This window comes from Mycobacterium sp. IDUB_3 (genome assembly GCF_055419585.1).
Map to the genome: position 1 here is coordinate 3,088,817 of NZ_JBVAXZ010000001.1, position 111,485 is coordinate 3,200,301.

Consider the following 111,485-nt stretch of genomic DNA (forward strand, 5'->3'; position numbering starts at 1 on the left):
GAAAAACCCGGTAACCGCCGTGCCAAGCTGCCAGATCACCAGCAGCAGTAGCGGGACGATCAACCCGACCAGCACGAGCGGTAACTTGGCCAGCCGCCCGGGCTTCGGCGTCAGTGTGCTTGCTGAGCGTACTTCGGCTCGAACAGTGCGCTCAGTGCGCTGCGGCCGGCGTCGTCGGATTTGATATCGCCGTCCGCCACGGCCAGCGGCACGACCCTGGTCAGCACCGCGCGCAGCGAATCGTCCGGCACCGGCGAGATGTCCAATGCCGTTCGGCCCAACTCCTCTTGCGCCACGCTCGGCGCTACCTTCGCCTGCGAGGCCAGCAATGCCGCCAGCTCGGCCGGGTGCTTCGTTGCCCACTTCCGGGCCTCCTCGTAGGTATTGACCACCGACTGGACGGAATCGGGATGGGCGGTGATGAAGTCCTCGCGCACGTTCAACACACCGCCGGAATTGAAGTCGGGGTTGCGATAAATGATGCGGGAGCCCTGTTGCTGAATCGTCTCCGCCATGAACGGGTCCAACCCGGACCACGCGTCGACATCGCCGCGCTCCAGGGCGGTTTTGCCGTCGGAATGCTGCAAATTGACGATCTCGACGTCAGTGGGCGAAAGCCCGGCTGTCGCAAGCGATTGCAACAGGAAGAAGTAGGGGTCGGTCCCCTTGGTGACCGCGACCTTTTTACCCCTCAGGTCAGCCACGGAGTTGATGGGTGAGTTCTTGGCGACAACCAACGCCGTCCACTCACCTTTGGCGTATACGTCGACGGTCTTGATCGGTGTGCCGTTGGCCCGCGCCAATAAGGCGGGGGAACCGCCGGTGGAGCCGAAGTCCAGCGCCTTTGACCGTAATCCCTCGTTGGCTTTGTTACTGCCCTGCGATAGCAGCCAAGTGACGTTGTAGCCCTGCTTTTCGAGCAGGTGCTGATCGCGTATGACCAGGCTCAGCGGGTTGTAATAGGCGTAATCCAGGTGGAGGTCTTTCGCCGTCGCCGTGCCGTTGCTCGAACCGCAGGCAGACGCCGCGGAAACCACTGCGGCTGTCATCGCCATTGTCCTCAGATATCGCCGTTTCACGACGTTTTCGCCTCCTCATCGATCTCGGACGACACGGTGGCACCACTGCGTCGGGGGACCCCGAGTTCGTCCAATAGCTGATCGCGCAGTGCGGTGATACGCGGGTCACCGCGGTCGCGTGGCTTGGGAATCGGGACGTCGAATTCCGCGACGATGCCGGCGCCGCCGTTCGCATAGGCGCGCAGGAGCAGCACCCGGTCGGCGAGAATAACCGCCTCGTCCACGTCGTGCGTCACCAGCAACGTCGTGGTGCCGGCCTCTTGCTGCACCGTGTCGAGCAGGTCCTGCATGCGCAGGCGGGTCAACGCATCGAGGGCTGCCAGCGGCTCGTCGAGTAGCAGAACGCTGGGGCGCCGGGCCAGGGCCCGGGCCAGGCCCGCGCGTTGCGCCATACCGCCGGACACTTGCCGCGGATAGTGATCGCGGAATTTGGTCAAGCCGACAACATCCAGCCAGTGCTGCACTGCCGCAAAGCCTTTCGAGCGCCCGGTGCCCGGTGTCAAGCCGAATTCGACGTTGGCCGACAACGACCGCCACGGCAACAGGCGGGGTTCCTGGAACACCACGGCGCAGCGCGGGTCGATCCCCCGGACGGATTCGCCATCGATCTCGATCCGCCCACCGGTGGGCAGGTCCAAGCCGGCGATCAGTCGCAGCAGCGTCGATTTGCCGCTGCCCGACGACCCGAGCAACGCGACAACCTCGCCGGGCTCGATCTCGACGTCGACATCGCGCAGCACGGTATGCGTCCCGAAGGTGCGGTTGACGCCACGAAGCGATACACGCGCCGGCGCGAGACTCGTCGATATCACCCGCGCAGCCTAGGAAGCTCCCGATCGGGCCGGAAGGTTTCAGGTGCTCATGATTTCAATGGCGGCCCTGATCCGCCCCGATGACCTCGGCCCAACTGTCGATTCGCAGGCCGGGTCGCACACTGGTGACCACCGTCACGGCGTACGCCGCGAATTTCGGTTGTGTCGTTCGTGAATGCCTACGGCCGGTTCCCGGTCGCGCGCCTTGCAGCGGTCAGCCGTGCGGCGCCTCAGAGATCTTGGTGTCGGGCTTGCCGAGGGTCTGGCAGTAGGTCATCACCGAGAGCCGCGTTGCGGAAATCTCCACATTGGTCGGGTCGGCGCCGCTCTTGTCTTTGAGCATCTTGCTGACTTCGTCGTTCTGCTTCTTCTCGTCCTGCGTGGTGAAATCTTTGCACTTCGTGTCGCCGCCGGTGTTGATGACCTGTGAGGCCGAACACGCGCTGGACAGCAAGACGGAGATCGCGATCGTGGCTGCCGCAATGTACTTCATCATTTGCCTTCCTGGGTGCAAGTAGTGGTATCAGTACACCAAATCGCCTGATTTCAAACCCCGAAGAGGAATCAGAAGCGGGATCGGCCGTGTTTGCAGGCGCGCGTTGAACGGTGAAATTCAGATGACGTCGCGGTGCCTCAGGCGGTGTGATCGCGTCCAGCGGGAATAACTGCCCAGGTGACATCGCGTTCTACCATCGTCGGTCGGCTGTGCACTTTGGGTTCGAGAGGGGGAGAACCGTGATCTCGTCGAATGTGCGCACCGACCAACGTGACAGTGCCCGGTCGAGGCGCGAGGCGGCGGGGTCCCAGGTGTTGTTTGTCAGCGTTTTGGCGCTGCTGCTTGCCACTGGCTGGGTCGCCAACCACTTCGTCGGGTTGATGCCGGTGATCAGCGACACCGAGCACCTCAGCACGGCCACGCTCGACGGGATCTTCGGCATTTACGCGCTGGGTCTGCTGCCTGGATTGCTCGTCGGCGGACGCGCGTCCGACGCGCTCGGGCGCCGGCCGGTGGCGCTGGCGGGTTCGTCGGCCGCCTCGCTGGGGACGGCGCTGATGCTGTTGTCCCAGCACACCGACGCGCTGCTGGTGGGTCGCCTGATCGTCGGAGTCGGTGTGGGCCTGGCCATCAGCTCGTGCACCGCATGGGCCTCGGATCTGAGAGGCCCTGCGGGTGCCGCGACTGCCGGAGCGGTGCTGACGGCCGGCTTTGCCCTCGGGCCCTTCGCTGGGGGGTTCATCGTGTGGGCCGGACGATCCGGCATCCGGGTGTCGTTCGGTGTCGCCGCCGCCATTGTCGTGCTGGCGGCATTGGCCGTCGCCGGCGCGACCCGGCGCACCGACGTGACCGGGATGACGACTCACCACGACTCGGAACGGGCGGCACCGGCGGTCAACGGATTCAGCAGGGCCTTGAGTTGGGCGATGCCGCTCGCCCCGTGGGTATATGCCTCGGCGACACTGGGATTCGTCACCATCCCCACTCGGTTGCACACCGCGCTCGCGGCTCCGATGGCGGCTGGCACCGCCACCCTGATCGTCAACGGTGTCAGCGGCGTCGTTCAAATACTGGCCCGCGTGCTGCGGTGGGGTCCGCAGGCCGGTACGGCGGGTGCGGTGCTGGCCGCGCTCGGCTACGCGACCGCCGCGATCGCGCCTCCCACGCTGACCCCGGCGCTGGGCCTGCCGCTATTGCTTGTCCTCGGCTGCGCATCGGGTCTGTGCTTGCGCGAAGGGCTGATCGACCTGGAGGCCGCCGCGCCGCCGCGCCTCCGCGGCGCACTCACCGGAGTCTTCTACGTCGTCACGTACGTCGGCTTCGCGCTGCCGCTGGTCCTGGCCACCGTCGGGTCCGCGACCTCGGTGGTGATCCTGTCGGTGATGGCGGTGCTGGCCTCGGTGACGGCGGTCGCCAGAGCGGTGCGGTTACGACGGGACAGTCACCGGCAGGACTGATCGGCCGGGCTCGGCGGTGGCGATCAAACCAATTGGCGCAGCGTCTCGATCAGCTTGATCCGCTCAGCCGTCGTGGATGCGATGGGCGCCACGTTGAGGGTGGTCACCCCCGCCTCACGGAACGCCGCCAGGCGTTCCTTGACGAATTCGCGGGTACCGATCAGGTTGACGTCTCGCACCAGATCGTCGGGCACGACCTTGGCGGCGCCGTCTTTGTCGCCGGCCAGGTAGAGCTCTTGAATCCGGTCCGCTTCGGGGCCGTAACCGTATTTCGTGGCCAGGGCGTGGTAGAAATTCTTCCCCTTGGCGCCCATCCCACCGATGTACAGCGCCAGGTGCGGTTTGACGAATTCCCTTAGCGGCTCGACGTTTTCACCGATCGCCAGCACAGGGCCGGCGTAGATGTCGAGCTCACCCAGGTCGGGGTCCCGCTTGGCCCTGCCGGCGGCCAGAGCATCCCCCCACACGTCCTGCGCCTTTTCCGGCAGATAGAAGATCGGCTGCCAGCCCTCGGCGATCTCGGCCGCCAGTTCGACATTCTTGGGCCCCAGCGCGGCTACCAGTACCGGAATGCGCTCGCGGACGGGCTGATTGATCAGCTTGAGCGGCTTACCGAGCCCGGTGCCCTGATCGGCGGGCAGCGGGATCGTGTAGTGCTTGCCCTGGTGTTGCACGGTCTCGCGCCGCCATACCTGGCGGCAGATGTCGATGACCTCACGGGTCCGGCCGATCGGGGCATCGTAGGGAACGCCATGGAAGCCCTCGATGACCTGAGGGCCGGAGGCGCCCAGGCCGAGGGTGAACCGGCCGTCGGAGACGTAGTCCAGGCCGGCCGCGGTCATCGCGGTGAGGGTGGGGGTTCGGGTGTAGAGCTGGAGGATGCCCGAGGCCAACCCGACGCGTTCGGTGCTCGCGGCCAGGTAGCCCAGCGCGCTCACCGCGTCGAACGAATACGCCTCGGGGACAAAGACAATGTCCAGTCCGGCGCGTTCCAGGTCGGCCACTTCGGCGGCCACGTCCTTGAACCCGCCCGCATAGTTGATGCTCAGTCCAATCCGCATGGTCATTACTTCTACGCGGTAGCGGATTGATTGGCCAATTCGAGCGCCTCCTGTTGGATGCGATCAAACTGGGCACCCATCGCCTTGGACAGCGCCGTCGCGCCCGACAGGGGCCGCACCATCACCATGAAGTCGTCGATGAGACCGTCGCCGTCGAAGTGCAGGAAGTCACAGCCGGTGATCTTCACCCCCGGTACCCCGGCGATCCCGGTCTCGAACACGAAGGCGTGGTCGCGACCGCTGGGGTCGTGGATCTCGCGAATGTAGTGGAAGTCCTCGAAGATTCGTAATACGCCGCGCAGGATCGCGGCGGTGATCGGCTTGCCGGCGTAAGGCTTGAACGCCACCGGGCTGGTGAAGACCACGGTGTCGGCAAGCAACGCCTGGATGCCCTTCTCGTCGCGTTCTTCGACGGCTTTGCGGAACGGGTGCATCAGCGACCTCGCATAGTCAACTAGTTGAGTAGGTGGGATCGACGCTAGGGCGCCCGTCACCGGAAGTCCAGAGTGTGGTTAGTCACTTTGTTGATTAGTCGCATGTTGTAGCATCGAGCGATGTCGCTGCGTGACGCGGTGTTGGCCGCCCTCCTCGAGGGCGAATCGTCCGGATACGACCTCGCCAAAGACTTCGACGCCTCGGTCGCCAACTTCTGGCCGGCAACCCCGCAGCAGCTGTATCGCGAGCTCGACCGGCTCGCCGAGCAGGGTCTCATCCAGGCCCGGGTCGTGCAGCAAGAACGCCGGCCCAACAAGCGGATGTTTTCGTTGACTGAGGCCGGCCGTGACGCGATCCGGCAGTTCACGGCGAAGGCGCCGAAGCCGTCGGTCATCCGTGATGAGCTCTTGGTCAAGGTCCAGGCCGCGGACGCCGGAGACATCGACGCGGTCCGCGAATTCATTCGCGAACGACGGGAATGGGCGAGCGCCAAAGTGCAACGCTACGAACGGTTGCGGACGCGGATGCTGGACGGGCGTAGCGAAGAGGAATACCTCGCCGATGCCGAACGAGTCGGCCCGTATCTCACGTTGATGCGCGGAATCTCGTTCGAAGAGGAGAACATTCGATGGGCCGAACGCGCGTTGAGCGTTGTCGAAGGTCGAATGTCGGCCGGCGCTGCGCGCACCGCGCGGTCACGGCGCCGGGCCGCTATCCGCCGGTGAGTTCGCACCAGCACCGGAAATCCCGGCGGGTAGGGCGTCACGTAGGTCGCCGACACGACGTCGACGCCCGCATCCAGTTTTCCACGACCTGCTCACCGGTGAGGTATTCGCAGTTGGTGTCGTCGTACGAGAGCTAGAACCCGCGGCGCACGTCTCCTTCCGGCGTCGGTTCGGTTCCGCTGTGACCGCGGAACGCGCTCGCCCATTTGTCCTTGAGCTCTCCGGTAGTGGTCGGGCGGGTCAGCCGGTCAGCGGCCTCCGCCAGCTGGCACCACGAGTCAATACGGACCTGCTAGAGACTGTTGTAAGCACGCAAGTGTTCTGTCATGGCGGCCCTTTCCCGAGGCGCCGAGGCACGTCCGTCCCGATGCGTTGGTCAAGGTTCGCGGAGCCAGTCCGCCCCGTGGTGACCAACGGACGAACAACGAGCGTCCGTCACGTGACAGCCGCAGAGAACCGTTCGTCGGTCAGCCTTCGCGGACCGCGGTGAAGAATTTGGTGCGCATCAACCGGTCGAAGACCACCGGCAGCTCCTGGAAGGGCCGTCCATAGTCGGTGGCGGCCTTGTCGGCCAAGTCGGCGCCGGTGACCTGCCAACCACGCTGGGCCAGAAAGTCTTTGCTGTCCGTTCGCGGATCGTCGTACCACAGGTTGGCGACCGGCGGCTGGCCGGTGTCCTGGCTGATGGTGGGGACGTTGTCGGCGAATTCCTGCACTTCACCGGGCGCCGGTCCGAGCTCGGCGGCCAGGTGGCTACCAACAGCCGACAACTCGTGCAACTTGTCGAACAGCGCATCTTGGGCCGCCCCAGGCAGATACGGCAGCAAGCCCTCGAGCGCCCATGCCGTCGGCTGGCCGGGGTCGAATCCCGCCGCAATCAGCTCGCCCGCCCAGTCGTCGCGTAAGTCGGTGGCGACGGTGACGCGTCGCGTCGACGGTATGGCACCCTGTCGCTCGAGGACCCGCTGCTTGAATTCGAGCACTCGCGGTTGGTCGACTTCGAAGATCGTATGCCCGGCGGGCCATTCCAGCCGGTACGCCCGAGAATCCAATCCCGCCGCCAAGATCACCGCCTGAGGCGGTCCGGATCGACTGGCGTCAGCGAAGAAGTCATCGAAGAAACGCGTCCGCACCCCTACCCACTGCGCGTTGAATGCCGCGGCGCTGCTCATGTCCACGTTGTCAACTGCCGCAATCAGATTGGGCTCACCGGCAGCGACGACGAAGGCCGCGGCGAAGGCATCGTTCGCCAGGGGCGGATGCAGCGCGGCGTCGAGGGCACGCGCCGCGCAGACGGCCAACGCGGTGAAGCCGACGCTCGTCACGATATCCCAGGTGTCGCCTGCACTTCGGGCCACAACAGCCTCCCATCGAGTCATCAATCAAGCCGCCGAACTTTTGTTCGCAGAACTAACGATATGGTACGCCGCGCCCCGGCGCCACGATGCCTTAGCGGTGGGCGATTACGCGTCGCCGCCCGACCGCGTCGCCGACCGCGGCGCTAGCCTGTGGAAATGACCGATTACCGCTCGCCCTCGACCGGCCGCGCGGTGCGCGCCGTGCTGTTCGACACCTTCGGAACGGTCGTCGACTGGCATTCCGGGATCGCAGCCTCGATCGGGCATTTCGCGCAGCGCCACCAGCTCAGCCTCGACCCCGCCGCGTTTGCGCTGGAGTGGCGCGGCCGCTACCTCCCGTCGATGGCCGAAATCCGCTCGGGCCGTAGGGATTTCGTGCCGCTCGATGTCCTGCATCGGGAGAACCTGCTCGCATCGTTCGAGAAGTTCGGCTTCGACGCCGAGGCGCTGCCCGGCGGGGAGGTGGACGACCTGGCCCGGTCATGGCGCTGGCTGCCACCGTGGCCGGACAGCGTCGACGGCATCGAGGCCATGAAGCGGCACGTCATCGTCGGGCCGCTGTCCAACGGCAACACCGGACTGCTTGTCGACATGGCGAAGTACGCCGGCCTGCCGTGGGACGTGGTCCTCGGTTCCGATGTCAGCAAAGCCTTCAAGCCCGACCCGCGTGCGTACCAGACGCCCGCGCAGTTGCTGGGTCTGGAACCCGGTGAAGTGATGCTGGTGGCGGCACACCCCTCCGACCTCGAGGCGGCCCAGACCAGCGGCTTGGCCACCGGTTTCGTCGCGCGGCCAGAGGAATACGGGCCGAGCCGCCCCGTCGACCCCACACCCTCGGGCGCCTGGGACGTCTCGGGCACATCCCTGACCGAATTGGCGACTTCGCTGTTCGGGGCGCCGGGCCAACGCTGACGTCGGCTGCGCCGGTAGGAGGCGTTGCGCGATAGCTACTTCCAGGCGAAGACCGGTTGTTCCAACTCATCGACCGGGTCGGCTCGCCCTTCCAGACCCAGCCAACGCAATTGCAGCAGCACAGCGCCGGTCGGGGCGTGGATGAGGTCATTGCCCAGCGGGATCTGCACGACCGGCCGCGGGCTCTCCGGGATGGTGATGAATCGCGGCGAGTCGTCGCGTTGGAGTTGGTGCAGCCCCACCCGGTACGCGGCCACGACTTCGTCGGGCGCGGGTCGAAGCTCGAGCCGCCCCCCTCCCCAGACGACCACCGGGGTGATTACATACCCGGACCGGGTGGGGTAGTCGTCAAGCAACCCCAGCACAGTCGAATCGGACAGCTCGACGCCGACCTCCTCATGCAGTTCCCGCAGCGCCGCGTCGACCGCCGTCTCACCCGGATCGAGGCGGCCGCCGGGCAGTGCCCACTGCGCCGCATGCGCGCTGAGTCGAGATGTCCTGCGGCACAACAAAAAAGCCGCACCGCCCGACACGTCGACCATGCGGCCGTCCAAATGGGCGGCGGGCGGCGGGCGCCCGGCGTTCCACTCGTCTACCGACACCGGATCGACCCGGTCCTCCCCCACCTCCGAATCCACCAGTGCCAGCGCGACGGCCGCGTGCCGCTTGGTCGGGTCGGTTACCGCGCGGCGGTGGTGGCCGGCCAGGTTGTTCCGAATCCGCTCACGCAAACGCTGGTCATACGGGATGGTCACTGCTCGAGCCTAGGCTGAGGGCTTTTCGGGCAGCGGGTCCGTACTTGGTCGCGGCCGGCGCCAGTGGTTAACTGCGAGAATGCGACGACAACCGGCCCTGGCCCGACGCTTCTTCGATCGCTATGAACCGGTGCACGCGGTGACGTATTTCGCGCCTGAGGCGCGGGCGGCGCTGGACGCGCTGGGCTACCGGGGTTTCTGGATGGGCTATTTCGCCGCCCGCTCGGCACCGCTGGGCGCGGCGCCCCGCGAGGTGGTCAGCGCGATCTTCTACAACTTCGCACCCGAGCGGGTTGCCAAGGCGCTGCCTGCGGCATGGGAGATCGCGGGTCCGCAGGCCGCGTTGCAGGCCCGGCAAGAGTCCGCGGTGGCGGCGCTACGACGCTATGGCCTGGACGCGGACGAAAACATCCGCGTCGCAGCCGAACTGGCGGGCCGGGCGGCGCGTCATGCTCCGCTCGATGCGCGTCCGCTGTTCGCCGCGAACCTGGCGCTGCCCTGGCCGGACGACCCGCTGTCCGCGCTGTGGCAGGCCACGACGCTGCTGCGCGAGCAGCGCGGCGATGCGCACGTGGCGGTGCTGGCCGCGGCTGGCATCTCCGGTCGCGAATCCAACGTCTTACATGCCGCGGCGGGCAAGGTCTCTCGCGACTACATCGCCCGGACCCGTGATTATGACGAGACATCCTGGCGTCAACACGAACAACGGCTCGCCGCGCGCGGGCTGCTCGACGACAACGGAACACTGACCGCGGCCGGACGTGAACTGAAGAACCATATCGAATTGACGACCGACACACTGGCCCTGTCCGCCCTCGACGCGCTCAGCGACGACGAGGTGGAGACGCTGTTCGGTGCGCTCACCCCGATCACCCGCGCCGTGGTCGCAGGCGGCGATGTCCCCTCTCTCACCCCGATGACATTGCGCCGCGACGAATTACACGATGCCAGCGCGCATCTGATCGGCCAATGAGCGGCCAGCGCGTGCCCGGCGGCGTGGTGCACAAGTTGCCTGCCGACCTGCGCGAGTCGCTGATCGGCAACGCCACCGCGCTCGCCGCCTGGCGCGACATCACGCCGCTGGCCCGAAACGAGTTCATCTGCTGGGTCGAGGATGCCAAGCAGCCGGCGACCCGGGAACGCCGCATCCGCCGGACCCAGGAGGAGCTGGAAGAGGGCAAGCGCCGGCCTTGCTGCTGGCCGGGCTGCAAACACCGCGAGCGCACCGGAAAGTAAACGCGCACCGGCACTCTCGCAATACGCGGCTGCTATCGGTCCAATGGCTTGTAGAACACCAAGCCGTTGCCCTTGTTGTCATAGATCACGGCGCGTCGTTCATGGGCATCGTCATAGGGACCCTTCACGATGGCGCCGCCGCTGGCCTCGACGGCCTTCGCGGCCGCATCGACATCCGCGGTCTTGATGCCGACCACGACCTGTCCGGGGATGGGGTGGTCGACCGCGGTCGCCAGCGCCAGCGTGACCGGCCCCGCGTCGAGGGCCGCGAAGTGGGCGCCATCGCGAAACTTCAGTGGCATGCCCAAGGTCTCGCTGTAAAACCGGATCGACTCGTCCAGGTCGTCGGTCGACAAGATGATCATCTTTGCTTCGTGCTTGCCCATAACGCCTCCTGTGTCCGGATCGCTACCAGACTAGGCCGAACTCACATCTCCGCGGCGAGCGATGCCCGGTTGACGCAGGCGGCTGCGGGAAACGCGGGTTCGGAAATTCAACCTCAGGCCGCGCCGGTTGGGACTTCCTAGCCGTCAAGGTAATCCATCGGCGGGCCCTCACCGTGCCCGGCACCGCGGCAGGCCACCGCGGTGGCCAATGCCGTACCGCCCTCGATCGTCCCGACCACAACGACCTTGTCATTGATCGTGAAATGCGGTGCGGCGGTGACGCGTTGACGCGTGCCATGAGTGACGACGGTGGTGTTCGGGGTGAAGCGGTAGGTCTGGATGCGCCCGTCCGCGCCGCGCATGGTCACCGAGTCTGCCGACACGGCCACCACGGTGCCCTCCTGGCTCACCGGCTGCGAGATGGCCGGCGGCTCGAGATTGGCAGCGACACTGCGCTTCTCGTGCTGGGCTCCGTTGAGCACCAACGCTGTCACGCACGCGGCACACAACAGCGAAGCGGAGATGATGTCGCACACCTTCGCAACGCCCGACATGCCGCGTCGCCGACCGTGATCGGTCGAAGTCGGCCTTTGCTCCGGTGACTCCGGCATGCGGTGTTTGGCGCTCACGGTCGGTCCTTCCAGCGGCGTTGCACCGAAGAAACCGGTACCCACCGAATCAGGTTGTTGCCGTGGAGTTACCCGCGGATCTGGGGCGGTAAACCCAGACCTGTCGTGACTGCCTTTGTCAAGGAGCGATCGAATATCGCGGCGCAGGTCCCGCGGGCGCGGCCAGCAGGGCACCGAGGTCGTCGAGGGATCCGGAGTGCGCGACCAACTCGTGCCACGGGAAGCGCTCGCGCGTTCGGTGCAAGAAAGTCAGTGACGCTGCCAGGTGCCGCGGTTCGTAATTATCTACGCCGAGAATGGACAGTTGGCGGCGCACCACCGACTCGGCGTCGACCGCCACAGCGGCATTCGGTGCGACGGAGCGACGACCTTCGCGTCGCACCAGCGAGCACCGGCGTGCAGACCGAAACCCCTTCACCCGCAGAGCTTTCAGCGTGAAAAGCTCGCGTGTCAGCCCTTGGTCAGGGTGAACTGCGCGACGTCGGTGTAGCCCTCGCGGAACAGGTCCGCGCATCCGGTCAGGTACTTCATGTACCGGTCGTAGACCTCTTCGGACTGAATCGCGATGGCCTCGTCCCGGCGCGCCTCGAGCGCCGCCGACCAGGTGTCGAGGGTGCGGGCATAGTGCAGGCGCAGCGGCTGAATCAGCTTCACACCGAAGCCGGCACGCTCGGCGTGCTCCACGACGCCCTTGGCCTGCGGCAGGTCTCCGCCCGGGAAGATCTCGTCCATGATGAATTTCATAAAGCGCAGCTTGGTCATGGTGATGGGCAGGCCGCGCTCCGCGAATTCCTCGTCGCTCGGCTTGATGATGGTGTGCAGCATCATGACGCCGTCGGCCGGCAGCGCCTCGTAGGCCTTTTTGAAGAACTCGTCGTAGCGGTCACGCCCGAAGTGCTCGAAGGCGCCGATCGACACGATCCGGTCGACCTTCTCGTCGAACTGCTCCCAGCCCTGCAGCAGCACCCGCTTCGACCGCTGCGAAGGATGGCTGTCCAGGCGGCGCTGCACGTGTGCCTGCTGATTGCGGCTCAGCGTGAGGCCGACGACGTTGACGTCGTAGTTCTCCAGGCCGCGGACGATCGTCGTGCCCCACCCACACCCGATGTCGAGCAGCGTCATGCCCGGCTGCAGCCCAAGCTTGCCCAGCGAGAGGTCGACCTTGGCGTACTGCGCCTCCTCCAGCGTCATATCGTCACGCTCGAAATAAGCGCAGCTATAGGTCCGCGTCGGGTCTAGGAAGAGCGCGAAGAATTCGTCGGACAGGTCGTAGTGCGCTTGTACGTCCTCGAAATGCGGTTCCAAGCTGACGGCATCGCCGGGTTTTTCGGACAAGGCACAACCTCTGACTGACTCTTATTGGTTTGACGGGCGCGATCAAAGCTGATCGCCGGACTGACCGCCTCAGTGTATCCGCCCGGATAACCCCGCTCTCCCGGCGAGTTCCTGTTCAGCGCCACGGCGCCGACGGGCGCGGGGCCGGCGGAGCCGCTGACGGCGCGCGGCCACCAAAGGGCTTACGCGCGCGTCAAATTGATGATTACATTGCGGCGCAGAACAACACGGTCACAGGTCGGACACCAGGGGCCGAACCCGGTTGACGGATCCCGCGTCGAGTTGTTACCTCAGCTGATAAGCGGGGTAAGCCCCGGCTGACCGGGATCCAGAGAGGCGGAACTCTGTGATGGCAGACATCACCAGGTTGATCCTGGCCGACCACGAGTGGTTCCGCGAACAGTTCGCGCGCCTGGACGATCTCCAAGCCCAGCGCCCCGACGACCAGGCCGCGCTCAACCGAGTGTGGCGTCCGCTCGCCGACAAACTCGACGTGCACGCCTACATCGAAGAGAAGATCTTCTACCCGCAGTTGCTGAAACGCGGGGGTGACGACGCCGAGGGCGAGACCCTCGACGCGATCGGCGATCACAACGACATCCGCGACGGCGTACGCGACGCCAACTCCGCCCCGCTGGGCAGCGACCAGTGGTGGGCCGCCGTCGGGCGCACCCGGGAGGCCAACGACGATCACATGGGCGAGGAGGAACGCGAAGGGCTGTCGGACTTTCGCCGCAACGCTCCGATCGGGCTCCGCGAGGCGCTCGGGCGTCAGTACAGCGAGTTCATGGCCGAGCACCCGACCACCGAGGGGCTGGCGATCACCGATCGTGACCCCCGGGACTACGTCGAGCGGTTCGAGGACTCGCCGCCGCCCAAAGCCGCCGACTTCTCGCTGCGCATTGGGAGCCTGAAAGGCCAATGAGCGAGGTGGCGGACGGGCGGACGTGACGCGGATAACGAATTTCGGCTCCGCAGTCGGCGCGATGTCGTCGGCGGCGGCGATGGCGGCGCACGCCTAGCTGTGTTTTCCAGACCCGATCACGGCCGGCAGTGGCCTGGTCGGCTCATCGCGGCGGTCTGTGGGTAACCCGGAGATCGGTGTGATTACCCGACCCCGCTGGTTCGTCCCAGGAATGTTTCGGGTAAGCCATCATTCGATGGGTACTCGACGCGGCCGGAGGAAATGGGCACGTAAAGAAATCAGGGTCGCCGATCCGGCGATGCGCCAGACCATCATGGGTACCGCCATCGGAAACTTCATGGAGTGGTACGACTTCGGGGTCTACGGCTATATCGCCACCACGATCGCCCAGGTTTTCTACCCCGGCAAAAGCGTCAGCGGCGTCCATCTCATCGCGACCTTCGGCACGCTGGCGGCGGCGTTCGTCGTGCGGCCGCTCGGTGGATTCATCTTCGGGCCGCTGGGCGACCGGATCGGACGGCATCGGGTGCTGGTGGTCACCATCCTCATGATGACGGTGAGCACCACCATGACCGGCCTGCTGCCCACCTACAGCACCATCGGCATCTGGGCGCCGATCCTGCTCGTGATCGCACGAATCTTTCAGGGCCTGTCGACCGGCGGCGAGTACGTCGGCGCGATGACCTATCTCGTCGAGCAGGCCCCCGACCAAAAACGCGGCATGATGGTCGGCTTCTTGCCGATGGGCAATCTGGTCGGATTCGTCCTCGCCGGGTTGCTGGTGACCGGCCTACAGACCTGGCTACCGGATGACGACATGCTGACGTACGGCTGGCGGATTCCGCTGTTGCTGGGCCTGCCCTTCGGACTGGTCGCCCTGTACTTACGGCTTCGTCTCAAGGAATCCTCCGCCTACCAGAGCGCGAACGAAGGCGCGTCCGCGTCGGGCGGCCAAGGACCAAAGCAAATTCTGCGCACGGTCGCGGCCCAGTGGCGCCCGATGCTGATCTGCGCGGCGCTGGTGCTGACCTCCCAGGTCGCCGACTTCATGCTCACCGGGTACCTGCCGACGTATCTCAGACTCTTCGTCCGCGTCGGGCACACCGCCGGCCTGGTCATGATCGTGTCCACCTTGGCGATCCTGATGGTCACCGTGGTGCTCGTCGCCAGCTTGTCCGACCGCATCGGCGTCAAACCCATCATGTGGACGGGCTGTGGGCTGCTCATCGGAGCCTCCATCCCGGCGTTCCTGCTCATCCGGTTCGGTGGTGTGTACCCGGTGATCTTCCTCGGCGTGCTGCTGATCGGCCTGATGGAACTGTGCTTCGACAGCACCGGGCCGGCCATGCTGCCGGCCTTATTCCCCACCAACGTGCGCTACGGAGCGCTGGCGATTTCGTACAACATCTCGATTTCACTGGTCGGCGGCATCACACCGCTGATCGCCCAGGCGCTGGTTTCGGGCACCGGCAACGTGATGGTGCCGGCCTACATGCTGATCTTCGGCGGCGTCGTGGGAGCCATCACGTTGCTGTTCACCCCGGAAGTCGCCGGCAAGCCGTTGCCCGGCTCCGGGCCTGCCGTGGAAACCGAGCGGGAGGCTCGCGCGCTCGCCGAGGACGTCAGCTAAGCGCCGACCCGTAACGGACTTACCGCCGTTGAGCGCGGGGAGGTTGATTTGGCAGCAGCGGGTTATTCCGTGAGGATGAGGAGCCGTTTTCACCAGCAGCTGGACACGCTGACCGACCAGCTCGCGGACATGTGCGCGATGGCCGCCGAGGCGATTTCACAGGCGAGCGAGGCGCTGCTGGAAACGGACCTGACGACGGCCGAATCCGTCATCGCCCGGCACCGCAGCGTCGTCGCCCTCGACGCGCACGTCGAGGAGACCGCATTCGCGCTGTTGGCGTTGCAGGCGCCCGTGGCCACGGACTTGCGCGCGGTCGTCAGCGCGCTCCGGATCGCCGCGGATGCGCGACGGATGGTCGAGCTGGCCGTCCACATCGCAAAGATCGCCCGCCGCCGTCATCCCTATCCGGCCGTTTCCGCCGAGGTGCGGCCCTACGTCGCCGCCATGGGTGAGGCAGCCGAGGCACTGGCCATCGGCGCGCGGCAGGTGTTGGTGTCGCAAGACCCGCGCGGGGCGGCCCAGATCCGCCACGACGACGACGCGATGGACGAGCTGCATCACCGGCTGCTGGCGACGCTGATGGATCCCGCGTGGACGCAAGGGGTCGCCGCCGCCGTGGACGCCACTCTGTTGGGCCGCTTCTACGAACGCTTCGCCGACCACGCGGTCCAGATCGCGCGACGGGTCATCTTCCAGGCCACCGGCGTCTAGCCGCCGCCCAACGCAAAGTGACGCCCCGATCAACAGCTCACGCGGCGCTTGGCATCGGAAAGCAATTGCCTTCCAACAGGTTTGACGGAATGGCTCGGTGGGTCGCAGCTGCGTGAGCAACGCAAGCAGGCCACCCTGGAGCGTGAACACCCAAACGAACGCGCACGCAAGCGCTCTGGCCGACGACGAGTCCGAACGCTCATTTGCGATTAGCAATCGCTCTGCGCGGCTAATACGAAAGGGGCATGTGCTGGACGGGCGGCGCAGCGGAGGGAATGGGAACGACTATGGAACCGATATCACCGACGGACGCGTTGTTCCTCATCGGCGAGTCACGCGAACATCCGATGCACGTGGGCTCGCTGCAGCTCTTCGAGCCGCCAGAGGACGCCGGTCCCCACTTCGTGCGCGAGGCGTACCAAGCGATGCTCGAATGCACGGACGTCCAACCGTCCTTCCGTAAGCACCCGGCCTTCTTCGGCGGCCTCACCAATGTCGCGTGGTCCGTGGACAAGGAAGTCGAGCTCGACTACCACCTTCGCCGGTCGGCTCTGCCCGAACCTGGACGAGTCCGGGACCTGCTCGAGTTGGCGTCCCGGCTGCACGGCAGCCTGCTCGATCGGCACCGTCCACTGTGGGAGGCGCATCTGGTCGAAGGGCTGCAGGACGGGCGATATGCGGTTTACACCAAGTATCACCACTCCCTCATGGACGGTGTCTCGGCGCTACGCCTGGTGCAGCGCGCTTTCACGCCCGATCCGCACGACGACGAAGTGCGGGTGCCGTGGAGCCTGGGTCCGCGCAAACGCAGCGGGCGGAAGCAGCAGTCGTCCCTTTTCGACAGGGTCGGCCGCACCGCGGGGTCGGCGCTGACCTTGGCGCCGTCCACGCTGAAGCTCGCGCGCGCGGCGCTGCTCGAACAACAACTGACCCTGCCCTTCCGGGCGCCGCGCTCGATGTTCAATGTGCGGATCGGCGGCGCCCGCAGGGTAGCGGCCCAGTCCTACTCGCTGGAGCGCATCAAGGCGGTCAAGGAGGCCACGGGAACGACGGTGAACGATGTCATCCTCGCCATGTCCGCCGGGGCTTTGCGCGCCTACCTGCTCGATCAGAACGCCCTTCCGGAGGCGCCCCTGACCGCCATGGTCCCGGTGAATCTGCGTAAGGACGACGATGACCGCGGCGGGAACAACGTCGGGACCTTCCTGTGCAACCTCGCAACCAACCTCGACGACCCGGCGAAGCGGCTGGAGACGATCAGCGCGTCCATCCGCGAGACCAAAGAGGTGTTCTGGCAGCTACCTCCGGTTCAGCAGCTGGCCCTGTCCGCCTTCAACATCGGCGGTCTGTTCTTCGGTCTGATCCCCGGTTACCTGTCTGCGGGCTCACCGCCGTTCAACATCGTCATTTCGAACGTTTCGACCGGTAATCCCGACCAATTGTATTGGCGTGGAGCACGATTGGACGGAAACTATCCGCTGTCGATCCCACTCGACGGCCAGGCGGTCAACATCACGGTCACCAACAACGCGGACAACCTCGACTTCGGTCTGGTCGGATGCCGCCGCAGCGTCCCGCACCTGCAGCGGATGCTCGGCCACCTCGATGCAGCCTTGAAGGATCTGGAGCTAATCGCGGGCATCTGAGATGCGTTGCATCGCTTGACGCCTCATGCGCGCATGGCGGCGATGCGGAGCTCCGCCGACGAGCGGCTCTGACGCCGCCTGTGGGGACACCTTTTGTGGGGAATACCACAGTTCCTACTGTAAGGTCCACGGTAAGTCAGCGCAGGCGGGAGAAGGGTGCACCGTGCCAACCACTATTGATACGCGCAGTCAGCTGCGGCCCGACATCGACCTGACCGACGGCGCCTTCTACGCGGGCGAATCGCGGCCGGTCTATCGATGGATGCGCGAGAACGAACCGGTCTTTCGGGACCGCAATGGCCTGGCGGCCGCGGCGAGCTACCAGGCGGTGATCGACGCCGAGCGTGCTCCGGAGTTGTTTTCCAACGCCGGCGGTATCCGGCCGGACCAGGACGCACCTCCGATGATGATCGCGATGGATGACCCCGCGCATCTGCTGCGACGCAAGCTGGTCAACGCGGGCTTTACCCGCAAACGCGTAAAGGACAGGGAGCACTCGATCGGCGCGCTGTGCGATGCGCTGATCGACAACGTCTGCGAACGGGGCGAGTGCGACTTCGTCTGGGACCTCGCCGCGCCGCTTCCCATGGCGGTGATCGGCGACATGCTCGGGGTGCTTCCGGAGGAGCGCCAGATGTTCCTTCGCTGGTCCGACGACATGGTGACCTTGCTCAGCAGCACGACCGCACAGGAGGATTTCCAGGTCTCGGTGGATGCATTCGCCGCATACACCGAATACATGACAGGCATGATCGCGGCGCGCAAGGCGGATCCGACCGATGACCTGGTCAGTGTGCTGGTGCACGCGGAGGTGGACGGCGAAAAGCTGGCCGACCACGAGATCGTCACCGAGGTGCTGTTGCTTCTGATCGGCGGCGACGAGACCACTCGGCACACGCTGTCAGGCGGTACCGCGCAGATTCTGCGGCACCCGCAACAGCACCGGCAGCTGGTCGATGATGTGGCGCTGCTACCCAACGCGATCGAGGAGATGCTGCGGTGGACCGCCCCGGTCAAGAACATGGCGCGCACCATGACCGCCGACCTGGACTTTCATGGCGCACAGCTCAAGCAGGGCGAGAAGATCATCCTGCTGTTCGAATCGGCGAACTTCGACGAGGCGGTGTTCGGTGATCCGGAGAACTTCCGCATCGACCGATACCCCAACAACCATCTGGCCTTCGGGTTCGGAACCCACTTCTGTCTAGGCAATCAGCTGGCGCGCCTAGAGCTGTCGATGATGCTCGAGCGCCTGCTGAAACGTCTGCCGGATATGCGGCTGGCGTCCGGGGAGCCACTGCCGCTGCGTCCGGCGAACTTTGTCAGCGGCCTGGAAAAGATGCCGGTCAAGTTCACGCCCTCGGCGCGATCAGGCGCCTGACTTCGGGCGGGTAGCGTGCTTCAACGTTGGTTGCGACCGGCGGCCTCCGCGTCGGTCGCGTAATCCAGGTAGACGCTGGTGCCGTTGGGGCGGGCATGGATGGTGCAGTGGTCGGCGAGGCCGTGCATCAGCAAGATTCCGCGCGACGCGCGCGGGTCGCTGGAGTGCCTGGACGAGGGCTTCCGCCAGCTTCCGCGGTCGCTGACGCAGACCCGAATCGACTCGGCGCCGGGGTCGTAGCTGGCCTGAAGTTTCATGGCGCCCGCCTGGCGATGCGAGCTGTACGCGTGCTCAACACAGTTCGCCAGCGCCTCGTTGACGCCCAGTACGACATCCTCACGAATTTCTTCCGGCGCGCGCACGTCCTGCTGCAGCCACCGTTGCAGCGCGCGGCGCCACTCCGCCGCCGTATCGGGGCGGGCTGTGCCGGCAAGCGTCAGCCGCACCGGCGTGGCGGTCTCCGGCAGTAGTGGACTCATAACAGCCGAATACCCAGATGCGGATCGCGCAATAACCTTCCGCGAGTATCGCTTCGGCTACAGATGCATCGCCGTCCCGAATCGCCAGGTCACGGCGCCGAACCGCGTTCCGGCAGGGCCTACCGACGTGGCGGCAGAACGGGTGTGACCAATTCGCCGGTTTTGAGGTAGCTGTCGAGATTGCGGATCGCCAGCAGTGCCATGGCCCGCCGGGTCCGCGCGGTGGCGCTGCCGATATGCGGGAGAAGCACCACATTGTCCAGGTCGAACAGTTCGGTCGGTACCTGCGGTTCTTCGGCGAAGACGTCCAGCCCCGCGCCCCCCAGTTCCCCGGCGGCCAGCAATTCCACCAGCGCGTCCTGGTCGACGACGCTGCCCCGGGCGATGTTGATCAGGTAGCCCTCGGGACCCAAGGCCTGCAGCACCGCGCGGTCGACGAGCTTGTTCGTACTGCGGTCGCCCGTAGTGGCGATGACCAGGACGTCGACCGACTCGGCGAGCTCCATCGGCGACTCGGCATAGCGGAATGGCGATGCCTCGATGCGGTGGCGGTTGTGATAGGCGATGGCGCAGTCGAATCCGAGCAGCCGGGTCGCGATCGCCGAACCGATCCGGCCCAGTCCCAGAATGCCGACCTGTAGACCGCTGACATCCCTGGCATACGGAAACGGGCCTTCGTGTGCCCATCGACCGGCGCGCACGTAGCGATCGGCGGCACCGAAACCGCGCAGGGTCATCAGAATCAGGCCCACGGCCGTATCGGCAACCGTGTCCGACAGCACGTCGGGAGTGTTGCTCACTCCGATACCGCGACGCTTCGCCGCACCCAAATCGATCAGATCCACCCCGGCGCCGTTGTTGACGATGACCTCCAGGCCGGGCAACGCCGCGATGGTGGCGGCATCGACGCCAGGTGATCCCGATGTCACCAGCACGCGCACACCGGCGCCGTGCTCGGCCAGAAACTGCGCTCGCGCGGGTCCGTTCGGAAGTTTCGGAATCACGTAACGCGCAGCCAACTCTCGTTCGAAGGTCGGCTCCATCTCGCCGACTCGCAGCACCCCACTGACACTGTTCACCGTCACGACTACATCATCCTTGAAGCCGGCATTTGTCTCGGGCATCGGGCAGTGGAATATCCTGCCAATGACCGCGGTTGACCGGCCCGTGCCGATTGGGGCGCTGGGTCTTTCGTTGCACGGGAACTAAACGGGATGCGAGGTGGTTGCACACCCAATGCGCATTGGAGTGGTCTTCCCGCAGACCGAGCTCGGCTCGGACCCCGCCGTCCTCCGCACGTACGGTCAGCGCGTCGAGGAACTGGGGTTCACCCACATCCTCGCCTACGATCACGTCGTCGGCGCCGACCCGACGGTGCATCACGGCTTCCAGGGGCCCTACGACATCGACTCGACCTTTCATGAGCCGTTCGTCATGTTCGGCTACCTGGCCGCCGTCACCTCACTGGAACTCGTCACCGGGGTGATCATCTTGCCGCAACGCCAAACGGTGTTGGCGGCCAAGCAAGCGGCCGAAGTCGATGTGCTCACCGGCGGCCGTTTCAGATTCGGAATTGGATTGGGCTGGAACGCCGTTGAGTACGAAGCGCTCGGAGAGTCGTTCACCAACCGCGGCAGACGCTCCGAGGAACAGGTCGAGGTGATGCGCAAGCTGTGGACCGAACGGTCGGTCACCTACACCGGCAAGTACCACACGGTGACCGCCGCCGGTTTGGCCCCGCTGCCGCCCCAGCGCCCGATACCGGTGTGGTTCGGTGCGGCGTCGGATCGGGCCTATGAACGCGCCGGCCGCCTCGGCGACGGCTGGTTTCCGATGCTGGGGCCCGGCCCCGGCCTGGATCGCGCCCTCGAACAGGTGAACCGCGCGGCCGAATCGGCCGGCCGCGACCCGGGGAGCCTCGGAATGGAAGGCCGGGTCAGCTGGATCCAAGACCGGGACAAGCTCGCCGCCACCATCGCCGCATGGAAAGCCACCGGCGCCAGCCATCTGTCGGTGAACACCATGAAGGCCGGTTTCGCGAATGTCGACGAACACCTGGCCGCCTTGGAGCAGGTAGCCGCGGATCTGAAGTAGCCGCGCCGGGCGATCACTTGGTCCCCGCCGCGGACAACTCCTCGACCAGGCTCAGGTGCACGTTACGGCGGTTAGCCTTCGATGACTTCTCTGCGGGGCCAACGGATTCCATGAGGCCACGTGTGGCCAGGGCGTCGGATTCACCCGTGTCGACCGTGTCACGAACACGGACCTGTCCGCCAGTGGCGCAGTGCCGCCGTTGCCAGTCGCTGATCGCCTGGTGCGCCGCATGATCAAGATAGTTGGTGAGCAGGTGGATGGTGACCGACGTACGTTCGGGCACGGACGCCAGGACTCCAGTCAGCCGGGGCAGCGCCAGGAAGGTGCACGCGCCCTCGACCACGACGTGCCACCCGTCACCGACTTGCTCGGCCTCGATCCTGGCTCGCACCACGCGCCATCCGGTCACGGCAACGGCCAGCACCAGGCCGATCATGACGCCGTGCAACAGGTTGAGGAAGACGACGCAGACCACGGTCACCAGGTAGACGGCGAGATCGCCGTTCCGCAAAGCGGTTTCGATGTGCGCGGGCTTCAACAGCTCGATGCCGATCACGATGAGCAGGCCGGCAAGCGCGGCGGTGGGGATCTTTTCGACAAGTCCTGCGAACGGTACGGCGAACAGCAGTATCCATACGCCGTGCATGATCGTCGAGGCACGCGTCTTGGCGCCGGCATTCACGTTGGCCGCGCTGCGCACGATGACGCCCGCGATGGGAAGGCCGCCGATGGCACCCGACGCGATGTTCGCCGCACCCTGCCCGATCAGCTCGCGGTTGAAGTCGGTACGCGCGCCGGTGTGCATGCGATCGATCGATACCGCCGTCAGCAGGCTCTGCACGCTGGTGATCAAGGTGACGGTGATGACGGCGATCGCGACAGCCCCCCAATTCCCGTGCGGTATCGACGGCAGACGCAGCGCATCGAGCACCGAGCCATCCAGAACGATGCGGGATACGTTGAACGGGAAGATCACTGAAATGGCCGTGACCGCCACGATCGCTACGAGTGGGCCGGGGACCTTGGCCACCCGGGCCGGAACCCAGCGCCAGGCAACCAGAATGGCGATCACGAGGAGACCCAGGACAAGTCCCGGTCGGTGCGCACCCATAATCTGTGCGGGGAGGCCGGTGACATTGCTCCAGGCCGAGCTCTCCGAGGCGCCGCCCAGCAGCACATGCACCTGTTGCAGGGCAATCGTGATTCCAATGCCGGCCAGCATCGCATGCACCACCACTGGAGATATCGCCAGTGCAGCTCGGGCAATACGGCTGAAACCCAGCAGGACTTGCAGAACACCTGCGATCACCGTGATGAAACATGTGATGGCCCAGCCAAACTGGGAGACCAATTCGGCGACGACGACGGTCAGCCCGGCCGCCGGACCACTGACCTGTAACGGCGATCCGCCGATCCATCCGCCGACGACTCCCCCGACAATCGCCGCAATCAAGCCGGCGAGAACCGGTGCGTCGGAGGCGATCGCGATCCCGAGCGACAACGGCAGCGCCACCAGGAAGACCACCAGCGAGGCGGGCAGGTCGTATTTCAGGACCTCACGCATCCGGTCCCTTCGAGACGGGGCGCCGTCCTCCATGCCCTGCGGTTCTGGCTGTTTCACTCGTTGCACTGGCCCTCCCCTGAATTGGTCTTAGGTGGTGGGCTTTTCGATATCCAACCCGGCACAGCAGGGTCGGAAATGCGTAAAGCCGTGCGGCACAGGCGATCACAGCTACCTGAACGTCATTGTTCGGCGGGACTCGCCTGGCCTATGCGTTCGAAGGTAGGTGGACGGCACACGAGCGGTCAACCGGACGAGCCGAGTGCATATCGAATGCAAATTTTCGCGTACTCATCGCCGCCGGCGCGCAAAGGATCGAAAGCGGTTATTCCAAAACGAAAACCGGGATCTGCCGGGCCGTCTTCGTCTTGTATTCCGCGTAGGGAGGAAACGCCTCAACGGCTCGCTGCCACCACTCCTCGCGCTCGATTCCCTCGAGCTCGCGGGCCGTCAACCGGACAACCTTGTCGCCGTCTTGCAGCGTCACCGCCGGATTCGCCTTCAGGTTGAAGTACCAAACCGGATGTTCCGGGGCGCCGCCGTGTGAGGCGACAATGACGTAGCGGCCATCCTTCTCGACCCGCATCAACGGGACGTAGCGCTGCTTGCCGGACTTCGCCCCGGTGACGGTCAGGAGAACGATCGGCCGATCGAAGACCCCGACTCCATCGGTCGTGCCCTGACTCAAAATCTGTTCGGTCTGGTCGCGCACCCAACCCCGCGGGCTCAATTCGATTTCGTCAGCCATACCTACAGCGAACACCCATGCCCAACCGCTGCATTCCCCGGGCTCGCCTGCACGGCCAACGCCGCTTGACCGGTGGCCCGCGCGCCAAAGCGTACAGTTGAGGAGTCGCTTAAATGAGCTAACTAAATGCGCGTAGGTCGCGGAGAGGAGACGGGCGTGGCCCGCATCGAGAACGACACATGGGATCTGGCTTCCAGCGTCGGAGCCACCGCAACGGCGGTGGCCGCACAGCGGGCGATCGCGTCCCAAGGCCCGGAAGCTTTGCTGAGCGACCCCTGGGCCGATCCGCTCGTCCGTGCGGTGGGCAGCGATGTCTTCATCAAGCTCCTCGACAACCAGCTTGACCGCAGCGACGATCCGCTGCTGAACCGCCAGGCCGTGAAGGAGCAGATCACGGTGCGCACGCGGTTCTTCGATGACTTCTTCGTGCAGGCGACCGAATCGGGTATCCAGCAGGCCGTCATTCTCGCGTCCGGCCTGGACACCAGGGCCTATCGGCTGCCCTGGCCGGCGGGCACGGTCGTGTACGAGATCGACCAGCCCGAGGTCATCGAATTCAAGACACGGACTCTGGCGGCTCTGGGTGCCACACCCACCGCGGAGCGCCGCACCGTGTCGATCGACCTGCGCGACGACTGGCCGTCCGCCCTCGCGGCGGCCGGGTTCGATGCCCAAAAGCCAACCGCATGGAGCGCCGAGGGCCTCCTGGTTTACCTGCCGCCCGAGGCACAAGACCGGTTGTTCGACAACATCGTCGCCGTCTCGGCGCCGGGCAGCCGGATCGCCACCGAACACATGGACTTGCGCGACATCCCCTCGGACTGGGCGCAGAAGCTGACCGAGCGGTCTCAGCGCATCGGCTCCAATATCAATCTGTCCGAGCTGTTCTACACCGGCGACCGCAATCCCGCCGGTGAATACCTGGCCGCACGCGGTTGGCGGATCGATATCCGGACAACCGATCAGGCTTTCGCCGCCCAGGGGTTCGCGGTACCCAAGGACGAGCTGGCCTCATTCGGCGAAGCGTCGGGCTACCTGACCGCGACGCTCAAGTAGGAGCGAGCCTGAATCGAGGCTGGGGTTGCGCGGCGTGCCATTTAGTCCGCCATCCAGCGAGTCGGCGGGCCGCCGCCGCTATATCAGCCTAGTTGACATACATCAGGCTCGTTGATATAAACGGTGTCATGACACAACCGACTCAAGAGATGTTCGAATCCGCCTACCGGGGTGAGGCTCCCGAAATGGGCGAGGGTAACCGGCCGCCGTGGAGCATCGGTGAGCCACAGCCAGAGATCGCGGCCCTCATCGAGGACGGCAAGTTCCACGGCGACGTGCTCGATGCCGGTTGCGGCGAGGCGGCGGTGTCGCTGTACCTCGCCGAGCGCGGCTTCACCACCGTGGGTCTGGACCAGTCACCCACCGCCGTCGCACTGGCAACCGAGAAAGCCGCCCGGCGAGGCCTGACCAGTGCCACCTTCGACGTCGCGGATATCAGCGCCTTCACCGGCTACGACGGCCGCTTCGGAACCATTGTCGACAGCACCCTGTTCCACTCGATGCCGGTTGAACTGCGCGAGGGCTATCAGCAGTCGATCGTGCGGGCCGCCGCGCCGGGCGCCTCCTACTTCGTGCTCGTCTTCGACCGCGGCGCGATGCCGGCCGACAGCCCCATCAATGCGGTCACCGAGCACGAGTTGCGTGAGGTGGTCTCGAAGTACTGGGTGATCGACGAGATCCGGCCGGCCCGCATCCACGCCAACGTGCCCGAGAGTTTCCTGACCGGCTTTGAGGCCTTCGCCGGTGCCGACATTCGCGACGAGGACAACGGTCGCAAGTCCGTGGGCGCCTGGTTACTGTCCGCACACCTCGGCTGACCGCCTCACGGAGGGCGCGGCCTACGGGCCGTCCCAGCTCTCCGGCACTGCCGATGCAACCGCGACTGCTTCATCGTCGGCCTCGATGAATTCGTAGCGGTATCCGGGGTCGACGACCGATCGCGGACGTCGGCGGGAGCGTCCCTGCTCCTGGCGCCCGGTGCTGCTCGACGGGCTGGCCGTGTTGCTCCTCGAGCCGCCCCGTCAGCAGGACAACGGGAGCAGAACATGGCGGACGGCCCCGCGCGCGGTAGTCAAGCAATATTGACCCCCACGGCGCCGTGAGCAGCGCGATCGGCACCGACGGAATTGGCCGGGTTTCGGGGGCCGCCTTTCGGGAGATCCTGACTAGAGGCAGTGCAACGTTCAGAGGAGATCTCGGTGGATCAGCAAGTCAACTTCGACCCGCCCGCGGCGCCCGAGGACGCGCGGAAGGCAACCGAGGAACAGCGCAAGCTGCAAGAGCAACTCGATCACCAGGACGAAGATCCGGATGGTCCGGGATTGCATCAATCTCGGCACGACCTTCCCGACGAGAGCACGCGGTAGTCAGCGAAAGCTAGTTATTCGCACGGTGTTTGGTCCAATTCAGTCGCGATCGGTCTCAGGATGGGGATTGCGCCGTGGACCTTGACGGCCGCCGGTGGTCATGGGCGAGTACCGCTCCTGCCTGCCAGGTCAGCGCCATCCCGCCCAGGACCGCCGTCGGGATGGCCCACAGCCGCCGCGCCATCAGCGCGCTATTGCATTGGTCAACGTAATTGGTGCCCGGGCCGCCGACCGCGCTTGACGCCTGGTTCAGCTCCGTCGTAAAGCCGTTGCCGCACTTGACTTGCCAGCCGAATTGATCGTAGGCGTCGATGAATACCGGGAGGTACAGAGCGAAGAGCCCCCCGGCCAGGAAGATCACGGCGGCGAAAACGATCAGCGGCCCGCGGTTGGCCATGCGAGCCGCCTAGGTCATGCACACGTTGGCGAAAAGCAGCACCGGCCATGACACGATCGAGCCGAGGAACGACACCACCAGATCGGCACCGTGCATGTCGTGCAGATGCTGGGTGTGGGTGCTCGACCAGATCACGCCGACGATCAGGTACGGGGTCCCCAGCAGTATTGCCAGGCCCAGTAGTTCGGCAATGGTCAACTGATACTCCAGGAGTGTGCGAATCCTGGCGAGCATGGGCATGCCTTTCGCGCGGGCGCTGCCGGGTTCGAAGCGGCCCACCCGAAGTGATGAGCACCGCACCACGCCCCGGCGCGGGGATCAGACGCATCTATGTTAATGCCGGTTCGTGCGATTTGGTAGTGCTGTCGACCGATCGGCAGCGGTCAGGTGCGACGGTCGACTACGGGATATGCTGCCGGAACAGCACGTTCGATCGGCCCAACTGCTGGGTGAGGTGAACGTCCAAGGCGCAAGTGGAGATTCATTCTTCGGTTGCGGCTTGTCCCGGGAAGCCCTGTCAGCGGCGCTGTCGACCACCCCGAGGCGCAGTACGGGCTGGTGCGGCCGGTCGTCCCAGCACCGTGACCTCCATCAGGCGGCGCACCGTGAGGCTCGCTGCCGCACTGGTGTCGGGGTAGACCAGGCGCCCGATGTCCACCGCGAGTGCGAACGCGGCGTGCACGGCGTAGCGGGCGCGACCAAGGGTGAGTTCCGGGCTGGCCGCGACGGCGAGGCTGGCCCACGATTCGACGGTGGAGCGCTGAATGTTGTAGAGCAGTACCGCGTCTGTGTCGGGCAGGTTGTGACGCTCGGTGTAGTACACGCAGGCCAGTTCGGGGTTGGCGAACGACCGGGTGACATAGGCCTCGATGAGTTGCGCGAGCGCCTGTTCCGGGTCGGCGTTGGCGGCCAGGATGCTGGACAGGTCACCGGAGAGTTGGTCGGCGGCGCGCCGGTAGTAGACCGCCAAAATGGCGGCCTTACCTGGAAAGTACTGATAGATGCTGGCGACCGGTATGCCGACCGCTGCGGCGATGTCTTCCATTCCGGTTTCGCGATAACCGCGCTCGTTGAACAGGCGCATCGATTCGTGCAAGAGCAGTTCATAACTTCCGGCCGCGCTGGTCAGCGTGGATGACCGTGGCTGGTCGGGTCCGCGACCCCGCTGGTTCGGCAACTCGGCTTGCAACACCGCGCTCGCAATATCGGCAAGCGCCGCGCGGATCTCGGCATTACCCAGGCGGGACCGGTGGTCGGTGATGCTGCCGATGACACTCAGGGTCGCCGCCGACAGGATCCAGCGTTGCCGCGACGTCAATTTCGGCCGCAGCCTCATCAGCGGACGCTGCAGGCGACGGTTGATCACTTTGATCTGTTCGGCCAGAGCGCGCTGATCGTCGCCCCGCAGGTAGCGGCCCTCCCACCGATACAGCCCGCCGGCGGTGCGGTTGACGATCGTGGTGTCGATCAGCGCATCGGCGAGCGCGCTGAGTTGTTCCTCGGGATCGCCGTCGGCGGGCAAAGCATCCGCGAACGCCGTAGCGTCGACGAGTTGTTGCCCCAGCGCCAAGAAGACGTCGCGAAACAGGTCGTACTTGCCCTGCGAGTGGCGGTACAACGCGGCTGCGGAGATTCCCACCCGCGCCGCGATGTTCTCCATGCTGACTGCGTGATAGCCCAACTCGCTGAACGCATCGGTGGCGGCGCGGGCGATCTGGACCTTGCGGTCCTTCGGGCGCCGCTTCACCTGATCTGCGGACGAGCGGCTAGCCGACGGCATACAGATCACCGTAGCCGCAGCGGCGGCTGTCCGGGCGATCGGTAGACGACCGGAATCGCGCGGTCGGCGCGCCGACCGCCCGCGACTGTGCGCAGCGCTGTATGCGAGGTCATCAGGTGTCTATCCCCGTTATGCTCCGCCGAATTCCGGACGCAGCACCGAGCCGAGTGCGCTGAGCGGAATGTGCGGCTCGACGGCGCCTCCGTCCATCGACCACTGCTCGGACTGCCCGTACTGGATAGGAGAGTCATGGCCGACCGGATAGTCCGGCATGTACAAGATCAGCTCGTCGGGCGTGAGCGCCCACGCCTTATAACCCCCCGAGAACACCTTGTCCGGTGTCCACCGATCGACGGTGAATGGATAAGTGCCGGGATTGTGCTGCCATGCGGCGCGGTCGAGTGCCTCTTGGACGAACGGCTCGGCCAGCGGCGGAATGGCGGTCAGCGGATCGACACCCGGTTTGGTGATGTCGGCCAACGTTAACCGCCTGCCTCCCGCCATATCGAAGGTGAATGTGCGATAGGCGTTGTTGAACGCCGGGCCGTCGGCGTGGTAGTCCTCGTGGAAGGCCATGGTGAGTGCAGGCCCATGGGCGAACACCTGATAATTCTCCTCGCCCCAACTGTCCTGGACCATCGAAGCGCCCTTGGTGCGCCAGTTGTTCATCAGGTTGCGCAGGTATTCGCGGATGGGCGGCCCGCTGGTGGGGTTCTCGACCAGATCCCCGGGCAGCGCTATCTTGATGTCGCGAACGGCTTTTCGCTCGGACAGCACCGAGGTGTGGCAGTACTGCCCGTCCCAATCGCCGCCGAGATCGCCGCAGAACGACTGCGCCGACGCCGATGCCACCGGTGCGCTCAACATCGCGGTCGTCACCGCCGCCACAGCGACCGAGAGCCGGTTCATCCGCATATCGAAACGTCCTACGGTAATTCGACTTTGCTGGCCAACCAGCGGCCACCGACGTTCTCCATCGTGACCTTCATCCGGCTTCGGTCGACTCGGCCGTCGGGACGCACCGCGTTGCTGACCGTCTGGTCCACCATCAACAACACCACCACCTTGCTTTTCGTTTGCGATTGGATCGCAGAGTCCACCACGGTTCCGTGTGCCGCGGCCTTGTTGTCGATGAGCAACTGCCGAAGCTGGGCGCTGGCTTTGGTGTAGGTGTCCTTGAATTCCCCTGTGGCTCCGTCAAGTACGGCTGTGAAGTTTTGGTCGACCTGGTTGGAATCGATGCTCGTCAGCACCTGGGCATAGTTGACCGCGGTCCGCTGGGCTGCCTGCCCGGCCTGGCTCACGGCGTGCTGATCCCATAGCTTCCAGCCCAGCCCGCCGGCGAGGCCGATCGCCCCCGCGTAGACGGCGACGACGAGCGCGATGCGGGCGTAGCTTTTCCACTGCCGGGCGCCTTTTGCAATTTGCTTGCCCGCACCCACCGGCGCCATCTGCTCTTCGTCAGGCGGCTTCTCGATGTCTTCGCTTGTGCTGCATTCCTGGTCGGCGGTGACCGTCACGGTGGTGCCTCCTTGCTTTCTCGAATGCTCGTGTATTCAGTGGGGCGGCTCTATCGGCAGCACCGGACCGCCGTACGGCGTGGGAATGGTGAAGCGCCCCTTCGGGGTTGGATCCGCCGTTTGACCGAGGTCGGCGCCGGGCGGTGGCCCCGCGGTGTCGTCACCACCCGGTCGGGGCGTATTCTTGGCGCCTCGCACCAATACCTGGGGGTCGTCGTCTCGGCAGTAGGTGTACAGGAAGGGTTCGGGGTAGTCCGCCGATGACGACGGCCGCCGCGGGGTGCCGTAGTCGCATGTGTAGCGCGGGTAGATGTCGGCGGTCGCCCACAGTCCATGCTCGTGCATGGTGGTCATCAGGGCCTCGAGTGTCGAGCCGCGATAGTCCGGAAAGACCGCGTTCAGCGCCGGGACACGCAGGTAGACGATTCGGGCAGTGGTCACCAGATTGGCCAGCAGCCCGACCATGGTGTCGGAGTTGTCGTCGAACAGGTTGTCCACCGCGGACAGGGCGTGCGGGGTCTGACCGACGAATTTGCGGTAGCCATGGTCCATCTTGTTCACGCCGGTCATGAGATCGCCGACATTGCGCGACGTCGCACCGAGGCCGGCATTCTTGTCGGAGAGGGTGGTCAGCACCACCCGGCTGGTCTTGAGCATGCTCACCGTCTGCGGCAGCACCGGGTCGATCGTCGACAGCAGGAAGGTGGAGCCGTCGATGATGTCGGTCAGCTTCTGCGGGCCCTCCGTGCTCAAACTCAGTTCCCGCTTGACGATTTCGAGCTTCTTCGGGTCGGTTTGGGCCAGCAGCCCATCGGCGTCGGCGAGCACTTGTGAGAGCGGGGTGGGCGTGGCGGTGTGTTGTGGGCCGATCACGCTGCCGTTCGACAGGAACGGGCCGCTGTTGGATGCAGGCTCGAAATCGACGTACTGCTCGCCGGCCGGGGACAACCCGGACACCCGTACCGGGCTGGCGGCGGGGATCTTGGTATCGGCATCGATGTTGGCGATGACCTCGACACCAGTGGGTGTGGGCCTCAGCGATTGAATCCGCCCGACCCGGATTCCGCGGACCGATACGTCCTGGTTGGCCAGTAGCCCACCGGATTCGGGTAGCCGGATGGTGACCCGGTAGGTCGATTCCAGGGGATTGATCCGTAGCGCTCCGAGCGCCAGGTAGGCGATGCCGACCACCAGGGTCAGCACCAGCGCGAGCCCGGATAGCCAGGCGCGCTGGCGGTGGCCGGCTCTGACGGCGCCGACGATGAGTCCGCCGACGGTGTCGATCATCGCGGCGGCTCCGGGATCATGGGATCCGGTGGAGCCTCCCCGGCGGGTGCGGGCGGAAGCGGCGGACCGACCGGCGTCCAAGGGCTTTGGCCCATCGGTGTCTGGGGCCCGCGGCCCACGACCCGTTCTTGCAGGCGCCACAGGACGTATTTAATCGACCCGATCATGTAGTTCCAGTCACGGCGCATGGGCCCGTGAAATGCCGGATCGCCCTTGAATCCTCCGGTTTCCGCCCCGGTACCCGGCCGCGATCCCATGACCAGCCGATCGAAGCTGCCGCGCACCGAAATCGCGTCGCTGGGAGTGGCTTTCACGAACGGGGGGATCAACCTGTTGAGGCCTGCGAGGCTGGTATCGGGGCTCAACACGACGTCATTCCACGCGGCGGCGACGGTGTTGGCGTCCTTGATGACGCTGCGGCCAGTCTTGTCGGTGCCGGCGATCGTCGGGAATTTGGACAGCTGATGGGTCGTGGCACCAAGCTCGTCGACCACGTCGGCGATTTCGTCGGCATTGCTGGACAACACGTTGGTGGCCGGGCCGACGGCTTGCAGAATGTCGGTGAGTGCCTGGTTCTTCTGATCCAGCCGGTCGGCGAGTCCGGCCGTCTCGGTCACCGCCGCGTCAATCTGCTCGGAGCGCGAATTGAGCTTGCTCAGAAGCAGATTGGTCCGGTTGATCAGGTCGCCGAACGCGCGTCCCTGGTCGCCGGTCGCCTTGCCCGCGCCGTTGACGATTTTGGTGAAGCTGCGGACCGCGCCGCCGTTGACCAGCAGCGCGGCCGAGCTCAGGACGCTTTCCACGGTAGCCGCGGCGCGGGTGGCCGGCAGGCCGATCGTGTCGCCGCTTTTCAGCAGCGGCGCGCGGGAGTCCATCGGGGTCGGTGGCTTGATCGCGACGAACACGTCGCCGAGCGGTGTCGCCGACCGTAGCTCCGCGGTGCTGCCGACGGGGACCCGGACGCCGTCCATGATTCGCAGGGTGGTGACGGCGGTGTAGTCGCGCGCGACCATCGATTCGAGCTGTCCGACGTCGGCACCGGCGAGTTTGACTTTCGCGTGGGCTGGAAGGTTCAGCGCGTTGGAGAAGATGGCGTTGAGTAGATATCCGACGTTGCCGATTCCCGGTGCCGGCAGCGGCAGGCTGGACAACCCGTTGGTGGCGCAACCGGAACTGACCATGACTGCGCTGAGCGCCAGTGCCAACGTTTTGTTCTTGACCACGTTCATCGCTACTGTCCCATCGCCGAGAGACCGTCGAGAATGTAGGTCAGGCCGAAGTCGGGTCCGTAGTCTTGCAGTGTGCCTGTGCTGCAGCCGAGTTGGCGCAAATGCATGAGGTTGCAGAGTTCCTTGGCGGACTGGCTGTCGGTGAGGGCCTTGTCGAGCAGCCCGTGCACACGTATCGCTCCGTTGTTCTGATCGACTGTGTTGTACAGGTTCTCCAGTGTCATGGGGAGTACGTCAAGCATTTCGGACACTCCGCGCTGATCCTCGACGATCGTCTTGGCGACGGTGTCGCCGTTATGCACCGCCTGCTTGAGGTTGTCCCGGTTCTGCTCGAGCAGCGTGGTGATTTCCTCGAGGATTCGGTTGATGGTGCGTCCAGTGGTACCGGCGCCGAACTGCTCGTCGGCAAGCATCTGACTGAGTTGGCGTGTCGTCGAACCGAATTGACGCACCTTGGTGTCGTTACGGGCGGCGGCCTCCGTTATCGAGCTGAGGTCGGTGATGATCGTGGTCAACTGCTCGCGGGTGGTCCCACCACGCTCAGAGCTCAGCCGCAGCGCGTTGGATAGCTGGTCGAGAGCAGACAGGATTTTCTTGCCGTTGCCATCGGTGATGGCTACCGCGGAGTCACTCAGGTCGGCCACGGGGCCCCCGCCCTTTCCGTCCCCCTTCAGCGATTTGGAAACCTTGTCGAGCATGTCGAGCACGCGGTCGAAAGCCACCGGGGTCTTGGTTCGGGTGAGACCGATCGTGTCGTGGTTCTTCAGCACCGGGCCGCTCCGGTAGGGCGGGGTCAGTTCCACCTGCCGGTCGGTGAGGATGGAGGTGGTTATGGTGACCGCGCGGGCGGCCGCCGGGATCTTGACTTTCTTGTCCACGGTCAACTCGGCTTCCACGTAGCTGCCTTTGGACGTGACCTTGCTGACCTTGCCCACCGGCATTCCCAGCACCGCCACCACATTGCCTTCGTAAAGCCCCGCGGCGCTGTCGAATTGCGCGGTTACCGTCATGGTGTCCAAGCGTGACTTCACGTAGTGGCCGGCCAACCCGATGGCGACGGCGGCCAGCGCCGCGACCGCGGCGCCCACGGCGATGAGTTTGCGCGTGCCGGAGGTCATTTGCAGTCCTTGAAATACTGGATCATTTTGAACTCTTTGGCGCGACCGCTGATGGCACACATCCATGAATCGATGGCGAGACCGTTGGGAAGGTTGAACTCGACGACCGGCCCGTAGCCGGTGGCGTTGGTCAGACCCCGCAGCGTCACCGGGGCGACCTGCAGGAGGTTGCGCAGCAAGTCGTCGTGTTGGCCGACCATGTTCGTCAGCTGGTGCAGGTTCGCGAACAGCTCGTCGAGCAGCGGCCGGTTGTTGACAACGATCTTGTCGAGCTGGTCGACAAGATCCGTCAGCCCGGCGAACATGCCGTGGAAGGTGGCCTCGCGGGCCACCAGGTGCCCGAGCAGATCCTGTCCCTGATCCATCAGATGCCCGATGTTGGTCTGCTGACGCCGCAGGGTATTGACCACTCGCTGAGTGCTTTTCAGTAATGTGCCGAGTTGGCCTCGCCGATCGGCGGTGATGGTCGACAGTGTCTGCAGATTCGCGACGGCCTGCGGTATCAGTGGTGGCACGCCGCCAAGTTGCTTGCCCAGCACCGCGAGTGACTGCGCGAACTGGTCGGAATCGACCTGCTCGAATGTGGTGGTGGCGTCTTCGAGTAGTGACTGCAGGTCGTAGGGCACCTCGGTATGGGTCAGGCTTATCGTCTTGGCAGGCAGGGAACCCGAGCCGCCCGGCACCAGCTCGAGATAGCGCGAACCCAGGATGGTCATCACCTTGATCACCGCTCGGGTGTCCTTGCCGAGGAGGACGTTGTCGCGCACGGTCAACCCGGCCTCGACGTGGTCACCATCGAGCTTCATGCTGGTGACGTGTCCGACCTCGATGCCGGCGATGGTGATGGGGTTGCCGGGTCGCAGCGTTGCGGCTTGCAGGAATTCGGCGGTGTAGCGGGTGTAGCCGATACCGAGCAGCTTGATTCCCAACGACACCGCGACGAGCACGGCGACCACCACCAGTCCCGCCAGCCCCAGCCAGGTCCTGTTGTATGACTCCAGCGGGCGACGCCGCGACCACCGGGCCTTGAGAGAGTCAGCCATTCGCCATGTTCCTGCATCGCGGGGTATGCCACCCCATGTTCTTGGTGGTGATCGGATAGGCGTTCCCCGGTGTGGCCGCGTTGACGATGAATGTCGTGATGTCGTTGAGCCCGGGGAAGAAGCCAGTGGCGTTCAGGTCGCACGCGTAGGCATTGCCGTAGGAACCCTCGCTGACCGCTCGCGCGAAACCCTTGAGTAGCAGCGGAAGGTTGTCCCCGGTAAAGGCCAGCTGGGTTTCGATGCCGACCATGTGCTTGCTGAACCCGGGTTCTCGGGTGATGAGGTCGTTCAACGACGGATCCACGTCGTCGGCGATCGCCGAGAGCCGACGGGTCACTCGAGCGATCGAGCCCACCGAGTCCTGCAATGACGCACGGCGGTCGTCGAAATTGGCTACCGCATCACGTGTTTGGTCGAGCGCGTGATCAAGGTCGTCGTTTTGCCGGGCGACGGTGTCGGTGACCTTGGTCAGGCTGCCGATGAGGTCGCCCAGGGATTGATCGCGCGCGGACAACGTTCGGGTGATCGTCGACGTCTGCTCCACCAGCAGCGGGATGGACGCCTGATCACCCTGCAGCGACTGCAGCACGCCCTTGGTCAGGTCGTCCGCGTCCTTGGCATTGAGCAAGGTGAACAGCGGCTCGAAACCGTTGAGCAACTTACCGACATCGAAGGACGGGTCGGTCTGCTGCACCGGTATCACGCTTCCGGCGGGGAGCAGGCCCCGGTTGCCGATTTCGCCCAGTGACAAGCCCAGGTACCGCTGCCCGATGATGTTCTGGTAGGTGACCGACGCGACCGTGTTGCCGTACAAGTGCTGCTCGTTTTCGACGATGAACGAGACCTTCGCCAATTTGCCGGTGAGTTCTACGTTTTCGACGCGGCCAACCCGCACGCCGGCCATCCGGACGTCATCGCCGACGCGCAACCCGTACACGTCGGTGAACATCGCCGCGTAGCCAGTGGTCGGTCCGGCCACGTCTCGCCGCAGGGTGGCATAGACCATCCACGTCACGGCGATGGCGAGCGCCATGAACACCGACAGACCGATCAGCGGACCCCGCACTTTCATTTCGGCCCACCCGCAGGTTGCTGAAGGGGCTTCAGCGAGACCGCCGTGCCGCGTGCCACCGGCCCGAGCAACAGCTGCGTCGCCACCGACGCCGACCGTCCCTGGCCGGTGATCCAACCCAGCTGGTCGCGCTCGTGTTGACTGCCAACCGGACCGACGTTGCCGCCGTACCCCGATGGTGCGACCGCACCGGGCGGTCCGCTTGGTGCCGGCGGCGGACCCGCAGGGGGTGGCGCGTCGTCGGGATCGGCGGTTCCCGGGACTCGGGGAGCCGGGCCGGTCGGCCACGGCCACCACGGCAACGGTGGATTGGGATCTTGCAGGCTCGGGTTGGGGTTGTACAGCGGCGGCCCGACGGGAACGAGGTTGTTGTCGGGCCCTATCTGGGTTCCCGCAGGCGGCGCCAAATCCGCGGGCGGGTGGTAGTTCTGCGGCAGCAGAACCTCGGGCAGGTCGGGGCGCACCGCGATCGTCGGGGCGGTATAGCAACTCGGTCCGAGTAGCTGGCCGTAACGCGGGCAGTCGGCACGCGTGTAGGTGTAGGTCGGCGTCAGTGCCAGATTGACCCGCATGTTTCCCGTGTCGAGTTCGGGATCCCATACCTCTTCGAAGAACTTGTCGGACAACCGGTTCAACCTGGTGAAGATGGGCACGAACTTGTCGCTGTGCAGCGCGAACACGCCCAGCACGGGCGTAAGGTTCTGCGTCATCTCGATCAGCTGATCGGTGTGGTTGTCGAACGCTTGGCGGCTCACCCCGAAAGTGTGGTGCGAACCGGTGACGAGAGACCGGAACTGCTCGCGCTTTTCGGCCAGGGTCTGCATCGGTTTGACCGCGTCATGCAGGACGTCGACAAGGTCGGGCGCTGTGGACTGCAGGCCCCGGGTGGCATCCAGCAGCGCGGACACTGTGGACGGCCCGGGGTCGGTGGTAACGATGCCGTTGAGCTCATCGAGCACCCGCGTCATCTGCGCACCGGCGGCGAGCAGCGCGCCGCGCCGGTTATCGGTGGCGGTCGCGACCGCGGCCAGTATTCCGACGCTGTGGTCTTCGCGGCCCCGGCCGGTCGCGGCGAGGATGTCCCGCAGCTTGCTGATCGTGGTCTGGAAGATCACCGTCGAGAGCTGCGAGTCTTCAGGAATGCGTGCCCCGCTGCGGATGCTCGAACTCGGACGTCCGTCGACGAGTTGCACCGATGAGACCGCGAACACGTTACTGGGCACCACCCGCGCGGTTACCGCACCCGGAATCTCCTTGGCGTACTCGGGTTTGAGGTTGATGTGCACGTAGTTGGGTTTGCCGTAGGCCGCCGGGATGACGTTGTCGACGGTGCCGACGAGCAGCCCGTGATACTTCACATCGGAGCGGGCTGGCAATCCGTCGCCCACGTTCGTCAGCTCGGCGACCACGCGGATGTAGTCGTTGAGCCGGCCGGTGGACTTCAGCAGCAGGCTGCCCGTGACCAGTCCCGCTATCAGCAGCACCGCGACGCCCATGGCGAGCAGCTGGTGGTCGGAAGGGCCCCGCCCGTCGAAGTCCAATGAATTCGGCATTCAGCCACCGAATCTCGCGCCGGCGTCGATGCTCCACAGCGCCATCGTGAGCAGCATGTTGACCATGATCACCACGGTGATGCTCGCCCGCATCGCATGCCCGGCGGCTACCCCGACGCCCTCGGGGCCGCCGGAGGCATAGAAGCCGTAGTAGCACTGCACGGTGGACGAAAGCCAGACGAAGACAACACACTTGACCACCGAGTAGGCAATATCCTTGGCGCTCAGCATCATCGTGAAGTAGTGCAGGTAGGGCCCGACGGACCCGCCACTGATCACCTCGGCGACAACCTGACACGTCAGATAGGTCACGGCCAGGCAGGCGATGTAGAGCGGGATCACGGCGATGACGGAGGCCATGAGCCGCGTCGTGACCAGGTACGGAATGGGGCGGATGGCCAACGATTCCAGCGCATCGATCTCTTCGGCGATACGCATGGCACCCAGCTGCGCGGTGAACCTGCACCCGGCCTGCATCGCGAAAGCCAGCGACGCCATGATCGGCGCCAGCTCACGAGTGTTGACCAGCGAGGAGATGATGCCGGTGGCCGGGCCCAGGCCGAGGAGATTGAGGAAGTTATAACCCTCCACGGCGACCAGTGCGCCCGCGGTGAATCCGAGCACCACCGCGACGCCCGCCGTGCCGCCGCCGACGACGATCGAGCCATTACCCCACGCGATATTCGACAGCAATCGCAGGAATTCCGTGCGGTATTGGCGCAGCACGGAGGGGACGGCGAGCACGGCCCGCACGAAGAACAGCAGCATGTGTCCCAACCGCATGGTCGGAGCGGCCGCCGCCCGATAGGCGCCGACGATCGGGCGGGCCAGCGTGGGGACGTAGGTGGATGCCGTCATGTCACAGCCCCGTCCTGGGGTACAGCGCGTTATACAGTTCGCTGATCCCGACATTGACGACCATCAACACCAGGATCGATTCCACCACCGCGGCGTTCACCGAGTTCGCGACTCCCGCCGGGCCGCCCTTGGTGAATAGCCCTTTCTGGCACGCGATTACCGCCACGATCGCGCCATAGATCACGGCTTTGAGCAGCGCGACGACCATGTCCTCCGTGGTGGCGAACGACGAGAACGTCGCCACGAAACTTCCCGGCGCGCCGCGCTGGAAATAGACGTTGAAGAGGTAGCTGGCCAAAAACCCCACGAAGCAGGTGATTCCGGTCAGGGCGACACCGACCATGATGGCCGCGGCGAAGCGGGGCACCACCAAGCGACGAATCACCGAGACTCCCATGACCTCCATGGCGTCAGTCTCCTCGCGCATGGTGCGGGAACCGAGGTCGGCGGTGATGGCCGAGCCGACGGCGGATGCCATGAGCACCGCGGCCACCAGCGACGCGGCCTGCCGGATCACCGCGAGTCCACTGGCCGCCCCGGCGAGTGAAGTGGCGCCGACTTGGTTGGCCAGCAGGGCGAACTGGATGGAAAGGGTCACCCCGATCGGCAGCGCCACCAACACCGTCGGCAGCACCGCCGTGGCGGCCATGAACGCGCCCTGGCGGATGAACTCCGCCCATTGGAACCGCCCGGTGAACAGGTCGACCATGCAGTACTCGATGGTGCGTATCGCGAGGATGTACTGCTCACCGAGGGTGTTGAGTGACGCCAGGGGGTGCCGCACGACGTATCCCGTGGACCACTCTTGGATAGTGGCCACACTGTCGGGCGCTCGGTCGCCGTTGAGCGAGCGGTCGTTCCGGGCGGTCATCGCCGGATGCGACCCAAGGTAACCACGCGCAGGTACCGATGTTTCTCGGTGAACGTTCGTTGTGCCCCCACGGGCGGCTATGTTAACCGCTGCTCAGCTTCTGCGGAAGGTCCTGGTGAACAAACTGGGCCGCACCACTGGCCGCAAGGGCGCTTATGCACGCGAGATGACTGGTGGTCATTACACTGTTTACCTGGTAGCAGCTACTTGACGCGTTGCCGACTTCGCGAGAAGATCGCCTATTGAGGCTCTGATGTTAATGACTATTTCGGCGGCGAGATTGACGGTTCGGTATTCGGTGGCGGCGGGATACCGTACTTCTCGGGGAAGATCGGATGAATCTGACGAGGTTGCGACGGGCAGGTAGCGGTGTCGTGGGAGCCGGACCGGCACTCGCGGCCGCCATCGTGCTCGCCGGCCAGGCCGCCGCCGATCCGGGTCAGCCCCCGCCACCGTTGCCGGTGTTCACGCCGGCGCCCAGCGATTGGTCACCGAACTTCGACATCTGGCCCTACAACACATTCACGGCACGCGTGACGCCGGAGATGATCGGCGGAATGTCGGACTCCTGCCAATGGTTCAAATCGCAATTCGATCCGCTGATGGGCCAGATCAACGACTTCAACCGGTACCTCGGTGACCAGCATGACGACTACTCGGTCGGTGGCGTGGGGGGGAATGCTCGCGCCGTGGTCGCCAACATCGACCAGTCGACGGCCTTTCTGGCACCTCGGGTGAAGCCACTGATCATCACCAATCAACCCGACAACTTCGGGCCGTATTCGCCGGTGTACGGCGGTGAATCGATGACCCACTTGGCATTTCAGCTATCGCGGATCAGCGACAGCATCAAGAGAAAGGATCCGTCAGGAGTCACCCACGCGAACATCCTCTCAGCCACCGGCTGGGCGAACGCGCTTCGTGACTCCGGCGCATGCAACTGATGAACTCTCGCCCATCGCTACGCACAGTCGGCAACCCAGGAACATGGTTGGTGAATCGCTTCCGCGTCGCCGCGGAAGGTATCGGAGATGAACTGCCGCGCCCACCAGCACCCGAGACGGCAGAAACCGATGGGGCCGAGGACGATACGGCGCCGGATGACGCTGCGCCCGAGACCGACCGCGACGCCACAGACACAGCCGAGCCCGACGAGGTGCCGGACGAGGGCGAGGACGTCACCGACGATGTGCTCCCCGATGGCCGAAAGGGGCGCCGCAGCAACGTCGCTCGCTGGGCGGCGGCCGGAGTGCTTGCCGCGGTGCTCGCGGGTGCGGGCTATGAGGGCTGGCTGGTGTTTCAACATCACCAGAAGGACGTTGCCGCAGCGCAGGCACTCGATGCCGCAAAGAAGTACATCATCACGTTGACCAGTGTGGACACCAATGCGATCGATAAGAACTTCACCGATGTCCTCGACGGCTCCACCGGTGAGTTCAAGGACATGTACACCAAATCCAGTGCCCAGCTGCGTCAGACGCTCATCGACAACAAGGCAGCGGCGCATGGCAGTGTGATCGACGCCGCCGTCCAGTCGGCCACCGAAGACAAGGTGGACGTCGTGCTGTTCGTCGATCAGTCGGTGAGCAATGGGGCCGCGCCCGCGCCGCAGCTGGACCGCAGCCGAGTCAAGATGACCATGGAAAAGGTGGACGGCCGCTGGCTGGCCAGCAAGGTTGAGCTGCCGTAGAACCGTTGCGTCACAGGCGGTGCGATCAGGACCGCGAGGCCCTCACCCCGGGCGGCTATCGGGTGTATGCCGCGAGCGCGGCGTCGAGGGACTGATCGGATAGCCGGGACCAGGGCAGCGGCTCGGGCGGAGCCGGGGGCGGATCGACCAACCGGCGATGCCACCAGCCGACATCCCACCACGTTTCGTGCTTGAAGCCCACGCCGTAAAAGACGCCAACCGGTGTGAAACCCAACGCTTCGTGCAGCCCTACGCTGCCGGGATTGGGTAGCGCGATACCCGCGTAGGCGTTGATGTAGCCCTGCGCGACAAGCACATTGAACAGCGCGGTGTAGAGCCGGCGGCCATGCCCTTGGCGGTGCATCGATTCGTCCAGGTACAGCGACACATCGGCAGACCAGCGGTAGGCCTCGCGCGCCCGGTGCGGGCTCGCATAGGCAAACCCCTTGACGCACTCGTCATCGGCGACAACCAGCCAGGGCAAATACGCGAGCGTTGTGGTGATCCTGGACCGCATCTCTTCGGCATCGGGGGGCGTCGTCTCGAAGGAAATCGCGGTATCGCGCACATAGGGCAGATAGATTTCGGCCACCGCTCCGGCATCCTCCGGTGTCGCCATTCGCACCCTCATGACCACACAACGCTAGTCGGACGGCGATGATCAGGAAAACAATTTATCCATGAGTGCTTCAGCGAGCCGTCGGTGGGTGGTGTTCTGGGAGGCGGCGAGCTGCCAACGGCCGTTCGTGCGCACGGCGACACTGGTGTTCACGCGAGCGCTGCGCCGGTTACGCCGTCGCGGCCCTTTGATCACCGACGCGTTCGCGTGGACCAGCGCGACATCGGGGGCCAGAAATCGGACCTCGGTGATGTCAATCAGCAGCCGTGTTCCCTTGAGGAGCCTTCGGAACAGCGGAACATACGATGACGCGATCGCGTCGCGCCCCGTGTAATGGCTGCCCAGAAAGGTGATGTAGTGGGCGTCGCCGGTGAACACGGCGGCGTAGGCCGCTGGATCGCCTGCGGCCCAGCCTTTTACCTGCTGATCGATGAGCGCACGAATGGCTTGTTCGTCGGCTCGCCGGTCGCCGCTTGTCATCATGCCTCCCGCAGTCGCATCACTATAGCGGCCGGTTAGGCGATGTCGGGACTGATCATCGAGGCGATCGTGCTGCGCGGCACCGATACTTGGGTGGCCTCCATCGCCGGCTGCAGTGCGTTTTGGTCGAAGAAGAACACGATCGCGTCATTGGTGATCGCGAAACTCTGATAGTTCGCCGGCTGGAGCCCGGTGGCCGGCGGGATCGACACGGCCGCCCGATAGCGGTCGGCCAGGGTCTTCTGCACGATAGGCAAGATGGCCTGCAGCGGTTGGGTTCCCGGCTGGAATAAGGAATCGAAGTTGATCGGCTGCTGATTGGCCAGGTTGTAGCTGAAGGACTTGTACCAGACCAATGGGTGAGCGGCGCCGAGGTTCTGATAGATCTCGGTGACCACCGATCGGGTGCCCGTCGCTTGGGGGCCGGAGCTGTATCGCGTGCCGGTAACCTTCAGTGCGGTCGGCGATTTCAACGCATTCAACGGCCCGCGGGCGTTGCCGAAATCATCGTCGACCTTGGTCAGATAACCGATCATCGCCTGCTCATCGGGGTAGTTGGCCGGAAAGACCATGCTGATGTCCGAAAATGGGCCCGAGGCATCGAAGTGGCACATTTGATTCGCATCGACGCTCGCCGGATTGCACAATTGCGCGTCCGCGCGGGCCACCGCGGGGCTGATGAACGCGGCCGCCGTCGTAAGGACCGCCACCGCTACCCACCGTGAGCCGATACGCCGCCCGCTGTCCGAGTTCACCACGCCTCCGTTGACTATTCCGCAGGGTGCATTGTCACAGATCGGCTGCGGCGGATGAGCGGACGGTGGACAAGCCTATCGGAGGGGCCTCCACGCCGGCGACGGTCGGGATCTCATCGCGGTGCGCCCTGCAGTTCGACCAGCGGCAGCGTGGCGGCGGGCGCGCTCGCCCTCGCTCGGCGCCGGCCGGATGCACGGGTATTGATCCAGCATGCGAGTCCGCCCAACACCAGACCGACCGCAATGCCTTCGTCTGGACGCTGGCCCAGGATGATCCACGACAGCACTCCCGCCACCGCGGGGATAACGGCGAACAGCATCGCCACCGCCGTCGCGCCGTGGGTGTTGATTGCCCGCACATAGAGGCTCACCGCCAGCGTGGCATTCAACAACACCATCCCGCTGACCGCGATCATCGCCTTGACGCCATCGTGCACCGCGAACGGCGTGACTATCGCGAGTGCCGCCGCGGGTATCAACCCCACGGCATTCTGCATGGCACTCATCACCCGGAAGTCGACACCGGTGCAGAATCGCTGTTGATAGACACCGCCTGCCGAAAGGCCAAGCAGCCCAACGACAAGCAACACGATTACCGGGTCGGCGCCACGGGCGCTCATCAGCCTGTGCGAGCAGGCGGCCAGCACCGCGACGACGCCGAACACCAGCGCAACCACGCGCAACGGACCGAGCGGTTCCCGAAGGAACATCGCCGCCAGGATGGCGGTGGCCACCGGATTCATTGCGATCACGACCGCGCACAGCACCGCGGGCGCTCCGAGCTGAACGGCCTCGTACAGGCAGCAGAACTGCACGCCCTGGATCAGCAGGCCGGTCACCAGAACGTGGCCGAACTGCGCTCCCCGCGGCCAGCGGGCCTTGGCCAGCAGCGACCAGATCGCCAGAATCATTGCGGCCAAACTGAACCGCAGCACCAGGGCGGCCATCGGCGTCATTGCCGTTACCGCCAGCGTGCCAATGGGATATCCGAGCGCATAGAAGAACGTCACCGCCATGGCGGTGGTCGCAGGCATGCGCGGCAAAGACATGCCACCCATGCTGTCGTGATCGATCGACGCAGTCCAACGATTATTGACGATCACGAATGATCGCGCCATCTTATCGGATTAGTTACCAGTAACGGTGATCCGAGCGGCGACGTCGATGATTGATTAGTCGCACTGATCGGATTACAGTGCGGCTATGGCCCAGGTGCTCGATATCGCGCCGCTGCGCAGCCTTGTCGCCATCGCCGACTGCGGCGGCTTCCACCGTGCCGCCGCTGCCCTGCACCTGAGCCAATCCGCGGTCAGCCAGCATCTGCGCCGGATCGAAGCCGTGGTCGGCGAACCGATAGTGCGACGCTCGGGACGCGGGGTCGTCTTCACCGAGGTCGGCCAGAAGGCACTGCGGCATGCCCGCACGATATTGGCCGCACACGACACCGCGCTCGACGACCTGGGCGCGACCGAACACAAGGTCCTGACCATCGGCGCCACCGAACACGGCGCCGATGTGATGCTGGCCGGCTTGTCCCGGGTGTTGCGTGAGCGACTCCCCGACCTGCGGGTGCGTTTCCGGCTCGACCGCAACGTGTCGCTGGCCGACTCGATCGATCGCGGTTTGGTCGATCTGGCCATCATGCTGGACGGGTCGGGTCTGGATCGCGCCAACGCGTCGGGATTGGTCCAGCTGCAATGGGTTTCAGCGCGCACACTGACGTTCTCACCACGAGAGCCGCTGCCGCTGGTGATTTTCGCCGAGCCGTGCACATTGCGCGAGCCGGCCTTCGCGATTCTGGAAAGCCAACACATCGAGTACGAGATTGCCGCCGAGTGCGGCGATTTGTCCGGCCTCTACGCGGCGGTGCGATCGGGACTCGGCGTGGCACTGTTGCCGATGATCGGCAAGTTCCCCGACGGGCTCAGCCCGGCCGAAGGACTGCCGTCCGCCAATAGCGCCTCGATACTGGTCCGCGGTCGCACCGGCGTCGACCCCGACCTGCTGGGCACTGTCGACAGCGCGGTACGCGACTTACTAGCCGCCGCAACCTGATCCGGCAGTCCGGCGTCGAACCGCTTCATCGCTTCCTGACGTCGCGCCCGCCGTCTGGGGCCTGCACCGCGGGAAGAACCAGCGTATCTATCACCTGCCGGACGAAATTCGCGTCGACGCTCTGTCCGCTGATAACGCGTAATAGACCCATTGCGGTCAGGACGTCGGCGATCAATGACCAGTCGCGGGTAGCGGAGATTTCGCCGCGGTCTGCGGCTCGACCCAACACGGCCGACAGCACGCGTCTGCCCTTGAACAGGATCAGGTCATTGAGCGCGGTGGCGAGTTCGGGATCGTGCGCAGCCTCCAAGGCGACACGCAGCACAAGGTCGTTGGTGATCAGGGCGTTGTCATTGCGCTTGGCGCGCTTGACGACGGCGTCGAGGTCGCCTACCAGACTGCCGGTGTCAGGGGCGTCGTCCCTGAGCAAATCGGGCCGCCAGTAGACGAGAGCGTCGGTCATCAGGGCGGCTTTTGATGACCACCGCCGATAGATTGCAGCCTTTCCGACGCCGGCCTGTGCCGCTATGTCGTTCATGTTCGCCGCGTCATACCCGTACTCGGCCAGAGCCGCCAACGCGGCGTCAAGGATCGCGGGATCGCGGGATCGGTCCAGCCGCCCTTCGGTGCGCTGGCGAAGTTTCGATTCGGGTTCTGCCATGGGTCCAGGCCTGTCCACTAACAACGTCGTTGTCGACAGCTTGGCAGACGGGCCGATGCGTTTCACCTTGCCGTCAGTTGTGGGATCGGTGCGGTGTGCACATCGTCGTCCCGATCTTGTCGATTTTTCTGCCTGGTCATGCGGATGGTGTTGATCGGCCACCAGAACCAGTGCCCAAGTGCGGCGGCGATCGAGGGTGTCATGAAGGAGCGCACGATCAGGGTGTCAACGAGCAGGCCCAAACCGATCGTGGTGCCGAGTTGTCCGATCACCCGCAGCTCGCTGACGATCATCGAGGCCATGGTGAAGGCGAACACCAGCCCGGCGGCGGTGACGACCCGGCCGGAGGCACCCATGCCGCGGATGATGCCGGTGTTGAGCCCGGCGGGAATTTCCTCCTTGAGTCGGGAGACCAGCAGCAGGTTGTAGTCCGATCCCACGGCCAGCAGGATGACGACCGACAGCGGCAGCACGATCCATTGCACGCCAAGCCCGATGAGGTCTTGCCACAACAGGACGGAGAGGCCGCAGGCGGTGCCCAGCGACGCGGCCACCGTGCCGACGATGACCAATGCGGCGACCACGCTGCGGGTGATGATCAACATGATTCCGAAGATCAAGATCAGGCAGGAGATGCCGGCGACCAGCAGGTCGATGATGACGCCTTCCTGCATGTCGCTGTACATCGAGGCGGTCCCGGCCAGGTACACCTTCGAGCTCTCCAGCGGAGTTCCCTTGATGGCGTCGGCGACCGCGTCCTTGACGCCGGCGACGTGCTTGATTCCCTCCACCGAAGCGGGGTCACCCTGGTGAGTGATGATGAACCGCACTGCGGTGCCGTCGGGCGACACGAACATCTTCAGTCCGCGTTTGAAGTCGGGGTTCTTGAAGACTTCCGGCGGCAGGTAGAACGAGTCGTCGTTCTTGGCTTCGTCGAAGTACTGCCCCATGAGGGTTGAGCCCTCGGCTCCCTCCTGCTGGTGGGCCTGGATGCCGGCCATAGTGCTGTGGGTCGACAGCATGAAGTTGCGCATCGTCTTCATCGAGTCGATGGTCTTCGGGAAGTCGGCCAGTAGCTGCGGCATCAGGCGGTCCAAATGGTCGAGATCGACTGTGAGCCCGGATATTTGGTCAGAGAGCTCGTCGATGCCGTCGAGCGCATCGAAAAGGGAACGCAGCGACCAGCAGACCGGGATGTCGAAGCAGTGCTTTTCCCAATAGAAGTAGCTTCTGATGGGTCGGAAGAAATCATCGAAGTCGGCGATATGGTCTCGCAGTTCGTTCGTGGTGTCGACCATCTCGTGCGTCCTGCCGACCATGCTGTGCGTGGTCGCCGTAAGCTTTTTCATCACGCCGTACATGTGTTCCATGACGGCGATCGTTTTGTCCAATTCGTCTGCTTGCTCGAGCATGTTGGCCATCGTGTCGTTCATGAACTTGGCGGTTTGCAGCGTGCCCGAGTTTTGCATCGCGATCTGGAACGGAATGGAGCTGTGCTCGATCGGCGCACCCAAGGGCCTGGTGATCGTCTGGACTCGCTCGATACCGCGAAGATGGAAGACACTCTTGGCGATTCGGTCGATAACGAGCATGTCCGCTGGGTCACGTAGATCATGATCGGCCTCGACCATCAGCAGCTCCGGGTTCATCCGCGCTTGCGAGAAGTGCCGCTCGGCCGCTGTCATCGCGGCATTCGCGGGCATATCGCTGGGGGTGAACTTCTGGTCGTCGTAGTTCGGCACGTAGGTCAGCAGGCTGATAAATCCGATCACCGCGATAGCGGCGGTGACGACGATGATCGGCTTGGGCCAGCGCACCACCGCGGTACCCACTTTGCGCCAGCCACGCTCGTCGACCGCGCGTTTGGGATCGAACAAACCGAAGTGTGACCCGACCGCGAGCACCGCCGGCGCGAGCGTCAGTGCGGCGAAGACGATCACCAGCAGCGCAATGGCACAAGGCAATCCCATGGTCTGGAAGTACGGCAACCGGCATGCCGTCAGACACAGACAGGCACCCGCGATGGTCAGACCCGAGCCCAGGATGACATGCGAAACACCGTGATAGGCCGTGTAGAACGCCTCCTCGCGGTTCTGGCCGATCGATCGTGCCTCGTGATAGCGGCCGAGCAGGAAGATGACATAGTCGGTTCCCGCGGCGATGCTGAGCATGGTGATCATGCTGACCGCGTACGGGGTCAGGCCGATAATGTTCAGATTGCCCGCCGTGGCCGCAACGCCCTGCGCCGCAAAGAGTTCGATGCCGATGACCACCAGGCACAGGATGGTCGTGACGATCGACCGATAGACCAGCAGCAGCATGATGAAGATGACGCCGATGGAAACCAGCGCCATCGTCGCCATGCTCTTGTGACCGACGATGCTGGTATCGGCGTTGAGCACGGTGGTGCCTGCCACATGGGCCTGGACGCCCGGTGGCGCGGGCGTTTCGCTGACGATCTTGCGCACGGCGGCGACCGACTCGTGGCTGGGAGTCGTACCTTGCGCACCATTGAGGAAGACCTGCACATAGGCCGCCTTGCCATCCGGGCTTTGCGACCCGGCAGCGGTTAGTGGGTCGCCCCAGAAGTCCTGGACATTCTGCACATGCGCGTGATCGTCCTTCAATTTGCTGACGATGCGGTTGTAGAAGTCATGCGCGCTGTCGCCGAGTTTGTCCTGTCCTTCCAGGACCACCATCGCCGTCGAGTCCGTGTGGAATTCGTTGAACTTGTCGCCGATGTGCATCATCGATTTGAACGCCGGCGCATCCCGCGGAGTCATCGGCACCGAATGCTGCTCCGCAACGGCGTCAAGAGATGGGGACAAGACACCCAAAGCGACCGCGATGAACAGCCACGCCAGCGTGATCGGCAGCGAGAGGACCCGGATGAGGCGAGGAATGATCGGGCGTCGGGTCTGTAGATGCGCTGTGCTCATACGGATTTCACCAAGCAGTAGATGAACGGTTGGTAGTCATTGGTATTGCGGTCGTCGCGCACCTGGTCATCGACGATCACGCGACACCGCAGGGCGTGCACGTCTGTGCTGGCCTGCGCGACGATATTGGCCGACATCGACGGCAGCGTGGTCACGATTGTGAACGACCATGGCAAAGGCGCAGCTTCGACGAGGTGCGGCTGACCATTTTCGTCGAGGTAATTGGCGTTCACCGTGCCGCTCGGAGCACCCGTTATCTCATACGTGATGTGCTTGGGGTGGAACGGTTTCGTATTGTCGCCACCGCCTTCGCCGCTCGTAACGCCGCCGTGCGTGCCGAACGTATCCCGGATGCGCACAACTGCGTACGCGCCCACCGAAATCACCACAACAAGAAGCAGGGGCATCCATGCTTTTCGCGCAATGCCGAGCATCCGCTGCCTCCCTTTCACTCTTCGCGCCACCGAGGAAGCGCGCAGCGGGGCACCATCGCCAACGCCACTCGCCAACCCGGCAGTCAGACGGAACCCGAGTTCCGTGGACTGGCCCGCGGGGAACTGTACAGCATGGCTCGGTAGATTTCTCACCGGAGGCGGGGCGCGAGGTGCCTCACATTCGCGCACCCACCGGCAAGACTTACGGTCTGGACCAGTGCCACGATGACGTCGCTGCTGTGTTCTTCCACCAGGAACCGTTGGGCCGCAACGCTTTGCATCCACGGGCCCGCATTGGAGGCCAGCCGCGCGATGAACCGGCCTTGGTACCCCTTGCGAAGGGGTACCCACGCCGACGGCTGCCCGGCATTGGCACGTTCCCGGTCTGGATCACCATAGAATCGGCTGCGGGCGACCACGGTGCCGATCGATCTGAGGCATCAGAGCATGCCTTTCGCGTGGTACCGGATTAGCAGCTTGAATCAGGACCACGCACTCGCCATGCGAAGAATTACGGGACCGGCGCGTCAGCCGTCGCGATGCCGGAGCAGCTCGAACCAGTTATGTGGCACCCGCCCGCGCGGCCCGGGGACCGACTGGTCCTCGGGACGGCACTCCGGTGGCGCCAGCTCCGGGCCGTCGTAATAGTCGTTGGCCTCGTAGTTCCAGAACCAGTCCTCGCCTGGCTCGAACGACCGGATGATCGGATGCCCGGTCTGCCGCCAATGCTTGGTTGCATGACGAGACAGCGAGTCGTCGCAGCAACCGATGTGCCCGCAAGCGGCGCAGCGCCGCAAGTGCACCCACCAACCACCGACCTCATCGCACTCGACGCAGCCCATGCCGCTGGGCGGCACCGAAGGGTCGACAGGAGCAGTCATCAGCGCCCCCTTCCTCGTTTATGGCAACCGCTGGAGCATCTGCGCGGGGATGCTACCTCTATGTGCAGCAGGGCGGCATCACGTCGAATTCGAACGGTCGACTACTCGCGGGAATTTGCTGCGATACTTCTAACGTGAGTCCCAACAACCTCGGCCGCCTCCTGATGCGAGCCGCGCCTGTTTTCAATGCGCCGATCGCCGCGCTGGCCAACTCGCGCCGCCTCGGCCGGCTGATCAATCGCAACATCACGATGCTGACCTACACGGGTCGACGCTCGGGACGCACGTACAGCATCCCGGTGGCCTACCGCCGTTCCGGTGGTGACATCGTCATCAGCGTCAACATGCCCGACGCGAAGACGTGGTGGCGAAACTTCCTCGAGGCCGGCGGGCCCCTGACGTTGCGGCTTGACGAGACCGAGCGCGCCGGGCACGCCGTCGCCAGGCGGGACGAAAAGGGAGCGGTCACCGTTACGGTGCACCTGACCGAAGCCGATTCGTGAATTCCACACTTCCCGTACAGACATCCCGCTATCAGCCGCGTCGAGCGGAAGCTGTATCAGCACAAAGCGTTTGAATCCACGGAGGTCGGACAACTGTTTTCCCGCTCGCGCCAGATGCCTGTTACACCATCCTGGTTCACCACAGCGCTCGATCAAAAACCGGATCATTGTGACGTCGACGTCGACGGTTGCCGCGTACATCTGCGCGTCTGGGGCGCGGCTGACCAACCTCCGGTGGTGCTCGTCCATGGTGGCGGAGCGCATTCAGGGTGGTGGGATCACGTCGCGCCGTTCTTTTCCCGCACCCATCGGGTGATCGCGCTGGATCTGTCCGGGCACGGCGACAGCGAAGCACGTGGCAGTTACGACCTGCGCACCTGGGCAAGCGAAGTGATGGCGGTGGCGGCGGCCGCCGGGCCCGCCGGACGGCCGACGATCATCGGCCATAGTATGGGCGGGTGGGTCGTGTCCACGGCGGCGATGCACCACAGCCAGCAGATCAACAGCATGCTGGTGATCGACTCGCCGTTGTGGGAGCGTGCGCCGGAGGAAGGGCGGCTGCGTAGGCGCGAACACAACCACTACCGGACGAAAGATGAGATCCTGGACCGCTTTACGGCCGTGCCCTCGCAGGAATTGATCCTGCCCTACGTCCGAGAGCACATCGCGGGCGAGTCGGTGCGCAGAACCGGCGAAGGATGGATTTGGAAGTTCGACCCGGTGATCTTCGGCAGCGAGTTTCTCGAGCCAACACCCGCCGACGAGGAGTCGCTGGAGACGATGCTGGCCGCGATGCGTTGTCGCGTCGGGTATTTGCGCTGCGAAGCCGGATTGGTACCGCCTGAGATGGCCGAACGGATCCGTTCCCTGCTTCAGCTGCGTGGCCCCTTCGTGGAGTTGGCCCTGGCCGGCCACCATCCCATGCTGGACCAACCGCTCCCCCTGGTGGCGACGTTGCGGACCCTCTTGGAGTTCTGGTCGATCACCTAACGCGTGAACTTGGCTATGCGGGGGTTAAGCCCTTGCGCGGCGGGCTAACTTCGCGGGCTGGTCGATGATGAGGGCCTTGCCCTGCTGCCGGATCCATCCGCGTTGGGCGAAGTCCGATAGCGCCTTATTCACCGTTTCACGTGAGGATCCCACGAGTTGCGCGAGTTCCTTCTGTGTGAGGTGGTGCTCGACCAGCACCGAGCCCCCGTTGCTGGTGCCGAATCGCATTGCCAGGTCGAGGATTTGCTTGGCCACCCGAGCGGGGACGTCGGTGAAGATCAGGTCGCACAGGGTGTTGTTGGTGTGCCGAAGTCGGCGTGCCAACACCCGCAACAGCTGCTCGGCGATTTCGGGGCGTTCGACCATCCAGGTGCGCAACGCGAGGCGGTCCATCCGCACGGCTTCCACCTCGGTCAGGGTGATCACCGTCGAGGTTCTCGGGCCGGGGTCGAACAGCGCAAGCTCGCCGAACACGTCCCCGGGGCCCAGCACCGCGAAGACGGTTTCGCGGCCGTCGGTCGTCTGATGGCGGATCTTCACCGAGCCCGACAGGATTACGTAGAGGTCGTCACCGAGCTCGCCTTCGATGAACACGGTGCGCCTGCGCGGGAACGAAACGTGCTGCAGGTGGCGAGCCAACGCATCCACCGCATCGGGAGCGATCCCCTGGAAGATGCCGGCTCGCGCCAAAACCTCGTTCACGCCGCCCCTTTCAACGCGTTTCGCACGGCGTCGCGCGCGCTAGGCGCTGCTCCGATCTGGGGGCGTCTTGGCTCGCGGTCCAGACTTTACACTAGGGCGCAGTTCCGTAACGTAGCAGGTCGCGCCTGCCTCTCCAGCGTGGAATAACGGCCCTGTTGAGCGGCTCAGGCGGCCGGCGTGGTCACCGTCGAGGCGATGGTCACCTCGGAGTACAGGTTACCGCAGGCATCGCAATGCACCTGATACTCGAGCTTGTCGTCACCGCGCTCCAGAAACCGGTACTGGGCCCACGCCATGCAGCGCGGGCACCTTGCACGACCATGCTCGATTGCCATTCGCAACCCCTTAACTCGCCACAGACATACTGGAAGTACCCAGTGCCGAGCCGGGCTAACCATCGGGGCGTCTGGCGGCTAGTAGTTCAGTCCCGAGAACATGACGCGGCCCGGATCGTATTTCTGCCGCACCGCGCTCAACCGGGACAGGTTCGGGCCGAAGTAACGCGACGGCGGCTGGTTGGCCTCGATGTAGTTCACGTAACCGCCGACCGAATACTGTTGCACCGCTTGGTGTGCCGAGCTGAGCCAGCTGGTCGCGGCCGCGGGATCGCCCGTCTCCACATACCACTGCACCAACGCTCCCTGCCGGCGCCAGGGAAAGGCGGTGGCACCGGGTGCTACCTCGGCCAGGGCGCCGTCCATGGCGTGCATGATGGCCAGCATTCGGCCGGCACCGCGGGGAAAGGCATTGACCGCGGCGGCGATCCCCTGCGCCACCCCCGCGTTCACGGTGGCGAAGACGTCGGATCCGCCCACGTACCCGAGCGGTGACGGGTTGAGGTTGCCGACGGCCAGATAATTTACCAGGTCCATGTAGTTGAAGGTGTGGTTCTCGGTGCCCGACGGCTGCAGTCCCACCGCTTGGGTGATCGCGGCCGCGGCGCTGCTACCCGACCCGGCCGGACAGGTCGCCAGGATCCGGCAGTGCACGCCCATCGGGTCGACGGTGGCGTCCGCCAGCGCCCAACTGTTGCGGTCGGCGGTGCGGAGCCAGTTCTGCCAACCGACGAGGACCTGCGCGAACGATTGCGGCGGGAAGTTGAGGTTGACCACGTCGACGTCCTTGGTGGGGAACGTGGCGAAAGTCAGCGAGGTCGTCACGCCGAAGTTGCCGCCACCGCCGCCGCGCAGTGCCCAAAACAGGTCCGGGTTGCTGGCGGCGGACGCGGTGACCGCCTGGCCACTGGGCAGCACCACCGACGCCGACGTCAACTGATCGCAGAGCAGGCCGGCGTGCCGGGATTGGGCTCCCATGCCGCCGCCCAGCGCGTGTCCCGCGGCGCCGACCGACGGACACGTACCGGTTGGGATGCCGCGGCCGGCCGCGGCCAGTGTCCGGTGCATCGTGTACAGGCTCGTCGCCGGCGTCACCGTCACCTGTCCGGTGGCGGCGTCGTAATTGGCATCCCCGGGCAGTTGGCGCAGGTCAAGCACCATGGCGCCGTTGGCGGTCGACGCGCCGATGTAGGAGTGCCCGCCGCTGCGCGGGGCGACCTTGAGATTGTGGGCGGCCGCGAAGGCCATTGCCTTCTGCACGTCGGCCGCCGACGTCGGTGTGACCACCGCCGCGGGAGTCAGCCCGTTGTAGTTGGTATTGAAAACCTGCTTGGCCCCGGCGAATTGCGGATTATCCGGAAGCAGCACCTTGCCGCCGAGGGCGGTGGACAGGCCCTCCCACCCGGTTGCCCGTGGATCGGCGGCGACCCGGGGTGCGCCGAGGACCGCGCCGGTGGCCAGCGCTCCGACGGCGCCCCGCAGAAACGTCTGCCGCGAGAATTCACGCGCCATCGTCGGGCTCCCGCGATTGCGTCATGCCCGAATTGTCAACCACGAGAATCGAGGTGCCGCACGACGTGTCGGGGGGTGATTGAAACGTGCCCGAACCGTTACCGCACGCCCCCGGTACGCAGGCTGGTTGCCGGCTCTTCGCAGACACCCCCGAGTACGGTTGGATCAAATACCCCGTGGGGGTATGGTAGCGCCATGGGCGCAACTCAGACGGTATTCGTCAGGTCACGATGTTGCATGCCATGATCGGCGAACCGGCGCTGCGCTGGGCTGTCACCGTTCTGTTCGGCGTGAGCGTCGCCATGTACGCGTACCTCGCTGTCGCACAACATGATCGATGGACGTGCCGGCTCACCCACCTGCTGCACCTGACGATGTCGGTAGCGATGGTTTTGATGGTGTGGCGCGTTGGGCTCGAGCTACCGGCAATCGGTCCCACGCTCTTTTTCCTCCTGGCCGGCGTCTGGTTCGTGGGCGCTGCCGTCTGGACATCGTCGGCATCCCGTCAGCGACTGAAGACCTGCTATTACGCGGCGATGATGGCGGCGATGGCATGGATGTATGCGCTGATGAGCGGAACCGTGCCGGGTGTCTCCACACGCCCGCCCTCACAACCGGATTCGTCGGTCATGGACATGCCGGGCATGACACCGCCTTCACACGACATGTCCCCGGCCACGGCCAGCTCCTCCTGGGTCACCGCGGCGAACTGGATCGGGGTGGTGGCGTTCGCCGCCGTGGCGCTGTATTGGGCGTACCGCTTCTTCGGCGAACGCCGAATAAACCGGGTGCCGACCACCACCGCGCGACTGGTGTGGTGGGAACCGCTATATCAAGCATTCACCGCCGCCGGCACGGCGCTCATGTTCGACGCGCTCGTCTGGTAGCGAGGGCAGCGCTGGCGATTCTTAACCGGCGCCTTTGCCGTTGTCCACGCGATAGACCGCGCCGTGGATCGCGGCCGCGGCGTCGCTGGCCAGGAAAGCGATCACGTTGGCGACGTCGAGCGGTTGCATCATGCCGCGCGGTGAAGCCGTGCGCATGATCAGGTCGTAGTTGGGATTGTCCGGCGCGCTGAACTGTTCGATCTGCGGCGTGAGCATGCCACCGGGGCATACCGCGTTGACACGCAACCGATCTGCGGTGTACTCCACGGCCAACGCCCGAGTGAGGCCGATCAGGCCGTGCTTGGCGGCGCAGTAGCCGGCCGAATACGCCTGGCCCTCGACCCCGGCGATGGAGCTGACGTTGACGATGTTCCCGCCACGCTCCAGCAGATGCGGCAGCGCCGCCCTGCACAGGTAGAAAGGCCCATTGAGGTTGACCGCGAGGTCTTGTTCCCAATCTTCGTCGGTCATCGACTCCGTCCGGCGCATCTGGTGGCGTCCTGCGACGTTGACGAGGATGTCCAGGCCGCCGAAGTCACGGACGCACTGCTCGACCGCATCCCGGCAGGCCTGCACCGATCCGATGTCCGTCGCGGCGAATCCGCCGCGACCAACGCCGGCGAACACATCGGTCAAGCGGCCGGTGTCGCGACCGATGCCGAAAACCGTTGCGCCCTCGCGGGAAAGCAATTTCACCGTTTCGGCGCCCAGGCCCGACGACGCTCCGGTCACCAACGCCACTTTGTCCTGCAGTGCAGCCATGCCAGTGCACTCTAATAGGACCGCAACCGCACCACGCGACCACGCCGAAATTGGGTTGGCGCAACTATTCTCAGCCCGTATCTGGCGGCCGTGTCGGAGACGATGCGCTCGGCCCGGAAGCGCTGCTGGATCCGGCGCGCGGTGATCATCGCGAGCAGGTGGACGGCCTGCCTGCTCAGTGCGATCCGACTCGTTCGCTTCTTCCAGCGCGGCGGCGTCGAGGCCGCGCGTCGTCCGAAGTAATAGCCGATGCAGGCAGCTGTCGCGAGCGCGGCGATGACCGCGATTACCGTCACGTGTCGAGCGTCCTTCGTCGCCGTCGCGAGAAGGTCACGCACGGGCCACACCTCGGACAACAAGTGCGGGCCGGCGCGCAGGTCAGCGGCGGAAGACCACCCACCGCATCGCGCTGTACATGTACACCGCTTCACACATGCCCGCCGCCAGCCGCGACAGCTGATACTGCACTCCAATGGCGGTCAGCGCGGTCGTCACCCCGAGGATGAACGCCAGGTAGTTGACGACGACCACCACGACGTAGGCCGCGACCTGCGGCCAGACGGGTGCGTGGGACCGGAAATTGAACATGCGATTGAGCACGTAGCTGAGCGTGAACGCGCAGACGTAGGCAACCGTGACCGCGACCGGCACCGGAAGGCCGAGCGCGCCACGCAAACCCGTGAGGATCGTCAGATCAACGCCGAAGGTGAAGCCGTTGACCACACAGAACCCGACAAACGTCGGTGCGACGAAAGCCCCGAGCCCGTACGGCAACCGCCCGCCGAACGCCTCGGACCAGGCATGGAACCGCCCGGTCAGGCGTGACTGGCCGGTCGTCGGTTCCGCTCGCACATGAGCACGGTGACATGACCAGGTATCCACCACGTGATCAGCTGACCAACTGCGGTCAACGGTGCAGTCTTTGCCTGCCCCTGGTGCCGACGCGAGACCCTACGATCTGGGTTGTGGACGAGATGCCTCGATACACGGGCCCGATAGATCCTGCCAACCGCAATATCTTTGGGGCATGCCTATCGTTGGCCGGTTTGGCGACGATGATGCTCGCGCTTCTTCTGTTGCTGACGGCGACAAGCAATCGCGCCCTGGCGTTCAAATTGGAAGCCGGTTTCTTTCCGCCCCTGTCGGAATCTGCGGTGCAGTCAGCGCGAACCGAAATCGTCATCGCCACGGTCCTGGCTGTGCTGTCGACTGCTTCGGCGGTGACTGCGGTGATCTTTCGCTCGACTATTGCCTGGCGGCTGATCGGGGGCGTGACCTTGCTGGCTTTGCTCCTGGTCGGCCCTCTGCTGTGGGTCTGCTACGACATGGCCTTTTGAAATCTGCGATCTCGGCAGTCATACGAAACACGCCCGCGCGCAGACTTGGACACGGCACGTCGCCGGTCACGCACCTACCAGACGCGGTGGTCCCCACGGGCGTGAGGATATTCGTCGTCGGGCAGCGGAACCGACTGTTGTTGTTCCGCCCAGTCGGCAGGGTCGGCCTCTACCGGGCGGAAACTGCGCAGCGCGCCCGAATGTCCACGCACAGCGCCGTTGCGAATGGCTTGTGTGATCACGGCTACCCCTTCCTTGCCTACTCGCGAATAGTAGTAACTAGCAACAGTTTTCAGCTTCGATGACATTGTGGCTGGATTGTGTGAGGGCGGGCCGCCCGCCCCGGAGACGAGTTGCCTGGCTGTGGCAGTGGCGTGCCTCTCCCCGCATCGGGATTCAAGTGACGCCCACGGTATTGCCCGGCCGGCGGACTGGCCCGGTCATCCCTGCTGTAATGCCATCACCTGCCTTCCTCTAAGTTGTGTCGCCATTATTCGCAGAGGTAGCTCGCGGAGGGCCGCGCTGCACGGCGCGCACTTCGGGCGTAGGCGCACGCCAGGGCTGCAGAGACACCGCCCAGGACCGGCCAGGTGACCGGGGCACGACCAAGGCGCAACCGGCCACTCGGCGCGATGGTGGCGGACGAAGCAGGCTCGCCGCCGCCTCGCACAAGATGGCGTCGACCTGCGCGATCAACCCGGACAACTCTGGGCCGTCGTCCAGCAAGAGCGCGCCCGGCCGGACTGTGAAACCCTCGTTGACCGCCCGGGGCGCCACCGCTGCCCCGGTGCTGCAGTGCGTCATCGGTAACCCGCGTTCTGTCAGCATCGGACCGGCCAATCTACGCGCTGATGGCGGCGTACTGCCTGTCCTCGCGCTTGACCGCGATCTTGCGTGGCTTGGCTTTCTCAGCCACCGGAATGCGCAATCGCAAGACCCCAGCGTCGTAGCACGCATCGATCTGGTCGGTGTCGAGATGGTCGCCGAGCACCAGCTGTCGGCTGAACACCCCCCGCACCCGTTCGGTTGCCAACATTTCCCGGCTTGGGTCGATATCGGGGCGCTTTGCTCGCACCGTCACCACATTGCGCTCGATGTCGAGGTCCAGCGATTGTTCGTCGATTCCTGGCAGATCGAATTCGACGACGAACTGATCGCCGTCGCGCCAGGCATCCATCGGCATCACCGCGGGACGCGCCGCGGTCCCTGACACCTGCTGAGTGAAGCGGTCGAGGTCACGAGACGGATCGCTACGCACCAACATGGCCGTCACCTCCAACACTCCCATCTGTCTGTCCGCATCGATTATCTGTGCCTCACGGCATATATTTTTATATAGCGCGGACGGCCGGGCTTGGCAAGCGAGTTTCGAAAAATCTTCCGCCACAGCAGAATCAAGGAGTTCCGGGACTCCATGATTCAGCTCACCGTTGACGGCGGTCCCGTCCATTCCTGTATCGATGGGCCGACGTCCTCGGCCAACAAACTCTGCACAACCGACGCGGCCGCGAGCGAACCTGTCGCGATCGCCGAGGCGATCTGCGGCATCTGCGCACTGGTGTTGTCGCCGGCCGCGAAGACTCCGGGAACCGTGGTTCGGCAGAGCGCATCGACTGCGATGGGATTCGCCGCCGCCGGCGTCGGCTCACCAAGTCCGACCCCGAGCTGTTCAACCAGCTGCGACCGCTGATGCAGTGTCGTCGCGACGAGCAGACCGCTGCGTGCCAGCCGAGTTCCGTCGGTGAACACAATGGCTTCCAACTCGCCATTGCTTGAAGCGAGTTCGGCAACGGGCCGCTCGTCGACCACGACGCGTGCAGCGGCCAACCGGGATCGGTCGTCACCATCGAGCTCCGCAGGCCCTCCAGTCAGGAGCACAACGTCGTCGCTCCATCCCCTCAGCAATAACGACGAATGCACTGCCCGCTCACCGTTGGCCAATACCGCCAACGGTTGATCGCGAAGCTCCCAGCCGTGGCAGAACGGGCAGTGGAACGCCGACCGCCCCCACAACTCCGCGAGCCCGGGCAGCGCAGGCGGCCGGTACTCCATGCCAGTGGCCAGCAGCACCCGACGCGTGCGTTCACGCCGCCCGTCGGACAGTTCCAGTTCGAACACATCGCCGGCACGCTCACCCGTCACCACCTCACCGGTCCGCACTTCGACGGACGGGTAGGCGGCAATCTCCCGCCGCCCGGCGTCGTACAGCTCGCCCGGCGGTCGGCCGTCGTGACCCAACAACCCGCCGATGCCGTGGGCGGACCGGTTGCTCTGCTGACCCGCGTCGACCAGCAGCGTTCGCCGCCGCGCCCGACCCAGTACCAGACCTGCGCTCAAGCCCGCGGCTCCGCCACCGACGACGACGCAGTCCCATATCGAGTTCATGACCTAATCCTCCTAATTGGTTGGAGCGTTGACGGGGTCGGTTTGCGCGTGTCCGTCCCGAGGGCTTCCACCCGCACGGGGAACCCGTTGAGCCAGGCCTGGCCGGAGACTGCATCGAGGTCCTCGGACTGGTTGGGTCAACTCGTTGTACCTCTCCTTTGAAAAGTCGTCATCGGCGGCGGGCACTACGGCTCCGGCACACCAACACCAGCGGTATCCATCCAAGCTGCAGCGTGCGAACAGCGCGCATCACTTTCCCGACCACCTTCCGGTCCCCGGTGTCGAGGACGCCGTCATGCGGCTCAACCCCGCTAGTACCACCTAGTTGAGATCCGTTTCGAACGAACATAATCGTTCAATATCGGAACGTCAACGTTCTATTTCGGGCAGACTAGGATCACATCGTGTCCGTCTCGACAAAGCAACTCTCGGGTGTGCAAGCGCGCACCAGAGCCGCGATCCTCGCTGCTACGGCCTCTGCATTGGCCGCGAACCGGACGGCCACCATGCCCGAGATCGCCACCGTGGCCGGGGTCGGCCGCACGACGCTGCACCGCTACTTCGCCGACCGCGAGACGCTGATCTACGAGGCGACCCTGGACTCGATCCGCCTGCTCACTGAAGCGGCGGACGAGGCCGCCACCGACGACGGACCCGCTCTCGACGCGATGCGGCGATTCATCACCGCAGCCGTCTCAGTCGGTGAACGGGTGGTCTTCCTCTTCGGTGACCCGGCGGTGCTCCGCGATATCCCACCGGCCCAGTCCCCGAACGAGGAGTTGTTGATCAACCTGATCACGCGGGGACAGGACGAAGGCGTGTTCGACTCTGACCTCAACCCGACCTGGATTTGGCGCGCGCTCTACGGATTGATCCTGCAGGGCTGTGAGCAAGCCATGGCCGGTGCACTGCCTCGGCACACCGTCGCGCCACTGATCACCCGGACCTTCGAGCGCGGCATCTGCCCGGCTCCCTAGCGCAGCAGGAATGCGACAAGGACCGCACTCATTTCCGGGATCGCGTCGCGGCGGATGACTTCATAGCCATGCGTGCTCAGCGTCGGCAGGCACAGCAGCCCCACCCGCGGCGACACGCCCGTCGCCTTTGCGTGCGCCGCGTCGGACTCAAACGCCAAGCATCGCGGCCTGGGGTGATAAATCCAATTCCGTTGCCACACTCATCAATTGGTCCGCAACACCTTTGTCGTAGACGCATCGTGCATCGCTGCACCCGACAATCGGCCCGCCGCCGACAGTGGTGCCGTACTCCGCCTCCGTCGGACCTCCAGGGCGAGCGTGAGATCACCGGGCAGTGTCCGACTGGCATGCGAACCGCCGATGCCGCCGATCTCCTCGTTCGTCGTGCGTTGACCTGCGCGTTGGCAACGAATATTAACAAGCTCTCTCGACACGCCGCTTGTTGATCTTCGCTGCACATCATCGCGCGATCAACCTCACCGAGCCGTCGGGAGCACCGCACTCCCGGCGCGAGGTGGTCCAATCTTTGCCGAGCGGGTCTTATCGCGGTGAGTCACGAAACAGCGTGTACAGAAATTCGCGCTGGTGGGCGATTACCGCGTCGAAGGCGGGCCCGTGCGGCCACACGTCGAAATGATCACACGGGTAATGCTGCACTAGGGCACCGGCTTTGGCTGCCATCGCGGCTTGCGCCGCAGGGAGGCGCGCTACGGTCGGCATCCCCGATCTGGACCAGCATCGGACACCGGACCTTGGCCGCGACGCGCGTGGGCCGATATCGAAGCAGTTCAAAACCGACGGCGGCATCGATCCGGTTGACCCACGTCGGTCCCGCCAGCGCGGTGTACCGGTCGTGGTAGCCCTCGAGGTTGAGCGCCGCGTCTTCACCGGGGAGACCGACCAACGGGATCGTGATCGGACGCCCGCCGCGAGCGGTTCTGATACGGCTTCGTATGCCGGCTAGAGTGCACCTGGCCAACGAGCCTGGGCGACGTTGGCGCAGCGCGAGAACCGCTGCGGCCCAACCATCTACCAGCGGTGTCACCGCGATCACCGCGGCGACGTCGCTGCGTTGAGCTGCGACGACGACAACGTGGCCGCCGGCCAGCGAGGCTCCCCACAGCACGACCCGGTCCGGATCCGCGGTCGGCAGCGAGCGAGCAATGTCCACCGCGGCGTGATAGTCCTCGACCTGGCGGCGCATCGATACCGACTGTCCGCCGACCCCCGCGGAAGCGCCGAACCCGTGGTAGTCGAACGCCAGCACATCGCATCCAATTGCGCACAACGGTTTTGCGAACGGCAGTAGACCAGTGTCGACCGTCCCGCCGACGCCGTGCGCCATCACGACGACCGGCCGACCCTGCGGCCCAGCAAGAACATCGGTGTCGGCCACGCCATGCCACGCGCGGCACACGCCGCTGGGAGAAATGAACTCGACTGCAGTCACTGGCATCAGTACCGAGTCGCGGCCTGAACGCGGCGCTGTGGGGTCATTTCATCGTGTGTCTTTTCCCCCGCCGAGAAGGTGCCGGGTAGCGGTCACCAACTGAGACAGACCGCCGGTTCGTTGCTCGACTTCGCCGAAACCTCTCAGACGCAAAGCTTTAACGATTTCATCACGGCCGAACATCCGACAGCCGCTAACACCTTCAACCACCCGGCTGCGCACATCACCGCGCGTACCCCCTGGCGCCAGACTGGTGAGGATGACCACCCGACCGTTGGGACGCAGCACGCGGGTAATCTCATCGAGCGCGTTGAAGGGTTGCTCGATGAGATAAAGAGCCATAAGGCATGCGATGGCATCGGCGCTTTGGTCGGCAAAGGGTAGTTTCTGGGCGTCGGCACGTAAATACGCCACGTTGGGGCCCGCATTGTCGATGGTGGCACGCCGCAACATGTGGTGTGAGGCGTCGACTCCCACCGCCAAACCGTTCTCGCCCACAGCACTGCCGAACAGCCCGGTGAAATTACCCGGCCCGCAACCCAGGTCGATCACCGTAGCACCCGGTCTTAGCTGAAGGCCGGCCAGTATTCGTGTGCGGTCGTCGGCGCGCTGCGGAGCAACGAGCCCCACGAGGCGTCGCAGCGCGGCGCGGCCGCGCTCGTAGCCGCCGGTATAGAACTCGGTATTCATCAATCGGTGCACGATGCGTGGCGCAGGCGGTACCTGCTCACCAAGAAAGTCCATATAGCCCGACTCGGTGAAGCGAAAGTCGTTACATCGCTGGGGATCTAACAACTTCCGCGTCCGCTCCACGACTGACGCTGACGGTCCATAAGTCATCAACGCCGGACTCCCTTCATGGTTTTGTCGCCACGACCTGGCCCCGCGCTCACCGCGGCTGCCGCCCCACAATAGAACACCCATTGCGCCACACAGTATCGTGATGCTAGCTTACAGAATAGCGATTCTGCTTCGCGGGTCGCACGAAGTTTTCCACTCCAGCGGCAGGAGGCTGTGATGACAACCGCCCTTGAACACGATTTCGCCCGACCATGGGCCAAACGGCGCGTCCGGACTTACGCGTGGTGCGCGGCGTTTACAACAACGATCGCGGTGGGCAGCATCATCGGAGTCGGCGTGGGGCTGATCCCGATGGTGCCCGTGACCGGCACGATCGCCTGTTTTCTGTTTATGACCCCGGTATTCATCATGTTCATCGCGTCATGGATCGATATTCCGGGCGAGGCACGCACGACGTTGGAAAAAGCCAATGAGTTTCAGATGCTCTGGTTTTGCATTGCCGGCGCCGCAAGCGAGCTCTGGTGGGAGGTCATCTGGCTCGTCGGTGACCTGATGGGCAAGATGCACATCACCCAGGGTCAGCGCTGGGGATGGCTGATCTGGTACTACGGCATCAACGATGTGCGCTATCTCAACAGCGACGGAGCGTTGTGGGCGATGGAACTGGCTGTCGTAACCGGCGCCGCCATCCTGCTGTACTCGTGGTCGAAGTTGAGGAAAGCCGGCAACGACCCCGACAAACGTATCCGTCCGCTGTGGTGGACCTTCTTCACCATGGCGGTCATGTTGACGGTGTTTTTCATCTACTTCATCGCCGAAGCGCGCCACGGCTTTCCCAACTTCCCACGCCACGGATTCTGGGACGTCTCGATCGTGCTGATCTATGAGAACCTGCCGTGGATGATCGCACCCATCGTCAGCCTTCCCTTCGTCGCCAAGCAACTGGGCTACCTCTACGGGCGCAAAGCTCTGGCGGCGGACCGGGCGTCGACCCGAGCGGACGCCGTCCGCGGCACTGGCACTCCCGTCTCGGTCCGCGCTTAGGCAACCGCCACGCCGGGCTTGGGTGCGTTGGCGAAGATCAGATTCAGCCAATGCACCCAAGCGCTGGGCGCACCCGGCGACCCACGCACACAGCCGTTGCAACGACGCCGAAAGTGCAGAAGACACAGCGATTTTGAGCGTCGCTGCGCGACGCTCAGCGACATCCGCCTCTCAAAAGGACCCTGGCGCCGCATAGCCGCGAACGGACACGATGACATCACCCGCCTTCGACTTCTCACAGTATCGACCCGAGGCTGCCAGCCCTGCATTCGTGGAGTACATCCAGACCCTGCGGGAATTACAAGACGCCACGCAGTCAGCGAACCCCAACGCCGCCGTGTGGACCGCGGCGGCAACCCAACTGCGCCGACTCACGACAATCCTCACCCAGAATCGGGCACCTGAAACACAGGCCCCAGCCGGTCGCGATGCCGCACTACCCGGCTTTGGGAACCCACTGATACCAGCGTTCACCATCCACACCACTAGCGCCAAAGGTGTTGTCCTGCACGGCAAGTTCGGCCGCTTCTACCATGGCGCCCATGACGTCGTCCTCGGCGGCGCGCTACCGCTACTTTTCGACTGGCACTTCGCCCTCACCATCGACGCCGCCGGCCGCCCGATCAGCCGCACCGCCTACCTCCACGTCGACTACACCGAATACGTATTGACCGACACCCCACTGCAGGCCACCGCCCGCATCGACGTCATCGAAGGACGCAAAAGCTTCCTCAGCGCCGAGCTGACCCGCTCCAACGACACAACAACACTGGCCAAAGCAACCGCCCTCATGATCGCCTTGCGAACCCACCAACGATGAACCACCAACAAGACGGGGGCTTAGGCGTGCTAATCCTCCCAAGAAGCGCCAGGCCGACTCGATCCGAGCAAGCACCACCCGAATTCGCGACACCACAACGTGCGTGATCGCCATCCCCAACGAACATCCGAGAAAGGGGTTCGACCGTGATCAGCGACGCCGGCCAGCCGGTTCGGTGTTATCGGCTGGTGGGCCGTAGTCATCTGGTATCTGACCCCTTACGTAGTGCTCCCCTGGCTCTACACTCTCAACCACCAGAAGTGGAAACAAATTGGACGTCACGGCAAGTCGCAGTAACGCACGTCAGGCCCATCGCCGGTGGTCAGAGGAACTCTCTGACGGGTCAATTATGCTCGAGCAGGCAGTACCCCGGCCCGAAGGACGGTATGGCACAGTGACTCGATACCGGTGAACGTCCCCAGCATTCACGAAACCCGCCGGCAAATGTATCGGATGCAGATCATTTCAGCCGCTGAGTACGAGTTCGCCAGGGCAGGGTTCGACAAGACCAAGGTCGCAGACATCGCGCGCACCGCCGACGTGTCCCTAGCGACGCTGTACAAACACTTCGCCGGCAAGGACGAAATATGGGACGTCCTCAATCAGCAGCGCGTCGAAGAATTCATTTCCGCAGGACAACAATCCATAGCTGACTGCACTTCGCCGGTCCAACGACTGTTCGCATCGCTTCATGCGCTCGTCACCTACTTCGCCGAACATCCCAACTACTTGCGCATCCACGTCAGCGAAGGATTGAGCTGGGCCACAGGCGGCCACAATTGGGGCCGCGGCAACCAGCGCGACGCCTGGCGTACCGGCATCGACACAATGGTCGCGCTGGCGCACGACGCAGTCGAATCCGAAGGAGTTCCCCCCATGCGGCCATCGCTGTTAGCGGGCCTCGTGGTGTCAGCACTGCAAGTGTGGTTAACCGACTGGGTCAATAGCGAATTCGACAGGCCCGCTGACGACGTGGCACTCGAACTCACCCAATACCTGAGGCGTTCGCTGGAATTGCCCGCAGCGGCCGCCCCCGGACGTCGAGCACGTAAAACTCCCCACCCCTGAGTCACGGCTCCCTTCAAAATGAGACCGAAACACCTCGGCGCTTCGTCGCCGCCCGATGACAACCCGAGTTTGCGCCACACAGGATCAACCCCGCATGGCCTGAATCCACCGGAGATGCAGGGCCGCATGGCCATTTTGTTTGAGCACCTACAATAAGCACCGACCGGCTCGACGGCTCCAGGGAGCAGAGCGTCGTGCGAGCTTGTTAACAAGACTGCTCACTTTGTCAATCTTCGTTGCATCTCGACAGTGGTAACCTACAGTCACCGCGCCATATTGGTGAACCGCGACAGGTGCAGCTGGTGCGCGACCGTCACCGTCTTGGTGGGGCCGTTGCGGTGCTTGGCGAGAATGAAATCCGCCTCTCCCCCGCGCGGATCGTCGCGTTCGAACGCATCCGGCCGGTTCAGCAGGATCACCATGTCCGCGTCCTGCTCCAGCGATCCCGACTCACGAAGGTCCGACAGCATCGGCTTCTTGTCGGTGCGCTGCTCGGGACCGCGGTTTAGCTGGCTGATCGCAACGACGGGGACTTCGAGCTCCTTGGCCAAAAGCTTGAGTTGGCGCGAGAACTCGGACACCTCGAGCTGCCGCGACTCGACCTTCTTTCCCGACGACATCAGCTGCAGATAGTCGACCACCACTAGACGCAAGTCGGATTTCTGCCGCAACCGGCGCGCCTTGGCACGGATCTCCATCATCGTCAGGTTCGGCGAGTCATCGATATACAGTGGCGCCTCGCTGATTTCGCTCATCCGCCGCGCTAGCCGCGTCCAGTCCTCGTCGCTCATGCGACCGGACCGCATGTCGGCGAGCTTGATCTTCGCCTCCGCCGACAACAGCCGCATGACGATCTCGGACTTGCTCATCTCCAGCGAGAAGATGACGCTGGCCATGCGGTGCTTGATCGAGCACGACCGCAGGAAGTCCAACCCGAGGGTGGAGTTATGCGTTGGGACCATTGCCTTGCTCGCCAGATACAGGTGGCTGTCGTTGTCCACTTCGACACAACGCACGGCAACCGTCTCAACCGGGCGAACGTCCACGATGAAGCGCGACCCGGAACGGATGGTGCCGGCCGCAGCCCGGCGCTCCTTGTGCGTCATTGCCTTTCGCCGCAGCGCGAACACCGCGTCGTCGGTGGAAAAGGTCAGCGTGTAAGCGATGCTCGACGACTCGCAACGGCCCCGGACGCGCTTCGTCGAGGTCTGGCAGCGATAACCAAGGCTGACGACCAGCTCAGCGGCATCGGACGCCAGCCGATCGCTGGTGACTGAGAATTGGACGGCACCGCCGGCGGTCACGGTTCCGTCGGTGTCGAGCAATCCGGCGAGCAGGGCACGCCGCTGCGTCTCAGACCCCCGCAGGTACTCCATCGGAATGTGCTTGTTACCAAGCACTCCCAGTGTCCGGAGTCGCGCCTGCAAGGTCCCCACAGCCGTGTGGCAGTTCTGGCACAACCGCAGCCCGCACGACGGACCCCCGCAGCGAACACAGGTGGGTACCGGCACCGGAGTCGAGACAAACCGTGCCCGGCCACCGCATGAACGTCCGCAGGTGCGCACCTGACTGGTGTGAGGAATGAAATCCTTGCCGCATACCGCGCACTGACGAGGAGCTGGCTCGGCGTCAGCCGGTAGGCGCAGCTGATAGCGGTACAGAGCGGAGGCCGAGGGAACCGCGACGAACCCGTCGGCTTCGATTCGCATAATGATTTCAGGATCGGCCGTTGTGATCTGGGCTGCGGCACTGGTGCCGTCACCAAGCCAGGCGCCGAGAGTGTATGCGGGAACCAATAGTTCGCGATCCGGCAGGTCAAGTGCGCGCGCATTGACCACGCTGTGGTTCAGTCGACGGTCTTGAGTGGCACAGCGCAGAGTTCCTGCGATTTCGGCCGTCGTTCGCACCGCCGCAAAGGTGCGCTGATTCTTATAGCGGTTGTAGCCGACGGCCGCAGCTTGCGCAGACTTCCTGGATGCGCGTGTCTCCGTCAGCCACTGATGCGCCGCGTCGGCGACTATCACCGTCCCGTCGGAGAACTCCACCTCGTAGCACGGTCGGTCCAACATCACGTCGGTCGCGGCTACCACCCGCGTCGGCCGCCCGTCGGCGCCAAGCAACTCATCACCAACTGCGACATCACCCATTGTCGTCCAGCCGGTCGGGGTGGGCAGCGGCGTGTCCAACGCGAGCGCCTTCCCCACCCCAGGCCTGGCCGCCACGATGATCATCTGCCCGGCGTGCAGACCGTTGGTCACCTCGTCGAGCTCGGTGAATCCGGTCGGCACGCCGCGCGCGACACCGCCGTTCGAGGCGATGGCGTCGATCTCGTCCATGGTCGGCTGCAGCAGATCCTCGAGCGGAACGAAATCCTCCGACGTCCGGCGCTCGGCCACCTCGTAGATCTCTGCCTGCGCGCGGTCGACCACCTCGGCCACGTCGGCGCCCTCGGCGCCGGCATAGCCGTACTGCACGACCCGCGTTCCGGCCTCCACGAGACGCCGCAGGAGCGCCTTCTCGGCCACGATGGTCGCGTAGTAGCTGGCGTTGGCCGCGGTCGGCACCGTCGAGATCAGCGTGTGTAGATACGGCGCCCCGCCGATGCGGCGCAGCAGGTTGCGGCGGTCCAGCTCGGCGGCGACGGTCACCGCGTCGGCCGGCTCGCCACGCCCGTAGAGGTCGAGGATCGCGTCGTAGACGTTCTGATGGGCGGGGCGGTAGAAGTCGCCCGGCCGCAGCCGTTCCAGCACATCGGCGATGGCGTCCTTGCTCAGCAACATGCCGCCCAGCACCGCCTGCTCGGCCGCCAGGTCCTGCGGTGGCTGCCGGCCGAAGTCCTCGCTTGGCGGCGAGGTATCCATGCCCGACGCCAAGTCATCGACGACCGCCACGCATTCCCTCCTACCCCGACTCACGCATCCGAACATACATTCGATAGTCGACATCGAGCGTAAGTCAAGGTGCTGACAACCTGCGCCCCAGAGCACCCGCACGCCCGGCGCCGGGACGACGTTAAACGTTGCTGGCTAGTAGGCAAAGGGGGTGCTGTTCATGAAGCTGTGCATCGTGTGTGCATATCCGTCGACACCTGTGTTGAGCGGGGTGTGGAGAACCTGTGGATTAATGCAAAGGGCTAGGACATCAGTGCAGATACCGGCCATACAACGCCATGGAATTCGTGTGGACAAGAATCTCTACGGCGTGTCGGGCCAGGTTACTGCCCCGGGCGTGTTGGCTTTCCGCCGTGTTTTCCCAGCGTTACGGGCCGGTAAAGCACCCCGGTGAAATGTACCCGAGAAATAGTTCGCCAGGGAGCACGTCCGCGATTCTTGCCGGCGGAGTGCGGCCGCGTGCCCGCAGCACAACGAAGCCCGGCGGCGGCCGATCAGGCCACCGCCGGGAAACGAGCAAACGTCGGGTGCTTAGCTCTGCGCCACGACCTCGAGCGCGACCTCGACGTCGACCTCGGGGTGTAGATGCACCGCGACCGGGTGCGTCCCCAGGGCCTTGATGTGCGACTTGGGCAGCCGCACGATCCGCTTGTCCAGGTTGGGACCGCCGGCCTTCTTGATCGCCGCGACGACATCGCCGGTGGTCACCGAGCCGAACAGCTTCCCGGAATCGGCCGCGGTCTTCACCGGCAGCGAAACCGGGCCGAGCGCCTCGATCGCCGTCTTGAGTTCGTTGGCGTGCCCGAGGTCGCGGACCGCCTTGGTTTCGCGGGCCCGGCGGATATCGTCGGCCTGCTTCTGCGCGCCGCGGGAGGCCACGATCGCCAACCCGCGCGGGAGCAAGAAGTTGCGGCCGTAACCGTCCTTGACCTCGACCGTGTCACCGACGGCGCCAAGGTGGTCGACGTCAGCCGTCAGAATCAGCTTCATCGTTTCGTACTTTCGGTAGGCCTGCGGCGACTATCGCGCCGAGGAGGTAAAGGGCAGCAGCGCCACTTCGCGGGCGTTCTTCACCGCAATGGCAACGTCGCGCTGGTGCTGGACACAATTGCCGGTGACGCGACGCGCGCGGATCTTGCCGCGCTCACTGATGTACGTGCGCAGCAACGCGGTGTCCTTGTAGTTGATCTCTTGTCCCTTCTTCGAGCAGAAGACACATTTACGCGCTTTGATCGGCTTTTCCGGAGCCGGGCGCCGCTTGTTGGACTTGGCCATGTCTGTCTTTCTTTCCGTTTCGTACTGCTGAAGTCTTGTTTAGAACGGCGGTTCGTCGTCTCCACCGGCGAACGAGCCGGATGCCGGGGCGCTGCCCCACGGGTCGTCGGCGGGCGCACTGCTGGCCGGCGCCGTCTGCTGGCGGGATCCACCGCCACCGCCACCACCGCCGCCGAAGCCGCCACCCCCGCCGCCACTGCGGCTGGCCTTATTGACCTTGGCGGTGGCATACCGCAGCGAGGGGCCGATCTCGTCGACCTCGACCTCGAAGACGGTGCGCTTCTCACCTTCGCGCGTCTCGAAGGAGCGCTGCTTGAGCCGGCCGGTGACGATCACCCGGGATCCACGCGTAAGGCTTTCCGCGACGTTCTCGGCGGCTTCCCGCCAGATGTTGCACCGCAGGAATAGCGCCTCACCGTCTTTCCATTCCCCACTTTGACGGTCATAGATCCGCGGGGTCGACGCCACCGTGAAATTCGCGACGGCAGCACCCGACGGAGTGAACCGCAGTTCGGGGTCGGCGGTCAGGTTTCCGACAACGGTGATAGTGGTGTCACCAGCCACAATTTCCTCCTGGGTCCGCCGCTCGGACGGTGGGTGTCATGAGCTACTTTCACTGAGCTCTCAACAGCCTAGGCAAGTGCGCCGACGATAAGCACGCGACGCAACCAAGGCTGTTAGTGCTTGTCGATGCGCATCACCTTGGTGCGCAGTACCGACTCGTTGAGGCTCAGCTGGCGGTCGAGCTCGGATACCGTCGCCGGCTCGGCCTTCAGATCGACGACGACGTAGATGCCTTCGGCGTGCTTGGCAATCTCGTAGGCAAGTCGGCGCTTGCCCCAGATGTCGACCTTGTCGACGGATCCACCATCCTTGCGGACGACGTTCAGGAACGTCTCCAAGGACGGGGCAACGGTACGTTCGTCGAGCGTGGGGTCAAGAATGACCATGATTTCGTATGGACGCATGGAAACCTCACCACCTCCTCTGGTCTGAGCGGCCACGGTCGATCCGTGGCAGGAGAGTCGCCTGCGTCGGCAACCGCATCAGGTTACCGGATACCGGCCTGACCAGAAAAATCCGGGCTTTGGGCAACTACTATTGCCGGGCGGCCAAGTATTCGTCGGCCCTCGCCACCGTCGCGGGATCGGCCTTGGCGAGCGCGCCCGAGTCGAAGGGCGGCTGCGGGTCGTATTCGATGAGCAGCTGAGCGGCCTGCGCGGCCTCGCGATCGACGAGCAACTCCACCAGACGTAGCGCCATGTCGATGCCGCTGGACACCCCGGCCGCGGTGATGAGCCGCTGCGGCAGGTGTTCGACGACGCGTTCGGGCACGTAGCGGGCGCCCAGTCCGTTGAGGAGGTCGGCGGCCCGCCAGTGGGTGGTGGCGGTGAGCCCGTCCAGCAGACCGGCCGCGGCCAGCAGCAGGGCACCCGTGCACACCGAGGTGGTGAACGTCGTATTGGGGTGTACCGCCTGCAGCCACGCCCGGATTGCCTCGTCGTGAACAAGCTGCCTGGTGCCGATGCCGCCAGGAAAAACCACTACATCGGGTGCATCCACCTCGTCGAAGGTGGCGTCGCAGCTGACACCCAGCATCCCGTTCTCGGTCCGCACCTCACCGCGCTGGTGCCCTACGAACACGACGTCGATCGACGGAATGCGTTGCAGCACCTCGTAGGGGCCCACCGCGTCGAGAGCGGTGAAGCGCGGGAAGATCGGGATGGCGACCTGAGTCATGATTGCCCCAGCAGCGCGGGTTCGGACGCCGGCGCGTTCCCACGGCGCGAACCGGCCGGTCGCAGCCAGTCCGGAACCCATCCGGATGGCGCGTCAGGTGCGCGGTCAAACGGCCCACCCGCCGGATCGTCCACCCGGCCGCCCCAGCGCACCAAATCCTCGCCAGGTCGGTAGATCTGCCGAATCACCAACGCGCACAACACTATAACCGCGATGTCTCGCAGCAGCACGGTCGTGGTGAAGAACTGTTCGGGCAGCGAGCGGTTGGAGTTGCCGTACAGGTAATACATCCGCGGCACCCACACCAGGGCGTCGACGGTCATCCACGCCAGCAGTATCCGGCGATGCGGCACAGCGAGCACCGCCAGCGGCACCAACCACAGCGAGAACTGAGGGCTCCACACCTTGTTGGTCAACAGGAAAGCGGCGACCACCAGGAACAGCAGTTGCGCCACCCGTGGCCGTTGCGGGGCGGTCAGCGCGATGAATGCGATTGCCGCACAACACGCCACGAACAGCACCGCGACAACGGTGTTGAGCACCGTCGGCGGCTGCCAGAACCCGAGCTTGGGGTCGAACCCCCGCCAGCCGGTGAACGACTTGATGACGTTGTACACCGAGTCCATGTCGTCGCCGCGCCGCGTGTTGAGCCGGAAGAACTCCGACCAGCCGCGCGGAAAGAAGACCAGCACGGGCAGATTCACCAGCAGCCAGGTCACCGCCGCCGCTACCGCGGTGCGGGCCCAGGCACGCAGACGCCCGGTCCGGATTCCCAGCAGCAGCATCGGGCCCAAAAACAGCAAGGGATACATCTTCGCCGCGGCGCCCAATCCGATCAGCACACCTGCCAGCACCGGTTTTCGTCGCGCCCAGGCCAGGAGCCCGGCCATCGCGAAAGCCGTTGCCAGCGCGTCGAAGTTGGTGAATATCTGAAAGATCAGTATCGGGGAGCCGGCCACCAGGGCCGCATCCCAGATCCGCCGCCCGGCCAGGCCGGCGCTAGCCCAGACGGTGGCCAGCCAGGCCAGTGCCAGGCCGAAAGCCGCGACGTCGAAGAACATCACCACCTCGGCGACCACCGGAAGCGGGGCGAGCTTGCTCAGCGCGGTGTAGGTCTTGGCCAGCGCCATCGACACGTACTGATAGATCCCGGTCAGCACCGGATACTCCATATAGCGCACCGCGGGCCTGCCGTCGTAGCGGACCTGCTGGGCGCCGGTCGAGTCGGTCTCGACCCAACTCGACTTGTACGGAAACTTGCCCTGGCTCAACAACTCTGCGCTGTAGAGCGGCACGGTGTCGGAGTAGCACAGCTCGTAGTAGGCGCGCTGGTTGTCCCAGTTGGCAACCCGTTGGTCGGCGGTCCCGGTGCCGGTGCTTTGCAGACAGGCCGCCTTCGTCGACCAGCCGAGCGCCAGGAACACCAGCGCGATCAAGAACATCACCCGCAGCGGCGTCATCAACCGGGAGCGGCCGATCAGCGCGTGCCTGCCGACCGGTCCCCCGACGACCTCGGCGAGCGCGGCACCCAGAAAGTCGTTGCGGCTCGGGCAATCTCGGTTGTCGGCACTGCGCAGATCCGCGGCGAGCCGCTGCGGTGCGGTGGTGGCGCCATGCTCCGCGGCGTCGGTCACGGTGGCGGTGACGGCGCTTGGGGTCCACCCGGCGGGACGCCGCCAAAACCCGGCGGGACGCCGCCACCACCCAGTGGGCCCCCCTGCGGGCCACCCAGTGGGCCCCCCTGCGGGCCGCCCGGCTCCGGGCCACCCGGCGGGCCACCGGGTGCCGGCGGCGCCATGGTGATCGTCGTGGGCGGACCGACCGGAATGGTGATGCCCGGCGCCACTTCGATGGTCGGCTGGATGACGGTCTCCGACGGCGGCGGGGGCGGCGGGGGCGCAACGGGCACTCCCGCGTAACCGCCGATCTCGGTCGGCTTCGGGAAGGATTCGTTGGACGTGCCCTTGAGCGCGCCGTCCATGGTGGACTTCCAGATGTCCGATGGCAGCCCCGAGCCGTAAACCGCTCCGCCCGAAGCCGTTACCAGCGGGCTATCGCCCTTGGCGGTGCCGACCCACACCGCCGTCGACAGCGACGGCGTGTAACCCACCATCCAGGCGTCCTTGTTCGACGTGGTGTCACCGAGCTGGGTGGTGCCCGTCTTGGCCGCCGACGGCCGGCCGCCGGACAGGGCGTGGCCGCGCGAATAGGAGGCAATCGGGACCATGGCCGCGGTGGTGTTGTCGGCGACGGCCTTAGGGATGCGTTGCTCGGTCTTGTTGTCGGAGTTGGCGGCGTCGAACAGCACCTGGCCGTCGGAGTTGACGACCTTTTGCACGAAGTGCGGGCGGTGATAGACGCCGGAGGCCGCCAGCGTGGCATACGCCGAGGCCATGTCGAACACCCGGGTTTGATACTGGCCCAGCACAACTCCGTTGTTGGGTGGTCCGCCCTTGCCGTCCTCGGACAGGGTGTGGGCGACGCCGGGGAAGCTGGTCGCGATGCCGGCTTGGTGCGCCGCGTCGGCGACGGCCTGGGGGCCGCCCTTGAGCTTGAGCATCAGCCGGTAGTAGGAGGTGTTCAACGACATCTTGAGCGCCTGGGCGATGTTGCAGGTCCCGCAGCTCTCGCCCTCGACGTTGGTGATCTTGATGCCATCGACCGTCAGGGGCGAGCTGTCCACCTGGTAGCCCAGGCCGATCCCCTGTTCGAGCGCGGCGATGAGGCAGAACACCTTGAACGACGATCCGGTCTGCAGGCCGGCCTGAGCGAAGTCGAACCCGTTGGCGTCAGTGCCGCCGAAATAGGCGCGTATCGCCCCGTCGTGCGGATCGACCGAGACTGCTGCCGAACGCATATCGGGGTCTTGGCCGTCGAGGTATTTCGACACCGCCTTCTCCGCCGCCTGCTGGGCCTTCGGGTCGATGGTGGTGGTGACCTGCAGGCCTTGGGTGTTCAGGGTCCGCTCGTCGATGTTGAACAGCTCCATCAACTCTTTGGTCACCTGACGCTCGATCAGCCCGTTGGGCCCGGTCGTCTGGTTCTGCGCACGCGCTTGATCCGGCGGCACGGTCGGCGGGAACTCCTGCGCGGAACGATCACTCGGAGTCAGCGCCTTGGTTTCGACCATGCCGTCGAGCACCCACGCCCAGCGGGCACGGGCGCCCTGCGGATCGACCGCCGGGTCCAGTGCGGACGGTCGCCGGATCAGTGCCGCCAGCAGTGCGCCCTCGGAAACCGTGAGTTGTTCGACGGGTTTGTTGAAGTAGGCCTTGGCGGCGGCCGAAATCCCGTAGGCGCCGCGGCCGAAATAGATGATGTTCAGATAGGCCTGCAGCACATCGTCTTTCGACCACTCCCCCGACATCTTGGTGGCGATGACGAGTTCCTTGGCCTTGCGCATCAGTCCGCTGACCCCGTGCTGGGCCGAACCGACCAGCGCGTTCTTCACATACTGCTGGGTGATCGTCGACCCACCCTGCAGATCACCGCTGCCGAAGAGGTTGTTGTTCACCGCGCGCACGAAACCGCTGAAATCGAACCCCGGGTTCGAGTAGAAATTGCGGTCCTCGGCGGCTATCACCGCCTGGCGGACATGCACGGGAACTTGGTTGATGTTGACGTCGACCCGATTGCCCTCGGGCGGGATGATCTTGGCGATCTCCGAGCCGTCGCTGGCCAGGATCGTCGAAACCTGGTTGGTACGAAGGTCACCCGGCTTGGGAATGTCGACGATGAAGTACGCCATCGCGAACGTCACGATCGGCAACAGCACCAGCACCGCCGCGCAGATGTACGCCGCTCGCCGCACCCACAGCCAGTTGATCTGCTCGGTCCAGGCCCAGTCGCGCCAGGGTGGGACGGGCTGCCCACCAGGACCGCCAGGTCCTCCCGGGCCCCCGGGCCGCCGGGGCGGAGGGGGCGACCCGCCGGGCGGACCACCACCGAGGCCGGCTCGCTCGTGCCGGCCGGACGTGGGCCCCCGGCCGTCCAGTGCGGCCTTGACCTCGTCGAGGGCGTCGCGCTGCATTGGCGTCGACGGAGGGCCGGCCAGCGCGGCTTTGACTTCGTCGATGGGATCGGAGCGCCGGGGCGCACCGTCATCCTTGACCGGCGGCAGGATCGTCGTCAGCCGATCGTCGGGCGGGGCCTGACGGCGACGATTGATTGTCGGCGGCGCCTCCCGGCGTGCGGGATCCCGACGATCGGCGTCCGGACGGTCGGGCTCCGGGCGCTTGTCAGAACTCTGATTGCCTACATGCTCAGTCGCTGGCCCACGTTGGTCACCGGACGACTGGCTGTGGCGTCCTTCGTTATTCAATGGCCGTACGGGCGTTGTTGCGCGCCGTCCGCGTGCGTCCGGTGCCCCTGGGAGGGGGTGCCGTGCGCGCCGCGCCGAGCACGTATGACTTGACGAGATGGTTCCAGCTGCAGGTCCGGCACACCTCAACCACGTGGACGGCGAACTCCTCGAAGCGGGTTGCCAGCATCACCAATTCTTCGGCTGTGCGCGCCGAGCCCGACACCGCACCGAGGTGCTCCCCGAACACCCACGACACCAGCGTCAGCTGCTCCTTGCGACAGATCGGGCACATGACCTGGCTGGGTTTTCCGTGAAACTTGGCGGCGCGCAGCAGATACGGGTTCGCGTCACAAACCTCGGACACACCGGTGCGGCCCGAGTACACCTCGGACAGCAGTGAGCGCCGCCGGAGCGCGTAGTCCACCACTTGTCGCTGCAGTCGCACGCCCACCAGAGTACGTCGCCATCCCGACCAGTGATACGCAACCGAACCGTGGCGGTCCGTGCCGGGCAGTCGGGGGTCGTTTCTGCGCCAAGCCGGACTCGGACTTCTACGACCATCCCCGTGGCGAAATGGCTCGGGGCGCCGCTGGGAGATGCTCAAGCATCTGGGGACGCCATCGGCTATCGGTTGGTGATCTACCCGACCTACGCGGTGTTGGACCGCCCGGACCCTGCGACGACCACCGGATGCTGGCCTATCCCTGCCGCGGCGGCTGGGGCGATGCGACCACACCGGGCCGGGTGCGCTCTCGCTGTCGCTGTATGTCTCCAGCGACTACGGAGGTGGGCATATCACCTTCACCGGTGACGGCACCGTCAAGCAGATGAGCCTGCCCACGTAAGGCCGGTCCAACGGCGTATTTCACACCCCCGCACTGTGACGAACGGCAAACCAACAGTCAGTGGTGTTGTGGCTAATATATCGAGGCGATACGATTGCGCGAGGCGTCGAACCGTCGTAACCAGCCACGCAAATCTTTTCAGGGAGGTGATTCGTTTGCTGGAGCTTGCCATCTTGGGTCTCCTCATCGAATCGCCCATGCACGGCTATGAGTTGCGCAAGCGGCTGACCGGTCTCCTCGGCGCGTTCCGGGCGTTTTCGTACGGATCGCTCTACCCCGCCCTGCGGCGTATGCAGGCCGAAGGGTTGATTGCCGAAGATGCCGCCCCGGCCGGGACGCCGGTCCGGCGGGCTCGGCGCGTCTACCAGCTGACCGACGAGGGCCGCCGGCGCTTCGGTGAGTTGGTGGCCGACACCGGACCGCACAACTACACCGACGACGGCTTCGGGGTACACCTGGCCTTCTTCAACCGGACTCCGGCAGAGGCGCGGATGCGCATTCTGGAGGGTCGCCGCCGTCAGGTCGAGGAACGACGGGAAGGTCTGCGCGAAGCAGTTGCGCGGGCCAGTAGCTCGTTCGACCGCTACACCCGTCAGCTTCATCAATTGGGGCTCGAGTCCAGTGAGCGCGAAGTCAAGTGGCTCAATGAGCTCATTGCCGCGGAGCGGGCTATGCCCGGCCTCTCCGAGCAAACGTAAATCCCTGCACGAACCCAGCATCCCAGTCAGTGGTTAGAGGTTAGGAGAACGCCCATATGAGTGAGCAGAACGCGCCGCAGGCGTCGACGGAGGTACGAGTCGCCATTGTCGGCGTCGGTAACTGCGCGTCTTCGCTGGTTCAGGGCGTGCAGTACTACTACGACGCCGACGCGAACAGCACCGTGCCCGGATTGATGCACGTGAAGTTCGGTCAGTACCACGTCCGCGACGTGAAGTTCGTCGCGGCGTTCGACGTGGATGCCAAGAAGGTCGGCTTCGACCTGTCCGAGGCGATCTTCGCGTCGGAGAACAACACCATCAAGATCGCCGACGTGCCGCCCCTCAACGTGACGGTGCAGCGCGGCCCGACGCTGGACGGCATCGGCAAGTACTACGCGGACACCATCGAGGTGTCCGACGTCGAGGCCGTCGATGTGGTCCGGGCGCTGCGCGAGGCCAACGTCGACGTCCTGGTCTCCTACCTGCCCGTCGGCTCCGAAGAGGCCGACAAGTTCTACGCCCAGTGCGCCATCGACGCGGGCGTGGCTTTCGTCAACGCACTGCCGGTGTTCATCGCCTCGGACCCGGTGTGGGCCAAGAAGTTCGCCGACGCCGGTGTGCCGATCGTGGGCGACGACATCAAGAGCCAGGTCGGCGCGACCATCACCCACCGCGTGATGGCCAAGCTGTTCGAGGACCGCGGCGTGCAGCTGGACCGCACCATGCAGCTCAACGTCGGCGGCAACATGGACTTCCTCAACATGCTCGAGCGCGAGCGGCTGGAGTCCAAAAAGATCTCCAAGACGCAGGCCGTGACCTCCAACCTGCAGCGTGAGTTCAAGACGAAGGACGTCCACATCGGCCCGTCCGACCACGTCGGTTGGCTCGACGACCGCAAGTGGGCCTACGTGCGGCTGGAAGGTCGCGCCTTCGGTGACGTGCCGCTGAACCTGGAGTACAAGCTCGAGGTGTGGGACTCACCGAACTCCGCGGGCGTCATCATCGATGCGGTCCGCGCCGCCAAGATCGCGAAGGACCGCGGCATCGGCGGCCCGGTGATCCCGGCGTCGGCGTACCTGATGAAGAGCCCGCCGCAGCAGCTGCCCGACGACATCGCGCGCACCCAGCTCGAAGAGTTCATCATCGGCGCAGACTAGTCATCGTCTGCTCGACCGAACTGGCCCGTCACCTCGAAGGTGGCGGGCCAGTTCGGTTGCGGGCGCGTCTTTCATCGACAGAATGCTGTGCAGGTGCTTAGCATCATGTCTCGATGATCGTTCAACCCGCAGCGTTCCTGCGCACCACTCTCCCCCTTGACCTGTCCGTGCTCGCGGGACTCGACGGCGGGCGGTACCACTCCATCTGGCTGCCCGATCACATGGTCAGCTTCTGGCCGGACTCGATCTGGACTCCCGAGTTCACCGACCTGGCCACCGCTTCCCCGTCGCCGCACCGCCACCTGGACGGGCTCGCGGTCGCGGCCGCGGCGGCCGTGCTGACCGAGCGTGTTCCCCTGGTCAGCGCCGTGGTCGACACCGTGCGCCGCCATCCCGCCATGCTCGCGCAGACGGCGTTGACCATCGATCACCTCGCCAAGGGCCGCTTCATTTTGGGGCTGGGCAGCGGCGAGAGCGAAAACACGCTGCCCTACGGCTTCGACTTCTCGCGTTCGGTCAGCCGTTTCGAGGAAGCGCTTGCGGTGATCCAGTTGCTGTGGCGCAGCGACGGCCCGGTCGACTTCGACGGCCAGTTCTATTCGCTGCACCATGCCCGCCTGGACACCGAACCCTACGGGGGCCGGACTCCCCCGATCTGGATCGGCGCCAGCGGCCCACGGATGCTCGACATCGCCGGCCGGTACGCCGACGGGTGGTGGCCGGCGGGCGCCTGGACTCCCGAGCACTACGCCCAGATGCTCGCCGCGGTGCGGGCATCCGCAGACCGTGCCGGCCGCGACCCGATGGCGATCACCCCCTGCTTCATCCAGGTCTGCCTGATCGGTGCGGACCACGCCGCTCTCGCCGAGATCCTGCAGGCTCCCCTGGTCAAGGCGTTTCTGCTGCAGGTCTCCGCAAAGACGTTGCACGACTTCGGGTTCGAGCACCCCATGGGCCCGGACTGGCGCGGATTCCAGGACATCGACCCGGCCGTGCTCACCCGGGACCGGATCGTGGAGTTTCTGGACAACGTCCGCCCCGAGATGGTCCTGGCCGTCGTACCCCATGGCACACCGAAAGAGGTCGCCAAGATCGTCAAGACATACGTCGACGCGGGCCTGCGCGTGCCCAAGATCCTCGACTACGGCGCCATGGCCGGTCTGAAATACGCGCAGGCTTCGGCGGCCAATGTCCGCGCGGCCGAGGACGAACTGGTGCGGCTCTGCGGAGACCCGTCGTGATAACACGTTTGGATGCCACCGAGATGCTCGCCGCCGCAGAGTCGGAGACCGGGCTGCGCGACTACGGCGATCCCACTCTGCCCGAACGCTTCGCCGTCGCCGTCGACCACCTCAACGGTCTGGGCATGGATGCCGATGGCCGCTTCGAAGCGGCGCAGGTGTGCCGCTGGCTGCTGACCTCGCGCCTTGAGCTCATCGAAGACCGCAACCGCTACCCGATCGGCGCTGAGGTGATCGAGTCGCCGATGTTCGTCACCGGCGAACCCCGTTCGGGGACAACGCTGATGCATGCCCTGATGTCCGTCGACCCGCACGCCCGCGCGCTGCGGTTCTGGGAGGTGATGTATCCGTCGCCGCCGCCGGGGCTGGCCGCACCCGATGACGACCGCCGGGCGCGCGCCCACGCGGACTGGCGCGAGATCAACGCCAAGATGCCGAAGTGGCTACACAGCCACCCCTACAACGACATGCTGGGCGATGGCCTACCCGAAGACGAGCGCACCTGGGCGTTCGACTTCCGGGTGATGACGCCCACCGCGTGGTGGCGGGTACCCATGCAGTCGCTGGTCGGCGGTCTGGCCACCGACCCGGCCGCGCAGTACCGGCTGCACAAGGCAATGTTGCAGCAGTTTCAATACCGCCGTCCGCGAAAGTATTGGGTGCTGAAGGGCTTTCACGGATTCCGGCTCAAGGAGATGTTCGACGCCTACCCCGACGCCACCCTGGTCTGGCTGCACCGCGACCCGGTGCAGGTCGCGGCCTCACGCACCATGATGATGGCCGACATCGCCGAAGGCATGGTCGGTCCCGTCGACCTGCACGCCCTGGCGAAGATGCATCTGGAGCTGACGCGCGAGGGCGTCGCCAACACCATGAGCAACCCAATGGTGGACGATCCGCGCATCCTGCACGTCCGCTACACCGACTTCGTCACCGATCAAATCGCCACGGTCCGGCGCTATTACGAGTTCGCCGGACGCAGACTCGCGCCCGAAGCCGAAGCGGCGATGCGCGACTACCTGGCCAACAACCGCGGCGACCGCTACGGCAAGTTCCGCTACTCCACCCAGTTGCTGATCGACATCGGCGAAGACCTCGATGCACTGCACGCCGAATTCCGGCCATTTCGTGAGCGATTCGGTGTCGAGATCGAAACCCGGGGCTGACGTGACGGCGCCGCACCAACGCCTGTCGGTCCACGACGTCACCTTCTTCGGCGCTCCGCTGGCCGAGGTGGCACAGTATTGGGCGGCCCTCGGTGTGGGGCGGCTCAGCGTCTTGGACAGCGAGCTACTCGACCCCCAATTTCCAAAGCTATTGCGCCGCAACACCTACACCGTGGAGGCGGTGTGCCACATCTTCGGCGGTGGCCGGCTGGACACACCCGGGACCGCGGCGCGGGATGCGCTGCTGGCGGTGATCGATGCCGCGGCCGCAGTCGGCGCGCGGGTAGTGTACATGCTCACCGGCGGCCGGGGCGCGCTGACCTGGCCGCAGGCCGCCGATCGCTTCTGCACCATGATCGCTCCCTGCGTCGAGCACGCGAGGCAGGCGGGGGTGGCGCTGGCAATCGAGAACGCGTCGAGCCTCTACGCCGACATTCACCTCGCACACACCCTGCGAGATACCGTCGAGCTGGCCGAGATGAGCGGACTCGGAATCTGCATCGAGCTGTTCCACTGCTGGGCGGAAGGCGATTTCGACGCGATGGTGCAGCGGGCACTGCCACGAACCGAACTGATCCAGCTCAGCGATTACGTGCTAGGTGACCGGGCGCTGCCCGGTCGGGCGGTGCCCGGCGACGGCGCGATCCCGCTCGAAGCGTTCGTCGCCCACGCCCTGGCCGGCGGCTATGCGCACGGATTCGACCTGGAACTGATCGGGCCCCGCATCGACGCCGAGGGCCGCCTGCAATCCGCGCGGCGCGCCTGCGACGTGGTCGGCGCGATGCTGAACAGATTGGGTGCATGACAATGGGTTTCGGCGATGGCCCCGACGACGCGGCACTGCGTTCGGCGTGGAGCGAATTCTGTGCCCAGCTGGAGCGAGCGGGCCAGCAGGTGTTCAAAGAGGCCAACCCCGCCACCGCATCGCAGCGCGTCGACGCGTACCGATTTCTCACCCAAAACCTCGGCCAGGCCTTCGACCTGGCGCTCGAGACCCGCGACACCGGCTACCCGGTGCTGCACACCTTCTGTGGACCCACCCGCAAACTCGGCGGAGACTGCGCCGACTTCACTTATCAACAGGCATGGATCGACGGGCACTCAACCTACCGGCTCACCGGCAACCGCGGCACCTCACGCTTTTTCAATGTCACTGTGCAGGGTCGACGCACGCCCGGCCCGGGCGTCCTGCACGAGCCATTCGGCGACACCCCGGAGGCCAACCTGCTCGGCCACCAACTCGATATCGGCGAAGACGGGCGATTCGAGCTTTACATCGGAGGCCCCGAACGCGGCCCGAACTGGCTGCCCACCACACCGGAATCCCGAAAACTGTTCATCCGCCAGGGGTTTGATCGCTGGGATGAATCACCGGCGCAGCTGCGCATCGAACGCATCGACATGGCCTCCCCCAAGCCGTTGCCCACCCCCATCGACATGGTCGACGCGATGCGCTGGGCCGGAGATTTCGTCACCGGCCTGATGTCGGATTGGCCCGAGTTCCCCTTCAACTACGGCGGCGTCGACGCCGAGCACCCCAATACCTTCCCGCGCGTCGGCGCCACCGACGCCGACAACAAACGTGGCCGGGCCGCCGCCAACATGTACTGGGAGCTGGGGACCGACGAGGCGCTGATCGTCGAATTCGACGCCCACGACGGGCTGTGGATGTTCACCAACATGGGTGTCTTCTTCAACAGCATGGATTACCTGTACCGCCCGGTGAGTTATACGCCGAGCCGCACCAAGGTCGACCACGACGGCCGCATCCGTCTGGTCATGGCTCACCGTGATCCGGGCGTGCACAACTGGCTGGACACCCAGGGCTTCGAGCGCGGCAACCTGACTTACCGCCACATGCTCGAGGGCGACCCCGCGGTGCTGGACACCCGGCTGGTCAAGCACGACGCGATCCTCGGCGCCCTGCCCGACGAAACCGCCATAGTGAGCCCACCTGAGCGCACCGCCGCGATGTGGCAACGCTTCCATGGTGTTCGCCGGCGCTACGTCCTATAGCTAGTGTCAAAGATCGTGACCGAGATCTCCGAAGACGAACTGGCCGGGCTGTCCGAATTCTCGCTGCTGTCCGAAAACGCCGAGCAGGCCGGGGTCTCCGGTCCGCTGCCCGACGCCGAACGCGTCGAGTCCGGCACGGGCGAACGCAAAATCAGCGCCCTGCGCTGGGGCAGTGCTCCCCCACGGATCGTGTTCGTGCACGGCGGCGGGCAGAACGCGCACACCTGGGACACCATCATCGTCGGCATCGGTGAACCCGCGCTGGCGGTGGACCTGCCCGGTCACGGCCACTCCGCCTGGCGCGAGGACTGCGACTACTCGCCGCAGCACAACGCCGACACCTTGCTGCCGATCCTGCGCGAGCACGCCGCGTCGGCCGACCTCGTCGTCGGCATGTCGCTGGGCGGACTGACGGCGATCCGGCTGGGCGCGGTGGCACCCGAACTGGTCAAGGAGCTGGTGTTGATCGACGTCACCCCGTCGGCGCTGCAACGGCATTCCGAGATGACCAAGGAGCAGCAGGGCACGGTGGCTCTGATGCACGGGGAACGCGAGTTTCCCAGCTTCCAGGCCATGCTCGACTTGACGGTCGCAGCGGCGCCGCACCGCGAGGTGAAGGCTCTGCGGCGCGGGGTCTTCCACAACTCGCGCAAGCTGGAGAACGGCCAGTGGACGTGGCGCTACGACGCCATCCGCACCTTCCCCGACTTCGCCGGCCTGTGGGACGACGTCGACGCTTTATCCGCACCCGTGACCCTGGTGCGTGGTGGCACGTCGGGCTTCGTCAGCGACGACGATGCGGCCGAGCTTGCCCGTCGCGCAAAGCATTTCCGGTCCGCGCACATCGTGGAGAATTCGGGCCATTCCGTGCAAAGCGACCAGCCTCGTGCGCTGATCGACATTCTGCGTGGAGTGCTCGACGCACGCTGAGCCTACGGTGGGGTAATGGCTCGCGTCGGCGACGATGCGCAGCGAAGCGATGAGGAGGAGCGGCGCCCATGACTTCCGAATTCCCCGTCCGTATCGGTGTCCAGCTGCAGCCGCAGCACGCTCCGCAGTACGGCCAAATGCGCGACGCCGTGCGCCGCTGCGAGGACGTCGGCGTCGACATCGCCTTCAACTGGGATCATTTCTTCCCGCTCTACGGCGATCCCGACGGCGCGCATTTCGAATGCTGGACGATGCTCGGGGCCTGGGCCGAACAGACGTCGCGCATCCAGATCGGCGCGCTGGTGACGTGCAACTCCTACCGCAATCCGGAGCTGCTGGCCGACATGGCCCGCACCGTCGACCACATTTCGGACGGCCGGCTCATCCTCGGCATCGGTTCGGGCTGGAAACAAAAGGACTACGACGAGTACGGCTACGAATTCGGCACCGCAGGCAGCCGCCTGGACGACCTCGCGACCGCACTGCCCCGGATCAACGCGCGGCTGGCCAAACTGAATCCGGCTCCCACCCGCGATATCCCGATCCTCATCGGCGGCAAGGGCCCGCGAAAGACATTGCGCATGGTCGCCGAATACGGCGACATCTGGCACGGCTTCACCACCGTCGATACCTATCCGGCCGCGGCTGCCGTGCTGGAAGAACATTGCGACGCCGTCGAGCGCGACCCGTCCACGATCGAGAGGTCGGCCGGCGTCGAGAACAACAGCGGCGTGCGCCGCGGCGAGGGCCTCGACGGGCTGATCGCCAACGCCGAAGGCCTCACCGCCCTGGGTGTGACGCTGCTGACCGTCGGCGTGAATGGTCCCGACTACGACCTGACCGCCGCCGAAGCGCTATGCAAGTGGCGCGACAGCCGGTAAACCGGCCGCGCCGTATTCAGATTCCTCGGCCAAACACCTAAACGCGCGCATCAATTCGTGAGAAACTCTCACCGCTAGATGGCCGAACCGGGTGTGAAAGAGACTGAAACAAAAAGATGCCGAAGAAATACGGGGTCAAAGAAAAGGACCTGGTTGTTTCGCACATTCTCCACCTGTTGTTGACCGGGAAGCTGCGCAGCGGGGACCGCGTCGACCGCAATGAAATTGCGCTGGGCCTGGGAGTGAGTCGGGTCCCCATTCAAGAGGCACTGGTCCAACTCGAACATGACGGCATTGTGTCCACGCGTTATCACCGTGGCGCGTTCGTCGAGCGGTTCGACGAAGCCACCGTGGTCGAACACCACGAGCTCGACGGAATGCTCAATGGGATTGCGTCCGCCCGCGCGGCGACCAGTCCCACACCGCGGATCCTGGGACAGCTCGACACGCTGATGCGCTCGCTGCGCGCCGCCAAGGACTCGCGCGCCTTCACCGACATCGCCGCTGAATACCGGCGCACCGTCAACGAGGAGTACGCCGGTCCGCGGCTGCATGCCGCGATCCGCGCCTCGCAGAACCTGATCCCCCGCCTGTTCTGGACGACCTATCAGAGCGGGAGCGACGAGATGTTGCCGCTCTACGAAGACGAGACCGCGGCGATACAGCGGCGCGACCCCGAAGCCGCGCGGGCCGCGTGCGTCGACCGCTCCTATCTGATGGCCCAGACCATGCTGGCGGAACTGTTCCGGCGACGGGTCTTCACCCCGCCCGACGACGTCAGTCGTGTCGTTCCCGGCCCGCTGCGGGTGATCGCCGGCGCGGACACCATCTGCGACGAAGCATCGCTGGTGCTGTGAACCGACGCTGACCGGGCCCCGTCGCCGTTCAGTCGTTACGGTGACACTGATGAATTCGCGCGTGAGCCGGCGCACCGAGCGCCGCGGAAGGGCATTCGGCCTGGCCGCGACAGTCCTGATGGTGTGCGGCCTGGCGCTGGGTGGACCCGTCGCGCCGGCGGCCGCCGACTGGAACCAATGCGCGCCGGCCGGAGTGGACAGCGCGCGGACCCTGCCCAAAGACCTGACCGAAAGCCCGACCACCGGCGAGGACGACCGCGACACCACGGCATCGGTCGAGCCGCTCGGCGCGGTCGACGTCAGCGCCCTGGGCCTCGGCGTGCCGGGGGTGCTGACCATCGGCACGCTGTCGGACGCCCCGCCCAACATCTGCATCAATCCCACCGGCGAATTCAGCGGCTTCGACAACCAACTGCTGCGCGCCATCGCCGACAGGCTGGGTCTGCAGGTCCGCTTCGTCAGCACGGACTTTTCCGCGCTGCTCGCCCAGGTGGCTTCCCGGCGCTTCGACGTCGGCTCGGCAGCGGTGAAAGCGACCGACGCGCGTCGGCACACCGTCTCATTCACCAACGGCTATGACTTCGGGTTCTATTCGCTGGTGGTCCCGCCCGGTTCGGCCATCCACAAATTCAGCGACCTCGCCGCCGGCCAGCGGATCGGCGTCGTGCAAGGCACCGTCGAGGAATCGTACGTCGTCGACGTGTTGCATCTGCAACCCGTGAAGTATCCGGGCTTCGCCACCTTGTACGCCAGCCTGAAGTCCCGCCAGATCGATGCGTGGGTGGCGCCGGGGACCCTTGCCGCGACCGTCATTCGCCCCGGCGATCCGGCGGTGGTCGCCGCGAATACTTACAGCCCAGGCAATTTCGTGGCTTATGCGGTCGCCAAAGGCAACAAGCCGTTGATCGACGCGCTCAATTCCGGGCTGGACGCCGTCATCGCCGACGGCACCTGGGCACACCTGTACACCCAGTGGGTGCCGCGGACAGTGCCGCCCGGCTGGAAACCCGGCTCCAAAGCCGCGCCCATGCCCAGGCTGCCGGACTTCGCGGCGATCGCGAAACAACACCGCTCATCCGCGGGCCCACCCGCCCCGAAATCGCCACTGGCCCAGTTGGGTGACTCGTTCTTCGACTGGGATATGTACCGACAGGCCATTCCAATCCTGTTCACCACCGGTCTGCCGAATACGTTGATCCTGACCAACAGCGCCCTGGTCGTCGGCCTGGCGTTCGGCATGGTGTTGGCGATGGCGGGGATCTCGCACCGGCGCTGGCTGCGCTGGCCGGCCCGGGTGTACACCGACATCTTCCGGGGCCTGCCCGAAGTGGTGATCATCTTGCTCATCGGGATGGGCATCGGCCCGTTGGTCAGTGGGCTGACCAACAAGAACCCATACCCGCTCGGCATCGCCGGGCTGGGATTGATGGCCGCCGCCTACATCGGCGAGATCCTGCGCTCCGGAATTCAAAGCGTCGATCCCGGACAACTGGAAGCGTCCCGGGCGCTGGGCTTCAGCTATGTCACCGCGATGCGGCTGGTGGTGGTGCCGCAGGGCATCCGCCGGGTGCTCCCCGCCCTGGTCAATCAGGCCATCGGGCTGTTGAAGGCGTCCGCGCTGGTGTACTTCCTCGGCCTGATCGCCGATCAGCGAGAGCTGTTCCAGGTGGGACGAGACCTCAACGCGCAGACCGGGAGCCTGTCGCCGTTGGTAGCCGCGGGTCTCTTCTACCTGCTATTGACCATCCCGCTAACGCATTTGGTGAACTACATCGACACCCGGCTTCGCCGCGGCCGCCGCGCCGCCGCACCAGAAGACGATGCCGACCTGCTAACGACGACATTCGGCCAGGAGATCATGTGACCTGCGGGATCCACGGGCCTGCGTCAGTTTCGCTGGCGGCCAAAGACGTTCACCAAACCCTGGGCGGAAGCAAGGTGCTGCGCGGTGTCGATATCGAGGCACCCGCGGGTAGCACCGTGGCGATCATCGGGCCGTCCGGTTCGGGCAAGTCGACACTGCTGCGCACGCTGAACCGCCTGTACGAGCCTGACAGCGGCGACATTCTGCTGGATGGCCGCTCGGTGCTGCGCGACGATCCCGACGAGCTGCGCCAGCGCATCGGCATGGTGTTCCAGCATTTCAATCTCTTCCCGCACCTCAGCGTCGTCGCCAACGTCGCGATGGCACCACGAAAGTTGCGACGCCTGCCGGCCGACGAGGCCCGCGACCTGGCAATGACACAGCTGGAGCGAGTTGGCCTGAAGCACAAGGCCGGTGCCCGACCCAGCATGCTGTCCGGCGGGCAGCAGCAGCGGGTGGCGATCGCCCGAGCGCTGGCCATGGGGCCACAGGTGATGTTCTTCGACGAGGCGACCTCGGCGTTGGATCCCGAAATGGTCAAAGGAATACTGCAACTCATTGCCGACCTTGGCGCCGATGGCATGACAATGGTTGTGGTAACCCACGAAATGGGTTTCGCTCGGTCGGCATCCGACGCCGTGGTGTTTATGGATCACGGCAAGGTCGTGGAATCAGGCCCTCCTGAGCAGATATTCGACGCCGCACAGACCGAACGGCTGCAGCGGTTTTTGTCCCAGGTGCTTTGATTTCCACTAACTGGTGGGCAATAGCTCCCTTGTAAGCACCTCATATCGGGATAGACTCCCGATTTATGGCAGACAGCGAATCGAACCCGGCCGAGGTAGCCGAGCTCGCCGAGGGTTTGCACCGAGCGCTGTCCAAATTGTTTGCGATTCTCCGCCGTGGGGACCCCAGCGGCGCGGCGGCCGGGGAGCTGACCCTGGCGCAATTGTCGATCCTGGTCACGCTGCTCGACCAGGGCCCGATCCGGATGACCGATCTCGCCGCACACGAACGGGTGCGGACTCCCACCACGACCGTGGCGATCCGACGGCTGGAGAAAGTGGGGCTGGTCAAGCGTTCCCGCGATCCGTCCGACCTGCGTGCGGTGCTAGTGGACATCACCCCGCGGGGGCGGGCCGTGCATGGTGAATCGCTGGCCAATCGGCGCGCCTCGCTGGCCGCGATGCTCAGCCAGCTCCCGACGTCCGACCTCAACACCCTGACGCAGGCACTGGCCCCGCTGGAGCGACTGGCCTCCGGTGACCCGACGTCCGGACCCGCCGGCGTGCCGCCCGCACGCAAGGAAGCCTGAAAAGAACTAGCCGTCAACGCTTTTCGCTCGCGTTCGCGGTATCGGTAAACTGCAGGGCATGCCCAATGCACTCATCACCGGCGCCGGCGGCGGTATCGGATCGGCCATCGCCACAGCGCTGGCCCCCACGCACACCCTGCTGCTGGCGGGCCGGCCATCCGATCGGCTCGACGCAGTCGCGGAGCGGCTCGGCGCCACCACCTTTCCACTGGACGTCACCGACTCCGGCGATATCGAAGCCGCCTGCGAAATCGTGGACGAACTCGACGTGCTCGTGCACAACGCGGGGTTGGCCATCCCCGGCAGTGTCGCCGACTCGAACGTCGACGAGTGGCGCGCCACCTTCGCCGTGAACGTCTTTGGACCGGTGGAACTTACGCTGGCGCTGTTGCCGGCGCTGCGGCGGGCGCGCGGCCAGGTGGTGTTCATCAACTCCGGTGCGGGGCGTACCGCTTCGCGGGGTATGGCCTCGTATTCGTCCAGCAAGTTCGCGCTGCGCGCCTTTGCGGACTCGCTGCGCAGTGACGAACCGGAGCTGCGGGTGACGACGGTCTATCCGGGCCGGACCGACAGCGACATGCAGCGTGAGCTCGTCGAGTTCGAGGGCGGCACGTATGAGCCCGCCAACTTCTTGAAGCCCGAAACGGTCGCGGCTGCGGTCGCACATGCGGTGGCCACCCCACGCGACGGTCACCTGCACGAGGTGGTGCTGCGGCCGGCCGGGCACTAGGCGGCGCTACACGACGAGGTTGACCAGCCGGCCGGGGACCACGATCACCTTGCGCGGGTTGGCACCCGCCAAAAACGCCTGGACTTTTTCGTCGGCGAGCGCCGCCGCCTTCAGGGTGTCCTGATCGGCGTCGGCGGCCACCGACACCCGGCCGCGCACCTTGCCGTTCACCTGCACCGGGTACTCCACCGTGTCGTCGACCAGATAGGCGGGGTCGGCGACCGGGAACGGGCCGTGCGCCAGCGTCGTCTGGTGGCCCAGGCGCAGCCACAACTCCTCGGCCATATGCGGGGCCAGGGGGGCCAGCATCAGCACCAGCGGCTCGACCGCCGCGCGGGGAACCGCGTCGCGGTGCTCCTTGGTGAGATGGTTGGTATATTCGATCAGCTTGGCCGCGGCGGTGTTATTGCGCAGTGCGGCATAGTCTTCCGCGACTCCGACGATGGTGCGATGCAGCGCTCGCAGCGTCTCGGTTGCCAACTCCTGTGCGGGTCCGTCGACCACGCGGGTGTCACCGCTCTGCTCGTCGACCACCAGACGCCATACGCGCTGCAGAAAGCGGTGGGCTCCCACGACGTCCTTGGTCGCCCAGGGCCGGGAGGCCTCCAGCGGGCCCATCGACATCTCGTAGACCCGCAGCGTGTCGGCGCCATAGTCGTCGCAGATCTCGTCGGGCGAGATCGAATTCTTCAGGCTCTTACCGATTTTCCCGAACTCTTGGAAGACTTCCACCTCTCCCCCGGGTCCGGGGTAGACGAAGCCACCGTCCCGTTCGACCACTTCCTCGGCCGGCACGTACGAGCCGCGCGCGTCGGTGTAGGCGAAGGCCTGGATGTAGCCCTGGTTGACCAGCCGGCGATAGGGCTCCCGCGAGCTCACGTGGCCCAGGTCGTAGAGGACCTTGTGCCAGAACCGCGCATACAGCAGATGCAGGACGGCGTGTTCGGCGCCGCCGACGTACAAGTCGACGCCACCGGGATCCTGCGGCCCGTGCTCGGCCGGCCGCGGACCCATCCAGTAGGCCTCATTCTCCAACGCGGCGAACCGCTCCGAGTTATGCGGATCGGTGTAGCGCAGTTCATACCAGGAGCTGCCGGCCCACTGGGGCATCACGTTGGTGTCCCGGCTGTAGGGCTTGAGGCCGTCGCCGAGGTCAAGCTCGACGTGCACCCACTCCGTCGCCTTGGCCAGCGGCGGCGACGGCTCGCTGTCGGCGTCGTCGGGGTCGAACAGCACCGGCGAGTAATCCGCGACGTCGGGCAGCTCGACCGGCAGTGCGGCTTCGTCGAGCGCATGCGCGCGCCCGTCGGCGTCATAGACGATGGGGAACGGCTCGCCCCAGTACCGCTGTCGGGCGAAAAGCCAGTCGCGCAACTTGAATTCGATGCGCGCCCAGCCGCGGCCCTCGGCCTCCAGGCGCGCGGTGATCTTTTCCTTGGCCGCGGCCACGTCCAACCCGTCGAGGTAGCCGGAGTTGACCAGCACCCCGTCGCCGGCGTACGCGGACTCCGAAATATCGCCGCCGGCAATGACTTCCACGATCGGCAGGCCGAACTCGTGGGCGAAGTCCCAGTCGCGCTGGTCGTGACCGGGAACCGCCATGATCGCGCCGGTGCCGTACCCGGCCAACACGTAGTCGGCGATGAAGATCGGCACCGGTTTTCCGTTGGTGGGATTGGTCGCGTAACTGCCCAAGAAGACGCCGGTCTTCGCCTTACTCTCCTGGCGCTCGAGGTCCGACTTCGACCCGATCGCCAGCCGGTAGGCGGCGACGGCCTCACCCGGGGTCGCGGCGCCGTATGTCCAGCGCGGGTCGGTGCCTTCCGGCCAGGCGGCCGCCACCAACTCGTCGACCAGGTCGTGCTCGGGCGCCAGCACCAGGTAGGTGGCACCGAAGAGCGTGTCGGGCCGGGTGGTGAACACCTCGATGTCGACCGTCTCGCCATCGCCCCCGCTCGCCGCGAAAAGCGCTATGGCGCCGGTGGACCGGCCGATCCAGTTGCGCTGCATGGTCTTGACCGGTTCGGGCCAGTCCAGCACGTCGAGGTCGTCGAGCAACCGATCGGAATAGGCGGTGATCCGCATCATCCACTGCCGCAACCGTTTCCGGAAAACCGGGAAGTTGCCGCGGTCGCTGCGGCCGTCGGCGGTCACCTCTTCGTTGGCCAACACGGTGCCCAGACCGGGACACCAATTCACCATCGAGTCGGCCCGGTAGACCAGCCGGTGGCCGTCGACCACATCGGCCCGCTCCCCCGCCGACAGCCCGGCCCAGTCCCGCCCATCCTCGAGGCCGCGCGCGCCGGACTCGAATTCGGCGACCAACTCGGCGATGGGACGGGCCTTGTTGGCAGCGGTGTCGAACCAGGCGTTGTAGATCTGCAGGAAGATCCACTGGGTCCACTTGTAGAACTCGGCGTCGGTGGTGGAGAAGCTGCGCCGGCTGTCATGGCCGAGGCCCAGCCGTCCCAGCTGGCGCTTGAAATTGACGACGTTGGCCTCGGTCCTGGTGCGCGGGTGGGTGCCGGTCTGCACCGCGTATTGCTCGGCGGGCAGGCCGAAGGCGTCGAACCCCAACGCGTGCAACACGTTACGGCCGGTCATCCGGAAATAGCGAGCGTAAACGTCTGTCGCGATGTAGCCCAGCGGGTGGCCGACATGTAACCCTTCCCCCGACGGGTAGGGAAACATGTCCTGCACGAACAACTTGTCGTCGGGGACCGGAGCTCCGTCTGCCGGAGCCAGCGAACCGACCGGGTTGGGCACGTTGAACGTTCCGAGCTTCGCCCAGGTCTCCTGCCACGCGCCCTCGATACGGCCCGCCAGCGCCGCGGTGTAGCGATGCGGCGGCGCATCAGAGTCGGGCGCGGCGGCGCCAGAGCTGCTTGCCGGCGAAGCGGTCTGGGAGTCGGTCACCTGAACAGGGTATAAGGGAACCCCAACGGCCCCGCCGGGCTACAGGTTGGTCTCGGTTCCGTTGCGCGCCGATCAGAGGTTCATCCCAGGTGTGTTTCGAGCCTATTCACCACCTTTGACCTCTAGTTACAGTCAGCCACTATCGACGGCTTCTGGTACTGACGCCTTTGGAAGGACCGACGCAGATGATTGAGATCGTCCCCGTCCCCCGGGCACTCCTCGGCGGTATGGTCGCTGGGCTGATGGGCTTGGCAATTGTTGCGGGCGGCACGGCATCGGCAGACCCGGTGCCCCCGGCGCCGGCACCCGTCCCCGCGGTGCCCGCGCCGGCACCGCAGAACCTCGGGCCCGAGCTGGTGCCGCCGAGCAGGTACCTCGCAGCCCCGCCAGCCGGCAACCAGATCGCCCCACCGGCAACCGCCACCGCCCCGGGAACCGCGGCGCCGGCCGCGGTCACGCCGCCGGCTCCGGCTCCCGCTCCCGCGACGTCCGGAACGATCCACGAATTCCTGCAGTCGAAGGGTGTGAAGCTCGAGGCGCAAAAGCCTCAGGGCTTCAACGCGCTCGACATCACCTTGCCGGTGCCCGCACGCTGGACTCAGGTGCCTGATCCAAACGTGCCCGATGCGTTCGCGGTGATCGCCGATCGGCACGGCAGCAGCATTTATTCGTCGAATGCGCAGGTCGTGGTCTACAAACTGGTCGGCACCTTCGACCCGAAAGAGGCCATCAGCCACGGGTATGTCGACAGCCAGAAGCTTCTGGCGTGGCAGCCCACCAACGCCGCGATGACCGATTTCGGCGGCTTCCCGTCGTCGATCGTCGAAGGCACCTACCGCGACGGTGATTTGACGCTCAACACGTCGCGGCGCCACGTCATCGCCACATCGGGACACGACAAATACCTCGTGTCGCTGTCGGTGACCACCGATCGCGCGGTGAGCGTCGCCGACGCACCGGCCACCGACGCGATCGTCAACGGATTCCGCGTGAGCGCTCCTGGCGCGGCCGCCCCGACGCCGGCCCAGGCTCCCGCCGCCTCCCCCGTTGGACTGCCCGCCCAGGCTCCCGTCGCCGCTCCCGTCGCCCCGGCACCAGCTGCCGCTCCCGTCGCGCCCGCCGCCCCGGCACCCGTTGCTGCTCCGGTCGCCCCCGTCGCGCCGGCACCTGGCATGGCACCGCTGGTACCGCTCGCCCAGACGGCGCCCGCGGCCCCGGTCGGGCTCCCCGCGCAGGCGCCCGTGACGAACCCGCAGCGCACCCCCAGCCTGTTGGCCATGGTGCCGGGCCTGCCCCCGCTGCCGAACTTCTCGTTCCTGCAGCACTAAAGGACGGCAGCGCGGCACGGAGCCGGATGCGCAGGCCGGTGGCCCGGCTCGTATTGTGAGCCCATGCTGATTGCGGGCGTGCTGTGCATGTGTGCGGCGGTGGCCTCGGCGGGGTTCGGCACCTGGTCGCTTGCCCACAACCGGAATTTCGGCGCCACCGCGTTGGCGCTGCGCGCGATGGCGCCGACCCAGTTGGCGGCTGCGGTGATGTTGGCGGCCGGGGGCGCGGTGGCCATGGCCGCAGTCCCGGACACGGCGTTGGTCGTGCTCATCGTCTGTGTGGTGGGCGCGCTGGGAACGTTGGCCGCGGGCTCGTGGCAGAGTGCGCGCTTCGCGCTGCGCCAGGAAGCGGCGGCGCCCGCCTGCGCCGGCAGCTGCGTCGGCTGCACGCAGTCGTGCCAGTGAACTAGAGGGCCGGTGGGCCCGACGTCAGCAGCCCTAGTTCCGGCTGATGTCGATGGGGTGGGTGGCCAGCAGCGAGAGCGGCAGCGGCTGGCGACGCAGAACCTGGCCCCACAGGTCGGACCTCGGTCCGACGAGCACGTCGGACGGCAAGGCGGACAACACAATCCAGTCGTCGCGCTCGATCTCGCCTTCCAGCTGGCCGATGGTCCAACCCGAGTACCCCGCGAAGATTCGCACCCCTTCGACCAGCGGCGCGATCACGTCGGGATCGGCGTCCAGGTCGACCATGACCACCCGACCGTCCACGTGTCGCAAGCCCGGCACGCCCTGGGGATCCGCGCCGACGCGCAGCGTCGCCAGACACAACGCCGCGTCGCGCTTCACCGGCCCGCCGATGAACATCGTCTTCGGCTTGGCCGACAGTTTGGTCCATTGAGGCAACACGTTGTACACCGCGGTTTCGCTGGCGCGGTTCAGGACCACGCCCAGCGTGCCTCCGTCGTTGTGCTCGACGATGTAGATCACGCTGCGCCGAAACGTCGGTTCGAGAAGATCGGTGTTGGCGAGCAGCAAAGTGCCCGCCCGCACCCGTTGCGCGGCAGGGGCGACGTAGTCCTCGGGATCCTCCGGCGGCGGCACCCCACCATCATCGCATCCGGCGGATCGTGGCTTAGGCCAATCGAGAGCGTGGGCGACGGAGATTTGTACTGTTACTGGGACAGCTCTGATCGTGCGAGCTTGCCAGCCCCAATCGTGGAAGTCGGTTTCGTTGATCCCAACCCGGATGCAGTCCAGCGCACCCGTCGAAATCTGGCGGTCCGTACGCGGTTTGCCAGATTTTTGGCGGCTGCTGCAGGTGCGCGTTGCGAGCCAATTCGGTGACGGTCTGTTCCAGGCGGCGCTGGCCGGGGCCCTGCTGTTCAACCCCGATCGGGCCGCCGATCCTCTTTCTATAGCGCGCGCCTTCACGGTTCTGTTCTTGCCGTACTCGCTCCTCGGCCCGTTCGCTGGTGCGTTGATGGACCGTTGGGATCGGCGGCTGGTGCTCGTCGGCGCCAACGTGGGCCGGTTGATCCTCTTCGTCGCGATCGGCACCATTCTGGCGGTGCGGGCCGGCGATCTGCCGCTGTTGCTGGGCGCCCTGCTCGCCAACGGTTTGGCCCGCTTCGTCGGGTCCGGGCTGTCGGCGTCGCTGCCGCATGTGGTGCCGCGCGAGCAGGTGGTGACGATGAACTCGGTTGCCACCGCATCCGGCGCCATCGCGGCGTTCTTCGGCGCAAATTTCATGTTGGTTCCTCGATTCATCTTAGGGTCCAGCGACAAGGGCGCCTCGGCGATCGTGTTCCTCACGGCCGTTCCCGTGTCGATCGCGTTGCTGTTGTCCTGGCGGTTCGGCGCGCGGGCGCTGGGGCCTGACGACACCCGGCGAACGATCCACGGGCCGGTCACCTACGCGGTGATCACCGGCTGGCTGCACGGCGCACGGACGGTGGCGCAGCGCCCCACGGTCGCCGCCACCCTCTCCGCCCTGGCCGCCCACCGGATGGTCGTCGGCATCAACTCGCTGCTGGTCTTGTTGCTGGTCCACCACATGCCCAACCTCGAGGGTGGGGGATTCGGCACCGCCTTGCTGTTCTTCGGCGCCGCGGGCCTGGGCGCCTTCTTGGCCAACGTCCTGACACCACCCGCTATCCGCCGCTGGGGGCGCTACGCGACGGCAAACGGCGCGTTGGCCGCGTCGGCGATCATCGAGGTCGCCGGCGCCGAGCTGCTCGTCCCGGTCATGGTCACGTGCGGCTTCTTGCTCGGCATCACCGGGCAGATGGTCAAGCTGTGCGCCGACACCGCGATCCAGATGGACGTCGACGACGCTCTTCGCGGGCATGTCTTCGCCGTGCAGGACGCGCTGTTCTGGGTCGCGTTCATCGTGTCAATCACGGTGGCCGGCATCTTGATTCCCGACGACGGGCACGCACCCACCTTCGCGCTGTTCGGATCGGTGCTCTACCTGATCGGCCTGGCCGTGCACGGCATCATCGGGCGCCGCGGCGAGCAACCGAACGATCGTTAAGGTACAGACGTGACATGTCGGACGGCCGCGGCCCACAGTCGAGCGCTGCGATGACCGGTCCCGCGCCCATGGTCGACGACCTGCGCGCCGAAAGCGACGCGCTCGACGCGCTGGTCGCGCCGTTGTCGCCCGACCGCTGGGACGACCCCACACCGGCGCCCGGCTGGTCCATCGCACACCAGATCGGCCATCTTCTGTGGACGGATCGAGTGGCTCTGATCGCGGTCACCGACGAGGCTGCGTTCGCCGAGGTGTTGGCGGGCGCGGCTGCCGACCCGGCGGGCTTCGTCGACAAAGGCGCCGAAGAACTCGCGGCGCTGGCGCCGCCCGAGTTGCTCGCGGACTGGCGGGTCACCCGGGGACGGCTGCACGGCGCGCTGCTCACGGTGCCGTCCGGTCGCAAACTCCCGTGGTTCGGGCCGCCGATGAGTGCGGCTTCGATGGCCACCGCGCGCCTGATGGAGACGTGGGCGCACGGTCTCGATGTCGCCGACGCCCTGGGCGTGACGCGGCCCGCGACCGAGCGCCTGCGGTCGATCGCTCACCTCGGGGTGCGGACTCGCGACTTCGCCTTCGCCGTCAACAATCTGGCGCCACCGGCCGAGCCGTTCCTGGTCGAGCTGCGCGGGCCAGCCGGTGATACCTGGTCGTGGGGGCCACCCGACGCCGGGCAGCGGGTCAGTGGGTCCGCGGAGGATTTCTGCTTCCTGGTCACTCAGCGACGCCCATTGAGCGCCCTGGACATCACCGCCCAGGGCGATGACGCACAGCGCTGGTTGCAGATCGCGCAGGCTTTCGCGGGGCCTCCCGGCGCCGGTCGATGAGCGCGCGAAACGCGCGAACAGAGCCGGGGCCCACCCGATCACGCGCCGGTCGATGAGCGCGCCAAACGCGCGAACAGAGCCGGGCGCCCATCCGATCACGCACCGGTCGATGAGTGCGTGAGACGCATCAGTGCAGCGGCCCGCCGTAACTCGCCCGGTTCTCGGCTTCGGCCTCCTCGCGCAGCGCGGTAATCGCGAGGTTCAGTCTTTCGGCCAGCTCTCCGTGGCCGTACCCGGTCATCACCCCGGGATGCAAAGTCAGTTTGAGTAGTCGGCCGTCGGAATTCGCCACCGCGCGGATGTCACCCAGATCGACGCTGTAGGTGACGGCTTCGGCCTGCGCCACAAGGGCTTCCCACTTGTCGGCCGCCTCGCTCAGTTCCTGAAGAACCGATTCGACGAGATCCTTCTCGCTGAGATTCGCGCGACTGCCCGAACCCGCCACCATGACAGTATCGTCGAGCCCTCCGACCAGCGTCAATTCATACGTGAGCAGGTTTGCGGCCGGCCTGCCGCGCGTTCACCCACCGAGCTTTTGGTACCAGGCGAGGTGGTAGTTCGCGGAGACCGCGTCGCCGCTGGCGATGCCCTCGGTGGCGGCCATCAACAGGCACTTGAGCAGGAGGGCCGGATTGACGTTCGGATATTGAACGAGGAGCTGGTAGCGCGCGGTATCGAGGTGTACCCGCAGCACGTCGACCTCCTGGTCGACGACAACCTTTCCCGCGGCGGCGGCTTCTGCCAACCTCGGCACGATCTTGGGCAGCTCGTCACGCGCCCGCGTGGCCACGCTCAGCACGCTCGCCAAATCGTCGATGGCGGGCAGGGTGCGCGGCTCCACTGACGACCTGGTCGCGGCGAAGCCGACCGAGCGGTGCAGCGAATCGCCGGGAGTGTAAGTGACGACGCGCGCCGTTTCGCCGATCAGTGCGGCGACCCTGCCGGTGCGCCGGTCAGGCTCCAACAACCGCACGTCGGCCGGAAGGGTGATGCCGGACGGTATCCATCCGTGAGCGAGGTCGGTGACCAGTACCGTGGTGCCGTCGGCACGGTCTCCGATCGCCCAATTCAGGCGTGGCTCCTGCCGGACCACGAACTCGAGCAGCCGATTCAGCCGCTCATTGTCGAATCCTGTTGGCGTCGTTGGCTTTTCGGTCCGCGGCCGGGCGGCGGTGAAGGCGGCCGTGTCGGCCTCCTCGGCGGCGGGGGGGACGTCGGCCGCGGCGGGGGTGATGTCGGCCGCCGCGGGTTCCTGCGAGACCGGCTCCACCTGCGCGACGGCCGGCTCGTCGACGACCGCGTGGTGGCGACCGGAATCGGCCTGATCCGGGACGGGCTCGGGCGCGCGCTGCGTCGGCGCCTCGAGCACCGGCTCCACATGTACGACCATCGGGATGACCTGCGTCTCCTCAAGATGCGGCGCATCGGCAGGCTCGTGCCCGGGGGCCGCCGCCTCCGGCTCGTCTTCGCCGACCGGTTCGATGACCGCGTGGTGACGACCGGAGTCGGTCAGCTCCGGGGCCGGCTCGGGTGCGCGCTCCACCGGTGTCGGGGAAACTGACTCGTCCCTGACCATCGGGATGACTTGCGTCTCGTCGAGATGTGACGCATCGGCGGTGCGACGGGCCGCGTCGTCGGCAGAAGCTTTCGGCGGTGTATCGGTCACGGGGAGTTGGTCCGCGGACTCTCGACGACGGCGCCCGCTGCCCGGTCGCGGCGTTGACTCGGGCGGACTCGGCGGGGGCGCCTCGGCGACGGGTTTCACCTCGCGGATTGCGGGCAGCACCTGCGTCTTTTCCAGGTCCGCGTCGGACCGCTCGAGCCGCGGTGGGGGAGCCGCGGGGGCTTGGGCTCCGCTCTGCACCGCATGCAAGTAGCGGATCGTCGATTCGACCCTGCGCACCGCACGACCGCGGGCGGCGTCGATGACTCGCGCCTCCGCCGCCTGACGGGAAAGGTCGGTCATTCCCGATCGCTTGAGCAACTTCAGTTCGTCGTTGGCGGCGTGAGCAATTCTTTCCAGGTCGGCCTTGAGATACTCAGCGAGGGTGGCGGTTTCGGGCGTCACCGTCGACAATTCGGCAGGCCACAACCCGCCTGTCACCCACGGGGTGCAGTCGATAGGGGAGCTGAATGCCGGCATCGCCAGTGATTCCCGGGTAGCTCTCCGGAGGCGCTGGCGCGCCGACATCCGACCGAAGACCGCCACCGGCTAAGCGTACCGGGACCCGGCGGGCGACTTGTGCGGTCAGTGAATTGTGCGGTCGCAAGGCCCTGGGTAGCGTAAGGCCATGGCTGATTCTGCACTGCAGCAGCAACTCGACGAGGTGCGTGCATTGCTCGCTCGCGCGCGAGAGTTGTTCGGCCCCAATCCGGTAGAGCCGCCGACCGGTATCGCTCCCGATCCCAGTGTGGCTAAGCCGTGGTTGCGCTAGGCCGGCAGCTGGCCTGAGGGCCCTTTAAATCACGCCGTTACGGCGACGCAGTTTGTGCGCCAGCAACTTTTCGATGGCCGCATCGAGATCTCGGGGGGTCGGAACCTCCGCGGACGGGGTGTGCCCGGCCGCGACGATCTCGTCGCGAATTTCCAGCAACGCTTTGAGGCACGACACGTCGGCGGTCAGCAGAATGCCCTGGGCCAACGTCTCGGCGTCGGTTTCCATCGCCTCTTCGCTCAGCGCGACACTGTGCATATAGCCGCCGCGGCAGGAGCGGACGAGGATGTGTCCACTCGGGTGAACGGTGTCGAAAGCGGGATTCGCGTCGGTCATCGACCGCGGTCGACGATGTCGCCGAACTTCCCTGCCGCCTCCTGCTCGTGCTGTTCCCACATCGTCGCCGAAACGGTCAGTTTGTCGGCCAGATCTGCATGATCAGCAGCTTGCTGCTCATAACACTGGCGTCGAAGTTCCAGCAGCTCACGGCCCGCGTCCCGCAGTTCACTGAAGATCGGCCCAAGCGAATCGAGGCTCTCCTGGATCGCGGCGTGCGACGACGGAACGGTACGCAAGTACTCCGAGGTGTCCTGGTGATGCGCGGCAGCCTGACGTAGGTGCGCAGGCACTACATGAATCGAATCTGCCATCCGCTGTCTCCTGTTGACGACCGCCGGTGTGCCGGCGGATTCATTTTTGTCAGGTGGTCGACGAGGTCGCCGGCCGGGTAGGTGTCGGTGGGTCAGGCTTGGCCGGCGTCGGTATTGCCGCGGCCGCCGCCGGCGGATGCTCCCAGCCTAGGAAGGTCGGGCCGCTCACGGTGGCGATGTGTTGAATTTGGCCATCGAGAAGCGCCTTGCCGGAGCCGAGGGCCAGTGCGTGACGATCGGTGAACATCCCGATATCGCCGGGTGCCGCCCGCAGGGCATCGATGGGGCTGGGCACCGCGGTTCCCGGTGGGGGAATTGACATTCCCTGCTGTTGGAAGGCCTCGGCTATCGGGGTACCGCCGACAGCGGCCGTGATCGCGGCCGCCAACTGGGGGCTGGCGGCGGTCACCGTCTCCCCGTCGGGCAAGGTCACCGGTGTGGGGCCGCCCGCCGGCTCATCCGGCGACGTGCCGTGCTCGGTCCCGTCGTCCGCCTCATCCGAGGCGTCGCGCACTCCGGGGTCCTGGTCCTGGTCGTTCTGCAGCTCCTCGTCGGCCAGATCCTGAAGAGCCGGATCGGTCCTGTCGCCACCTTCTAGTCCGGAGAGCGGAAGGCCGCCTGGCCCTTCCCAACCGGCCATCGACGGCATGGAGCCGAGCCCGGGGAGTGAGCCGCCACCGAAGTTAGGCATGGCGGGCGTCATCGGCGGCTGCGGTACCGCCGGCATTGCCGCGCCGGCGACCGGATCCGGTACGGGGACATCCCCGGACAGTCCGTCATCGTCGGCCAACAAGGAGTCCAGCAGCGGATCCCATTCGGCATCGAGGTCATCTGTCGCGCCACCCGCGGATGTATCACCAACCGGCACCGCGGCTCTCGGCTGCTCGCCTGGAGCAGTCGGTTCCCCTTTGGAGGCGTCGTACAGCGATGTCCAGGCGGCCATCAGCGCTGACTTCGACGTGTCGTCCAGGCTGGCATTCAGGACGACCTCGCGAATGTCCCGGAGCTTGCCGATGAGAAACCGCTGGAAGTCACGCGCTCCAGCCGGGGTGTCCAGGTCGGACCTGGTCCGCACCGCGGCTTCGGTTTCGTGCTGCAGCTTGGTGAGCGCCTCTCTGCCGTCGACCGCACGCAGGTGCGCGTTCAGGATCGCCGAGACCACCTGCATGTCCAGCTGCGAGCTCGCTGAGTTCTGTTGCGCTAGAGCGGCTTCGGCATTGGCGATGGCATCGGCCGCAGCGCCCGTCTCGCGATCCGGCGGTGCCGAGGTTTCGGCGGATGGGCGCCGCCCGGGTGGATTGGCCGTCGTTGCGGCGCCGAAGACGCCTGCGTGCTGCTGGCGGATCTTGCGCAGGATCGCCTCGACCTGTTCGGTGCGAGTGGTCGGGGTGATCACGGCGGTCACTTCGGCGGGCGTCAATCCCGTCTGCCATGCGTTCGGATCGCCGGTGCGATCTCGGACGTATTTGACCGCGCCAAGCAGGTCGTCATATGCCGACATCAGCCAGGCCGGTGGCGCCGCAGCCTGCTCGAACGCTGCTGCGGGTAACGACGCGACCCCTCCATGTTCGGCGACAGTACTCAGGGGCACAGCTCCCGACAATTCACTGCGTTGCACGGTGTGGACTAGTTCCGGCTAGCCGCTGTCGGCGGCGTACTGGGCTCGAAGGCTCTGCAACACAGCCCTTTTCGCGTGGCCGAATTCGCGAGCTTCGGTCACGACCGACGCGATCTCGCGTTGCTTGGCCATCAGGAATTTCTGAAACTCGCGCGCCCCCATGGGCGTATCGAGCGCGAGATCCGCCTGGTTCACGGTGGCTTGGTCGATCTGCTCGGCGATGGAGTTCAGTCGCCTAACGCTCTCGCGCGCTGCCTCGTGAGCGCTCGTCAGCACCTCGTTCAGCACCCGATCGGCCTCCGACGCGGTGCCGTGCTGACTCGCCAGAGCCGACCGCCGCGCTTCAACGGCCTCTAACGAGGGCCCCGGTTGTTGTTCCGGCATCGGCTCACCCTATTCGTCGTGCCCGGATTGCCGGGCGGTCTTGGCTGGTCATATCGGTCGGCGGATCGCAACGCTGTTGCCCAGTCGGCTTATTCGCACCGAGGCGCCCGAATAGGGCGCTTCCACAACCAGGTTGTTTCCGATGGCCAGCTGCACGTGGCCGGCGTGCGGAAACACCAGATCACCGGGCCTCACCTGGGAGCGAGCCACCGGGATGCCGTCGTTGATCTGCTGGTACGTGGTGCGATCCAGGTGGATGCCGGCCTGCGCGTAACTCCACTGCACCAGTCCCGAACAGTCGAACCGGTCGGGTCCGGTCGCGCCCCAGACATAGGGTCGGCCCAACCGAGACAAGGCGGCGCGCACCGCCAGTGCTGCGCGGTCGCTCTGCAGTCCCACTATCCCGAGCCGACGGTCGTGCCGGAGCCGATAGCGCAAGGCCAGCAGTTCCGCGTAGCGCCCTCGCGCACGCAAGCGCGCCGACAAGACGTGCGCCCGTTGGGCCCGCAGGCGAGTTACGCGGCGCCGCATCGCCTCCCGCTGGGCCAGTGGCGTCGCCGGCATATCGGATTCCGCGCGGGCCGCGTCCAGCACGCTTCGGGTCAGATCGCGGGCCTGTGCTCGATCGCGGTGTGCGCCGGCGATGACGTCAGTGGCCGCGGCGTCGGCGCCGGCCGCAACGGTGAGACGTTGCCGGCTGTGATCCACCGCGAGTTGGTAACCGCCGCGCGCCATCTTGTCGCTCAGCCGGGCGGCTTGCTGCAACACGTTGCGGTAGTGAGCGGTGCCCGCGTCCAGGGACGCCGCCCGCGTGCTGCCGGCAAAGAGTTGATGGGCGCGGCTCAAGGTCTCGACTTCGGTTTGACTCACGGTGCCCCCTCGTCGTCGGCTTCGCTTGCCTCGTTTGCGCCCGACTCAACGGCGTCGGTGAAGGCGCGCACGCGGGGAAGAGCAGCCGGCGCGATCGCCCCCCGGTTGCGGATGTCCCACATCTCGTCGACATCCACACCGACCAGTGCCGCGATGATGGTCTCCGGCAACGACGACTGCGCGCACGCCCGGTCGAACCGGGCGCTCAGGCTGGTGGGCATCCGCTTCAACAGCGCCGCACGCGTCGCCTCTAGGGCTTGCAGATGCTCCATCAGCCGGCCGGTCGAGTCGGCGCCGGCGTTCACGGCCACCCGCCAGGAGCTGGCGGCGAGCATCTCTGCCTTCACGCACTGCGCGATCACAGACAGAATATACGTCTCATATTCGTTTGATGTTGTCGCAGGCAATCGATCGATGACAGATCTGAGGGCATCGAGCTGCGCTTCGGCATAGCCTTCCAGCACTTCTGTGTCGCTGTGCCGGTCAACTACCACCGGTCCGCTGCGCCGCGTGGGCATCGGAGCCGGCGGCTGCGCGGCCATCAGACGCGCCAACTCGGCGTCCGGATCGGCGGCCACCAACAGCCGCGAGTAGGTGCCCGGCGGCAGGCCAAGGCCGTTTTCAATCTTCTGAACTGTGCTTTTGTGCGGCTTGCGCGCTCCGCGCTCGAGGAAGCTCAGTCCCATGATGCTGACCCCGGTCGCGGCGGCGAGGTCGGCTAGTGACCAATCGCGTGATTCACGCAACGCGCGGATAGCCGCACCGGCCGATTCACGGGTCACCGCACGCTCCGGCCATGGGCCGGATATTACACAGCCAGCGCCTTTGATATCGGTATATACGTTTTTGTCTCGTTTCTCTTGCGCTGGGCCGCCTCGTATGTATACGCTTTTGCCTACGTTTCACGCTCGACCAAGGAGACCGACATGGGACACCCCTGCGCAGCGAACCCGGAATTATGGTTCGGCTACCCCGACGACGACGGTGGTGACGGCGCCGCCAAGGCGCGCGCATATGAGCGGTCGGCCACCGAGGCACGGATCCAGTGCCTGCGCCGCTGCCCACTGGCACAGCAGCGCCGCTGCGCCGCCCACGCCATCGCGCACCGCGAGGAGTACGGCGTATGGGCCGGGGTGAAGCTGCCGGGCGGCCAATACCGCAAGCGTGATCAGCTCGCTCACGCACACGACGTCCTGCGGCGTATCGCCTCCGGCGAGATCAATGCCCGGCAGCTGCCCGAGAACGCGGCCCTGCTGGCGCGCCACGAACATGAAGCGGTCGCGGTGGCCGCGGTTGTTCTGCACCTGCCGCTGGCTCAAGTCAAACCCCGTTCGGCTGCCTGACATTTCGCCGAAGGCCGGAGCGGCAGTTTGCTGAGCGGGTCAACGGGGTAGTCGGGGTCGGCAAGACCAGTCTGTCGACCTAGAGGCGCACCCATGACGTTCGACCTGACCCCGACGGCGGCACAACACGACCTTGCCCGGCGCACGCACGAGTTCGCCGAATCCGTAATACGCCCAGTCGCGCTCCACTACGACCAGCGACAGGAATTTCCCTGGGCCGTGCTCGAGGAGGCGGCTCAGCGCGGTTTCTACAGCCCACTGTTCTACCGCGATTTGATCGGCGATCCGACCGGCATCTCCCTGCCGATGTTCATGGAGGAGCTGTTCTGGGGCTGCGCGGGCATCGGATTGGCGATCGTGATGCCGGCGCTGGCGCTCTCAGCCATCGGCCAGGCCGCGTCCCCGGAGCAGATGCTGGAGTGGGCGCCCGAATGTTTCGGCACACCAGGAGATCTCAAGCTGGCCGCCCTGGCCATCTCCGAGCCCGAGGGCGGCAGCGATGTGCGTAACCTGCGCACCCATGCGCGCCGCGACGGTGACGACTGGATCATCGACGGCCACAAGATGTGGATCGGCAATGGCGGCATCGCCAACGTGCACGTGGTCAACGCGGTGGTCGACGAGGAACTCGGCCATCGCGGTCAGGCACTGTTCGTGGTGCCGGGCGGCACGCCTGGACTGAAGATGGTGCGAAAGCTGGACAAACTTGGCTGCCGTGCCTCTCACACCGCCGAGTTGCTCTTCGAAGACGTACGCGTTCCTGGCGCCAATCTGCTTGGCGGAGAAGAGAAACTCGAACACAAGCTCGCCAAAGCCAGGGAAGTCGTGGCGGGCGGAAAGCGGTCCGGTTCGGCGACGTTGGGCACCTTCGAGCAGACCCGGCCCATGGTCGCCGCCCAGGCCATCGGCATCGCACGCGCGGCCCTCGAGTACGCCACCGGCTACGCCACCGAGCGCGAGGCCTTCGGCGGGCCCATCATCGACAACCAGGGCATTGCGTTCCCGCTGGCGGAGCTGGCCACCCAGATCGACGCCGCTCGGCTGCTCACCTGGCGTGCGTCGTGGATGGCGGCCAACAACGTTCCCTTCGAACGGGGCGAGGGCTCGATGTCGAAGATGGCCGCCAGCGAAGTCGCGGTCAAGGCCACTGAGCGCGCTATCCAGACCATGGGCGGCTGGGGCTACATCACCGATCATCCGGTTGAGAAGTGGTATCGGGATGCCAAGCTGTACACCATCTTTGAAGGCACCAGCGAGATTCAGCGGATGGTGATCTCCAACGCGCTGGGTGCCGCCGTCGATACCCCGCCGCTGCATGTCGTGCTCGAACCGTCCGGGGGACCGCTGAACCGGGTATTCGGGCGGGGCACCCCGCTGCGCTCCCGCGCAGCCGACAGCGCCCTTTCGATGAAGGATCACGTGCCCGAGCCCGTCATGCGACTGGCCATGAAGGTGCTGCGGCCCCCGCGCAAGTAGGCGTGCCGGGTACGGTCGCGGAGGGCGGCGCCCGCGGGAGGGCTGCGCGACGGAGGGCGGACGATGAGCAATCTTGAAGCCGCGCCGGCCGAAGTCGCCTGCGCCGCTTCACAACACCTGGGTACCTCGGCGACAGTGGAAGTGCTAAAGCCGCGAGAGGTTCCGTTGGGCGGTCCCAGGGCAATCCGAGTACAGCGCACCCTTCCGCAGCGACAGCGCTCGCTCGTCGGTGCGTGGTGCTTCATCGACCACTACGGTCCGGTCTCCGCGCGAATGGACGTCCCACCGCACCCCCATGCGGGACTACAAACCGTCAGCTGGTTGTTCAGTGGGGAAGTGGAGCACCGCGACAGCGCCGGCGTACACGCGGTTGTTAGGCCCGGCGAGCTGAACCTGATGACCGCGGGTGCCGGCATCTGCCATTCGGAAGTCTCACTCGATTCCGGCGCGCGGCTGCACGGCGTCCAGCTCTGGGTCGCGCTGCCCGCGTCCGATCGCGACACCGGGCGTGACTTCGCCCATTACACGCCCACGCCCCTGGCACTGCCGGGCGCGACTGCGCGGGTCTTTCTTGGCGAGCTGGCCGGCGGGCGATCGCCGGTGCCGACGGCTACGCCGTTGGTAGGCGCACAGATCGACCTCGACGCCGGGGCCACCCTGAATCTCGATGTGGACCCGACCTTCGAGCACGGGGTGCTCTGTGATTCCGGCACCGTACGCGTGGATGGGACATCCCTGGCGATCGCCGAATTGGCATACCGAAGTCCCGGCCGGGCCCGGCTGCAGGTGCAGAATGCGGGGGAGAGTCCCGCGCGGGTGTTGCTGCTCGGCGGCACGCCGTTCACGGAAGAGTTGGTGATGTGGTGGAACTTCGTCGGGCGAAGCCACGAGGACATCGTCAACTACCGACGACTGTGGGAGGACGCCGACGACCGATTCGGCGCCGTCCAGGGATACCGGGGAGCACTCGCCCGACTGCCCGCCCCGCCGCTGCCGACCACCCGGCTGCGGCCCCGACCTACACCGCAAAGAAAGGGAAACACAGATGACAACCGATAAGACCGGCGCCGAAGCCACGGTTAGCCTCGAGGACGGCAAGTACACGATCGCCGTCGAGGGCAAGACCGTGGGGCTGGCCGATTTCGCCGACCGCGGCGATCAGCGCGTCTTCTATCACACCGAAATTGATCCGGCTTATGGCGGACGTGGGCTAGCCACAATCCTTGTCGAGGAGGCGCTCAACGAGGCGCGGGATGAGGGCAAGCGCATCGTTCCGGTGTGCTCGATGATCGGCACGGTGCTCAAGAAGCATCCCGAATTCGACGACATCACCGATGCGGTCACTCCGGAGATTACGCAGTGGGTGCGCTCGTAGGGTTATTTACGTTCCGGTTTCGAATCAGACTTCACGGTTGACACACTGGTCAGCAATCAATAACTGATTTATGCGGAAGACCAAGTTGCCGATCGACCGCAGCAGATTTCGGGTGTGAGCATTATTCAAAGCCCGCCTTGCCTGGCGATTTCCAAAAGTTCGTCGAGCGACTTTAGCATTACGTGGCTGAAAATTGTAGCGTCGCCCACGACTAAATTGGCGCAGTCACCATCCAGGCACAGCTCAACGTTTCCGTTGTCCAACTCGGAAACTTCAATGCCGGCGGCGTATCCCAACTTATAGAGTTCGGTGCCTAATGCGCCTGACGCCAAGCCGGAGCGGGCGAGCGTTGCCCAGTCCCACACCAGATACTTCTCTAGTAGGTCAAAGCTCGAAAATGAGGCAACGTCATCGCGCCTATGGCCCCGATCGTCGACCATGTCGATTACCCAGCGATTTGCGTCACTACGAACATAGACCGAATAGTCGTTAGCCTTGAATACGGCTTCGCAATCATCACAGCTTAACGCTGTCGACACGCCATTCAGGCCAGCTTTCGGCGCCCATTTCGACCAAATGCTCGACAAACGCGAAAAATTCACCATCTCACTGTATCCGCCGTACTACTCCAAAACGTTCCAGCTGTTCTACGGTACCAGTTGTGCCATCTGGCTTGATGATTCGATATTGGTAACCTCCGCCCGGTTGGTGGAACCACGGTGCTGCTTCCGATCCCTCTATATGCCAACCAGGTGGCAGCGCAGACGGATCTTGCACAACGTATTGGTAGAACGGTTTGCCAGCACTTACCGGGGGCAGTGAAAGTTCAGCAAAGGGGGTCCCCTCAGGAGCCATGTACCCGCCCCCCGGATGGCCCCATCGGCTGAGAATCGAGCCTGCAGTGAGGTGCGCGTCGGGAACCACAGTCCCGGGTACGGCATACGGTTTGGTCGGCAATGCGTCGTCGGGATATCGCAGGCCACCGTCCGGGTGGGTGAATTCCGGGCCAGGCTCAACCGGGTGGTATCCGTCGAACAGCGGGTGGTCCGAGGCAAGTGGCGGCGGCGGTGGGTGATCCGGCGGTAGCGGCGGCGGGCTATCAGGTGCGACCGGTACGTGAGGCCCGGCCGGCGCGTGTTCGCCGGGTACGTCGGCCGGCGGCGTGTGCTCGACCGGAGGCGGCTCAATAGGGTGGGTACCCGGGACGGGCTCCCCGCCGGTGCCGGGCAGTGGGTCATGAGACGTAAGGTTCCGCTCGGCGGCTTGGAAGTGTTCCTCTGCTCCGGCCAGTGCACGCGGGAGGACGTTGTCGGCCGTGACGCCCTCCAACATTTCACGGCTGAAAAGCATCTTCACGCCTTGCACGAGCGCTTCGCCGCCCGCCTTGAGCTCCGGCGCCCCGACCGCCAGGGTGATGGCGGTAAACAGCGGTTCAGAGGTGGCTTCCACCTGCCCGGGATCGGGTGTGCGCGTGCCCGTCAACTTGCCGCCGTTGAAGGTGTAGTAAGTGCCGGTGGCCTGGTCGAAGAATTCACCCGTGCCGTTCTTAAGCTGGCCGAAAGCCTGTACGGACTGTCCGTTGACGTTGTAGGCGAACATGAAATGCCCGTCGGGAGTGACGTTCACCGACGCGGGGTCGATGCTGTTGTAGTCGGGAATCTTGCCCAGGTCGGCGAGAGCATGGGCAAGATCGGCTTTGAGCTTGGGCAGCTTGGCGGCGGCGGCCTCGCCTTCCGGCGAGCCCGGGCCGTGGGTATAGAGGTCGGCCGCGGCCTTATCGAGCGCCTCCTGCGCAGCGCGCACCTTAGCCATCTGGTCAACAACGGCCTGGTTGGTGACTTGGCGAATGTCGGCCAACGCGGCTTGTTGGGCGGGAGACGGCGGGGCGACGCCGTCGGCGTCGACGCCATGGAGGGGGGCGCCGTCATATCCTTCGGCGTGAAGGCTATTCAGCGATTTCTGAAGGCCGTCGGAGTAGCCGTTGCGAATCGATTGCAGTGCGGCGAGCGCTGCCTTGGTGTCGCGGAGGGCGTCCTCTTCACATGTGTCGATGAACGCATGTACCGCGTCCCGGTCCGCCGCGGTGAGGCTTTTGTCGTTGTTCAATAAGTTGACGGCCTGGACGATCAAGTCCGAGATGCTCTTCAACTGCGCTTCCAACGCGGCGATCCGCGCCGCTCCTGCCTTTTGGGCGTCCGCCAACGCCGCGGCGATGTTTTCCAGGTCCGCACTGATCTTGGGCAGCTGCAACGACTGCGCTCCGAGGGTCTTCACGACCCGCTGTACTTCTGCGGAGTCGTTGATCGGATGACCGCCATCCTGGTGATTCCAGGCGGCTTCGAAGCGGGTGCGGGCTTGCTGGAAAGCGTTGTCGGCCTCGGCAGTGCATCGACCCGCGCGATGAAAGGCACGCGCTAAGTTCGAAATCTGCAACGGGCTACCAGCCTGCAGGCTCGCATTGATCGCCCACGGGTCGCCGCCGGCTTCGGCGACCAGCGCCCTCTCATCTATATAGGGAAGTCCCATGACACCATCAATGGCTAACTGGCGATGTGCATCTCACCGTGGACAGTCCGTCGCGCATTCGCGTCGGACCCAGGCATTCCACGTCGATGCGCATTGCCAACCCTCCTGAGCTGCACATAAGGGTAATGACACGGCCACACCGGTCAATTCACCACGCGTTGCGTGCGACGGAACACAAGAAAGCCGCTGATGGCGCCGCGAGCAGCGATCACAGTGCGATCCGCGTTCGGTACTTGCCGCTTTTTAAGGTGCCTAACTCAGGCCGATGAGAGCGTCGCCCGCTGCAGCGGGTAAAGCACCATCCGGCGATTCGGCATGTCGTGTTCGCCGAGGAATTCGCAACGCAGGAACTCGCAGAGCTGCCGTACCGTCGGGATCCAACTACGGAGACGGAACAGTGCGGACGGCCTCGGAGATATCCGTGAGCTCACGAGGGAGTACTCCGGTCGTCGCGAAACCGCCGGCCTCAGGTGGCAAGCTGCCGGCGCATCTCGAGTCGCCTGAGCTTGCCTGACGAGGTGCGTGGTAGCGAGCCCGGCGGCACCAAGACGACGTCGGCCGGAGTCACGCCGCACACCGAGATGACCCGTTTGATGACCGCGCTGCGGGTCACATCATGGTCCGAACCCAGGAACTCCGCAGCGATAAGCAACCGGGACTGGGCGGCGCCGGATTCGGACCCGACCGCAACCACCGCGCCTGGCCGTACACCGTCGACTTGCCCTGCTACCTGTTCGATTTCGGTGGGGAAGATGTTGCGGCCGGCGATAGTGATGACCTCTTTGGAGCGACCGCAGATGACCAGCTCGCCGTCGACCAGGTAGCCGATGTCTCCGGTACGAAACCACCCCGCATCGGGGCCGGCCCCGGTGCCGGTGTCGCCGAAATAGCGCGTCATCATGGACGTTCCACGGATCTCGACTTCTCCGATCCGATCGTCGGAAGTGTTCTCGGCCGGGCTGATTCGTAACTCCATGCCGGGGATCGGCCGGCCCAACAGCGCGTATTTCTGGACGCTTCCGGATGCGGTGCGCTCGTCGATGCGCAACCCGTCCGCGCGCTCGGGCACAGTGACAGCGCAGGTCGATTCGGCCATCCCGTAGGCAGGGGTCGCCGCCGAGGCCCGGAAACCGAACGGCGCCATGGCCGTTGCGAACTGCTGGAATCCCTCGCAGTCAACGGGTTCTCCACCGTTGATCGCAATGCGAAGCGGACCTAGATCGACGTCTGACACCCGACCGGAGAAGCGCCCGAGCGTGGCGTACCCGAAATTCGGTCCGGCGGTAAACGTTGCCGCGCTGGCAGAAAGCCAGTCCGCCCAGCGCAGGGGCGCCGCGGAGAATGCACCCGTCGGCGCCTGCCACAGCGGCATCCCACTGAGAACGCAGGTCAGCAGGAAAGCCAAACCCATGTCGTGATAGATCGGCAGCCACGAGCACCCCCGGTCGGTCGCGCCGTCGAGCTGTAACCGTTCGGCGATGCCGCACATGTTGTTCAATACCGCGGTTGGCGACAAGACCGCCGTGCGCGGATCGCCCGTCGAGCCGGCGGTGCCCTGCAGGATTGCGGCCTCCGAATCACGCGGGATCCGAAGTCTATTCGACGCCGGGGTGCGCGCAACTTCGGCCAGGCCGCAGACGGTCGGCGTCGATTCGGCCTCGCCGAGGAGACGCAGGGTCTCTCCGTGAGTAAGGACCATGCTGACTCCGATTCCGCTGAACCGATTCATCGTGTTGTGCGCCCAGTCAGCCGGGTCGGCGCCACGCCGGGGCCGCGGGAGGATCGACACCGCCGCCCCCGCCAGCCATGCGCCTTGGATGGCGGCGATCAGTTCGACGGTGGGCTCGCCGACGAGCCCGACGGCCCCGACGTGGTCCTGCTGCAGCAGACGCGTCGCGATGCGTTCGGCCATCCCGTGCACCTCGGCCCAGGGGCGCTCCGTCCATTGGTCGGTTTTCTTGTCCAGCACCACCAAGTCATGCGCCGATCGGGTCATCGCCTCGCGCATCGCGGTGGCAAGGACGTTCACGCGCCGGCTCCCACGCCGTTGAAACACGTTGTACCAGCGATCGATTCGAGCACGATGTCCAGTTGTTCGGGACGGAAGCTGACCAACTGATCGTCGACGGTGCGGGGCAGAGGGGGATGGGAGGAGGTCATGTGCCGGGACCCTACCGCGCGTACTTAGGCAAGGCTACCCTCATCAGCAAGGTGTGGGTTGTCTCACCGTCACGGCAGACGTGGACGGACTGCGCGGCCGCAACGG

The 111,485-nt window shown here is 65.4% G+C and carries 116 protein-coding genes and 5 pseudogenes (1 of these 121 cut by a window edge); 48 read left to right on the forward strand and 73 right to left on the reverse strand.

Translation table 11 applies throughout. From position 1 onward, the window contains the following. The 4 genes from ACZYVJ_RS14245 to ACZYVJ_RS14260 form a co-directional block, all read right to left on the reverse strand. A protein-coding gene (locus ACZYVJ_RS14245; protein WP_463832992.1) for an ABC transporter permease crosses the window boundary here: on the reverse strand, positions 1-39 show its beginning. 663 nt of this gene lie to the left of the window's left edge; the window shows 39 of its 702 coding nt (coding positions 1-39); it begins with the start codon at positions 37-39; its stop codon lies beyond the left edge, outside the window. A 71-nt stretch (positions 40-110) separates the two neighbouring features. After that, entirely contained in the window at positions 111-1,055 is a 945-nt protein-coding gene (locus ACZYVJ_RS14250; RefSeq protein WP_463831596.1) for an aliphatic sulfonate ABC transporter substrate-binding protein, read from the reverse strand. A 20-nt stretch (positions 1,056-1,075) separates the two neighbouring features. Next, positions 1,076-1,891 (reverse strand): ABC transporter ATP-binding protein, encoded by an 816-nt coding sequence (locus ACZYVJ_RS14255; protein ID WP_463831597.1) that lies wholly within the window; start codon positions 1,889-1,891, stop codon positions 1,076-1,078. A 214-nt stretch (positions 1,892-2,105) separates the two neighbouring features. After that, positions 2,106-2,387 (reverse strand): hypothetical protein, encoded by a 282-nt coding sequence (locus ACZYVJ_RS14260; RefSeq protein ID WP_463831598.1) that lies wholly within the window; start codon positions 2,385-2,387, stop codon positions 2,106-2,108. Between the two features lie 239 nt (positions 2,388-2,626). On the opposite strand from ACZYVJ_RS14260, the gene ACZYVJ_RS14265 reads away from it, so the two are divergent. After that, complete coding sequence (locus tag ACZYVJ_RS14265) at positions 2,627-3,844, forward strand: MFS transporter (protein ID WP_463831599.1); 1,218 nt, start codon at positions 2,627-2,629, stop codon at positions 3,842-3,844. Between the two features lie 23 nt (positions 3,845-3,867). On the opposite strand, the gene ACZYVJ_RS14270 is transcribed toward ACZYVJ_RS14265, so the two are convergent. Together ACZYVJ_RS14270 and ACZYVJ_RS14275 are read right to left on the reverse strand one after the other, a co-directional pair. Further along, positions 3,868-4,905 (reverse strand): LLM class F420-dependent oxidoreductase, encoded by a 1,038-nt coding sequence (locus tag ACZYVJ_RS14270; RefSeq protein ID WP_463831600.1) that lies wholly within the window; start codon positions 4,903-4,905, stop codon positions 3,868-3,870. Between the two features lie 11 nt (positions 4,906-4,916). Beyond that, a complete protein-coding gene (locus ACZYVJ_RS14275; RefSeq protein WP_463831601.1) occupies positions 4,917-5,339 on the reverse strand; it encodes a nuclear transport factor 2 family protein in 423 nt (140 codons plus the stop codon). A gap of 120 nt (positions 5,340-5,459) precedes the next feature. Here ACZYVJ_RS14275 and ACZYVJ_RS14280 point away from each other — a divergent pair, with 120 nt between their 5' ends. After that, positions 5,460-6,065: a PadR family transcriptional regulator gene (locus ACZYVJ_RS14280; protein ID WP_463831602.1), complete on the forward strand. Its 606-nt coding sequence runs from the start codon at positions 5,460-5,462 to the stop codon at positions 6,063-6,065. Between the two features lie 467 nt (positions 6,066-6,532). Here the strand turns inward: ACZYVJ_RS14280 and ACZYVJ_RS14285 are convergent, their stop codons facing one another. Further along, positions 6,533-7,423 (reverse strand): SAM-dependent methyltransferase, encoded by an 891-nt coding sequence (locus ACZYVJ_RS14285; protein ID WP_463831603.1) that lies wholly within the window; start codon positions 7,421-7,423, stop codon positions 6,533-6,535. A gap of 156 nt (positions 7,424-7,579) precedes the next feature. Between ACZYVJ_RS14285 and ACZYVJ_RS14290 the strand changes: the two genes are divergently transcribed. Beyond that, a complete protein-coding gene (locus tag ACZYVJ_RS14290; RefSeq protein ID WP_463831604.1) occupies positions 7,580-8,335 on the forward strand; it encodes a haloacid dehalogenase type II in 756 nt (251 codons plus the stop codon). A 35-nt stretch (positions 8,336-8,370) separates the two neighbouring features. Here ACZYVJ_RS14290 and ACZYVJ_RS14295 read toward each other — a convergent pair whose 3' ends face one another. After that, positions 8,371-9,090, reverse strand: a complete 720-nt coding sequence (locus ACZYVJ_RS14295) for an NUDIX hydrolase (protein ID WP_463831605.1) — start codon at positions 9,088-9,090, stop codon at positions 8,371-8,373. Between the two features lie 79 nt (positions 9,091-9,169). Between ACZYVJ_RS14295 and ACZYVJ_RS14300 the strand changes: the two genes are divergently transcribed. Together ACZYVJ_RS14300 and ACZYVJ_RS14305 are read left to right on the forward strand one after the other, a co-directional pair. Beyond that, a complete protein-coding gene (locus tag ACZYVJ_RS14300) occupies positions 9,170-10,063 on the forward strand; it encodes an SCO6745 family protein (RefSeq protein WP_463831606.1) in 894 nt (297 codons plus the stop codon). Continuing rightward, the gene (locus tag ACZYVJ_RS14305; protein ID WP_064878559.1) at positions 10,060-10,326 is read left to right on the forward strand and encodes a YdeI/OmpD-associated family protein; all 267 of its coding nucleotides are present in this window, start codon (positions 10,060-10,062) and stop codon (positions 10,324-10,326) included. Before ACZYVJ_RS14300 ends, ACZYVJ_RS14305 begins: the two co-directional genes overlap by 4 nt. 32 nt (positions 10,327-10,358) lie before the next feature. On the opposite strand, the gene ACZYVJ_RS14310 is transcribed toward ACZYVJ_RS14305, so the two are convergent. The 4 genes from ACZYVJ_RS14310 to ACZYVJ_RS14325 form a co-directional block, all read right to left on the reverse strand. Further along, positions 10,359-10,712: a VOC family protein gene (locus ACZYVJ_RS14310; protein ID WP_463831607.1), complete on the reverse strand. Its 354-nt coding sequence runs from the start codon at positions 10,710-10,712 to the stop codon at positions 10,359-10,361. 137 nt (positions 10,713-10,849) lie between these two features. Continuing rightward, a complete protein-coding gene (locus tag ACZYVJ_RS14315) occupies positions 10,850-11,266 on the reverse strand; it encodes a hypothetical protein (protein ID WP_463831608.1) in 417 nt (138 codons plus the stop codon). A 193-nt stretch (positions 11,267-11,459) separates the two neighbouring features. Then, complete coding sequence (locus ACZYVJ_RS14320; RefSeq protein WP_463831610.1) at positions 11,460-11,681, reverse strand: hypothetical protein; 222 nt, start codon at positions 11,679-11,681, stop codon at positions 11,460-11,462. Between the two features lie 110 nt (positions 11,682-11,791). Then, a complete protein-coding gene (locus tag ACZYVJ_RS14325; protein WP_463831611.1) occupies positions 11,792-12,676 on the reverse strand; it encodes a cyclopropane mycolic acid synthase family methyltransferase in 885 nt (294 codons plus the stop codon). Positions 12,677-13,025: 349 nt separating this feature from the next. Between ACZYVJ_RS14325 and ACZYVJ_RS14330 the strand changes: the two genes are divergently transcribed. The 5 genes from ACZYVJ_RS14330 (at position 13,026) to ACZYVJ_RS14350 (ending at position 18,969) form a co-directional block, all read left to right on the forward strand. Next, positions 13,026-13,601: a hemerythrin domain-containing protein gene (locus ACZYVJ_RS14330; RefSeq protein WP_463831613.1), complete on the forward strand. Its 576-nt coding sequence runs from the start codon at positions 13,026-13,028 to the stop codon at positions 13,599-13,601. Positions 13,602-13,899: 298 nt separating this feature from the next. Next, positions 13,900-15,231: an MFS transporter gene (locus ACZYVJ_RS14335; RefSeq protein ID WP_463832993.1), complete on the forward strand. Its 1,332-nt coding sequence runs from the start codon at positions 13,900-13,902 to the stop codon at positions 15,229-15,231. Between the two features lie 75 nt (positions 15,232-15,306). Beyond that, entirely contained in the window at positions 15,307-15,942 is a 636-nt protein-coding gene (gene phoU / locus ACZYVJ_RS14340; RefSeq protein WP_463831614.1) for a phosphate signaling complex protein PhoU, read from the forward strand. Between the two features lie 287 nt (positions 15,943-16,229). After that, entirely contained in the window at positions 16,230-17,588 is a 1,359-nt protein-coding gene (locus ACZYVJ_RS14345) for a WS/DGAT/MGAT family O-acyltransferase (RefSeq protein WP_463831615.1), read from the forward strand. A gap of 163 nt (positions 17,589-17,751) precedes the next feature. Further along, a complete protein-coding gene (locus tag ACZYVJ_RS14350) occupies positions 17,752-18,969 on the forward strand; it encodes a cytochrome P450 (RefSeq protein WP_463831616.1) in 1,218 nt (405 codons plus the stop codon). Between the two features lie 20 nt (positions 18,970-18,989). Here ACZYVJ_RS14350 and ACZYVJ_RS14355 read toward each other — a convergent pair whose 3' ends face one another. Together ACZYVJ_RS14355 and ACZYVJ_RS14360 are read right to left on the reverse strand one after the other, a co-directional pair. Next, positions 18,990-19,415, reverse strand: coding sequence for an ATP-binding protein (locus tag ACZYVJ_RS14355; RefSeq protein WP_463832994.1), 426 nt, complete (start codon positions 19,413-19,415; stop codon positions 18,990-18,992). A gap of 152 nt (positions 19,416-19,567) precedes the next feature. Next, a complete protein-coding gene (locus tag ACZYVJ_RS14360; protein WP_463831617.1) occupies positions 19,568-20,572 on the reverse strand; it encodes a 2-hydroxyacid dehydrogenase in 1,005 nt (334 codons plus the stop codon). Between the two features lie 112 nt (positions 20,573-20,684). Here ACZYVJ_RS14360 and ACZYVJ_RS14365 point away from each other — a divergent pair, with 112 nt between their 5' ends. Then, positions 20,685-21,542, forward strand: coding sequence for an LLM class F420-dependent oxidoreductase (locus ACZYVJ_RS14365; protein WP_463831618.1), 858 nt, complete (start codon positions 20,685-20,687; stop codon positions 21,540-21,542). Positions 21,543-21,555: 13 nt separating this feature from the next. Here the strand turns inward: ACZYVJ_RS14365 and ACZYVJ_RS14370 are convergent, their stop codons facing one another. Then, on the reverse strand, positions 21,556-23,139 hold the full coding sequence (locus ACZYVJ_RS14370; protein WP_463832995.1) for a SulP family inorganic anion transporter: 1,584 nt from the start codon (positions 23,137-23,139) through the stop codon (positions 21,556-21,558). A gap of 289 nt (positions 23,140-23,428) precedes the next feature. Continuing rightward, on the reverse strand, positions 23,429-23,851 hold the full coding sequence (locus ACZYVJ_RS14375) for a nitroreductase family deazaflavin-dependent oxidoreductase (RefSeq protein ID WP_463831619.1): 423 nt from the start codon (positions 23,849-23,851) through the stop codon (positions 23,429-23,431). A 156-nt stretch (positions 23,852-24,007) separates the two neighbouring features. Between ACZYVJ_RS14375 and ACZYVJ_RS14380 the strand changes: the two genes are divergently transcribed. The 3 genes from ACZYVJ_RS14380 to ACZYVJ_RS14390 all read left to right on the forward strand — a co-directional run bounded on the left by ACZYVJ_RS14380 (position 24,008) and on the right by ACZYVJ_RS14390 (position 26,274). Beyond that, a complete protein-coding gene (locus ACZYVJ_RS14380; protein WP_463831620.1) occupies positions 24,008-24,907 on the forward strand; it encodes a class I SAM-dependent methyltransferase in 900 nt (299 codons plus the stop codon). A gap of 128 nt (positions 24,908-25,035) precedes the next feature. Next, entirely contained in the window at positions 25,036-25,725 is a 690-nt protein-coding gene (locus tag ACZYVJ_RS14385) for a class I SAM-dependent methyltransferase (RefSeq protein ID WP_463831622.1), read from the forward strand. Between the two features lie 381 nt (positions 25,726-26,106). Further along, complete coding sequence (locus ACZYVJ_RS14390; RefSeq protein WP_170880089.1) at positions 26,107-26,274, forward strand: hypothetical protein; 168 nt, start codon at positions 26,107-26,109, stop codon at positions 26,272-26,274. A gap of 55 nt (positions 26,275-26,329) precedes the next feature. Here ACZYVJ_RS14390 and ACZYVJ_RS14395 read toward each other — a convergent pair whose 3' ends face one another. From ACZYVJ_RS14395 to ACZYVJ_RS14455, 13 genes are all read right to left on the reverse strand, one after another. Beyond that, positions 26,330-26,671, reverse strand: a complete 342-nt coding sequence (locus tag ACZYVJ_RS14395; protein WP_463831623.1) for a hypothetical protein — start codon at positions 26,669-26,671, stop codon at positions 26,330-26,332. Positions 26,672-26,680: 9 nt separating this feature from the next. Next, positions 26,681-26,905, reverse strand: a complete 225-nt coding sequence (locus ACZYVJ_RS14400) for a hypothetical protein (RefSeq protein ID WP_064878624.1) — start codon at positions 26,903-26,905, stop codon at positions 26,681-26,683. 283 nt (positions 26,906-27,188) lie between these two features. Further along, positions 27,189-28,451, reverse strand: coding sequence for a TetR/AcrR family transcriptional regulator (locus tag ACZYVJ_RS14405; RefSeq protein WP_463831624.1), 1,263 nt, complete (start codon positions 28,449-28,451; stop codon positions 27,189-27,191). 129 nt (positions 28,452-28,580) lie between these two features. After that, complete coding sequence (locus tag ACZYVJ_RS14410) at positions 28,581-29,366, reverse strand: mannan-binding family protein (protein WP_463831625.1); 786 nt, start codon at positions 29,364-29,366, stop codon at positions 28,581-28,583. A gap of 11 nt (positions 29,367-29,377) precedes the next feature. After that, positions 29,378-29,971, reverse strand: coding sequence for an Mce protein (locus ACZYVJ_RS14415; RefSeq protein ID WP_463831626.1), 594 nt, complete (start codon positions 29,969-29,971; stop codon positions 29,378-29,380). Positions 29,972-30,007: 36 nt separating this feature from the next. Beyond that, positions 30,008-31,258 (reverse strand): MlaD family protein, encoded by a 1,251-nt coding sequence (locus ACZYVJ_RS14420; protein ID WP_463831628.1) that lies wholly within the window; start codon positions 31,256-31,258, stop codon positions 30,008-30,010. After that, positions 31,255-32,487, reverse strand: coding sequence for an MlaD family protein (locus ACZYVJ_RS14425; protein WP_463831629.1), 1,233 nt, complete (start codon positions 32,485-32,487; stop codon positions 31,255-31,257). Before ACZYVJ_RS14425 ends, ACZYVJ_RS14420 begins: the two co-directional genes overlap by 4 nt. 2 nt (positions 32,488-32,489) lie before the next feature. After that, complete coding sequence (locus ACZYVJ_RS14430; protein WP_463831630.1) at positions 32,490-33,605, reverse strand: MCE family protein; 1,116 nt, start codon at positions 33,603-33,605, stop codon at positions 32,490-32,492. Beyond that, a complete protein-coding gene (locus ACZYVJ_RS14435; protein WP_463831631.1) occupies positions 33,602-34,648 on the reverse strand; it encodes an MCE family protein in 1,047 nt (348 codons plus the stop codon). The genes ACZYVJ_RS14430 and ACZYVJ_RS14435 overlap by 4 nt, the downstream gene beginning before the upstream one ends. Continuing rightward, positions 34,641-35,720 (reverse strand): MCE family protein, encoded by a 1,080-nt coding sequence (locus tag ACZYVJ_RS14440; protein ID WP_463831632.1) that lies wholly within the window; start codon positions 35,718-35,720, stop codon positions 34,641-34,643. The genes ACZYVJ_RS14435 and ACZYVJ_RS14440 overlap by 8 nt, the downstream gene beginning before the upstream one ends. Next, complete coding sequence (locus tag ACZYVJ_RS14445; RefSeq protein WP_463831634.1) at positions 35,717-37,273, reverse strand: MlaD family protein; 1,557 nt, start codon at positions 37,271-37,273, stop codon at positions 35,717-35,719. Before ACZYVJ_RS14445 ends, ACZYVJ_RS14440 begins: the two co-directional genes overlap by 4 nt. Next, positions 37,274-38,131: an MlaE family ABC transporter permease gene (locus ACZYVJ_RS14450; RefSeq protein WP_463831635.1), complete on the reverse strand. Its 858-nt coding sequence runs from the start codon at positions 38,129-38,131 to the stop codon at positions 37,274-37,276. Position 38,132: 1 nt separating this feature from the next. After that, the gene (locus ACZYVJ_RS14455; RefSeq protein ID WP_463831636.1) at positions 38,133-39,002 is read right to left on the reverse strand and encodes an MlaE family ABC transporter permease; all 870 of its coding nucleotides are present in this window, start codon (positions 39,000-39,002) and stop codon (positions 38,133-38,135) included. 335 nt (positions 39,003-39,337) lie between these two features. On the opposite strand from ACZYVJ_RS14455, the gene ACZYVJ_RS14460 reads away from it, so the two are divergent. Together ACZYVJ_RS14460 and ACZYVJ_RS14465 are read left to right on the forward strand one after the other, a co-directional pair. Further along, on the forward strand, positions 39,338-39,946 hold the full coding sequence (locus ACZYVJ_RS14460; protein WP_463831637.1) for a hypothetical protein: 609 nt from the start codon (positions 39,338-39,340) through the stop codon (positions 39,944-39,946). Beyond that, positions 39,937-40,692 carry an Mce protein gene (locus ACZYVJ_RS14465; protein ID WP_463831638.1) on the forward strand — a complete coding sequence of 252 codons (756 nt, stop codon included), beginning with the start codon at positions 39,937-39,939 and terminating at the stop codon, positions 40,690-40,692. The genes ACZYVJ_RS14460 and ACZYVJ_RS14465 overlap by 10 nt, the downstream gene beginning before the upstream one ends. A 55-nt stretch (positions 40,693-40,747) precedes the next feature. Here ACZYVJ_RS14465 and ACZYVJ_RS14470 read toward each other — a convergent pair whose 3' ends face one another. From ACZYVJ_RS14470 to ACZYVJ_RS14485, 4 genes are all read right to left on the reverse strand, one after another. After that, positions 40,748-41,311 carry an arsinothricin resistance N-acetyltransferase ArsN1 family B gene (locus ACZYVJ_RS14470; RefSeq protein ID WP_463831639.1) on the reverse strand — a complete coding sequence of 188 codons (564 nt, stop codon included), beginning with the start codon at positions 41,309-41,311 and terminating at the stop codon, positions 40,748-40,750. A 42-nt stretch (positions 41,312-41,353) separates the two neighbouring features. Then, positions 41,354-41,791 (reverse strand): SgcJ/EcaC family oxidoreductase, encoded by a 438-nt coding sequence (locus tag ACZYVJ_RS14475; protein WP_463831640.1) that lies wholly within the window; start codon positions 41,789-41,791, stop codon positions 41,354-41,356. A 35-nt stretch (positions 41,792-41,826) separates the two neighbouring features. Beyond that, positions 41,827-42,501, reverse strand: a complete 675-nt coding sequence (locus ACZYVJ_RS14480; RefSeq protein ID WP_463831641.1) for an esterase — start codon at positions 42,499-42,501, stop codon at positions 41,827-41,829. 158 nt (positions 42,502-42,659) lie between these two features. Then, a complete protein-coding gene (locus ACZYVJ_RS14485; RefSeq protein ID WP_463832996.1) occupies positions 42,660-43,580 on the reverse strand; it encodes a DMT family transporter in 921 nt (306 codons plus the stop codon). Positions 43,581-43,749: 169 nt separating this feature from the next. Between ACZYVJ_RS14485 and ACZYVJ_RS14490 the strand changes: the two genes are divergently transcribed. Continuing rightward, positions 43,750-44,601: a LysR family transcriptional regulator gene (locus tag ACZYVJ_RS14490; RefSeq protein ID WP_463831642.1), complete on the forward strand. Its 852-nt coding sequence runs from the start codon at positions 43,750-43,752 to the stop codon at positions 44,599-44,601. Positions 44,602-44,626: 25 nt separating this feature from the next. On the opposite strand, the gene ACZYVJ_RS14495 is transcribed toward ACZYVJ_RS14490, so the two are convergent. The 4 genes from ACZYVJ_RS14495 to ACZYVJ_RS14510 all read right to left on the reverse strand — a co-directional run bounded on the left by ACZYVJ_RS14495 (position 44,627) and on the right by ACZYVJ_RS14510 (position 49,516). Next, entirely contained in the window at positions 44,627-45,262 is a 636-nt protein-coding gene (locus ACZYVJ_RS14495) for a TetR/AcrR family transcriptional regulator (RefSeq protein WP_463831643.1), read from the reverse strand. A 62-nt stretch (positions 45,263-45,324) separates the two neighbouring features. Next, positions 45,325-48,201, reverse strand: a complete 2,877-nt coding sequence (locus ACZYVJ_RS14500) for an MMPL/RND family transporter (protein ID WP_463831645.1) — start codon at positions 48,199-48,201, stop codon at positions 45,325-45,327. After that, positions 48,198-48,635 (reverse strand): MmpS family transport accessory protein, encoded by a 438-nt coding sequence (locus ACZYVJ_RS14505; RefSeq protein WP_463831646.1) that lies wholly within the window; start codon positions 48,633-48,635, stop codon positions 48,198-48,200. Before ACZYVJ_RS14505 ends, ACZYVJ_RS14500 begins: the two co-directional genes overlap by 4 nt. Positions 48,636-49,162: 527 nt before the next feature. After that, positions 49,163-49,516, reverse strand: coding sequence for a UBP-type zinc finger domain-containing protein (locus tag ACZYVJ_RS14510; RefSeq protein WP_463831647.1), 354 nt, complete (start codon positions 49,514-49,516; stop codon positions 49,163-49,165). A 164-nt stretch (positions 49,517-49,680) separates the two neighbouring features. Here ACZYVJ_RS14510 and ACZYVJ_RS14515 point away from each other — a divergent pair, with 164 nt between their 5' ends. Both ACZYVJ_RS14515 and ACZYVJ_RS14520 read left to right on the forward strand, forming a co-directional pair. Further along, on the forward strand, positions 49,681-50,019 hold the full coding sequence (locus ACZYVJ_RS14515; RefSeq protein WP_463832997.1) for a nitroreductase/quinone reductase family protein: 339 nt from the start codon (positions 49,681-49,683) through the stop codon (positions 50,017-50,019). A gap of 114 nt (positions 50,020-50,133) precedes the next feature. Beyond that, entirely contained in the window at positions 50,134-51,009 is an 876-nt protein-coding gene (locus ACZYVJ_RS14520) for an alpha/beta fold hydrolase (RefSeq protein WP_463831648.1), read from the forward strand. A 24-nt stretch (positions 51,010-51,033) separates the two neighbouring features. Here the strand turns inward: ACZYVJ_RS14520 and ACZYVJ_RS14525 are convergent, their stop codons facing one another. From ACZYVJ_RS14525 to ACZYVJ_RS14535, 3 genes are all read right to left on the reverse strand, one after another. Next, the gene (locus ACZYVJ_RS14525) at positions 51,034-51,711 is read right to left on the reverse strand and encodes a Crp/Fnr family transcriptional regulator (RefSeq protein WP_463831650.1); all 678 of its coding nucleotides are present in this window, start codon (positions 51,709-51,711) and stop codon (positions 51,034-51,036) included. A gap of 164 nt (positions 51,712-51,875) precedes the next feature. Beyond that, complete coding sequence (locus ACZYVJ_RS14530; RefSeq protein ID WP_463831651.1) at positions 51,876-52,007, reverse strand: hypothetical protein; 132 nt, start codon at positions 52,005-52,007, stop codon at positions 51,876-51,878. A 117-nt stretch (positions 52,008-52,124) separates the two neighbouring features. Beyond that, positions 52,125-53,558, reverse strand: a complete 1,434-nt coding sequence (locus ACZYVJ_RS14535; protein WP_463831653.1) for an FAD-binding oxidoreductase — start codon at positions 53,556-53,558, stop codon at positions 52,125-52,127. Positions 53,559-53,800: 242 nt separating this feature from the next. On the opposite strand from ACZYVJ_RS14535, the gene ACZYVJ_RS14540 reads away from it, so the two are divergent. Further along, the gene (locus ACZYVJ_RS14540) at positions 53,801-54,445 is read left to right on the forward strand and encodes a DUF5134 domain-containing protein (RefSeq protein ID WP_463831654.1); all 645 of its coding nucleotides are present in this window, start codon (positions 53,801-53,803) and stop codon (positions 54,443-54,445) included. 21 nt (positions 54,446-54,466) lie between these two features. Here the strand turns inward: ACZYVJ_RS14540 and ACZYVJ_RS14545 are convergent, their stop codons facing one another. The 3 genes from ACZYVJ_RS14545 to ACZYVJ_RS14555 all read right to left on the reverse strand — a co-directional run bounded on the left by ACZYVJ_RS14545 (position 54,467) and on the right by ACZYVJ_RS14555 (position 56,059). Beyond that, positions 54,467-55,207, reverse strand: a complete 741-nt coding sequence (locus ACZYVJ_RS14545) for an SDR family NAD(P)-dependent oxidoreductase (protein ID WP_463831655.1) — start codon at positions 55,205-55,207, stop codon at positions 54,467-54,469. 11 nt (positions 55,208-55,218) lie between these two features. After that, positions 55,219-55,503 (reverse strand): hypothetical protein, encoded by a 285-nt coding sequence (locus ACZYVJ_RS14550; protein ID WP_463832998.1) that lies wholly within the window; start codon positions 55,501-55,503, stop codon positions 55,219-55,221. 82 nt (positions 55,504-55,585) lie between these two features. Further along, a complete protein-coding gene (locus ACZYVJ_RS14555) occupies positions 55,586-56,059 on the reverse strand; it encodes a GtrA family protein (protein ID WP_463831656.1) in 474 nt (157 codons plus the stop codon). Positions 56,060-56,172: 113 nt separating this feature from the next. On the opposite strand from ACZYVJ_RS14555, the gene ACZYVJ_RS14560 reads away from it, so the two are divergent. Next, positions 56,173-56,544 carry a hypothetical protein gene (locus ACZYVJ_RS14560; protein ID WP_463831657.1) on the forward strand — a complete coding sequence of 124 codons (372 nt, stop codon included), beginning with the start codon at positions 56,173-56,175 and terminating at the stop codon, positions 56,542-56,544. 74 nt (positions 56,545-56,618) lie between these two features. Here ACZYVJ_RS14560 and ACZYVJ_RS14565 read toward each other — a convergent pair whose 3' ends face one another. The 3 genes from ACZYVJ_RS14565 to ACZYVJ_RS14575 form a co-directional block, all read right to left on the reverse strand. After that, complete coding sequence (locus tag ACZYVJ_RS14565) at positions 56,619-56,852, reverse strand: hypothetical protein (RefSeq protein WP_463831658.1); 234 nt, start codon at positions 56,850-56,852, stop codon at positions 56,619-56,621. Between the two features lie 533 nt (positions 56,853-57,385). Continuing rightward, positions 57,386-57,808: an Hsp20/alpha crystallin family protein gene (locus tag ACZYVJ_RS14570; RefSeq protein ID WP_463832999.1), complete on the reverse strand. Its 423-nt coding sequence runs from the start codon at positions 57,806-57,808 to the stop codon at positions 57,386-57,388. A 155-nt stretch (positions 57,809-57,963) separates the two neighbouring features. Next, positions 57,964-58,929, reverse strand: coding sequence for an NAD(P)/FAD-dependent oxidoreductase (locus tag ACZYVJ_RS14575; protein ID WP_463831659.1), 966 nt, complete (start codon positions 58,927-58,929; stop codon positions 57,964-57,966). A 404-nt stretch (positions 58,930-59,333) separates the two neighbouring features. Between ACZYVJ_RS14575 and ACZYVJ_RS14580 the strand changes: the two genes are divergently transcribed. Next, the gene (locus tag ACZYVJ_RS14580; RefSeq protein WP_463831660.1) at positions 59,334-59,906 is read left to right on the forward strand and encodes a TetR/AcrR family transcriptional regulator; all 573 of its coding nucleotides are present in this window, start codon (positions 59,334-59,336) and stop codon (positions 59,904-59,906) included. Here the strand turns inward: ACZYVJ_RS14580 and ACZYVJ_RS14585 are convergent. The 3 genes and pseudogenes from ACZYVJ_RS14585 to ACZYVJ_RS14595 all read right to left on the reverse strand — a co-directional run. Beyond that, positions 59,903-60,292: pseudogene (locus ACZYVJ_RS14585) on the reverse strand (peptidase M42); the annotation flags it as partial. The gene ACZYVJ_RS14580 and the pseudogene ACZYVJ_RS14585 sit on opposite strands and share 4 nt — an antisense overlap. Before the next feature lie 154 nt (positions 60,293-60,446). Next, positions 60,447-61,362, reverse strand: a pseudogene (locus ACZYVJ_RS14590) (alpha/beta hydrolase). Positions 61,363-61,404: 42 nt separating this feature from the next. Then, positions 61,405-62,196 (reverse strand): class I SAM-dependent methyltransferase, encoded by a 792-nt coding sequence (locus ACZYVJ_RS14595; RefSeq protein WP_463831661.1) that lies wholly within the window; start codon positions 62,194-62,196, stop codon positions 61,405-61,407. A 177-nt stretch (positions 62,197-62,373) separates the two neighbouring features. Between ACZYVJ_RS14595 and ACZYVJ_RS14600 the strand changes: the two genes are divergently transcribed. The 3 genes from ACZYVJ_RS14600 (at position 62,374) to ACZYVJ_RS14610 (ending at position 65,089) form a co-directional block, all read left to right on the forward strand. Beyond that, positions 62,374-63,201: an Emopamil-binding protein gene (locus ACZYVJ_RS14600; protein ID WP_463831662.1), complete on the forward strand. Its 828-nt coding sequence runs from the start codon at positions 62,374-62,376 to the stop codon at positions 63,199-63,201. A gap of 211 nt (positions 63,202-63,412) precedes the next feature. Further along, complete coding sequence (locus ACZYVJ_RS14605) at positions 63,413-64,021, forward strand: hotdog family protein (protein WP_463831663.1); 609 nt, start codon at positions 63,413-63,415, stop codon at positions 64,019-64,021. A 408-nt stretch (positions 64,022-64,429) separates the two neighbouring features. Next, a complete protein-coding gene (locus ACZYVJ_RS14610) occupies positions 64,430-65,089 on the forward strand; it encodes a TetR/AcrR family transcriptional regulator (RefSeq protein ID WP_463831664.1) in 660 nt (219 codons plus the stop codon). A 263-nt stretch (positions 65,090-65,352) separates the two neighbouring features. On the opposite strand, the gene dnaB is transcribed toward ACZYVJ_RS14610, so the two are convergent. The 9 genes from dnaB to ACZYVJ_RS14655 form a co-directional block, all read right to left on the reverse strand. Beyond that, the gene (dnaB, locus tag ACZYVJ_RS14615) at positions 65,353-67,980 is read right to left on the reverse strand and encodes a replicative DNA helicase (protein WP_463831665.1); all 2,628 of its coding nucleotides are present in this window, start codon (positions 67,978-67,980) and stop codon (positions 65,353-65,355) included. 531 nt (positions 67,981-68,511) lie between these two features. Continuing rightward, positions 68,512-68,970, reverse strand: a complete 459-nt coding sequence (gene rplI, locus ACZYVJ_RS14620; RefSeq protein WP_463831666.1) for a 50S ribosomal protein L9 — start codon at positions 68,968-68,970, stop codon at positions 68,512-68,514. Positions 68,971-69,000: 30 nt separating this feature from the next. Beyond that, positions 69,001-69,255, reverse strand: coding sequence for a 30S ribosomal protein S18 (gene rpsR / locus ACZYVJ_RS14625; RefSeq protein ID WP_463831667.1), 255 nt, complete (start codon positions 69,253-69,255; stop codon positions 69,001-69,003). A gap of 39 nt (positions 69,256-69,294) precedes the next feature. Next, positions 69,295-69,819 carry a single-stranded DNA-binding protein gene (locus ACZYVJ_RS14630; RefSeq protein WP_463831669.1) on the reverse strand — a complete coding sequence of 175 codons (525 nt, stop codon included), beginning with the start codon at positions 69,817-69,819 and terminating at the stop codon, positions 69,295-69,297. Positions 69,820-69,932: 113 nt separating this feature from the next. Then, a complete protein-coding gene (rpsF, locus tag ACZYVJ_RS14635) occupies positions 69,933-70,223 on the reverse strand; it encodes a 30S ribosomal protein S6 (protein ID WP_463831670.1) in 291 nt (96 codons plus the stop codon). 130 nt (positions 70,224-70,353) lie between these two features. Beyond that, a complete protein-coding gene (locus tag ACZYVJ_RS14640; protein WP_463831671.1) occupies positions 70,354-70,995 on the reverse strand; it encodes a DJ-1/PfpI family protein in 642 nt (213 codons plus the stop codon). Continuing rightward, a complete protein-coding gene (locus ACZYVJ_RS14645) occupies positions 70,992-72,629 on the reverse strand; it encodes a glycosyltransferase family 87 protein (protein WP_463831672.1) in 1,638 nt (545 codons plus the stop codon). The genes ACZYVJ_RS14640 and ACZYVJ_RS14645 overlap by 4 nt, the downstream gene beginning before the upstream one ends. Then, entirely contained in the window at positions 72,626-75,163 is a 2,538-nt protein-coding gene (locus ACZYVJ_RS14650) for a transglycosylase domain-containing protein (protein WP_463833000.1), read from the reverse strand. Before ACZYVJ_RS14650 ends, ACZYVJ_RS14645 begins: the two co-directional genes overlap by 4 nt. 145 nt (positions 75,164-75,308) lie before the next feature. Beyond that, positions 75,309-75,743: a DUF5318 family protein gene (locus ACZYVJ_RS14655; RefSeq protein WP_064953617.1), complete on the reverse strand. Its 435-nt coding sequence runs from the start codon at positions 75,741-75,743 to the stop codon at positions 75,309-75,311. A gap of 165 nt (positions 75,744-75,908) precedes the next feature. Between ACZYVJ_RS14655 and ACZYVJ_RS14660 the strand changes: the two are divergent. From ACZYVJ_RS14660 to ACZYVJ_RS14725, 14 genes and pseudogenes are all read left to right on the forward strand, one after another. Continuing rightward, positions 75,909-76,143 (forward strand): annotated as a pseudogene (locus ACZYVJ_RS14660) (hypothetical protein); the annotation flags it as partial. 155 nt (positions 76,144-76,298) lie between these two features. Continuing rightward, positions 76,299-76,841: a PadR family transcriptional regulator gene (locus tag ACZYVJ_RS14665; protein WP_003874738.1), complete on the forward strand. Its 543-nt coding sequence runs from the start codon at positions 76,299-76,301 to the stop codon at positions 76,839-76,841. A 56-nt stretch (positions 76,842-76,897) separates the two neighbouring features. Further along, positions 76,898-77,998, forward strand: a complete 1,101-nt coding sequence (locus ACZYVJ_RS14670) for an inositol-3-phosphate synthase (protein ID WP_463831675.1) — start codon at positions 76,898-76,900, stop codon at positions 77,996-77,998. Positions 77,999-78,111: 113 nt separating this feature from the next. Beyond that, the gene (locus tag ACZYVJ_RS14675) at positions 78,112-79,239 is read left to right on the forward strand and encodes an LLM class flavin-dependent oxidoreductase (protein ID WP_463831676.1); all 1,128 of its coding nucleotides are present in this window, start codon (positions 78,112-78,114) and stop codon (positions 79,237-79,239) included. Next, a complete protein-coding gene (locus ACZYVJ_RS14680; RefSeq protein WP_463831677.1) occupies positions 79,236-80,405 on the forward strand; it encodes a sulfotransferase family protein in 1,170 nt (389 codons plus the stop codon). The genes ACZYVJ_RS14675 and ACZYVJ_RS14680 overlap by 4 nt, the downstream gene beginning before the upstream one ends. A 1-nt stretch (position 80,406) precedes the next feature. Further along, a complete protein-coding gene (locus ACZYVJ_RS14685; protein WP_463831679.1) occupies positions 80,407-81,210 on the forward strand; it encodes a sugar phosphate isomerase/epimerase family protein in 804 nt (267 codons plus the stop codon). Next, positions 81,207-82,421 (forward strand): DUF1214 domain-containing protein, encoded by a 1,215-nt coding sequence (locus ACZYVJ_RS14690; protein WP_463831680.1) that lies wholly within the window; start codon positions 81,207-81,209, stop codon positions 82,419-82,421. The genes ACZYVJ_RS14685 and ACZYVJ_RS14690 overlap by 4 nt, the downstream gene beginning before the upstream one ends. Before the next feature lie 15 nt (positions 82,422-82,436). Next, a complete protein-coding gene (locus ACZYVJ_RS14695; protein WP_463831681.1) occupies positions 82,437-83,351 on the forward strand; it encodes an alpha/beta fold hydrolase in 915 nt (304 codons plus the stop codon). A 68-nt stretch (positions 83,352-83,419) separates the two neighbouring features. After that, positions 83,420-84,232, forward strand: a complete 813-nt coding sequence (locus ACZYVJ_RS14700) for an LLM class F420-dependent oxidoreductase (RefSeq protein ID WP_463831682.1) — start codon at positions 83,420-83,422, stop codon at positions 84,230-84,232. A 116-nt stretch (positions 84,233-84,348) separates the two neighbouring features. Continuing rightward, positions 84,349-85,089, forward strand: coding sequence for a GntR family transcriptional regulator (locus tag ACZYVJ_RS14705; RefSeq protein WP_463831683.1), 741 nt, complete (start codon positions 84,349-84,351; stop codon positions 85,087-85,089). A gap of 49 nt (positions 85,090-85,138) precedes the next feature. Next, on the forward strand, positions 85,139-86,953 hold the full coding sequence (locus tag ACZYVJ_RS14710; protein WP_463831685.1) for an ABC transporter substrate-binding protein/permease: 1,815 nt from the start codon (positions 85,139-85,141) through the stop codon (positions 86,951-86,953). Continuing rightward, positions 86,950-87,699 carry an amino acid ABC transporter ATP-binding protein gene (locus ACZYVJ_RS14715; protein WP_463831686.1) on the forward strand — a complete coding sequence of 250 codons (750 nt, stop codon included), beginning with the start codon at positions 86,950-86,952 and terminating at the stop codon, positions 87,697-87,699. Before ACZYVJ_RS14710 ends, ACZYVJ_RS14715 begins: the two co-directional genes overlap by 4 nt. Positions 87,700-87,764: 65 nt before the next feature. After that, positions 87,765-88,268, forward strand: a complete 504-nt coding sequence (locus ACZYVJ_RS14720) for a MarR family winged helix-turn-helix transcriptional regulator (protein WP_463831687.1) — start codon at positions 87,765-87,767, stop codon at positions 88,266-88,268. A 58-nt stretch (positions 88,269-88,326) separates the two neighbouring features. Then, complete coding sequence (locus tag ACZYVJ_RS14725; RefSeq protein WP_463831688.1) at positions 88,327-88,998, forward strand: SDR family oxidoreductase; 672 nt, start codon at positions 88,327-88,329, stop codon at positions 88,996-88,998. 6 nt (positions 88,999-89,004) lie between these two features. Here the strand turns inward: ACZYVJ_RS14725 and leuS are convergent, their stop codons facing one another. Further along, positions 89,005-91,914 carry a leucine--tRNA ligase gene (leuS, locus tag ACZYVJ_RS14730; RefSeq protein WP_463831689.1) on the reverse strand — a complete coding sequence of 970 codons (2,910 nt, stop codon included), beginning with the start codon at positions 91,912-91,914 and terminating at the stop codon, positions 89,005-89,007. A 185-nt stretch (positions 91,915-92,099) separates the two neighbouring features. Here leuS and ACZYVJ_RS14735 point away from each other — a divergent pair, with 185 nt between their 5' ends. Both ACZYVJ_RS14735 and ACZYVJ_RS14740 read left to right on the forward strand, forming a co-directional pair. Next, entirely contained in the window at positions 92,100-93,242 is a 1,143-nt protein-coding gene (locus tag ACZYVJ_RS14735; RefSeq protein WP_463831691.1) for an LpqN/LpqT family lipoprotein, read from the forward strand. Between the two features lie 63 nt (positions 93,243-93,305). Further along, a complete protein-coding gene (locus ACZYVJ_RS14740; protein ID WP_463831692.1) occupies positions 93,306-93,647 on the forward strand; it encodes a hypothetical protein in 342 nt (113 codons plus the stop codon). 33 nt (positions 93,648-93,680) lie between these two features. Here ACZYVJ_RS14740 and ACZYVJ_RS14745 read toward each other — a convergent pair whose 3' ends face one another. Continuing rightward, complete coding sequence (locus ACZYVJ_RS14745; protein WP_065029486.1) at positions 93,681-94,286, reverse strand: YqgE/AlgH family protein; 606 nt, start codon at positions 94,284-94,286, stop codon at positions 93,681-93,683. 99 nt (positions 94,287-94,385) lie between these two features. On the opposite strand from ACZYVJ_RS14745, the pseudogene ACZYVJ_RS14750 reads away from it, so the two are divergent. Together ACZYVJ_RS14750 and ACZYVJ_RS14755 are read left to right on the forward strand one after the other, a co-directional pair. Beyond that, a pseudogene (locus ACZYVJ_RS14750) lies at positions 94,386-95,718 on the forward strand (MFS transporter). 50 nt (positions 95,719-95,768) lie between these two features. Further along, positions 95,769-96,542 carry a TIGR03084 family metal-binding protein gene (locus ACZYVJ_RS14755; RefSeq protein ID WP_463831693.1) on the forward strand — a complete coding sequence of 258 codons (774 nt, stop codon included), beginning with the start codon at positions 95,769-95,771 and terminating at the stop codon, positions 96,540-96,542. A gap of 127 nt (positions 96,543-96,669) precedes the next feature. On the opposite strand, the gene ACZYVJ_RS14760 is transcribed toward ACZYVJ_RS14755, so the two are convergent. Together ACZYVJ_RS14760 and ACZYVJ_RS14765 are read right to left on the reverse strand one after the other, a co-directional pair. Beyond that, positions 96,670-96,990 carry a DUF2710 family protein gene (locus tag ACZYVJ_RS14760; protein ID WP_463831694.1) on the reverse strand — a complete coding sequence of 107 codons (321 nt, stop codon included), beginning with the start codon at positions 96,988-96,990 and terminating at the stop codon, positions 96,670-96,672. Between the two features lie 72 nt (positions 96,991-97,062). Beyond that, entirely contained in the window at positions 97,063-98,751 is a 1,689-nt protein-coding gene (locus ACZYVJ_RS14765; RefSeq protein ID WP_463831695.1) for a DUF5631 domain-containing protein, read from the reverse strand. Positions 98,752-98,833: 82 nt separating this feature from the next. Between ACZYVJ_RS14765 and ACZYVJ_RS14770 the strand changes: the two genes are divergently transcribed. After that, positions 98,834-98,977, forward strand: a complete 144-nt coding sequence (locus ACZYVJ_RS14770; RefSeq protein WP_172826369.1) for a hypothetical protein — start codon at positions 98,834-98,836, stop codon at positions 98,975-98,977. A gap of 24 nt (positions 98,978-99,001) precedes the next feature. On the opposite strand, the gene ACZYVJ_RS14775 is transcribed toward ACZYVJ_RS14770, so the two are convergent. The 6 genes from ACZYVJ_RS14775 to ACZYVJ_RS14800 all read right to left on the reverse strand — a co-directional run bounded on the left by ACZYVJ_RS14775 (position 99,002) and on the right by ACZYVJ_RS14800 (position 103,281). Next, positions 99,002-99,313: a DUF2694 family protein gene (locus ACZYVJ_RS14775; RefSeq protein WP_064883177.1), complete on the reverse strand. Its 312-nt coding sequence runs from the start codon at positions 99,311-99,313 to the stop codon at positions 99,002-99,004. Then, positions 99,310-99,627 (reverse strand): ESX-1 secretion-associated protein, encoded by a 318-nt coding sequence (locus ACZYVJ_RS14780; RefSeq protein WP_007771671.1) that lies wholly within the window; start codon positions 99,625-99,627, stop codon positions 99,310-99,312. The genes ACZYVJ_RS14775 and ACZYVJ_RS14780 overlap by 4 nt, the downstream gene beginning before the upstream one ends. A gap of 49 nt (positions 99,628-99,676) precedes the next feature. Beyond that, the gene (locus tag ACZYVJ_RS14785; RefSeq protein WP_463833001.1) at positions 99,677-101,128 is read right to left on the reverse strand and encodes a DUF4226 domain-containing protein; all 1,452 of its coding nucleotides are present in this window, start codon (positions 101,126-101,128) and stop codon (positions 99,677-99,679) included. 135 nt (positions 101,129-101,263) lie between these two features. Continuing rightward, positions 101,264-101,629, reverse strand: coding sequence for a DUF4226 domain-containing protein (locus ACZYVJ_RS14790; RefSeq protein WP_463831696.1), 366 nt, complete (start codon positions 101,627-101,629; stop codon positions 101,264-101,266). Between the two features lie 48 nt (positions 101,630-101,677). After that, entirely contained in the window at positions 101,678-102,499 is an 822-nt protein-coding gene (locus ACZYVJ_RS14795) for a C40 family peptidase (RefSeq protein ID WP_463831697.1), read from the reverse strand. Beyond that, the gene (locus ACZYVJ_RS14800) at positions 102,496-103,281 is read right to left on the reverse strand and encodes a helix-turn-helix domain-containing protein (protein WP_463831699.1); all 786 of its coding nucleotides are present in this window, start codon (positions 103,279-103,281) and stop codon (positions 102,496-102,498) included. Before ACZYVJ_RS14800 ends, ACZYVJ_RS14795 begins: the two co-directional genes overlap by 4 nt. 144 nt (positions 103,282-103,425) lie before the next feature. Between ACZYVJ_RS14800 and ACZYVJ_RS14805 the strand changes: the two genes are divergently transcribed. The 4 genes from ACZYVJ_RS14805 (at position 103,426) to ACZYVJ_RS14820 (ending at position 106,693) form a co-directional block, all read left to right on the forward strand. Next, complete coding sequence (locus ACZYVJ_RS14805) at positions 103,426-103,842, forward strand: WhiB family transcriptional regulator (protein ID WP_067099089.1); 417 nt, start codon at positions 103,426-103,428, stop codon at positions 103,840-103,842. Between the two features lie 93 nt (positions 103,843-103,935). Continuing rightward, the gene (locus ACZYVJ_RS14810) at positions 103,936-105,318 is read left to right on the forward strand and encodes an acyl-CoA dehydrogenase family protein (RefSeq protein WP_463831700.1); all 1,383 of its coding nucleotides are present in this window, start codon (positions 103,936-103,938) and stop codon (positions 105,316-105,318) included. Between the two features lie 63 nt (positions 105,319-105,381). After that, on the forward strand, positions 105,382-106,377 hold the full coding sequence (locus ACZYVJ_RS14815) for a pirin family protein (RefSeq protein WP_463831702.1): 996 nt from the start codon (positions 105,382-105,384) through the stop codon (positions 106,375-106,377). Further along, the gene (locus ACZYVJ_RS14820; RefSeq protein ID WP_064883156.1) at positions 106,364-106,693 is read left to right on the forward strand and encodes a GNAT family N-acetyltransferase; all 330 of its coding nucleotides are present in this window, start codon (positions 106,364-106,366) and stop codon (positions 106,691-106,693) included. The genes ACZYVJ_RS14815 and ACZYVJ_RS14820 overlap by 14 nt, the downstream gene beginning before the upstream one ends. A 125-nt stretch (positions 106,694-106,818) precedes the next feature. Here the strand turns inward: ACZYVJ_RS14820 and ACZYVJ_RS14825 are convergent, their stop codons facing one another. The 5 genes and pseudogenes from ACZYVJ_RS14825 to ACZYVJ_RS14845 all read right to left on the reverse strand — a co-directional run bounded on the left by ACZYVJ_RS14825 (position 106,819) and on the right by ACZYVJ_RS14845 (position 111,379). Then, the gene (locus ACZYVJ_RS14825) at positions 106,819-107,295 is read right to left on the reverse strand and encodes a hypothetical protein (protein ID WP_463831704.1); all 477 of its coding nucleotides are present in this window, start codon (positions 107,293-107,295) and stop codon (positions 106,819-106,821) included. Positions 107,296-107,299: 4 nt separating this feature from the next. Continuing rightward, positions 107,300-109,219 carry a TNT domain-containing protein gene (locus tag ACZYVJ_RS14830; RefSeq protein ID WP_463831706.1) on the reverse strand — a complete coding sequence of 640 codons (1,920 nt, stop codon included), beginning with the start codon at positions 109,217-109,219 and terminating at the stop codon, positions 107,300-107,302. 257 nt (positions 109,220-109,476) lie between these two features. Continuing rightward, positions 109,477-109,590 (reverse strand): annotated as a pseudogene (locus tag ACZYVJ_RS14835) (acetyltransferase); the annotation flags it as partial. Between the two features lie 95 nt (positions 109,591-109,685). Next, positions 109,686-111,248: a long-chain-fatty acid--ACP ligase MbtM gene (mbtM, locus tag ACZYVJ_RS14840; protein ID WP_463831708.1), complete on the reverse strand. Its 1,563-nt coding sequence runs from the start codon at positions 111,246-111,248 to the stop codon at positions 109,686-109,688. Next, positions 111,245-111,379 (reverse strand): hypothetical protein, encoded by a 135-nt coding sequence (locus ACZYVJ_RS14845; protein WP_463831709.1) that lies wholly within the window; start codon positions 111,377-111,379, stop codon positions 111,245-111,247. Before ACZYVJ_RS14845 ends, mbtM begins: the two co-directional genes overlap by 4 nt. Positions 111,380-111,485 lie beyond the last annotated feature (106 nt).

What these genes read in the sequence shown, in the direction of transcription:
- ACZYVJ_RS14735 (WP_463831691.1), top strand. Translation starts at nt 92,100, where the DNA reads ATGATTGAGATCGTCCCCGTCCCCCGGGCACTCCTCGGCGGTATGGTC.
- ACZYVJ_RS14305 (WP_064878559.1), top strand. Translation starts at nt 10,060, where the DNA reads ATGAGCGGCCAGCGCGTGCCCGGCGGCGTGGTGCACAAGTTGCCTGCC.
- ACZYVJ_RS14700 (WP_463831682.1), top strand. Translation starts at nt 83,420, where the DNA reads ATGACTTCCGAATTCCCCGTCCGTATCGGTGTCCAGCTGCAGCCGCAG.
- ACZYVJ_RS14335 (WP_463832993.1), top strand. Translation starts at nt 13,900, where the DNA reads ATGCGCCAGACCATCATGGGTACCGCCATCGGAAACTTCATGGAGTGG.
- ACZYVJ_RS14595 (WP_463831661.1), bottom strand. Translation starts at nt 62,196, where the DNA reads ATGACTTATGGACCGTCAGCGTCAGTCGTGGAGCGGACGCGGAAGTTG.
- ACZYVJ_RS14435 (WP_463831631.1), bottom strand. Translation starts at nt 34,648, where the DNA reads ATGGCTGACTCTCTCAAGGCCCGGTGGTCGCGGCGTCGCCCGCTGGAG.
- ACZYVJ_RS14370 (WP_463832995.1), bottom strand. Translation starts at nt 23,139, where the DNA reads ATGGAGGACGGCGCCCCGTCTCGAAGGGACCGGATGCGTGAGGTCCTG.
- ACZYVJ_RS14775 (WP_064883177.1), bottom strand. Translation starts at nt 99,313, where the DNA reads ATGACCGACGCGAATCCCGCTTTCGACACCGTTCACCCGAGTGGACAC.
- ACZYVJ_RS14820 (WP_064883156.1), top strand. Translation starts at nt 106,364, where the DNA reads ATGACAACCGATAAGACCGGCGCCGAAGCCACGGTTAGCCTCGAGGAC.
- ACZYVJ_RS14345 (WP_463831615.1), top strand. Translation starts at nt 16,230, where the DNA reads ATGGAACCGATATCACCGACGGACGCGTTGTTCCTCATCGGCGAGTCA.
- ACZYVJ_RS14720 (WP_463831687.1), top strand. Translation starts at nt 87,765, where the DNA reads ATGGCAGACAGCGAATCGAACCCGGCCGAGGTAGCCGAGCTCGCCGAG.
- ACZYVJ_RS14485 (WP_463832996.1), bottom strand. Translation starts at nt 43,580, where the DNA reads ATGCCTGCGACCACCGCCATGGCGGTGACGTTCTTCTATGCGCTCGGA.
- ACZYVJ_RS14410 (WP_463831625.1), bottom strand. Translation starts at nt 29,366, where the DNA reads ATGCGGATGAACCGGCTCTCGGTCGCTGTGGCGGCGGTGACGACCGCG.
- ACZYVJ_RS14640 (WP_463831671.1), bottom strand. Translation starts at nt 70,995, where the DNA reads ATGACTCAGGTCGCCATCCCGATCTTCCCGCGCTTCACCGCTCTCGAC.
- ACZYVJ_RS14740 (WP_463831692.1), top strand. Translation starts at nt 93,306, where the DNA reads ATGCTGATTGCGGGCGTGCTGTGCATGTGTGCGGCGGTGGCCTCGGCG.
- ACZYVJ_RS14440 (WP_463831632.1), bottom strand. Translation starts at nt 35,720, where the DNA reads ATGAAAGTGCGGGGTCCGCTGATCGGTCTGTCGGTGTTCATGGCGCTC.
- ACZYVJ_RS14810 (WP_463831700.1), top strand. Translation starts at nt 103,936, where the DNA reads ATGACGTTCGACCTGACCCCGACGGCGGCACAACACGACCTTGCCCGG.
- ACZYVJ_RS14845 (WP_463831709.1), bottom strand. Translation starts at nt 111,379, where the DNA reads ATGACCTCCTCCCATCCCCCTCTGCCCCGCACCGTCGACGATCAGTTG.
- ACZYVJ_RS14805 (WP_067099089.1), top strand. Translation starts at nt 103,426, where the DNA reads ATGGGACACCCCTGCGCAGCGAACCCGGAATTATGGTTCGGCTACCCC.
- ACZYVJ_RS14400 (WP_064878624.1), bottom strand. Translation starts at nt 26,905, where the DNA reads ATGCTCGCCAGGATTCGCACACTCCTGGAGTATCAGTTGACCATTGCC.
- ACZYVJ_RS14540 (WP_463831654.1), top strand. Translation starts at nt 53,801, where the DNA reads ATGATCGGCGAACCGGCGCTGCGCTGGGCTGTCACCGTTCTGTTCGGC.
- ACZYVJ_RS14780 (WP_007771671.1), bottom strand. Translation starts at nt 99,627, where the DNA reads ATGGCAGATTCGATTCATGTAGTGCCTGCGCACCTACGTCAGGCTGCC.
- ACZYVJ_RS14770 (WP_172826369.1), top strand. Translation starts at nt 98,834, where the DNA reads ATGGCTGATTCTGCACTGCAGCAGCAACTCGACGAGGTGCGTGCATTG.
- ACZYVJ_RS14725 (WP_463831688.1), top strand. Translation starts at nt 88,327, where the DNA reads ATGCCCAATGCACTCATCACCGGCGCCGGCGGCGGTATCGGATCGGCC.
- ACZYVJ_RS14490 (WP_463831642.1), top strand. Translation starts at nt 43,750, where the DNA reads ATGGCCCAGGTGCTCGATATCGCGCCGCTGCGCAGCCTTGTCGCCATC.
- rpsF (WP_463831670.1), bottom strand. Translation starts at nt 70,223, where the DNA reads ATGCGTCCATACGAAATCATGGTCATTCTTGACCCCACGCTCGACGAA.
- ACZYVJ_RS14375 (WP_463831619.1), bottom strand. Translation starts at nt 23,851, where the DNA reads ATGGCTGACGAAATCGAATTGAGCCCGCGGGGTTGGGTGCGCGACCAG.
- ACZYVJ_RS14450 (WP_463831635.1), bottom strand. Translation starts at nt 38,131, where the DNA reads ATGACGGCATCCACCTACGTCCCCACGCTGGCCCGCCCGATCGTCGGC.
- ACZYVJ_RS14310 (WP_463831607.1), bottom strand. Translation starts at nt 10,712, where the DNA reads ATGGGCAAGCACGAAGCAAAGATGATCATCTTGTCGACCGACGACCTG.
- ACZYVJ_RS14535 (WP_463831653.1), bottom strand. Translation starts at nt 53,558, where the DNA reads ATGGCGCGTGAATTCTCGCGGCAGACGTTTCTGCGGGGCGCCGTCGGA.
- ACZYVJ_RS14405 (WP_463831624.1), bottom strand. Translation starts at nt 28,451, where the DNA reads ATGCCGTCGGCTAGCCGCTCGTCCGCAGATCAGGTGAAGCGGCGCCCG.
- ACZYVJ_RS14515 (WP_463832997.1), top strand. Translation starts at nt 49,681, where the DNA reads ATGCGAGCCGCGCCTGTTTTCAATGCGCCGATCGCCGCGCTGGCCAAC.
- ACZYVJ_RS14360 (WP_463831617.1), bottom strand. Translation starts at nt 20,572, where the DNA reads ATGCCCGAGACAAATGCCGGCTTCAAGGATGATGTAGTCGTGACGGTG.
- ACZYVJ_RS14330 (WP_463831613.1), top strand. Translation starts at nt 13,026, where the DNA reads ATGGCAGACATCACCAGGTTGATCCTGGCCGACCACGAGTGGTTCCGC.
- ACZYVJ_RS14460 (WP_463831637.1), top strand. Translation starts at nt 39,338, where the DNA reads ATGAATCTGACGAGGTTGCGACGGGCAGGTAGCGGTGTCGTGGGAGCC.
- ACZYVJ_RS14280 (WP_463831602.1), top strand. Translation starts at nt 5,460, where the DNA reads ATGTCGCTGCGTGACGCGGTGTTGGCCGCCCTCCTCGAGGGCGAATCG.
- ACZYVJ_RS14600 (WP_463831662.1), top strand. Translation starts at nt 62,374, where the DNA reads ATGACAACCGCCCTTGAACACGATTTCGCCCGACCATGGGCCAAACGG.
- ACZYVJ_RS14790 (WP_463831696.1), bottom strand. Translation starts at nt 101,629, where the DNA reads ATGCCGGAACAACAACCGGGGCCCTCGTTAGAGGCCGTTGAAGCGCGG.
- ACZYVJ_RS14500 (WP_463831645.1), bottom strand. Translation starts at nt 48,201, where the DNA reads ATGAGCACAGCGCATCTACAGACCCGACGCCCGATCATTCCTCGCCTC.
- ACZYVJ_RS14760 (WP_463831694.1), bottom strand. Translation starts at nt 96,990, where the DNA reads ATGGTGGCGGGTTCGGGCAGTCGCGCGAATCTCAGCGAGAAGGATCTC.
- ACZYVJ_RS14275 (WP_463831601.1), bottom strand. Translation starts at nt 5,339, where the DNA reads ATGCACCCGTTCCGCAAAGCCGTCGAAGAACGCGACGAGAAGGGCATC.
- ACZYVJ_RS14830 (WP_463831706.1), bottom strand. Translation starts at nt 109,219, where the DNA reads ATGGGACTTCCCTATATAGATGAGAGGGCGCTGGTCGCCGAAGCCGGC.
- ACZYVJ_RS14385 (WP_463831622.1), top strand. Translation starts at nt 25,036, where the DNA reads ATGACACAACCGACTCAAGAGATGTTCGAATCCGCCTACCGGGGTGAG.
- ACZYVJ_RS14675 (WP_463831676.1), top strand. Translation starts at nt 78,112, where the DNA reads ATGATCGTTCAACCCGCAGCGTTCCTGCGCACCACTCTCCCCCTTGAC.
- ACZYVJ_RS14690 (WP_463831680.1), top strand. Translation starts at nt 81,207, where the DNA reads ATGACAATGGGTTTCGGCGATGGCCCCGACGACGCGGCACTGCGTTCG.
- ACZYVJ_RS14445 (WP_463831634.1), bottom strand. Translation starts at nt 37,273, where the DNA reads ATGCCGAATTCATTGGACTTCGACGGGCGGGGCCCTTCCGACCACCAG.
- ACZYVJ_RS14365 (WP_463831618.1), top strand. Translation starts at nt 20,685, where the DNA reads ATGCGCATTGGAGTGGTCTTCCCGCAGACCGAGCTCGGCTCGGACCCC.
- ACZYVJ_RS14465 (WP_463831638.1), top strand. Translation starts at nt 39,937, where the DNA reads ATGCAACTGATGAACTCTCGCCCATCGCTACGCACAGTCGGCAACCCA.
- ACZYVJ_RS14395 (WP_463831623.1), bottom strand. Translation starts at nt 26,671, where the DNA reads ATGGCCAACCGCGGGCCGCTGATCGTTTTCGCCGCCGTGATCTTCCTG.
- ACZYVJ_RS14575 (WP_463831659.1), bottom strand. Translation starts at nt 58,929, where the DNA reads ATGAACTCGATATGGGACTGCGTCGTCGTCGGTGGCGGAGCCGCGGGC.
- ACZYVJ_RS14565 (WP_463831658.1), bottom strand. Translation starts at nt 56,852, where the DNA reads ATGTCATCGAAGCTGAAAACTGTTGCTAGTTACTACTATTCGCGAGTA.
- ACZYVJ_RS14250 (WP_463831596.1), bottom strand. Translation starts at nt 1,055, where the DNA reads ATGGCGATGACAGCCGCAGTGGTTTCCGCGGCGTCTGCCTGCGGTTCG.
- rpsR (WP_463831667.1), bottom strand. Translation starts at nt 69,255, where the DNA reads ATGGCCAAGTCCAACAAGCGGCGCCCGGCTCCGGAAAAGCCGATCAAA.
- ACZYVJ_RS14505 (WP_463831646.1), bottom strand. Translation starts at nt 48,635, where the DNA reads ATGCTCGGCATTGCGCGAAAAGCATGGATGCCCCTGCTTCTTGTTGTG.
- ACZYVJ_RS14815 (WP_463831702.1), top strand. Translation starts at nt 105,382, where the DNA reads ATGAGCAATCTTGAAGCCGCGCCGGCCGAAGTCGCCTGCGCCGCTTCA.
- ACZYVJ_RS14570 (WP_463832999.1), bottom strand. Translation starts at nt 57,808, where the DNA reads ATGTTGGTGCGTAGCGATCCGTCTCGTGACCTCGACCGCTTCACTCAG.
- phoU (WP_463831614.1), top strand. Translation starts at nt 15,307, where the DNA reads ATGAGGAGCCGTTTTCACCAGCAGCTGGACACGCTGACCGACCAGCTC.
- ACZYVJ_RS14705 (WP_463831683.1), top strand. Translation starts at nt 84,349, where the DNA reads ATGCCGAAGAAATACGGGGTCAAAGAAAAGGACCTGGTTGTTTCGCAC.
- ACZYVJ_RS14495 (WP_463831643.1), bottom strand. Translation starts at nt 45,262, where the DNA reads ATGGCAGAACCCGAATCGAAACTTCGCCAGCGCACCGAAGGGCGGCTG.
- ACZYVJ_RS14455 (WP_463831636.1), bottom strand. Translation starts at nt 39,002, where the DNA reads ATGACCGCCCGGAACGACCGCTCGCTCAACGGCGACCGAGCGCCCGAC.
- ACZYVJ_RS14670 (WP_463831675.1), top strand. Translation starts at nt 76,898, where the DNA reads ATGAGTGAGCAGAACGCGCCGCAGGCGTCGACGGAGGTACGAGTCGCC.
- ACZYVJ_RS14785 (WP_463833001.1), bottom strand. Translation starts at nt 101,128, where the DNA reads ATGTCGGCATATGACGACCTGCTTGGCGCGGTCAAATACGTCCGAGAT.
- ACZYVJ_RS14545 (WP_463831655.1), bottom strand. Translation starts at nt 55,207, where the DNA reads ATGGCTGCACTGCAGGACAAAGTGGCGTTGGTGACCGGAGCGTCGTCG.
- ACZYVJ_RS14290 (WP_463831604.1), top strand. Translation starts at nt 7,580, where the DNA reads ATGACCGATTACCGCTCGCCCTCGACCGGCCGCGCGGTGCGCGCCGTG.
- rplI (WP_463831666.1), bottom strand. Translation starts at nt 68,970, where the DNA reads ATGAAGCTGATTCTGACGGCTGACGTCGACCACCTTGGCGCCGTCGGT.
- ACZYVJ_RS14755 (WP_463831693.1), top strand. Translation starts at nt 95,769, where the DNA reads ATGACCGGTCCCGCGCCCATGGTCGACGACCTGCGCGCCGAAAGCGAC.
- ACZYVJ_RS14470 (WP_463831639.1), bottom strand. Translation starts at nt 41,311, where the DNA reads ATGGCGACACCGGAGGATGCCGGAGCGGTGGCCGAAATCTATCTGCCC.
- ACZYVJ_RS14425 (WP_463831629.1), bottom strand. Translation starts at nt 32,487, where the DNA reads ATGAACGTGGTCAAGAACAAAACGTTGGCACTGGCGCTCAGCGCAGTC.
- ACZYVJ_RS14520 (WP_463831648.1), top strand. Translation starts at nt 50,134, where the DNA reads ATGCCTGTTACACCATCCTGGTTCACCACAGCGCTCGATCAAAAACCG.
- ACZYVJ_RS14530 (WP_463831651.1), bottom strand. Translation starts at nt 52,007, where the DNA reads ATGGCGTGGGCCCAGTACCGGTTTCTGGAGCGCGGTGACGACAAGCTC.
- ACZYVJ_RS14475 (WP_463831640.1), bottom strand. Translation starts at nt 41,791, where the DNA reads ATGACAAGCGGCGACCGGCGAGCCGACGAACAAGCCATTCGTGCGCTC.
- ACZYVJ_RS14315 (WP_463831608.1), bottom strand. Translation starts at nt 11,266, where the DNA reads ATGTCGGGCGTTGCGAAGGTGTGCGACATCATCTCCGCTTCGCTGTTG.
- ACZYVJ_RS14510 (WP_463831647.1), bottom strand. Translation starts at nt 49,516, where the DNA reads ATGACTGCTCCTGTCGACCCTTCGGTGCCGCCCAGCGGCATGGGCTGC.
- ACZYVJ_RS14420 (WP_463831628.1), bottom strand. Translation starts at nt 31,258, where the DNA reads ATGATCGACACCGTCGGCGGACTCATCGTCGGCGCCGTCAGAGCCGGC.
- ACZYVJ_RS14710 (WP_463831685.1), top strand. Translation starts at nt 85,139, where the DNA reads ATGAATTCGCGCGTGAGCCGGCGCACCGAGCGCCGCGGAAGGGCATTC.
- ACZYVJ_RS14300 (WP_463831606.1), top strand. Translation starts at nt 9,170, where the DNA reads ATGCGACGACAACCGGCCCTGGCCCGACGCTTCTTCGATCGCTATGAA.
- ACZYVJ_RS14270 (WP_463831600.1), bottom strand. Translation starts at nt 4,905, where the DNA reads ATGCGGATTGGACTGAGCATCAACTATGCGGGCGGGTTCAAGGACGTG.
- ACZYVJ_RS14260 (WP_463831598.1), bottom strand. Translation starts at nt 2,387, where the DNA reads ATGATGAAGTACATTGCGGCAGCCACGATCGCGATCTCCGTCTTGCTG.
- ACZYVJ_RS14430 (WP_463831630.1), bottom strand. Translation starts at nt 33,605, where the DNA reads ATGACCTCCGGCACGCGCAAACTCATCGCCGTGGGCGCCGCGGTCGCG.
- ACZYVJ_RS14605 (WP_463831663.1), top strand. Translation starts at nt 63,413, where the DNA reads ATGACATCACCCGCCTTCGACTTCTCACAGTATCGACCCGAGGCTGCC.